This window comes from Nocardia sp. NPDC049190, assembly GCF_040648115.1.
Classification (GTDB): domain Bacteria; phylum Actinomycetota; class Actinomycetes; order Mycobacteriales; family Mycobacteriaceae; genus Nocardia.
The window spans coordinates 1-115343 of the sequence record NZ_JBEZDE010000017.1 but is presented as its reverse complement, the minus strand read 5'-3'; the positions used below and the strand labels follow the sequence as shown (position 1 = coordinate 115343).

The 115343-nt window shown below is 67.1% G+C and carries 102 protein-coding genes, 1 pseudogene and 1 riboswitch (1 of these 104 running past the window's edge); of the genes and pseudogenes, 60 read left to right on the top strand and 43 right to left on the bottom strand.

What is annotated here, in order from left to right; all coding sequences use genetic code 11:
- The 3 genes in view from AB0B25_RS17165 to AB0B25_RS17155 are tightly spaced (at most 52 nt apart) and all read right to left on the bottom strand, a layout consistent with a single transcriptional unit that may run on beyond the window.
- Nucleotides 1-272: the 5' end (the start) of a hypothetical protein gene (locus tag AB0B25_RS17165; protein WP_357179928.1), read on the bottom strand. 841 nt of this gene lie to the left of the window's left edge; only the first 272 of its 1113 coding nucleotides appear in the window; its start codon is at nt 270-272; its stop codon lies off the left edge, out of view.
- 52 nt (nt 273-324) lie between these two features.
- The gene (locus AB0B25_RS17160; RefSeq protein ID WP_357179925.1) at nt 325-2877 is read right to left on the bottom strand and encodes a LuxR C-terminal-related transcriptional regulator; all 2553 of its coding nucleotides are present in this window, start codon (nt 2875-2877) and stop codon (nt 325-327) included.
- Nucleotides 2870-4645 (bottom strand): Hsp70 family protein, encoded by a 1776-nt coding sequence (locus AB0B25_RS17155; protein WP_357179922.1) that lies wholly within the window; start codon nt 4643-4645, stop codon nt 2870-2872. Before AB0B25_RS17155 ends, AB0B25_RS17160 begins: the two co-directional genes overlap by 8 nt.
- Nucleotides 4646-4940: 295 nt before the next feature.
- Here AB0B25_RS17155 and AB0B25_RS17150 point away from each other — a divergent pair, with 295 nt between their 5' ends.
- The 4 genes from AB0B25_RS17150 to AB0B25_RS17135 all read left to right on the top strand — a co-directional run bounded on the left by AB0B25_RS17150 (nt 4941) and on the right by AB0B25_RS17135 (nt 11233).
- The gene (locus tag AB0B25_RS17150) at nt 4941-6788 is read left to right on the top strand and encodes an IniB N-terminal domain-containing protein (protein ID WP_357179919.1); all 1848 of its coding nucleotides are present in this window, start codon (nt 4941-4943) and stop codon (nt 6786-6788) included.
- Between the two features lie 32 nt (nt 6789-6820).
- Complete coding sequence (locus tag AB0B25_RS17145) at nt 6821-8683, top strand: dynamin family protein (RefSeq protein WP_357179916.1); 1863 nt, start codon at nt 6821-6823, stop codon at nt 8681-8683.
- Between the two features lie 50 nt (nt 8684-8733).
- Entirely contained in the window at nt 8734-10239 is a 1506-nt protein-coding gene (locus AB0B25_RS17140) for a dynamin family protein (RefSeq protein WP_357180005.1), read from the top strand.
- A gap of 349 nt (nt 10240-10588) precedes the next feature.
- Nucleotides 10589-11233, top strand: coding sequence for an endonuclease (locus AB0B25_RS17135; RefSeq protein WP_357179913.1), 645 nt, complete (start codon nt 10589-10591; stop codon nt 11231-11233).
- 19 nt (nt 11234-11252) lie between these two features.
- On the opposite strand, the gene AB0B25_RS17130 is transcribed toward AB0B25_RS17135, so the two are convergent.
- On the bottom strand, nt 11253-12416 hold the full coding sequence (locus AB0B25_RS17130; RefSeq protein WP_357179910.1) for a zinc-binding dehydrogenase: 1164 nt from the start codon (nt 12414-12416) through the stop codon (nt 11253-11255).
- A 494-nt stretch (nt 12417-12910) separates the two neighbouring features.
- Between AB0B25_RS17130 and dnaK the strand changes: the two genes are divergently transcribed.
- The 5 genes from dnaK to AB0B25_RS17105 all read left to right on the top strand — a co-directional run bounded on the left by dnaK (nt 12911) and on the right by AB0B25_RS17105 (nt 18704).
- On the top strand, nt 12911-14758 hold the full coding sequence (gene dnaK / locus AB0B25_RS17125; protein ID WP_357179907.1) for a molecular chaperone DnaK: 1848 nt from the start codon (nt 12911-12913) through the stop codon (nt 14756-14758).
- Nucleotides 14755-15408: a nucleotide exchange factor GrpE gene (grpE, locus tag AB0B25_RS17120; RefSeq protein WP_357179904.1), complete on the top strand. Its 654-nt coding sequence runs from the start codon at nt 14755-14757 to the stop codon at nt 15406-15408. Before dnaK ends, grpE begins: the two co-directional genes overlap by 4 nt.
- A 24-nt stretch (nt 15409-15432) precedes the next feature.
- Complete coding sequence (gene dnaJ, locus AB0B25_RS17115) at nt 15433-16593, top strand: molecular chaperone DnaJ (protein WP_357179902.1); 1161 nt, start codon at nt 15433-15435, stop codon at nt 16591-16593.
- The gene (locus AB0B25_RS17110; protein ID WP_357179899.1) at nt 16593-16991 is read left to right on the top strand and encodes a helix-turn-helix transcriptional regulator; all 399 of its coding nucleotides are present in this window, start codon (nt 16593-16595) and stop codon (nt 16989-16991) included. The genes dnaJ and AB0B25_RS17110 overlap by 1 nt, the downstream gene beginning before the upstream one ends.
- A 543-nt stretch (nt 16992-17534) precedes the next feature.
- Nucleotides 17535-18704: an FAD-binding oxidoreductase gene (locus tag AB0B25_RS17105; protein WP_357179896.1), complete on the top strand. Its 1170-nt coding sequence runs from the start codon at nt 17535-17537 to the stop codon at nt 18702-18704.
- A gap of 71 nt (nt 18705-18775) precedes the next feature.
- Here the strand turns inward: AB0B25_RS17105 and AB0B25_RS17100 are convergent, their stop codons facing one another.
- The 4 genes from AB0B25_RS17100 to AB0B25_RS17085 all read right to left on the bottom strand — a co-directional run bounded on the left by AB0B25_RS17100 (nt 18776) and on the right by AB0B25_RS17085 (nt 22851).
- Nucleotides 18776-19540, bottom strand: a complete 765-nt coding sequence (locus tag AB0B25_RS17100; protein WP_357180002.1) for an FAD-binding oxidoreductase — start codon at nt 19538-19540, stop codon at nt 18776-18778.
- Nucleotides 19541-19570: 30 nt separating this feature from the next.
- Nucleotides 19571-20728, bottom strand: coding sequence for an FAD-binding oxidoreductase (locus AB0B25_RS17095; protein ID WP_357179893.1), 1158 nt, complete (start codon nt 20726-20728; stop codon nt 19571-19573).
- Between the two features lie 237 nt (nt 20729-20965).
- A complete protein-coding gene (locus AB0B25_RS17090; protein WP_357179890.1) occupies nt 20966-21850 on the bottom strand; it encodes an LLM class flavin-dependent oxidoreductase in 885 nt (294 codons plus the stop codon).
- Nucleotides 21851-21915: 65 nt separating this feature from the next.
- Nucleotides 21916-22851, bottom strand: a complete 936-nt coding sequence (locus AB0B25_RS17085) for an NADP-dependent oxidoreductase (RefSeq protein ID WP_357179887.1) — start codon at nt 22849-22851, stop codon at nt 21916-21918.
- Nucleotides 22852-23168: 317 nt separating this feature from the next.
- Here AB0B25_RS17085 and clpB point away from each other — a divergent pair, with 317 nt between their 5' ends.
- The gene (clpB, locus tag AB0B25_RS17080; protein WP_357179884.1) at nt 23169-25724 is read left to right on the top strand and encodes an ATP-dependent chaperone ClpB; all 2556 of its coding nucleotides are present in this window, start codon (nt 23169-23171) and stop codon (nt 25722-25724) included.
- A 130-nt stretch (nt 25725-25854) separates the two neighbouring features.
- On the opposite strand, the gene AB0B25_RS17075 is transcribed toward clpB, so the two are convergent.
- Nucleotides 25855-26292, bottom strand: coding sequence for an ankyrin repeat domain-containing protein (locus tag AB0B25_RS17075; protein WP_357179881.1), 438 nt, complete (start codon nt 26290-26292; stop codon nt 25855-25857).
- Nucleotides 26292-26888 carry a GH-E family nuclease gene (locus tag AB0B25_RS17070; protein WP_357179879.1) on the bottom strand — a complete coding sequence of 199 codons (597 nt, stop codon included), beginning with the start codon at nt 26886-26888 and terminating at the stop codon, nt 26292-26294. The genes AB0B25_RS17075 and AB0B25_RS17070 overlap by 1 nt, the downstream gene beginning before the upstream one ends.
- Before the next feature lie 680 nt (nt 26889-27568).
- Between AB0B25_RS17070 and AB0B25_RS17065 the strand changes: the two genes are divergently transcribed.
- From AB0B25_RS17065 to AB0B25_RS17040, 6 genes are all read left to right on the top strand, one after another.
- Nucleotides 27569-28336: a DUF5666 domain-containing protein gene (locus AB0B25_RS17065; RefSeq protein ID WP_357179876.1), complete on the top strand. Its 768-nt coding sequence runs from the start codon at nt 27569-27571 to the stop codon at nt 28334-28336.
- 113 nt (nt 28337-28449) lie between these two features.
- Nucleotides 28450-29544: a hypothetical protein gene (locus AB0B25_RS17060; RefSeq protein WP_357179873.1), complete on the top strand. Its 1095-nt coding sequence runs from the start codon at nt 28450-28452 to the stop codon at nt 29542-29544.
- Nucleotides 29545-29599: 55 nt separating this feature from the next.
- Nucleotides 29600-30415, top strand: a complete 816-nt coding sequence (locus AB0B25_RS17055) for an SDR family oxidoreductase (protein WP_357179872.1) — start codon at nt 29600-29602, stop codon at nt 30413-30415.
- Nucleotides 30412-30963 (top strand): orotate phosphoribosyltransferase, encoded by a 552-nt coding sequence (gene pyrE / locus AB0B25_RS17050; RefSeq protein WP_357179870.1) that lies wholly within the window; start codon nt 30412-30414, stop codon nt 30961-30963. The genes AB0B25_RS17055 and pyrE overlap by 4 nt, the downstream gene beginning before the upstream one ends.
- A gap of 52 nt (nt 30964-31015) precedes the next feature.
- The gene (locus tag AB0B25_RS17045) at nt 31016-32074 is read left to right on the top strand and encodes a beta-ketoacyl-ACP synthase 3 (RefSeq protein ID WP_357179867.1); all 1059 of its coding nucleotides are present in this window, start codon (nt 31016-31018) and stop codon (nt 32072-32074) included.
- A 3-nt stretch (nt 32075-32077) separates the two neighbouring features.
- On the top strand, nt 32078-32797 hold the full coding sequence (locus AB0B25_RS17040) for a lysoplasmalogenase (RefSeq protein WP_357179864.1): 720 nt from the start codon (nt 32078-32080) through the stop codon (nt 32795-32797).
- Here AB0B25_RS17040 and AB0B25_RS17035 read toward each other — a convergent pair.
- Together AB0B25_RS17035 and AB0B25_RS17030 are read right to left on the bottom strand one after the other, a co-directional pair.
- Nucleotides 32781-33227, bottom strand: coding sequence for a DUF3592 domain-containing protein (locus AB0B25_RS17035; protein ID WP_357179862.1), 447 nt, complete (start codon nt 33225-33227; stop codon nt 32781-32783). The genes AB0B25_RS17040 and AB0B25_RS17035 overlap by 17 nt on opposite strands.
- 61 nt (nt 33228-33288) lie before the next feature.
- Nucleotides 33289-33867, bottom strand: a complete 579-nt coding sequence (locus AB0B25_RS17030; RefSeq protein ID WP_357179859.1) for a Uma2 family endonuclease — start codon at nt 33865-33867, stop codon at nt 33289-33291.
- Nucleotides 33868-34064: 197 nt separating this feature from the next.
- Here AB0B25_RS17030 and AB0B25_RS17025 point away from each other — a divergent pair, with 197 nt between their 5' ends.
- Both AB0B25_RS17025 and AB0B25_RS17020 read left to right on the top strand, forming a co-directional pair.
- The gene (locus AB0B25_RS17025; protein WP_357179857.1) at nt 34065-34751 is read left to right on the top strand and encodes a TrmH family RNA methyltransferase; all 687 of its coding nucleotides are present in this window, start codon (nt 34065-34067) and stop codon (nt 34749-34751) included.
- A gap of 275 nt (nt 34752-35026) precedes the next feature.
- A complete protein-coding gene (locus AB0B25_RS17020) occupies nt 35027-36112 on the top strand; it encodes a glycoside hydrolase family 76 protein (RefSeq protein WP_357179999.1) in 1086 nt (361 codons plus the stop codon).
- A gap of 12 nt (nt 36113-36124) precedes the next feature.
- Here AB0B25_RS17020 and AB0B25_RS17015 read toward each other — a convergent pair whose 3' ends face one another.
- Together AB0B25_RS17015 and AB0B25_RS17010 are read right to left on the bottom strand one after the other, a co-directional pair.
- On the bottom strand, nt 36125-36796 hold the full coding sequence (locus tag AB0B25_RS17015; RefSeq protein WP_357179854.1) for a DedA family protein: 672 nt from the start codon (nt 36794-36796) through the stop codon (nt 36125-36127).
- A gap of 34 nt (nt 36797-36830) precedes the next feature.
- Entirely contained in the window at nt 36831-37487 is a 657-nt protein-coding gene (locus AB0B25_RS17010) for a VTT domain-containing protein (RefSeq protein WP_357179997.1), read from the bottom strand.
- Nucleotides 37488-37793: 306 nt separating this feature from the next.
- Between AB0B25_RS17010 and fbaA the strand changes: the two genes are divergently transcribed.
- Both fbaA and AB0B25_RS17000 read left to right on the top strand, forming a co-directional pair.
- Nucleotides 37794-38834 carry a class II fructose-bisphosphate aldolase gene (gene fbaA, locus AB0B25_RS17005; RefSeq protein ID WP_357179994.1) on the top strand — a complete coding sequence of 347 codons (1041 nt, stop codon included), beginning with the start codon at nt 37794-37796 and terminating at the stop codon, nt 38832-38834.
- Between the two features lie 209 nt (nt 38835-39043).
- On the top strand, nt 39044-40522 hold the full coding sequence (locus tag AB0B25_RS17000) for a DUF4185 domain-containing protein (RefSeq protein ID WP_357179852.1): 1479 nt from the start codon (nt 39044-39046) through the stop codon (nt 40520-40522).
- 13 nt (nt 40523-40535) lie between these two features.
- Here AB0B25_RS17000 and AB0B25_RS16995 read toward each other — a convergent pair whose 3' ends face one another.
- Together AB0B25_RS16995 and AB0B25_RS16990 are read right to left on the bottom strand one after the other, a co-directional pair.
- On the bottom strand, nt 40536-41606 hold the full coding sequence (locus AB0B25_RS16995; RefSeq protein WP_357179850.1) for a fused (3R)-hydroxyacyl-ACP dehydratase subunits HadA/HadB: 1071 nt from the start codon (nt 41604-41606) through the stop codon (nt 40536-40538).
- Between the two features lie 99 nt (nt 41607-41705).
- Entirely contained in the window at nt 41706-42689 is a 984-nt protein-coding gene (locus AB0B25_RS16990) for a hypothetical protein (RefSeq protein ID WP_357179991.1), read from the bottom strand.
- A 511-nt stretch (nt 42690-43200) separates the two neighbouring features.
- On the opposite strand from AB0B25_RS16990, the gene AB0B25_RS16985 reads away from it, so the two are divergent.
- From AB0B25_RS16985 to AB0B25_RS16975, 3 genes are read left to right on the top strand one after another with little or no spacing between them, the layout of a single operon-like run.
- Complete coding sequence (locus tag AB0B25_RS16985; protein WP_357179847.1) at nt 43201-44511, top strand: hypothetical protein; 1311 nt, start codon at nt 43201-43203, stop codon at nt 44509-44511.
- Nucleotides 44512-44563: 52 nt separating this feature from the next.
- Complete coding sequence (locus AB0B25_RS16980; protein WP_357069550.1) at nt 44564-45007, top strand: DUF3151 domain-containing protein; 444 nt, start codon at nt 44564-44566, stop codon at nt 45005-45007.
- 12 nt (nt 45008-45019) lie between these two features.
- Nucleotides 45020-46168: an FUSC family protein gene (locus AB0B25_RS16975; RefSeq protein ID WP_357179844.1), complete on the top strand. Its 1149-nt coding sequence runs from the start codon at nt 45020-45022 to the stop codon at nt 46166-46168.
- Between the two features lie 138 nt (nt 46169-46306).
- On the opposite strand, the gene AB0B25_RS16970 is transcribed toward AB0B25_RS16975, so the two are convergent.
- Both AB0B25_RS16970 and AB0B25_RS16965 read right to left on the bottom strand, forming a co-directional pair.
- A complete protein-coding gene (locus AB0B25_RS16970) occupies nt 46307-47089 on the bottom strand; it encodes a site-2 protease family protein (protein ID WP_357179841.1) in 783 nt (260 codons plus the stop codon).
- Entirely contained in the window at nt 47086-47745 is a 660-nt protein-coding gene (locus tag AB0B25_RS16965; RefSeq protein WP_357179839.1) for a hypothetical protein, read from the bottom strand. The genes AB0B25_RS16970 and AB0B25_RS16965 overlap by 4 nt, the downstream gene beginning before the upstream one ends.
- Before the next feature lie 281 nt (nt 47746-48026).
- On the opposite strand from AB0B25_RS16965, the gene AB0B25_RS16960 reads away from it, so the two are divergent.
- Together AB0B25_RS16960 and AB0B25_RS16955 are read left to right on the top strand one after the other, a co-directional pair.
- Complete coding sequence (locus tag AB0B25_RS16960; RefSeq protein ID WP_357179836.1) at nt 48027-49316, top strand: adenylosuccinate synthase; 1290 nt, start codon at nt 48027-48029, stop codon at nt 49314-49316.
- A gap of 113 nt (nt 49317-49429) precedes the next feature.
- Nucleotides 49430-52033, top strand: coding sequence for a LuxR C-terminal-related transcriptional regulator (locus AB0B25_RS16955; protein ID WP_357179833.1), 2604 nt, complete (start codon nt 49430-49432; stop codon nt 52031-52033).
- Between the two features lie 500 nt (nt 52034-52533).
- Here the strand turns inward: AB0B25_RS16955 and AB0B25_RS16950 are convergent, their stop codons facing one another.
- Together AB0B25_RS16950 and AB0B25_RS16945 are read right to left on the bottom strand one after the other, a co-directional pair.
- On the bottom strand, nt 52534-53172 hold the full coding sequence (locus tag AB0B25_RS16950) for an MGMT family protein (protein WP_357179830.1): 639 nt from the start codon (nt 53170-53172) through the stop codon (nt 52534-52536).
- 49 nt (nt 53173-53221) lie between these two features.
- Nucleotides 53222-53638 (bottom strand): hypothetical protein, encoded by a 417-nt coding sequence (locus AB0B25_RS16945; RefSeq protein WP_357179827.1) that lies wholly within the window; start codon nt 53636-53638, stop codon nt 53222-53224.
- Nucleotides 53639-53701: 63 nt separating this feature from the next.
- On the opposite strand from AB0B25_RS16945, the gene AB0B25_RS16940 reads away from it, so the two are divergent.
- The 5 genes from AB0B25_RS16940 to AB0B25_RS16920 all read left to right on the top strand — a co-directional run bounded on the left by AB0B25_RS16940 (nt 53702) and on the right by AB0B25_RS16920 (nt 64253).
- Nucleotides 53702-55204 carry a PLP-dependent aminotransferase family protein gene (locus AB0B25_RS16940; protein WP_357179824.1) on the top strand — a complete coding sequence of 501 codons (1503 nt, stop codon included), beginning with the start codon at nt 53702-53704 and terminating at the stop codon, nt 55202-55204.
- 739 nt (nt 55205-55943) lie between these two features.
- Nucleotides 55944-56363: a YbaB/EbfC family nucleoid-associated protein gene (locus AB0B25_RS16935; RefSeq protein ID WP_357179822.1), complete on the top strand. Its 420-nt coding sequence runs from the start codon at nt 55944-55946 to the stop codon at nt 56361-56363.
- Nucleotides 56364-56461: 98 nt separating this feature from the next.
- The gene (locus AB0B25_RS16930; RefSeq protein WP_357179819.1) at nt 56462-58129 is read left to right on the top strand and encodes a hypothetical protein; all 1668 of its coding nucleotides are present in this window, start codon (nt 56462-56464) and stop codon (nt 58127-58129) included.
- Entirely contained in the window at nt 58126-63708 is a 5583-nt protein-coding gene (locus AB0B25_RS16925) for an MFS transporter (protein ID WP_357179817.1), read from the top strand. The genes AB0B25_RS16930 and AB0B25_RS16925 overlap by 4 nt, the downstream gene beginning before the upstream one ends.
- A 125-nt stretch (nt 63709-63833) precedes the next feature.
- Nucleotides 63834-64253 (top strand): hypothetical protein, encoded by a 420-nt coding sequence (locus AB0B25_RS16920; RefSeq protein WP_357179814.1) that lies wholly within the window; start codon nt 63834-63836, stop codon nt 64251-64253.
- Between the two features lie 21 nt (nt 64254-64274).
- Here AB0B25_RS16920 and AB0B25_RS16915 read toward each other — a convergent pair whose 3' ends face one another.
- A complete protein-coding gene (locus tag AB0B25_RS16915; RefSeq protein ID WP_357179812.1) occupies nt 64275-65372 on the bottom strand; it encodes a CaiB/BaiF CoA-transferase family protein in 1098 nt (365 codons plus the stop codon).
- A 404-nt stretch (nt 65373-65776) separates the two neighbouring features.
- Here AB0B25_RS16915 and AB0B25_RS16910 point away from each other — a divergent pair, with 404 nt between their 5' ends.
- Nucleotides 65777-68128: an arylsulfatase gene (locus tag AB0B25_RS16910; protein WP_357179810.1), complete on the top strand. Its 2352-nt coding sequence runs from the start codon at nt 65777-65779 to the stop codon at nt 68126-68128.
- Between the two features lie 136 nt (nt 68129-68264).
- Here the strand turns inward: AB0B25_RS16910 and AB0B25_RS16905 are convergent, their stop codons facing one another.
- Nucleotides 68265-68648 carry a DoxX family protein gene (locus AB0B25_RS16905; RefSeq protein ID WP_357179807.1) on the bottom strand — a complete coding sequence of 128 codons (384 nt, stop codon included), beginning with the start codon at nt 68646-68648 and terminating at the stop codon, nt 68265-68267.
- 208 nt (nt 68649-68856) lie between these two features.
- Between AB0B25_RS16905 and AB0B25_RS16900 the strand changes: the two genes are divergently transcribed.
- The 3 genes from AB0B25_RS16900 to AB0B25_RS16890 all read left to right on the top strand — a co-directional run bounded on the left by AB0B25_RS16900 (nt 68857) and on the right by AB0B25_RS16890 (nt 70389).
- Nucleotides 68857-69708, top strand: a complete 852-nt coding sequence (locus tag AB0B25_RS16900; protein ID WP_357179804.1) for a methyltransferase domain-containing protein — start codon at nt 68857-68859, stop codon at nt 69706-69708.
- Complete coding sequence (locus tag AB0B25_RS16895; protein WP_357179802.1) at nt 69699-69917, top strand: hypothetical protein; 219 nt, start codon at nt 69699-69701, stop codon at nt 69915-69917. Before AB0B25_RS16900 ends, AB0B25_RS16895 begins: the two co-directional genes overlap by 10 nt.
- A 160-nt stretch (nt 69918-70077) precedes the next feature.
- Nucleotides 70078-70389 carry a hypothetical protein gene (locus tag AB0B25_RS16890; protein WP_357179799.1) on the top strand — a complete coding sequence of 104 codons (312 nt, stop codon included), beginning with the start codon at nt 70078-70080 and terminating at the stop codon, nt 70387-70389.
- 84 nt (nt 70390-70473) lie between these two features.
- Here AB0B25_RS16890 and AB0B25_RS16885 read toward each other — a convergent pair whose 3' ends face one another.
- Together AB0B25_RS16885 and AB0B25_RS16880 are read right to left on the bottom strand one after the other, a co-directional pair.
- On the bottom strand, nt 70474-71274 hold the full coding sequence (locus AB0B25_RS16885) for a hypothetical protein (protein ID WP_357179797.1): 801 nt from the start codon (nt 71272-71274) through the stop codon (nt 70474-70476).
- A gap of 897 nt (nt 71275-72171) precedes the next feature.
- Nucleotides 72172-72578: pseudogene (locus tag AB0B25_RS16880) on the bottom strand (IS1380 family transposase); the annotation flags it as partial.
- 403 nt (nt 72579-72981) lie between these two features.
- On the opposite strand from AB0B25_RS16880, the gene AB0B25_RS16875 reads away from it, so the two are divergent.
- On the top strand, nt 72982-73632 hold the full coding sequence (locus AB0B25_RS16875; protein ID WP_357179794.1) for a TetR/AcrR family transcriptional regulator: 651 nt from the start codon (nt 72982-72984) through the stop codon (nt 73630-73632).
- A 202-nt stretch (nt 73633-73834) separates the two neighbouring features.
- Here AB0B25_RS16875 and AB0B25_RS16870 read toward each other — a convergent pair whose 3' ends face one another.
- Nucleotides 73835-74701 carry a class I SAM-dependent methyltransferase gene (locus AB0B25_RS16870; protein ID WP_357179791.1) on the bottom strand — a complete coding sequence of 289 codons (867 nt, stop codon included), beginning with the start codon at nt 74699-74701 and terminating at the stop codon, nt 73835-73837.
- 156 nt (nt 74702-74857) lie between these two features.
- Nucleotides 74858-75640, bottom strand: coding sequence for an SDR family oxidoreductase (locus AB0B25_RS16865; RefSeq protein ID WP_357179787.1), 783 nt, complete (start codon nt 75638-75640; stop codon nt 74858-74860).
- A 54-nt stretch (nt 75641-75694) separates the two neighbouring features.
- Between AB0B25_RS16865 and AB0B25_RS16860 the strand changes: the two genes are divergently transcribed.
- The 3 genes from AB0B25_RS16860 to AB0B25_RS16850 all read left to right on the top strand — a co-directional run bounded on the left by AB0B25_RS16860 (nt 75695) and on the right by AB0B25_RS16850 (nt 77927).
- Complete coding sequence (locus AB0B25_RS16860; protein WP_357179785.1) at nt 75695-76084, top strand: metalloregulator ArsR/SmtB family transcription factor; 390 nt, start codon at nt 75695-75697, stop codon at nt 76082-76084.
- A gap of 378 nt (nt 76085-76462) precedes the next feature.
- A complete protein-coding gene (locus AB0B25_RS16855) occupies nt 76463-76960 on the top strand; it encodes a DUF456 domain-containing protein (protein ID WP_357179782.1) in 498 nt (165 codons plus the stop codon).
- Between the two features lie 226 nt (nt 76961-77186).
- Complete coding sequence (locus AB0B25_RS16850; RefSeq protein ID WP_357179779.1) at nt 77187-77927, top strand: SDR family oxidoreductase; 741 nt, start codon at nt 77187-77189, stop codon at nt 77925-77927.
- A gap of 39 nt (nt 77928-77966) precedes the next feature.
- On the opposite strand, the gene AB0B25_RS16845 is transcribed toward AB0B25_RS16850, so the two are convergent.
- The 3 genes from AB0B25_RS16845 to AB0B25_RS16835 all read right to left on the bottom strand — a co-directional run bounded on the left by AB0B25_RS16845 (nt 77967) and on the right by AB0B25_RS16835 (nt 81220).
- On the bottom strand, nt 77967-78377 hold the full coding sequence (locus AB0B25_RS16845) for a carboxymuconolactone decarboxylase family protein (protein WP_357179776.1): 411 nt from the start codon (nt 78375-78377) through the stop codon (nt 77967-77969).
- 415 nt (nt 78378-78792) lie between these two features.
- Nucleotides 78793-79668: an amidohydrolase family protein gene (locus AB0B25_RS16840; RefSeq protein ID WP_357179773.1), complete on the bottom strand. Its 876-nt coding sequence runs from the start codon at nt 79666-79668 to the stop codon at nt 78793-78795.
- 88 nt (nt 79669-79756) lie between these two features.
- On the bottom strand, nt 79757-81220 hold the full coding sequence (locus tag AB0B25_RS16835) for an FAD-dependent oxidoreductase (protein WP_357179769.1): 1464 nt from the start codon (nt 81218-81220) through the stop codon (nt 79757-79759).
- A gap of 375 nt (nt 81221-81595) precedes the next feature.
- Between AB0B25_RS16835 and AB0B25_RS16830 the strand changes: the two genes are divergently transcribed.
- The 3 genes from AB0B25_RS16830 (at nt 81596) to AB0B25_RS16820 (ending at nt 83867) form a co-directional block, all read left to right on the top strand.
- The gene (locus AB0B25_RS16830) at nt 81596-82045 is read left to right on the top strand and encodes a hypothetical protein (RefSeq protein WP_357179766.1); all 450 of its coding nucleotides are present in this window, start codon (nt 81596-81598) and stop codon (nt 82043-82045) included.
- A gap of 63 nt (nt 82046-82108) precedes the next feature.
- Nucleotides 82109-82225, top strand: a riboswitch (SAM riboswitch).
- 14 nt (nt 82226-82239) lie between these two features.
- Nucleotides 82240-82656 carry a rhodanese-like domain-containing protein gene (locus AB0B25_RS16825; RefSeq protein ID WP_357179763.1) on the top strand — a complete coding sequence of 139 codons (417 nt, stop codon included), beginning with the start codon at nt 82240-82242 and terminating at the stop codon, nt 82654-82656.
- Nucleotides 82641-83867, top strand: coding sequence for an O-succinylhomoserine sulfhydrylase (locus tag AB0B25_RS16820; protein WP_357179760.1), 1227 nt, complete (start codon nt 82641-82643; stop codon nt 83865-83867). The genes AB0B25_RS16825 and AB0B25_RS16820 overlap by 16 nt, the downstream gene beginning before the upstream one ends.
- Nucleotides 83868-83979: 112 nt before the next feature.
- Here the strand turns inward: AB0B25_RS16820 and AB0B25_RS16815 are convergent, their stop codons facing one another.
- Nucleotides 83980-84432 (bottom strand): RpiB/LacA/LacB family sugar-phosphate isomerase, encoded by a 453-nt coding sequence (locus AB0B25_RS16815; RefSeq protein WP_357179757.1) that lies wholly within the window; start codon nt 84430-84432, stop codon nt 83980-83982.
- Nucleotides 84433-84596: 164 nt separating this feature from the next.
- On the opposite strand from AB0B25_RS16815, the gene AB0B25_RS16810 reads away from it, so the two are divergent.
- A complete protein-coding gene (locus AB0B25_RS16810; RefSeq protein WP_357179754.1) occupies nt 84597-86093 on the top strand; it encodes a M23 family metallopeptidase in 1497 nt (498 codons plus the stop codon).
- Between the two features lie 150 nt (nt 86094-86243).
- Here the strand turns inward: AB0B25_RS16810 and AB0B25_RS16805 are convergent, their stop codons facing one another.
- Nucleotides 86244-87044 (bottom strand): HAD-IIA family hydrolase, encoded by an 801-nt coding sequence (locus tag AB0B25_RS16805; protein WP_357179751.1) that lies wholly within the window; start codon nt 87042-87044, stop codon nt 86244-86246.
- Between the two features lie 225 nt (nt 87045-87269).
- Between AB0B25_RS16805 and fgd the strand changes: the two genes are divergently transcribed.
- Nucleotides 87270-88280, top strand: coding sequence for a glucose-6-phosphate dehydrogenase (coenzyme-F420) (gene fgd, locus AB0B25_RS16800; RefSeq protein WP_357179748.1), 1011 nt, complete (start codon nt 87270-87272; stop codon nt 88278-88280).
- Between the two features lie 72 nt (nt 88281-88352).
- Here fgd and AB0B25_RS16795 read toward each other — a convergent pair whose 3' ends face one another.
- On the bottom strand, nt 88353-88859 hold the full coding sequence (locus tag AB0B25_RS16795; RefSeq protein ID WP_357179745.1) for a nitroreductase/quinone reductase family protein: 507 nt from the start codon (nt 88857-88859) through the stop codon (nt 88353-88355).
- A gap of 116 nt (nt 88860-88975) precedes the next feature.
- Between AB0B25_RS16795 and pta the strand changes: the two genes are divergently transcribed.
- Both pta and AB0B25_RS16785 read left to right on the top strand, forming a co-directional pair.
- Entirely contained in the window at nt 88976-91048 is a 2073-nt protein-coding gene (gene pta, locus AB0B25_RS16790; RefSeq protein ID WP_357179742.1) for a phosphate acetyltransferase, read from the top strand.
- Nucleotides 91049-91155: 107 nt separating this feature from the next.
- Nucleotides 91156-92364: an acetate kinase gene (locus AB0B25_RS16785; protein WP_357179740.1), complete on the top strand. Its 1209-nt coding sequence runs from the start codon at nt 91156-91158 to the stop codon at nt 92362-92364.
- Between the two features lie 28 nt (nt 92365-92392).
- Here the strand turns inward: AB0B25_RS16785 and AB0B25_RS16780 are convergent, their stop codons facing one another.
- From AB0B25_RS16780 to AB0B25_RS16770, 3 genes are read right to left on the bottom strand one after another with little or no spacing between them, the layout of a single operon-like run.
- Nucleotides 92393-94876, bottom strand: a complete 2484-nt coding sequence (locus AB0B25_RS16780; protein WP_357179738.1) for a serine/threonine-protein kinase PknG — start codon at nt 94874-94876, stop codon at nt 92393-92395.
- 6 nt (nt 94877-94882) lie between these two features.
- Nucleotides 94883-95869, bottom strand: a complete 987-nt coding sequence (locus AB0B25_RS16775) for a glutamate ABC transporter substrate-binding protein (protein WP_357179736.1) — start codon at nt 95867-95869, stop codon at nt 94883-94885.
- Complete coding sequence (locus AB0B25_RS16770) at nt 95866-97254, bottom strand: hypothetical protein (RefSeq protein WP_357179733.1); 1389 nt, start codon at nt 97252-97254, stop codon at nt 95866-95868. Before AB0B25_RS16770 ends, AB0B25_RS16775 begins: the two co-directional genes overlap by 4 nt.
- Nucleotides 97255-97438: 184 nt before the next feature.
- On the opposite strand from AB0B25_RS16770, the gene AB0B25_RS16765 reads away from it, so the two are divergent.
- Nucleotides 97439-98140, top strand: coding sequence for an NUDIX hydrolase (locus tag AB0B25_RS16765; protein WP_357179731.1), 702 nt, complete (start codon nt 97439-97441; stop codon nt 98138-98140).
- 14 nt (nt 98141-98154) lie between these two features.
- Here AB0B25_RS16765 and thiE read toward each other — a convergent pair whose 3' ends face one another.
- The gene (gene thiE, locus AB0B25_RS16760) at nt 98155-98853 is read right to left on the bottom strand and encodes a thiamine phosphate synthase (protein ID WP_357179728.1); all 699 of its coding nucleotides are present in this window, start codon (nt 98851-98853) and stop codon (nt 98155-98157) included.
- A 56-nt stretch (nt 98854-98909) separates the two neighbouring features.
- Here thiE and thiO point away from each other — a divergent pair, with 56 nt between their 5' ends.
- The 7 genes from thiO (at nt 98910) to AB0B25_RS16725 (ending at nt 103522) form a co-directional block, all read left to right on the top strand.
- Nucleotides 98910-99983 carry a glycine oxidase ThiO gene (gene thiO, locus AB0B25_RS16755; protein ID WP_357179725.1) on the top strand — a complete coding sequence of 358 codons (1074 nt, stop codon included), beginning with the start codon at nt 98910-98912 and terminating at the stop codon, nt 99981-99983.
- Nucleotides 99980-100198: a sulfur carrier protein ThiS gene (gene thiS, locus AB0B25_RS16750; protein WP_357179722.1), complete on the top strand. Its 219-nt coding sequence runs from the start codon at nt 99980-99982 to the stop codon at nt 100196-100198. Before thiO ends, thiS begins: the two co-directional genes overlap by 4 nt.
- Nucleotides 100191-100961 (top strand): thiazole synthase, encoded by a 771-nt coding sequence (locus AB0B25_RS16745; protein WP_357179720.1) that lies wholly within the window; start codon nt 100191-100193, stop codon nt 100959-100961. Before thiS ends, AB0B25_RS16745 begins: the two co-directional genes overlap by 8 nt.
- 116 nt (nt 100962-101077) lie before the next feature.
- Entirely contained in the window at nt 101078-101530 is a 453-nt protein-coding gene (locus AB0B25_RS16740) for an SRPBCC domain-containing protein (protein WP_357179717.1), read from the top strand.
- Nucleotides 101527-101865: a helix-turn-helix domain-containing protein gene (locus tag AB0B25_RS16735; protein WP_357179714.1), complete on the top strand. Its 339-nt coding sequence runs from the start codon at nt 101527-101529 to the stop codon at nt 101863-101865. The genes AB0B25_RS16740 and AB0B25_RS16735 overlap by 4 nt, the downstream gene beginning before the upstream one ends.
- 75 nt (nt 101866-101940) lie before the next feature.
- Nucleotides 101941-102753: an SDR family oxidoreductase gene (locus tag AB0B25_RS16730; protein ID WP_357179711.1), complete on the top strand. Its 813-nt coding sequence runs from the start codon at nt 101941-101943 to the stop codon at nt 102751-102753.
- A 7-nt stretch (nt 102754-102760) separates the two neighbouring features.
- On the top strand, nt 102761-103522 hold the full coding sequence (locus AB0B25_RS16725) for an isocitrate lyase/phosphoenolpyruvate mutase family protein (RefSeq protein WP_357179708.1): 762 nt from the start codon (nt 102761-102763) through the stop codon (nt 103520-103522).
- A 1918-nt stretch (nt 103523-105440) separates the two neighbouring features.
- On the opposite strand, the gene AB0B25_RS16720 is transcribed toward AB0B25_RS16725, so the two are convergent.
- A complete protein-coding gene (locus AB0B25_RS16720) occupies nt 105441-105686 on the bottom strand; it encodes a Smr/MutS family protein (protein WP_357179705.1) in 246 nt (81 codons plus the stop codon).
- A gap of 417 nt (nt 105687-106103) precedes the next feature.
- Between AB0B25_RS16720 and AB0B25_RS16715 the strand changes: the two genes are divergently transcribed.
- Nucleotides 106104-107183 (top strand): hypothetical protein, encoded by a 1080-nt coding sequence (locus tag AB0B25_RS16715; RefSeq protein ID WP_357179702.1) that lies wholly within the window; start codon nt 106104-106106, stop codon nt 107181-107183.
- Here the strand turns inward: AB0B25_RS16715 and AB0B25_RS16710 are convergent.
- Nucleotides 107180-107656: a DUF6194 family protein gene (locus AB0B25_RS16710; RefSeq protein ID WP_357179699.1), complete on the bottom strand. Its 477-nt coding sequence runs from the start codon at nt 107654-107656 to the stop codon at nt 107180-107182. The two genes, AB0B25_RS16715 and AB0B25_RS16710, sit on opposite strands and share 4 nt — an antisense overlap.
- 63 nt (nt 107657-107719) lie before the next feature.
- Between AB0B25_RS16710 and AB0B25_RS16705 the strand changes: the two genes are divergently transcribed.
- Nucleotides 107720-108439, top strand: coding sequence for a MerR family transcriptional regulator (locus AB0B25_RS16705; RefSeq protein WP_357179696.1), 720 nt, complete (start codon nt 107720-107722; stop codon nt 108437-108439).
- 132 nt (nt 108440-108571) lie between these two features.
- Here the strand turns inward: AB0B25_RS16705 and AB0B25_RS16700 are convergent, their stop codons facing one another.
- The 3 genes from AB0B25_RS16700 to AB0B25_RS16690 are packed head-to-tail and all read right to left on the bottom strand — an operon-like array spanning nt 108572 to nt 109216.
- Nucleotides 108572-108778 carry a hypothetical protein gene (locus tag AB0B25_RS16700; protein WP_357179693.1) on the bottom strand — a complete coding sequence of 69 codons (207 nt, stop codon included), beginning with the start codon at nt 108776-108778 and terminating at the stop codon, nt 108572-108574.
- Nucleotides 108768-108962 carry a hypothetical protein gene (locus AB0B25_RS16695; protein ID WP_357179690.1) on the bottom strand — a complete coding sequence of 65 codons (195 nt, stop codon included), beginning with the start codon at nt 108960-108962 and terminating at the stop codon, nt 108768-108770. Before AB0B25_RS16695 ends, AB0B25_RS16700 begins: the two co-directional genes overlap by 11 nt.
- Nucleotides 108959-109216, bottom strand: a complete 258-nt coding sequence (locus tag AB0B25_RS16690; protein ID WP_357179687.1) for a hypothetical protein — start codon at nt 109214-109216, stop codon at nt 108959-108961. Before AB0B25_RS16690 ends, AB0B25_RS16695 begins: the two co-directional genes overlap by 4 nt.
- A 187-nt stretch (nt 109217-109403) precedes the next feature.
- On the opposite strand from AB0B25_RS16690, the gene AB0B25_RS16685 reads away from it, so the two are divergent.
- From AB0B25_RS16685 to AB0B25_RS16670, 4 genes are all read left to right on the top strand, one after another.
- Nucleotides 109404-110150: a helix-turn-helix transcriptional regulator gene (locus tag AB0B25_RS16685; protein ID WP_357179685.1), complete on the top strand. Its 747-nt coding sequence runs from the start codon at nt 109404-109406 to the stop codon at nt 110148-110150.
- A gap of 128 nt (nt 110151-110278) precedes the next feature.
- A complete protein-coding gene (locus AB0B25_RS16680; RefSeq protein WP_357179683.1) occupies nt 110279-111283 on the top strand; it encodes an ABC transporter ATP-binding protein in 1005 nt (334 codons plus the stop codon).
- The gene (locus AB0B25_RS16675; protein ID WP_357179680.1) at nt 111283-112044 is read left to right on the top strand and encodes an ABC transporter permease; all 762 of its coding nucleotides are present in this window, start codon (nt 111283-111285) and stop codon (nt 112042-112044) included. Before AB0B25_RS16680 ends, AB0B25_RS16675 begins: the two co-directional genes overlap by 1 nt.
- Nucleotides 112045-112566: 522 nt before the next feature.
- Nucleotides 112567-113358: an adenylate/guanylate cyclase domain-containing protein gene (locus tag AB0B25_RS16670; RefSeq protein ID WP_357179988.1), complete on the top strand. Its 792-nt coding sequence runs from the start codon at nt 112567-112569 to the stop codon at nt 113356-113358.
- Here the strand turns inward: AB0B25_RS16670 and AB0B25_RS16665 are convergent.
- The gene (locus AB0B25_RS16665) at nt 113355-113522 is read right to left on the bottom strand and encodes a hypothetical protein (protein ID WP_357179677.1); all 168 of its coding nucleotides are present in this window, start codon (nt 113520-113522) and stop codon (nt 113355-113357) included. The two genes, AB0B25_RS16670 and AB0B25_RS16665, sit on opposite strands and share 4 nt — an antisense overlap.
- A 76-nt stretch (nt 113523-113598) precedes the next feature.
- On the bottom strand, nt 113599-114564 hold the full coding sequence (locus tag AB0B25_RS16660) for a helix-turn-helix domain-containing protein (protein ID WP_357179675.1): 966 nt from the start codon (nt 114562-114564) through the stop codon (nt 113599-113601).
- A gap of 98 nt (nt 114565-114662) precedes the next feature.
- Here AB0B25_RS16660 and AB0B25_RS16655 point away from each other — a divergent pair, with 98 nt between their 5' ends.
- A complete protein-coding gene (locus tag AB0B25_RS16655) occupies nt 114663-115253 on the top strand; it encodes a DJ-1/PfpI family protein (RefSeq protein ID WP_357179672.1) in 591 nt (196 codons plus the stop codon).
- Nucleotides 115254-115343 lie beyond the last annotated feature (90 nt).

Sequence of the window (115343 nt, the reverse complement as noted above, 5' to 3'; positions counted from 1 at the left end):
AGACAGAACAGAGCGGTCGCGACCAGATCCTCGGCGCGATACGCCTCGCCGTCGTCGACCGAGATACCCGCGGGGTCGCCGACGGCGGGGACGAATCCGGTGATCGAGTGCGAGAGCCCCTCGGGTGCGGGGCCGCCGAGTTCGGCGTCACCGTCGTCGGACAGATGCAGAACCGATTCGCGGACGATGTACTGCGGCTCCTCGTCGCCGTCGGTGACGATTGCCGCCGTGCACTCGTCCGCGGCGATATGTAGGCCCACCCCAGTGGCCATCCTCAGTACCTCGCCCTCGCTTCGGCGTTCCCGCTGACGGAACCGCACCTGATCAGACCAGCAGCGAGCCGTGTCCCATGGCGCGGAGCATCGACAATAACTCCGACCGGGATCGAGCACCGATTCGGCGTCGGATGCGGGCGACGTGGTGCTCGACCGTCTTGGCGGAAATGTACAGGCGGGCGCCGATCTCCCGATAAGTGAGTCCGAGCAGCACCAGTTCGGCCACTTCGTGTTCACGATCGCTGAGGATCGCGGCTGTTGCCTGCACAGCGAGCGCCGGGGTGGCGTCCACCCCCGCGCGTGCCGCTACGGGTGTGGGCCTGACCTGCGGTTCTTGCGGACGGGCGTCGGCGCGGACCATGCGTGCCAGTTTGAGCAGTGTGGTCGCGGTCGCCGAGTCGGGAGCGGCGAGCGCGGCCTCACTGGCCAGCCGGGCTCCGTCCCAGATCATGCCGATCTCGGTCAGCGCGGCGACAGCAGCATGGACCGGCGCGGCGTCGACCTGACCGCGCAGCACGAGTACCCAGGTGCGGCCCGCGTCCGCCAATACCGCGGCGTGCCGGTCCCCCGCCTCGGCCGCCGCTTTCAGCACGTGCGCGTGCGGCAGCAACTCGTCGGGTCGCTCCTTGGCGATCGCGGCCTGCACGCCGTACCAGTGCAGGGCGTTGGCCCAGGCCGGTGGCTCGCCCAGGCGACGAAGCAGCGCCGACATGGCGTCCACCAGCGGCATGACGCGGCCCGCGTCGCGCAGCCGAATGCCGGCCAGCCATAGCTCGCCGATCGGCAGCACCGACAGCAAATCGGCTTGCACGTCGTCGAACAGCGGGTACGCCGCCTGCCATGCACGGGTCAGCGCGGTGTGGTCGCCGCTGCGTCGGGCGAGGCCGACCGCGACGCCGTGCGCGAGCAGCCGGTCCCGGATATCGAGTGAGTCGTGGTCCAGTGCGGCCACCGTGGCCGCTGCGGCACGCTCGTCACCGCCGAGCATCGCAGTCCATGCCGACAGCACTTCGAGCTGATGGCAGCGCAGTCCACTGGCGGTGGCCCGGCGCAACGCGTCCGCGGCCCGGCGTGGCTCACCACTGCCGAGCGAAAGCAGCGTGCCGATCGAGGCCGCCGTGCACGGCAGGAAGCGATCGACGCCGGCATCCGCATGCGCTGCCTGGACGAGCGCCGAGACCGCTGGAGCCGTGCTGTTTCGGTGTCCCGAGAGCGAGTCCGCCAGTGCGGTCGCGATCAGTCGGGCATGCGCGTTCGCCTCGGTGGGTGGCCATTGCGCCGCCGAGGTGGACAGTTCCGCGGCGCCGGTCGCATCGCCCGCCAGCGACAACACGGTGGCGCCGACCGCCCAATCCGGGCCGACGCGGTGCGCGCCGAGCCAGGAGTACAGCTGCGCCGCACGGCCGACCAGGCCACGGCGGGTCAGTACCGCCGCGCAGATCCGCACGGCGGTGGCGAGGTCCGCGCCGGTGCTACCCGGACGCGCCAGCATCGGCTCGGCCAGACGCATGGCCGTCTCGCCGTCGCCGGTGCGCGCCGCCGCCTCGGCCCAGCGCAACGCGATCAGATCGGGTTCGGCGCCCGACGACGCCGCGGCGGCGTAGTAGCGGACCGCGTCGCGACCGGCCTTCGCTGCCGCGGCGACGAGGAACTCGGCCAGACGCGGGTCGCGAACGCCGGATTCGGCGAGTTGGAGGGCGGTGTGGTCACGAAGCAGGCCCGCGTCCATCCTGGCGCCGAGCAGTCTGCGCTGGACCGCGACGAACCTGCGGTCGCCGAGCAGCGTGCGCAGTGGGCCGACCGCGGGTTCGAGCAGCAGGTCGGCATCGGTCACCAACGCGCTCGCCCTGGCCCGGTCGATGAGAGCCTGTGCGGTCGGCTGATCGACATCGAGTATCTCGGTGAGCTCGCTGGAATCGAGCCCGGTCCCGGTGGTGGCGACGACGAGGGTCTCGAGCAGGTCGGGTTCGAGATCGTCCAGCAGTGCACGAGCCCACGCGACGACGGCGGTGTCGACGATGCCGATGCCCGCATCCAGCCGAGCCGAGCAGGCGGCCCGCAGCGCCGCGACCACGCCGCCGCGGATACCCGCGGTTTGCCGGTGGATGTGCTGTGCGATCGGGCGCGGCACCATCATGCCGAGTTCCCTGGCGAAAGGCGCCATATCCGCGACGCCGAGCGGACGCAGATCGACCACCCGGCCGCGGCGGGACGCGGTGTCGGCGAGTATCCGCAACCGGGGGTCGTGCGGGCGCGGCTGCATCGCGACGATCACCGTGCGGCGACCGGATTCGATGGTGGCGCAGAGGTATTCGAGGTCGAGACGGCCGAGTGTGTGCGCGTTGTCGATGATCAGGGCCGAGCGTGTGGCGGCGTCGGTCGCCACGCGGGGTGCGGTCGTGTGCTGCGTCTGCGGCGCGTTGTCGTCCTGCAGCGGGATGCCGTTGGCGCGCAGCCGGGAGCGAATCTCCGCGAGCAGGGTGGACTTTCCGGTCTGTGCACGGCCGCGGATGAGGTAGACGACCGGTTGCTGATCAGCGGAGTCCAGCTCCCGAAAGATCTCGCGCGCGCACGGCAGGGTATCGAGGGCGGTTTCAGCCACCGGAGCCTCCGAGAATGGTGCCGGGAAGGTGCAGCACGCTGTCGACCGCGTCGCCGACGCCGTCGAGGGTGTCGTTCAAGACACCGGTGGGCACGCTCGGTGCGGGACGCTGCGGTGGTGGTGTGGGCTGGGGAGTGGGACTCGGCGCGGGAGACGGCGCCGGAGACGGTTGCGGTTGTGGTGGTGGGGCGGGCTGCGACGCAGCGGGTTCCGCGGGCGTGGGCGAGCCGGGGGCCTGCTCACTGTGCACTACGGAGACCGTGGGAGCCTGGGCAGCGGATGAGGGCGCGGTTGTCGGCAGCGCGTCGGCTCTGGGCCGAGTGACGGACGAGGTCGGGTCCGTTGCCGCGATGTCTGCCAGAGACGCCTCACCCGGCCCTGCCGCGGTCGGCGCCGCGATCCCGGAGCTGGACCGCTCGGTCGAGGCGGGATGGTTCGAGCTGGATTGGATACCGGTGCCGACCGCGACCGTGCCGGTGGTCAGCAGACCGATGGCGACCGCGGCACCCGCGATGATGGCGGCACGTCGCTTGCCGGTACGCCAACGGCGACTTGCCAAGCGATCGTGGGGCAAGGAGGGAAGTTTCGGCGCAGCAAGCGCGTAGGGCGGTGGCGACGTCCCGATCGCGGCGGTCGGTGTGGCGAGGGGGACATGGTCGGCGTCGCTGATCCGAAGGTCGGCTGTGCGTAAATCGGTGGCGAGCAACGCGGCGCCCCGCGCGGCAGTGTGCCCCGGCTCGGCCGCCGCCAGTACGGGCAGGCCGAACTCGGCCGAGATCATCTCCGCGACCAGGGGAATCGCGCCACCGCCGCCGGTGAGCAGGACGCGGCTGATGTCGCCGATATCGAGCCCGGCCCGGTGCACCGCTTCGCGGATCGAATCGACCGCGTTCAACAGCGGCCCGCGCAGCAGGTCTTCCAGTTCGTCGCGCACCAGCCGCACGGTGCCTCCGTGCGGATCGGTCGGGTCCAGTCGCACCGGTACGACCGTCGCGGTATTGATCGAAAGGTCTTCTTTGGCCTTTCTGCAGTGTTCGCGCAAAGCCGCTAAGTCGCGCTCCACCGTCGGGTCGAATGGATCGAAATCATTGGCGAGTATCGCGTTTGCCAGGACATAACGCATGGTCAGCAGATCGAATTCTGCTCCAGCGATGTCGGTGGATCGCAACGGCGCACCGAGCAGTCCGGCGTGATCACCGGTGCGTACCACCGAGACGGTCGATCCGGACGCGCCGAGGTCGTAGACCACCACCGCGCCGGCACCGAACGGGCCGTGCGTGCCGTCGAACCAGCGGGCGGCGGCGGTCGGCTCCGGGACCAGCGTCACCTCGCCCAGCCCCGCGTGTTCCAAGGCGGCCCGCTGGATGTCCACGGTGTGGCGCGACCACCACGCGGGATGGCAGGCGACGATGATCGGCGGGACGGATCGTCCGGTGTCCGAGGTGCTCTCGTCGATCAGACATTCGATCGTGGCGGCGACCAAGTCGGCCGCGGAATGCGCCGAACCGTCCTCCGCGAGCATATCCACCGGGTCGCCCACCCTGGCGAGGAAGCCCTCTACCAGCACCTCGCTGGAATGGCGACCGGTGCCGTGGGCGCGCGTCCCGAAGGTGGGCGTCGCGTCGAGGGACAGTCGCAACACGCTCGGGTGCGTGCGCACGGTACCGCCGCCGACGGGATCGGTGCCGTCGTCACTCTCTCCCGCTGCCGCAACGGCGACCGAATTCGATGCCCCTACAGTGATGCCGAGCGCCAGGCGCTGTGTCATTCGAGAACCCCGTTCGAAGAACTGTCTGGTCCGGTGTCGCTGTCGTGTAGTCCGATCGTGCGCAGGGCAGTGTGGTCACGCCGACGCAACCGTTCTGTCGGTTGCTCGCCGACCGCCGTTACGGCGCGGGAAGATTTCGGGCAATTCCCCTAATCGCGCAACTGCCCCTATCGAGTGTCCTAGCCCGGTTCTAGGGGTTTGCCCCGTTCCGGAGTAACACGGCGTGTCTCTAGCGTGAAATTCATTCCAACAGTTGCGGACCATGGCGGTCCGCCGAATCTCAGGAGAGGTTCTCATGACACCCAACGCGATTCTGGAATTCATCCTGGATCTGCTGCGCAGCCCCGAGGCGGTGATCGGTTATTGCGCGAACCCGACCCAGGCACTGGCCGTGGCCGGCCTGACCGCGGTGACCCCTGAGGACATCGCGGCCTTCGCCCCGATGGTCGCAGAGTCGGCGCTGGTCACGGGTGGTTCCCAGCTGCAGGCGATCGTGGCGGCCGGTGCGCAGGCAGGTGCGGGCGCGGCAGTGAGCGCGGCGGGCACGGTGGGCGCGGCCGCCGCAGCGGGCGCCGGACTGGATCTGGGCGCGGATCTCGGGGTGGATGTGGGCGCCGGTCTAGGTGTTGATCTCGGCACTGGTCTGAACACCGCGATCGAGACCGGCCTGCAGGTCGGCGCCGATCTGGGCGCTGGGCTGGCCGGGGGCCTCGACGCCGTGGTGAATGCCGGGGCGGACCTGTCCGCCGCCGTGGGTGGCCTGCTCGGCACAGGCGCCGAGGTGATCACGGGTATCGGCGCGGATGCCGACCTGTCCACGGGTTTGTCGGGCGCGGTGAATCCCGTAACCGGGCTCGGGGCGGGTCTGGCTACCGACATCGACGGCGCGCTCGGCGTCGGTGCGGAGATTGGTGCGGCACTGTCGGCCGGCATCGAGAGTGCGGTGGATACCGCGGCGGAGGTGACCACAGGTCTCGGCGTGAGCCTGCAGGGCGTCGTGGATACCGCAGCGGGTCTGACGGCGGGGTTGAGCGGGGCGGTGGAATCCGCGGTTGGTGTGACCGGTGGTCTCGACGTGTCACCGGGAGGAACCGGGCTCGAAACAGGCCTGCAGACCGGTCTCGGCGTCGTGCTCGATGCCGCCGACCATGCGGTGGCTGGACTGACCAGCGGAATCGACGGTGCAGGATCAGGTTCGGGCGGGTTGACCACCGGGCTCGGTGCCGCTGTTTCCGCCGCGGTCGGTGGGGCGGCAACTGTGGGCGGACAGACGGTGGGCCTGGAGACCGATCTCGCGACCGGTCTCGGCGCGGCCCTCGGCACGGGAGCGGAGCTCGGCGGCGGACTGTCCACCGGCGTGGTCGACATGCTGAGCACCGGAGCGCAGATCGGCACCGGCTTGGAGACCGGACTCGGTGCGGGTGCTGACGTAGGAACAGGCTTGTCCAGCGGACTCGGTGCGGAACTGTCGGCCGGTGTGGACGGTGTGGTGCAGGCCGGGCTCGGCGTCGAGACAGCCGCCGGACTCGGTACCGACCTGTCGGCGGGGTTCGCCGGGGGCGCCCAGGCGGGTGCCGGACTCGGATCCGGTCCGACCACGGGGTTGGATGGCGCGATCGGTGCGGGCACCGATCTCATGACCGGTTTGGCGACGGGCCTGTCATCGACCGTCGAAAATGCTGGCACCGGTGGGGAAACCGGCCTCGGCGCTGCGGGCCAGGGCGGTGCCGGGCTGTCGGGTGGCCTCGAAGGTGCGGCGACACAGCTGGAATCGAGCGTGGACGGCGGTATCAGCGGCGGCGTCGACACCGGTCTGCACGCGCCGACCAGTTCGGCGAATAGCCTGTTCGCCAGCGTCGGCGGTGGACCGAGTCCGATGATCGGCGGCGCGGCGGACCCGGCCGGGGGATTGGGCGGCTCGCCGGGCGACCCCGCCGTCGATACCGGCGCCGGTCTCGGCGGCAGTATCGGATCGACCGCACACACTTGGTCGGCATTGGACGTGTCGAGTGCCTTCGGTTCTGGTCTGGACAGCACCGCGGGTGCGCGGACCGACTCGGGCTTGTTCACCGATACCCACACTGACGCCGATCTGCCCGGGTCGGCAGACGCCGGCCTGACCGGCGACGCGTTCCTGCACTAGACACCGAGCTACGGAGAGAGGTCGACACCGCGATGGGAATGCCCGCGCCGAACGTCATGTCACCGGCGATGCCGCTGCTGTCGGTACTCGGTGAAACCATCGCGGCGGCGCGCGCCGCGGGTCGAAGCGATCTGGTCGGCCGCCTCGAAGTGGCGGCCGATCGGGTCCGCGACCCGCGCAGGCGCATCGTCGTCGCCGGCCGAATCGGCGATGGCAAGAGCTGTTTCGTCAATGCTCTGCTGAACCTCGACATCTGCCCGGTCGGCGACGACGCCACCACGACGATTCCGACGCTGCTCGCACACGGCCCCGAGCCGAGGGCGGAGCTGGTACTCACGGGGCATGGTGACGTCAGCGGCGGGCAAACCAAGGTCTCGGTGCCGATCGGCGAGATCGCCACGATCGACGCGCGGTCTCCGCTCGCGCGCGGACTGCGGGTCGTGCGCCTGGAGGTCCAGGTCCCGAACGCACTGCTGGCGGACGGCATCGTGCTGATCGACACCCCTGGGGTCGGCGGACACGCGAATTCCTATGCCACGAATCTGCTCGGCCTGGTGCCCACGGCCGACGCGGTGCTGGTGCTGTCGGATGCGTCCACCGAAATCACCGAGCCCGAGTTGTCGTTCCTGCGGCAGGTGCGGGAGCTGTGTCCCACGGTCGCGCTACTGCTCACCAAGACCGACCTGTACCCGCACTGGCGCCAGGTGCGCGACGCCGATCGGGCCCATCTCGCACGGGCCGGTCTGGACGTGCCCATGATCGCCGTCTCGTCGGTGCTTCGCACCCATGCGTTGCGGTTGCAGGACCAGCGGCTCGGCATCGAATCGGGTTTCGGCACGCTGTATCAATTCTTGCGTGACCAGGTCGTCGCGCGTGACGAACTAGCCACGCGCGCCGAGGTGGCGCGGGACATCCGGTCCGCGGCAGAACATCTGGCACTGGCACTGGGCAGTGAACTGGTCGCTGTGCGCGACCCGGCGCAGGGGGCCGCGGCCGTTCGCGAGTTGCAGTCCGCGCGTGCGGCGGCCGAGGAACTGCACCGCCGCACCGCGGCATGGCAGCAGACCCTCGCCGATGGCATCACCGACCTGGCCGCAGATGTGGAACACGATCTGCGCACCCGGTTGCGCACCATCGCACGCACCACCGAGGAGTGGATCGCCGAGCACGATCCCGGCAGGCATTGGGACCGGATCGCCGAACACCTCACCGGCGCCATCGACACCGCGCTCGGCGACAATCTGTTGTGGACGCACGCGCGGGCATGTCAGGTCGCCGAGCGGGTCGCGGAGCATTTTTCCGAGGTCGGCGCGGTCGACCTGCCGGATGTGCGGTCCGGATCGCCGGCCGATATCGGCCGCGCCGACTCCGTGACGCTGGCCGACCTGGAACCCGACATCGGATTCGGCAGTAAGCTGCTGGTCGGAATGCGCGGCTCCTATGGCGGTGTGCTCATGGTCGGCCTCGCCAGCACGTTCGCCGGACTCGCGATGCTCAACCCGATCTCGATCGGCGCGGGAGTGCTGGTGGGCAGCAAGGCCTTCCGTGACGACAAGCAGGCCAGGCTGGCCAAGCGTCGCAACGAGGCGAAGGCGGCGGTGCGGAGGTTCGTCGACGATGTGGCGTTTCAGGCGGGCAAGGAGTCGAAGGACCGGTTGCACCGCATCCACCGCGCGCTGCGCGACCACTACGCGGGCGTCGCCGAGCGGAGTCTGCGCTCGATCGACGACTCGCTGCGCGCCGCGCAAGAGGCTGCGACGATGGCCACCAGTCGACGGGCCGAGCGCGCCGCGCTACTCGAACAGCAACTGCGCGTAGTCGCCGAGCTGCGCGGACATGCCGAGGTCAGATCGGCCGCTGTGCCGAACGGACACGCCGATACGGTGGCCCCGTGAAGCGGGACGGTGCGGCGGTGCCGGGAATCGTCGCCGAGGCGCGTCAGCTGGTGGGTGCGGCGCGTGCGGCGCTGGTGAGCGAGGCGCGGCCGCGGGCGCTGTTGGCCGACTGCGCTCGTCGATTGGACCAGCCGCTGCGGGTCGCGTTGGCCGGCTCACTCAAGGCGGGCAAGTCGACTTTGCTGAATTCCCTGGTCGGACAGGACATCGCCCCCACCGACGCGACCGAATGCACCAAGGTTGTCACCTGGTATCGGTACGGGTCGACACCCAGCGTCACCGCGCATGCCGACGACGGCGCCCGGGCGCATGTGGTGGTCCGGCGCGGCGGCGGAACGCACGGGCTGAGTTTCGACCTGGCCCGGCTGAACTGGGACGCGCCCACCCCGCGCGAGGTCGATCACCTGGAGGTCGAGTGGCCCGCGGCGGCGCTCGCGCACACGACGATCATCGATACACCGGGTACGTCGTCGCTGTCGCGCGAGGTGTCGCGGCGCACCGCGCGGCTGTTGACGCCGGCGCACGACGAGCAGCGTCGAGAACACCAGGGAGAAATCGCCATTCCGGGCGCCGATGCCGTCGTGTACCTGCTGCGCCGGCTGGACGATGCGGACGTGCGCTTCTTGGCGCGGATCGGTACGGGAACCGCCGCGGCCCAGGGATCGTCGAATTCGCCGGCGCCGCTCGGTGTCGTCGGCGTGGTGTCGCGGGCCGATGAAATCGGTGCGGGGCGGATCGACGCGCTGCACTCCGCGCGCGATGTCGCGGCACGTTTCGCCGGGGAACTCGAGCGAACCGGGCTGTGCCAAGCCGTGATTCCGGTCGCCGGACTACTCGCGTTCGCCGCCGCCACGCTGCGTCAGCAGGAGTTCGCGGCGTTCGAGGCCCTGGCCGGGATTCCCGTCGATGAGCTGAGCGCGGCGCCGCTATCGGCGGACCGGTTCGCGCGCGCGGACGTCTCGCTTCCGGTGCCGCCGCAACTGCGGGCGCAGTTGTCGGAGCGATTCGGCTTGTTCGGCATTCGGATGGCGGTCACCCTGATCCGGCTCGGCGTGCGCGATTCGGTCGGGCTCGCCGCCGAATTGACCAAGCGCAGCGGTGTCGACGAGCTGCGCTCGGTGCTGGACGTCCAGTTCGGTCAACGCGCCGACCAGCTCAAAGCGCACTCCGCGTTGAGCGCGCTGGCCAGGGTGCTCATCGCCTACCCTGGCACCGAAGCCGACGGTCTGCTACCCCGGGTGCGCACTCTGCTCGCCGACGTCCACGGCTTCGCCGAGCTGCGTCTGCTCGGTCGGTTGCGCACCGACGAATTGGCGCTGCCCGCAGCCGATCTCGGTGAGCTGCACCGTCTCATCGGCGGCGTCGGCATCGCCCCCCACCTGCGCCTCGGCCTCTCTGTCGACGCGACGCCCACGCAACTGCGCGCCCAGGCGGTCGCCGCCGTCCGCACTTGGCGCGCCCGCGCCCGCCATCCCCTCGCCGACCAATTCACCGCCACCGCCTGCCTCACCGCGGCCCGCAGCGCGGAGGGAACGCTGAGCCTGCTGCCCGAGTAGACGAGTGGTTCTGCTCGAACAAGCGACCGCGCCGGCCGACACTGCCGTGAGCCGCAAGCAACGCGGATGATCTGCGCGGCTGATGTTCGCGCGCCGGCATTCATTCCGAGGCTGAATGCCGGTTGCTGGCGCTGGTGCTGGTGGATGGCACAACCTGGGGATTCGTCGACGCGGGCACGCACCCGCCGAGCGGTGTCGACCGAGTCGAGCCGGCCAGGCCGAGATGACCGCGGATCTCGCATCCGCTGATCGGCTGCATCGGCTGCTTCCGACTATAGGAAGCTTGCGCGCCGTTCGTGTATCGCTCGGCTTCCTGGGTACGCGAAAGGTGGACGAGAGGAGGTCACACATGAGTCAGCAGGATGTGGTGCACGCGTTGCTCGACCGTGCGGGCTGGGGATATGCGGAGCAAGCGGGCATCAAGCTCGGTGACAAGCCGGCTCCGCTGTTCCAGCTGCTCATGCTGGCCGAACTGCTGAGCACCCGAATTTCCGCCGATATCGCGGTCGCGGCCGCCCGGGAGCTGGTCGGCAGTGGCTACCGTACGCCGCAGCGCGTCGTCGACGCGGACTGGCAGGAATTGGTGGACGCGCTCGGCAGGGCGCACTATCGCCGCTACGACGAGAGCACCGCGACCCGGCTCGGCGCCAACGCCGCACGGGTAATCGACCGATACCACGGTGATCTGCGCGAACTCGGCGAGGAAGCGGGACACGACGCCAATCGCGCCGCCGACCTGCTGTGCGGGTTCCAGGGCATCGGGCCGACCGGAAGCGATATTTTCCTCCGGGAGGTCCAGGACGTCTGGATCTGGGTTCGGCCGCATTTCGACGAACGCGCCCTTCGCGGCGCCCGCCGGGTTCGGCTGCCGGACGACCCCGACCGGCTGGCCGATCTCGCGCCGCGCAACCACACCGCGGATCTCGCGGCGGCGCTGGTACGGGTGACCCTGGACGAGGAGATCGCTGAGGAAGTGCTCGCCGACGCGCGTTGACGCGCGGCCGAGTGGCATGTCAGACCGGGGTGACGGCGGAACTGCTCGGATCCACCAGGATTTTCGCGTGCCGCTCCGGATTGCCGAGCGCGGCGAACGCGTTGTCCACGCCCGCCAGTCCGACGGTGCCGGTGATCAGCGGGGTCGGATCGATCTTTCCATCGGCGAGCATGTGCAAGGTGTCGCGGAACTCGCCCGGGTCGTAACCGAATACGAATCGCAGTTCGATCTCCTTGTTGATCGCCATTGCGGGCTGGAAGCGATCGGCTTGCATGCACACACCGACCACGACCACGCGCGACAGCGGCGGAGCAGCGGAAATGATCTGCTCGATGATCCCGGGCACACCAACGCATTCGAAGACCACCGCCCCGGCGGGACTCGCGTTCAGTGTGTGCGCCAGCCGGAAGACGTACCACCACGGTAGGTTCGGCACGCGCCGCAGCCGGTTCATGGTGTCGAAACCGAGGTCGAGGATGTCGGTGACCTTGTTGATCCGGCCCGTTCTCGGCGCGGCGGTCCATGGCGCTTCGGTGGCCGGGTCGACCACGACGTCGGCGCCGCACGCGGTCGCGAGTTCCCTTCGCCGCGGGGAGAAGTCGCTGGCCACCACGGAGCGCACGCCCGCGGCCTTCAGCATGCTGATCACCGCGAGACCGATGGGGCCGCAGCCGATGACGAAGGCGGTCTGGCCTTTGCCGACCCGCCCCCTGCGTACGGCGTGCCAGGCTACTGCCATCGGCTCGGTCAGCGCGGCGTGTTCAGCGGACAACCCGTTCGGCACCGGCATGGCCATCGACTCCTGGACCACCACTTCCTCGGCGTACCCGCCGGGCGCCGCGCTCGACAAGCCGACCAGGTGCGGTTGCTTGCCGTGGCGCACGATCGGCAGGGCGACCACCGGGGTGCCCGCCTTCCATCGCTTGCGGCAGTCCGGCCCGTAATCGACTACCGTGCCACTGAATTCATGCCCGAGCACCACGCTCTGCTCCGCCCGCATGAAGTGGTCGTACCCCGTGGCCACGGCCAGTTCCGCCATGTCGTCGGCGTGCGTGCGCGCGTGCAGGTCGGAACCGCAGATACCGCAGCGGACCACGTCGATCAACACCTGACCGGGACCGGGAATCGGCCTCGGTAGTTCGATGACCTCGAATTCCGTGTCGGTGACGACGGTGGCCCGCATCGCGACTCCTCGGCTCGGCGGCGTACGGCGACCGACCTGATGCGGTCACTCTGTCGCAACCCTACTGCTCGGTAGTGGGGACGAGGCCGAAACGCAGGGCGGATGCTCGGGGCCGAAGCCTGGCGTCCATCCCGGGTCTCACCCGCTGGGTGCGGGTGGTCGGTTCCATCCCGACACGGGGTCGGCCGGTGCGACCGAGAACTACCCGGAGCCGTCGGAAATGATTCGTGCCGTCGGAAGTGATTCGTGCCGCCGGGAATGATTCGGGCCGGCCGTCCGTTGAGCTGTTCGACAACATTGAGCGCATTCGACTCAAGTTTCGGTTGACTCCCGCCACCTGGCGGGTGCAAGATTGAGCCGACCACGCTCAGCGTTGCTGGAGCCGTGCTCCGTGAGGTGCTCGAGGCGAGGTCTCACGGCACCCACCCTGTGCCGTAGGGCGGTAGTTCGCCGGCACCGAACACAAACAGGTACGTCAATTAGGAGGAACCACCATGGCTCGTGCGGTCGGAATCGACCTCGGGACCACGAACTCGGTCGTCGCCGTTCTGGAAGGTGGCGAGCCGGTCGTCGTGGCCAACTCGGAAGGATCGCGCACCACCCCGTCGATCGTCGCGTTCGCGAAGAACGGCGAGGTACTGGTCGGCCAGCCGGCCAAGAACCAGGCTGTCACCAACGTCGACCGCACCATCCGCTCGGTCAAGCGCCACATCGGTACCGACTGGACCGTGGAGATCGACAGCAAGAAGTACACGCCGCAGGAGATCAGCGCGCGCACGCTGATGAAGCTGAAGCGCGACGCCGAGTCCTACCTCGGTGAGGAGATCACCGACGCGGTCATCACCGTGCCCGCGTACTTCGAGGACGCCCAGCGTCAGGCCACCAAGGAAGCGGGCCAGATCGCGGGCCTGAACGTGCTGCGCATCGTCAACGAGCCCACGGCCGCCGCGCTCGCGTACGGCCTGGACAAGGGCGACAAGGAGCAGACCATCCTGGTCTTCGACCTCGGTGGCGGCACCTTCGACGTCTCGCTGCTGGAAATCGGCGAGGGCGTCGTCGAGGTCCGCGCCACCTCCGGCGACAACCACCTCGGTGGTGATGACTGGGACGAGCGGGTCGTGCAGTGGCTGGTGGACAAGTTCAAAGGCAGCTCGGGCATCGACCTGACCAAGGACAAGATGGCCATGCAGCGGCTGCGTGAGGCCGCCGAGAAGGCCAAGATCGAGCTGAGCTCCTCGCAGAGCACCTCGATCAACCTGCCCTACATCACAGTCGACGCGGACAAGAACCCGCTGTTCCTCGACGAGCAGCTGACCCGCGCCGAGTTCCAGAAGATCACCTCGGACCTGCTCGATCGCACCCGTGCGCCGTTCCAGTCCGTGATCAAGGACGCGGGCATCAAGGTGTCCGACATCGACCACGTCGTGCTCGTCGGCGGCTCCACCCGGATGCCCGCCGTGTCCGAACTGGTCAAGGAAATGACCGGTGGCAAGGAGCCCAACAAGGGCGTGAACCCGGATGAGGTCGTCGCCGTCGGCGCCGCCTTGCAGGCCGGTGTGCTCAAGGGCGAGGTCAAGGACGTCCTGCTGCTCGATGTGACGCCGCTGTCGCTGGGCATCGAGACCAAGGGCGGCGTGATGACCAAGCTCATCGAGCGCAACACCACCATCCCGACCAAGCGCTCGGAGACCTTCACCACGGCCGACGACAACCAGCCTTCGGTGCAGATCCAGGTGTTCCAGGGCGAGCGCGAGATCGCCTCGCACAACAAGCTGCTCGGCTCCTTCGAGCTGACCGGCATCCCGCCCGCCCCGCGCGGCGTCCCGCAGATCGAGGTCACCTTCGACATCGACGCCAACGGCATCGTGCACGTGACCGCGAAGGACAAGGGCACCGGCAAGGAGAACACGATCAAGATCCAGGACGGCTCCGGCCTGTCCAAGGAGGAGATCGACCGGATGGTGAAGGACGCCGAGGCGCACGCCGCTGAGGACAAGGCCCGCCGCGAGGAGGCCGAGACCCGCAATCAGGCCGAGTCGCTGGTGCACCAGACCGAGAAGTTCATCAAGGACAACGAGGACAAGGTCCCGGCGGAGGTCAAGTCCAAGGTCGAGGCGGCCATCGGCGAGGCGAACGCGGCTCTCGCGGGCACCGATATCGCCGCGGTCAAGGCGGCTGTCGAGAAACTGGCGACCGAGTCCCAGGCGCTCGGCCAGGCGATCTACGAAGCGTCCGCCGCGGATGCCGCGGCCTCGGGCAACGGCGCGGCGGGCGCCGAGTCCGATGACCAGGTCGTGGACGCCGAGGTCGTGGACGAGCCGGTCGACACGGAGAAGAAGTGACACAGGGCAACTCCGAACAGGAGCCGATCACCGTCGTCGACAACCGGAAGATCGACCCGGAAACCGGTGAGATCCGGGAACCGGTCGTGGCCGCGGACACCGCCGCGGCCGGGCCCGGCCCGGATCTGGGTAACGGTGTACAGACCGACACGCTCGCCGACACCATCGGCGGCGAGCTTGCCGAGCGCACCGCCGATCTGCAGCGGCTGACCGCGGAGTACGCCAACTACCGGCGCCGGGTCGAGCGCGACCGCAAGGCCGCCATCGACACCGCCAAGGCGTCTGTGGTCACCGAACTGCTCGGCGTGCTCGACGATCTGGACCGCGCACGGGCGCACGGCGATCTGGAGTCCGGACCGTTGAAGTCGGTGGCCGACAAGCTGGCGACCGCGCTGCAGAAACAGGGCCTCGAGGAATTCGGTTCGGAAGGCGAGCCTTTCGACCCGACCCTGCACGAGGCCGTGCAGCACGAGGGCTCCGGACATGACCCGGTGATCGGCATCGTCATGCGCAAGGGCTATCGGTTCGGCGACCGGGTGCTTCGGCACGCGCTCGTCGGGGTGACCGACGGCGTATCCGATCTGGCGGCGACCCCCGATCAGCCGTCGGAAGAGGCATCGGACATTGATGCCGACACGAGCGATCGATAAGAACGCGAGAGGAGGAGATGCTCGGTGAGCCAACGGGAGTGGATCGAAAAGGACTTCTACAAGGAGCTGGGCGTTTCCTCCAGCGCCTCGCAGGATGAGATCAAGAAGGCGTACCGCAAACTCGCGCGCGACTTGCACCCGGACGCCAATCCCGGCGATACCAAGGCCGAGGAGCGGTTCAAGACCGTCAGCGAGGCGCATGCCGTGCTGTCGGATCCGGGCAAGCGCAAGGAGTACGACGACACCCGCAAACTCTTCGCGGGTGGCGGCGGTTACGGTCGCGGCGGGTTCACTCCCGGCGCGGGCGGCGGCTTCTCGCAGGAGTTCAACCTCGGGGACATCTTCGGCTCCGCGAACGCGGGCGAGGGTGGCCTCGGCGACCTGCTCGGCGGTCTGTTCAACCGGGGTGGCGGGCGGACCGCGAGCCGCCCCCGCCGCGGCGCCGACGTGGAGACCGAGACGACGCTCGGCTTCCGCGAAGCGGCGCAGGGCGTCACGGTTCCGCTGCGGATGACCAGTCCGGCGCCGTGCACCACCTGTCACGGCAGTGGCGCCAAGCCGGGGACCAGTCCGCGAGTCTGCCCCATCTGCAACGGAACCGGCATCGTCAGCCGCAACCAGGGTGCGTTCGGCTTCAGCGAGCCGTGCGACGACTGCCGGGGGACCGGCTCGATCATCGATGATCCCTGCGTCGACTGCCACGGCAGTGGTGTCCAGAACCGCACGCGCACCATCACGGTGCGGATTCCTCCGGGAGTCGGTGACGGGCAACGGATTCGGCTGGCCGGTCAAGGCGAGGCGGGGCTGCGCGGTGCGCCGTCCGGTGATCTGTTCGTCACCGTGCACGTCAGCCAGGACAAGGTGTTCGGCCGCAACGGCGACGACCTGACCCTGGTGCTTCCGGTCAGCTACAGTGAATTGGTACTGGGCACAACGGTGTCCGTACCCACACTGGAGGGGCGAGTCGGGGTGAAGGTTCCTCCGGGCACCGCTGAGGGTCGCATCCTGCGGGTGCGCGGCCGCGGTGTACCCAAGCGGGGCGGCGGCTCTGGTGACCTGCTGGTCACCGTCAAGGTCGCGGTGCCACAGAAGCTGGACGACGATGCCACCGAGGCGCTGAAGCGCTACCAGGAGGCGGAGAAGACCAGCGGGTTCGATCCGCGCGCGGGATGGGCAGGTGCGTGATGTCCACTGATCCGAAGAAGGCGTCCGGCGGGGCGCGCGCCGAGTTCTTCATGATCTCGGTGGCGGCCCAGCTCGCCGGCATGCACGCGCAGACCTTGCGCACGTATGACCGGCTCGGGCTGGTGTCGCCGCAACGCACTTCGGGCGGTGGACGGCGCTACTCGACGCGGGACGTAGAGTTGCTGCGCGAAGTGCAGCGGCTGTCCCAGGACGAGGGTGTCAACCTCGCGGGGATCAAGCGCATCATCGAACTGACCAATCAGGTGGAAGAGTTGAGTCAGCGGGTCGGCGAGCTATCGGCCGAGCTGGAGCGGCTGCGGGCGGGCTACCGGCCCGATCTCTCGCCGCCGCAACGCAGCACCGCATTGGTCGTTTGGAAGCCGCGCAACCGGCGCTGAGAATACCGGTACACCCGTAGGGCCCCCGGCCACGGATCGCGACCCGCGATTCGTGGCCGGGGGCTCGCTGCGTTGGGGGACAACGGTGTTTCAGAAGATAGCCGGTGGTAAACCAGAACATGCTACGCGGAAGCCGTGCCAGTTGCGGTATTTCGATGTCGACTCAACCGATGATTGTGAGCGTCGATCCGACGGCGGCTGTGGTGTCGGCTATCCGATGTGTTCTCCGCTCGACTGTTCGAGTGTTGCTTGAGAATCGCTACAACCGACCGACCGGGACGGAATTTCCTAAGCGGGCCTTGTGAATTGAGCGATGATGCGACCGAGTTTCCAGCGGATATCCCGTCTTCCAGTCGGTTTCTATGGCGTGTCTCGATTCAAATCCTCGTTTCCATGGAATTGCACTCGTGATGTTTACGCGGAAGATTCCGTTGCTGGCAAACCTCGTTTACACTTCTTTGGCATCGGCTGCTGTCGAGTGACCCGCAGCATGCACTCGCCGGCACGGTCTGTGTTCGAATGCGAAATGGGGTTGTGACACACATGGATTCGCGCACCATCGCTTTGATCAGAACGACATTCAAGGCGGTTGCTGCGGAGGAAGGGGGGTCGGAGAAACTGGCAAGATCGTTCTACGCGATCTTGTTCACGGACCACCCTCGAGTCCGCGATTTCTTCCCGGCCGCCATGGACGCCCAGCGAGATCGTCTGGTCAAGGCGTTCTCCTATGTGCTGGACCGGCTGGAGGAGCCCAGCAAGCTGCTCCCTTTCCTTGCCCAATTGGGTAGGGACCATCGCAAATACGGCGTGGAAGCCGAGCACTACCTCGCGGTGGCGACTTCGCTGAAAACCGCGGTGCAGGTATTCGCGGGTACCGAGATGTGGACCGATGAGGTCGATCGGGCCTGGGACGAAGGCTTGAAGGTCATCACCGACACGATGATCGGCGCCGCGGAGAAGGAGACGACGCCGTCGGTCTGGACCGGCACCGTCACCGAGCGTCGCGAGGTGCTGCGTAACCTCACCATCGTCCGGCTGCAACTGGACCAGCCCATGCGGTACGCCGCGGGTCAGTACGTGAGCGTGCAGATTCCGTCGCGGCCACGGATGTGGCGTTATCTCTCGCCCGCCGTGCCCGCGAACACCAACGGCGAGATCGAATTCCACATCCGCGGCGTGCTCGGCGGGTGGGTCAGTTCGGCCATCGTCGGGCAGACCGCCGTCGGCGACCAGTGGTTACTCGGTTCGCCGCTCGGCGGTCTCGGCATCCCGCGCAATGCCAAGCGCAAGATGCTGATGATCGGTTGCGGGACCGGCCTCGCGCCGCTGCGCGCACAACTCATGGCAATGGCGCTGCGGCGGATCAACCCGAAGGTGCATTTGTTTGTGGGTGGTCACCATCCGTGTGACCTGTACGACCTGGAGACGCTGAGCAACCTGGCCGTGGCCAACCGCTGGCTGACCGTCACACCGGTCACCGAACTCGACGAAAACCCATGGTGGCATGGCGAACACGACGAGACCGCGCGGCCATGGCCAGGTCTGGAGCCGCGGGTTACCGGCCAGATCGGCAAAATCGTCTCGAGCTTCGGCGCCTGGGCCGACCGCGATGTGCAGATCGTGGGTGCGCCGTCGATGGTGCAAACCACGAAGTTCCGGTTGATGGCGGCCGGAACCCTCGCCAAAAACATCCGGCACGATCCGTTGTATTGAATCGTGACCGGCGGGCCGCAGACCGCGCTCGATGGTCTCGCGCGGTGTGCGTCAGGTGTGGTGCGGCCGGTTCAGATTCCCTCGAATTGGATTCGCTCCGGCGGGGTGCCTATGTCGACAAGCCGTTCGACGGTCGCGCGTGTCATGGCGGGCGACCCGCAGACCAGCACCTGATGGTTGCGGAACGCGCCGTGCGATCCGAGTACGTCGGCGAGTGTTCCGTAGAGCAAGTCGTCGGGTTGAAAGCCGATGTCTACCCTGGACTGCTCGTACCACTCATCGACCCAACCCGGGTCGCTCGGGCTCTCCACCACGGGAACCACCGTGAGCCAGGGCAATTCGCCGGCCAGCAGGCACAGCATGTCCGCGGCGTACAGGTCGCGTGGTGATCGTCCGCCGATGAACAAGTACGTGGGCGGCGGGTCGGTCTTGCGGGCCAACTCGAGGATCTGCGCGCGCATCGGCGCCAATCCCGTTCCGCCCGCGATCATCACTACCTCGTCGCCCTCCGGATCCACCGTGAACGCGCCGAGTGGAGCGCCGATACGCCACTCGTCGCCGGGCTTGGTGTCGGCCACGATCGTGCCGCTGCACCAGCCGCCCGGCACGGTGCGTACGTGGAATTCCAACTTGCCATCCAACGAAGGCGGCAGTGCCGGTGAGAGCCTGCGCCGCACGCCGGGCTGCTGTGGCACCCGCACCTCGACGGACTGACCCGCGGCGAACGGTACGAACTCGCCGATCAGACGGATCACCGCGAGGTCGTGGCGCAGCCGATGATGACCGACGACGGTCGAGGTCCATTCGGGCGCCTGATACGCACCGTTACCGAGCATGCTCGGATCCCCCACCGGGGCCTCCTTCATTCACACAGGGTCGCAACTGATGATCTGCTCCGGCGTACCGACCGCCATGAGCGCGCGCCGGGTGTCCGCGATCATCCGCGCCGACCCGGCGATCTGGATCTGCCGGTCCGCCCACGCGCCGAAGCTCGCGACCACGGCGCCAAGATTACCGATCAAGCGCCGATGCATGCCGTACGGTGCGTCCTGGGGCGGATGCGGATACCACCAGGGGTTGGTCTTCTGCTCGCACACCGGCACGATGGTGAGCCACGGGTTGCTCTGCGAGAGCTGCCACATGTTCTCGACGTCGTACAGATCGCAGGGGTAGCGACCGCCGATGAAGAAGTGCACGCGAGGGTTGATGCCGCGCTGCCCCATTTCGATCAGCTGGGCCCGCAACGGGGCGATGCCGGTGCCCGCGCCGATCATCAGCACGTCACGGCCGCTGTCCCGGTCGACGTGCAATCCACCGAGCGGGGCAGCGATCCGCCACCGGTCGCCGACCCTGGTCTCCTGGACGATCGCGGGGCTGACCCAGCCGCCGCGGATCTTGCGCACGTGGAACTCGATCTCGCCATACGGGTTGGACGGGATCGCGGGCGAGAAGTACCGCCACATCTTCGGTCGCTGTGGCAGCGTGACCGGCAGATACTGCCCGGCCTGGTAGGGAATCGGCTCGTCGGACTGCAGGCGCACGATGGCCAGGTCCTCCAGTACCCGGCGATGGCCGACCACCGTCGCCATCCAGTACGGCCGGGATTTGTCGGAATTGGCGCCGATCGCCATGGACGCGGAGATCAAAATGGTGATGTCGCGCCAGCCTTCTTCCAGGCCGCGGTGCCAGGCCCCGCCGTTGTACGCGCGGAAAGCGGCGAGTAGCGCACGGCCCGCCATGTCGTAGTGCGTTGCTTCGACGCCGTACTTGCGGTGATCGCGGGCGAGCTGCTCGAGGAACTTCTGGGCCCGGTCCCAGTCCTCCAGATGGTCGAGCACGTATTGGATCGCCGTGGCGATGCGTTTGGGCTGCATTTCCATCGCGGGTGGGAACAACTCCCGCAGCCGCGGATCCTCGGCGAACAGATGACCGTAGAACGCACTGACCAACCGCTCGGGTCCGTTCGGCGACTCGATCACCGAACGGAAATTGGCGCGGACCAGCGCAGCCGAACGCGCATCCACGACGCGGAGCTTCCTTTCCCTCAGTTCTGCCCGGAGACTTTATCCGTTACCGGCGGTCCTCCGCCGACAAGTATCCCCGAAAATCCCGTGGTCGTGTGGGTATGGCAGTAAGACCGGACACACGGTAATCGGTGAGCCAGCGGTGCAGGACGCTGGCCTGTTCTGCACGATGCCGCCGACTTGTCGCCCCCGGACGGGTGCGGCATCGCATGCGGCGGAGTAACTCGGTGCAGCCGATCAGCCCCCGCCGCCCAGGCGGACCGCGGGTACGACCTGCTCGGTATAACGACGGATCTGCTCTACGGGTTCCCCCTCGGTCGGCCAGAAGACGAAGCCGTCGACGCGCTGGTCACGGTGTAGTGCGAGCAGATCCTCGACCCACCGTTCGGGCGGACCCTCCAGGAAGCCATTGTCGGAGCCGTCGGCGGTGATCGTCCCGGACACGTTGTATACCCGACGCACCGTCCGCGGGTCCCGACCTGCCGCCGCGGCGGCATCGTCGATCCGCCTACCGGCCGCGGCAAGATACGCCGGCGGCGCCCATGCGGCCGAAGGGAGCCAGCCGTCGGCGAGACGGCCGGTCAGTTCCAGCATGCGCGGGCCTTTGGCGCCCACCCAGATACCGGGGTTGTGCCGCGGTCGAGGGCCTGGGTGCGCTCCGCCGAGCGCGTAGAACTCGCCCGGAACGCGGACCGATCGTTCGTCGCTCCACAGCGCGCGGATCACCGCGATCGCCTCGGCGAGGGCACGCACCGATTCGCCGCGGGTCCGCCGCGGCCCGCCCATTCCCGCGATCGCATCCCAGAACGCGCCCGCGCCGAGGCCGAGCTGGATCCGACCGTTACTGATGATGTCGAGCGAGGCCACCGCTTTCGCGAGCACCGCGGGATTGCGCAGTGGAAGATTCACGACGTCGGGGAACAGGCTCACCCGTGTGGTCTGGGCCGCGAGGGTGGTGATCAGCGTCCAGGTGTCCAGGAACCGGCGTTGGTAAGGGTGGTCCTGGACGCCGATCAGGTCCAGTCCGGAGGCGTCGGCGTAGGCGGTCAGTTCCACGAGCTGCTGGTAGTTGTCGGCCTCCGGGATCAGAAACAGGCCGAATTCGACTGGCCGGGTGCTCATCACACACCTCCGGGCGTTTGCGCGGGAAGTTGCCGTTCACTTGGCGCCGGGTGGCCCGCAAACTCTCAGATGGTGAGCACGGTCTTGCCGCGGGCGCCGGACGCGCCGATGACCGCGGGCCCCTCCGCGAGCGGGACGGTCGCGTCGATCGGCACCACCAGGTCGCCGTCGGCGACGCGCTGCAGGAGCCGAGCCAATTCCGGCGCGCGGGCCGTGGACTCGAGATTGCCGCCCTTGATGTCCCTGGCACGCAACACGTCCTCGTCGGCGGAGCCGATGGTGGAATACACGGTGCCGCCGCCGCGTACCAGCGCGGTGAGGGTGGTGAGCGCCGTCGGCGGGCTCACCAAATCGAACAGGATATCGATACCGTCGGGATATCGGGCGGCGAGCTGGTCACCGATCGGCCCGGCGGTGTAGTCGACGGTCTCGGCGGCGCCGAGTCGGGTCATCCGGTCGGCGCCGGCGCCGCGCGCGGTCGCGATGACGTGTGCGCCCGCGATATTGGCCAGTTGCACGAGGAATGAGCCGACGCCGCCGGTGGCGCCGACGATCAGTACGGTCTGGCCGGGTCGGATCCCGGTGGCGTCCACGAGGTCCTGCGCGGTGCCGCCGGCGGTCGGTAGCGCCGCTGCCGCGGCGGTCGGCACACCGGCCGGAATCGGTACCAGGGTGGCGTCTTCGGGGACCACCGCATACTCGGCGAAGCTGCCGTGGCCGGCGGGCGGCGTGCGGAACTTGCCGACCACCCGGTCGCCGACCGCGAACCGGTGGACGCCGGAACCGAGCGAGTCGATGGCGCCCGCGCCGTCCACCCCGAGGATCATCGGAAAGTCGTGCGGCAGTGTGTCGTTCAGGAAACCGGTAGCCATCCGTTGGTCGAACGGATTTACTCCGGCGGCCGCGAGCTGCACCCGTACGGTGCCCGGTCCGGGTTCGGGCATCGGCATGTCGGCCACCTCTGGCGTCGCTCCGAACTTCCGTACCACGATCGCGCGCATCTGTTCGCTCCTTGATTCGGGCTGAAGAGGGATGCATCACAACTGACGGGCCGTGGTCATCGTAGGCGTCCGGAGGGCGCCGACGGGGCGATTCATCACATTCCACCGGGTCACGGCGTAGCGTTCGACCTGATCAGGCGGCGTGGAATGGACGCATGACCGGCTCGGCCGAGGGGATCGAACTTGAGCGGAACAGACTCAACCTTTCCAGCGTTGGACGGTAAGAACGGCGCCGGGCAATGTGGCGCGAGGACTTCGGTGGATCGGATCGACCGAACGCGCTCGGTGTCGGGAAACGACTAGTAGGAAGGTGACTCGTGGACTCGTTCAATCCCACCACCAAGACTCAGGCGGCCTTGACCGCCGCCCTGCAGGCAGCTTCCGCCGCGGGCAACCCGGAGATTCGTCCGGCGCACTTGCTGGTGGCATTGCTGGATCAGACCGACGGTATCGCGGCGCCGCTGCTGAAGGCGGTCGGCACGGATCCGGCAACCGTGCGGCGCGAGGCGCAGGACATCGTGGACCGGCTGCCGCGGGCGACCGGCGCCACCACCACCCCGCAGCTCGGCCGCGAGGCCCTTGCCGCGATCACGGCGGCCCAGCGCCTCGCGACCGAGCTGGGTGACGAGTATGTCTCCACCGAGCACGTCATGGTCGGTCTCGCCGAGGGCGACTCGGACATGACAATGCTGCTCACCAAGTACGGCGCCACCGCGGATGCGCTGCGGCAGGCGTTCACCTCGGTCCGCGGCAGTGCCCGGGTGACCAGCCCCGATCCGGAGGGTAGCTACCAGGCGCTGGAGAAGTACTCCACCGACCTCACCGAGGCCGCGCGGTCCGGCAAGCTCGATCCGGTGATCGGCCGGGACACCGAAATCCGTCGTGTGGTGCAGGTGCTGAGCCGTCGCACCAAGAACAACCCGGTGCTGATCGGCGAGCCCGGCGTCGGTAAGACCGCGATCGTCGAGGGCCTTGCCCAGCGCATCGTGGCAGGCGATGTCCCGGAGTCGTTGCGCGGCAAATCCGTTGTCTCGCTCGACCTCGGCGCCATGGTCGCGGGCGCGAAGTATCGCGGTGAATTCGAAGAGCGGCTCAAGGCAGTGCTGGAGGACATCAAGAACAGCGCTGGGCAGATCATCACGTTCATCGATGAGCTGCACACCATCGTCGGCGCGGGCGCCACCGGAGAATCGGCGATGGACGCGGGCAATATGATCAAACCGATGCTGGCCCGCGGTGAGTTGCGCATGGTCGGTGCGACCACGCTGGAGGAGTACCGCAAGCACATCGAGAAGGACGCCGCCCTGGAGCGGCGCTTCCAGCAGGTACTGGTCGGTGAACCGTCGGTGGAGGACACCATCGGCATCCTGCGTGGCATCAAGGAGCGCTACGAGGTGCACCACGGTGTGCGGATCACCGACTCCGCGCTGGTAGCGGCGGCGACCCTGTCGGACCGCTACATCACCGCACGGTTCCTGCCGGACAAGGCGATCGATCTGGTCGACGAATCGGCCTCGCGGCTGCGCATGGAGATCGACTCGCGTCCGGTGGAGATCGATGCGGTCGAGCGCGCGGTGCGCCGCCTGGAGATCGAAGAGGTCGCGCTGGGCAAGGAGACCGACGAGGCGTCCAAACAGCGACTGGTCAAGTTGCGTGCCGAACTCGCCGACGCCCGCGAGAAACTCAACCAACTGACGACCCGCTGGCAGAACGAGAAGAGCGCGATCGACCAAGTCCGTGTGCTCAAAGAGGAACTGGACTCGCTGCGCGGGGCGTCCGAGCGCGCTGAGCGCGATGGCGACCTCGGTAAGGCGGCTGAACTGCGCTACGGTCGGATTCCCGCGCTGGAGAAGCAGCTCGCCGAAGCCGAGAGAACATCGGCGGCAGCGGCTGACGGCGAAGTGATGCTCAAGGAGGAGGTCGGTCCGGACGACATCGCCGAGGTGGTGTCCGCGTGGACCGGCATTCCGGTCGGCAAGATGCTCGAGGGGGAGACGCAGAAACTGCTGCGTATGGAGCAGGAACTCGGCCGACGCGTGGTCGGCCAGTCCGAAGCGGTACAGGCGGTTTCCGACGCGACGCGCCGGGCGCGCGCCGGCGTGGCCGATCCGAACCGGCCGACCGGTTCGTTCATGTTCGTCGGCCCGACCGGCGTCGGCAAGACCGAGTTGGCCAAGGCATTGGCGGACTTCCTGTTCGACGACGAACGCGCCATGGTCCGGATCGACATGAGCGAATACAGCGAGAAGCACGCGGTCGCCCGGTTGGTCGGCGCGCCGCCCGGCTACGTCGGGTACGACCAGGGTGGCCAGCTCACCGAGGCGGTGCGCCGCCGGCCGTACACCGTGGTGCTGTTCGACGAGATCGAGAAGGCGCACCCTGATGTGTTCGACATCCTGTTGCAGGTGCTCGACGAGGGCAGGCTCACCGACGGACAAGGTCGCACGGTGGACTTCCGCAACACCATCCTCATCCTGACCTCCAACCTGGGTGCTGGCGGCGATCGCGAGTTGATCATGAACGCAGTGCGTTCGGCGTTCAAGCCGGAATTTCTCAATCGCCTCGACGACGTGGTCATGTTCCACGCGCTCGACGAGGAGCAGTTGGAGAGCATCGTCGACATTCAACTCGACCAGCTGCAGAAGCGGCTGTCGCAGCGCAGACTGAAGCTGGACGTCAGCGATTCGGCCAGATTCTGGCTGGCCGTACGCGGTTACGATCCCGTCTACGGCGCCCGCCCGCTGCGCAGGCTGATCCAGCAGGCCATCGGCGACACCCTCGCCAAGGAACTGCTCGGCGGCGAAGTCGGCGACGGCGACACGGTGAAGGTGACCGTCAGCCCCGGCGGCGAAGGCCTGATCGTCGGGCGATGAGACTGGCGCAGGTGTGTTCTGCGCCTTCGCCGTTCACCCCCCGGTACGGGTGATCGTTCCGCGGCTGCTGGGCGCGCAGGGCCGCCGTGCTTCGAATAGGTGCTCGAAGCACGGCGGCCGACTGGTCGGATCAGTCTGCGAGATCGGCGAAGGCATCCTTCAGCCACCGCGGACCGTCGACCCGACGGACGTACCTGAGCGGACTGGATCCGTTGGCGGATTTCTTGCGCGGATCCGCGCCCCGCTCGCGAAGCAGCCGGACAGTCTGTTCGCCGGACCACGCGCTGGTGACCGCCGTGAGAAGCGGGGTGCGTCCGGAACTGTCGCGAGCATCGATATCGGCGCCCGCATCCAGGAGCAGGCGAAGCACCTCGGGGTTGTCGTACTGCGCGGCCAGGTGCAAGGGAGTGTGACCGTCGCGGTCGCGATCGCTGGGGTCCTGTCCGCGTCTGAGCAGTTGCGCGACCAGTTCCGGATTTTCGTCAGCCGCGGCGTAGTGCAACGCGATTCGGCCGAACTCGTCGCGGGTCGTGTCCGTCGACCTGCCCGACTTCGCCGACTCGTTCATCAGCTCTCCCGTGCCAGTTCGTGTCGGTGGCTCTGGTTGCCCGGCGCGTCCTCGATACGATAAAACCTGGGTTGGTTCACATGGGCGACAAGTTCGTCCCACGTCCAATCCTTCCCCTCTCTTCCCCGAGTTCGATGAAAGTCACGAATATCCTTCTTGGCGCTCTCGCGTATGCGATGCCATTCGTGACCGGGCATATGGCCGACGTTCGGTCGGCTGTCCACCGGGAACCGCCAGCCTTCCGGATCGAGGAAGTACCAGCCCCGTTCGTCCTGAGGTAGTTGCGTAATCCGTGGGTTGTCATAGCGGCCGCTGACCGGGACCAATACGTTCTCGTCGGTCGCGCTGACGAAGAATTCCCGCCCATCCACTGTGTGCTTGCGCGTCGATTCGCGCACCGCCTGCACAGTCGTTTTCGTCAGTGCCGGCCGTTCGTTGCGCCGCAGGCGCAACTCGGTGTCGCTCAGCCCGCCGTGAAACCATGGATCGTTCTCCAGCAAGGTGGTTATCGAGCCGCGACCTTCCAAAATCGGCGATGCGGCGGCGGCAGGCGCGCGCTCGTTCATGTCGAACCCGATCGGGTCCGCATTGTCCACATCCGCCTGCGGCCACGCTCTTGCCGCCTGACCCGCCCCACCGGCGACGTCGCGAATCGGGTCCTCGACTCCGATTCGAACCGCCTTCCTGCTGCGCTCCACCGTCGTCGCCGCTACCTCTCGGAACATGCGGACCAGGGCGTCGTCCCATATCACCATCTCGGAGGGAAGCGGAAGAGCCGATCGAAATCCTCGTTACCTGGAGCGGCGGCGCAGGCTTTCGATTCATCAGGAGCGCGTGCGAGAGAACTGTCGGCCGGGCGCGGGGAGGCGTGGTCAGCCGGGGCGGAACCGAACCGGTCGGTGCTGGTATCCCGCGGTGGCGTGCCGATCGAGGACAACTGTCTCGCGGCGCCGGGCATGACCGAATTTTACCCGGGCGGGTCTGGTCTGGTCAGGCCCCAATAAGCCGCGGCTACTACGGAATTCGTCGAGTGCCCACGTATTCACGCAGCTCGACCGCATCCCTGCCGCGGCGTCCGCGCGGTACCGCCGAGGCGCTATCCACACGGGAGCAAGGCTTTTCGAAGGGGCCGCCCGCGAGCCTCGGGAACGCCCACCCCCGAGCAGGTGTGGCACGTGCGTCGATCCAGCCGAGGACGCGGTGTCTCGAAGGCATGAGGTTTCCGACACGCCGCGCTGTGGGCCAGGCAAAACGTGCAGAGCCTACCCTGGAGGTCATGACCAACCCGAACGATCCGTGGGGACAGCGGCCGGATGATGCCCCGACCGAGCACCTGGGTCCGCCGGGCGAGTCCGGGTACGGTGACCCGCTGCGTACCACGGCGTACACCGAGCCGTACAGCACCGGCGCGCCTTCGGACTATCCCGCGACGGCGCAGTACGGGACGTGGGCGCCGCCGGGGCCGAACGCCACCCGCGAGATTCCGCCCTACGACGCGCACTGGGCTGGCTACCAGACCGGTTACGGCGACAGCTCGGCGGCGCCGCCCGACGCGGCCGCGCCGTATATCGGCCAACCGCCGCGACCGCCGCGGCGCAACACCGGGCTGTTGATCGCACTCGGCATCGGTGTCGTGCTGTTGATCGGCGCGATCGGCGTGGTGGCCGGTGCGTTGCTCGGCGGCCGTGATTCGTCCCCGACGAACACCGCGGGCGCCTCCTCGGCGCCGACCACGAGCCGGACGGCGCCCGGTGCCCGTACTGGTAAGCCGAGCGTGCCCGGCCTCGGCAATGCCGATGGGCTCGGGGCGACCATGGGGACCATCGCCGCCAACGACGGGGGGACACTGACAGTCAGCGCGATGACCGGCAGCATCATTACCGTGCGCACCGACTCGAACACCACGGTGATCGCGATGTCGGGTGCCAAGGTATCCGATCTGGCCACCGGTGAGATCGTGCTCATCCAGGGCGACAAGGCCGCGGACGGGTCCATTCAGGCGAAGATCATCGTCAGTGTATCGATGCCGGGAGGCGGACGATGAGCGACCCGACGCGTCACGATCAGCTGCTACCGGAGAGCTGCCCCGCCTTCGCTCGGCCCGGCGCGGGGCCAATGACGGACTATGTCCGGCTGCTCCTATTAGGCTAGGCGGCGATGACGGCAATATGGTTCGGGTTGGCGGCGATCGCGCTCGTGGGCGCGATCGTGTTGCTGTATTTCGATCGGATCCAGCGGCAGCGGACCGGTCACGCGCGGCAGGTCTGGGCGAAGTCCCAGAGCTATACCTACGTGTCGGTGGAGCCTGCGCTTCCCGCGACGTGGCGGCGTGGCGCACTGGTCAAACTGGGCTATCTCTCCGCGGTCGACGTGGTCTCCGGCATTCGCAAAGGCGAGAAGTTCGTGCTGTTCGATCTGGAGGACTCCGCGACGCTGGTCGCGGTTCGCCGCCAGATCGGCTCGGACATCGACGTCGATATGCGGCTGAAGACCGCGTCCCCGCCCAAGGATCACGATCTGGAACTGCTCGGCGCCATCGGCGATCGGGTGGTTTTCGCGACCAACCCCGAAATCGCCAGGCACGCGGTCGATCAGCGCATGGTCGCCTTCATCGAGGCACTGCCCGACACCGTGCAGATGCTGTGGAGCGAGGGTAACTGGACGCTGGGCATGCTGTCGGTCGGCACCGCCGCTCGGGACTGGGAGACCGCGATCGATGCGGTGCTTCGGCTGTCCGGCCTGCTGCACGTGCTTCCCCCGGTCAGCGAACCGCGCTTCGACGGTGGCGGGCACGATCCCGGCCGTCCGCGCCCCCGTGGCCGCCAGCATCCCGAAGATCAGGATGGCTTCGAGGACGAGGCGGCGGCCGGTGCTGCCAGGCCGCAGCCCCCACGAGTGCGCAAGGACGAGCACGACGCGCAGTCATCCGCGGAAACCTCCCACGAGAAACGCTTCGAGGAGGAGCGTTCGCCGCTCGCCGCCGCGGATGACTCGGGGTCGGAGCCCACGCGGCGCCCCTCGCTGGCGGTGGTGCCGAATACGCGGGTTCGGGGGCGCGAAGACCGCTGGTCGGCCGAGGAGAATCGGCGCGAGACGGACAACCGCCCGCCGCGGGCGGAGCACGACCATGTGGTGACGGGAGATCGATCGGACGCGAAGCCCGAGTCATCGGGCGCGGACCGCCCAGCCGACCCGCCCGGCGGCCCCTTCCATCCAGGTTTCCGTCCCTATCAGGGCCCCGTACCGAAGTGAGCGGCTGCGCTCAGCCCGTAGCCGCCACCGCACGCCTTCGATCGACCGGGCGGTCATGACCGAGCAGTCGCATCCCCGCCTACCCGGCGCCCTCCGACCGGTCGCCTTGATCACGGGACCCACCTCGGGCATCGGTCGTAGTTACGCGACCAGGCTTGCCTCACTCGGCTACGACTTGGTGCTGGTTGCCAGAGACGAGCCGCGCCTCGCTGCGCTCGCTACCGCGCTGGATCATCGGTTCGGTACGCGCTCGCAGCTGCTCGTCGCGGATCTCGCGCGACAGTCCGATCGTGCGCGAGTCGCGGCCCGACTGGACGACGGTGTGGAATTCCTGGTCAACAATGCGGGATTCGGGCACTCCGGCGAGTTCTGGACGCTGCCGCCGGAACTGTTGCAGGCGCAGCTGGATGTCAACGTCACGTCGGTGATGCAGCTCACCAGAGCCGCGCTGCCACCGATGATCGCCGCGGCTACCGGCAACATCGTCAACGTGAGCAGTGTCGCGGGCCTGATTCCTGGACGGGGCTCGACGTATGCGGCGTCCAAGGCCTACGTCGTATCCTTCACGGAAGGGCTGGCCGGAAGATTGGCCGGTACCGGAGTCAGGGTTCAGGCCCTGTGCCCGGGATTCGTGCACACGGAATTCCATGAGCGGGCCGGTATCGAGATGTCGTCGCTGCCGAAAGCGCTGTGGCTGAGTGCCGACCAGGTGGTCGCCGGCTCGCTGACCGATCTGGAGAAAGGCCGGGTACTGAGCGTGCCCGGTATGCAGTACAAAGCGCTCACCACCGTCGCCGGAATGATCCCGCGGACTCTGGCGGCCCGACTGAATCGCGGCCTGTTCGCCGCACGCGAAAGGACTCGAGAATGACCGATCAGGTGATCACCGACGACCGGGCCAGGTTGGCCGCGCTGGTGCGCGAACTGGCCGTGGTGCACGGCAGGGTCACGCTGTCCTCGGGCAAGGAGGCCGATTACTACGTCGACCTGCGCCGTGCGACCTTGCATCACAGCGCGGCCCCGCTGATCGGCACACTGCTGCGCGAGCTGGTCGCGGACTGGGATTTCGACGCCGTCGGCGGGCTGACCATGGGCGCCGACCCAGTCGCGATGGCCGTGATGCACGCACCCGGTCGCCCGATCGACGCCTTCGTGGTCCGTAAAGCCGCCAAGACGCACGGCATGCAGCGTCAGATCGAGGGCCCGGACGTCGTGGGGAAGCGGGTCCTGGTCGTCGAGGACACCACCACGACCGGAAACTCGCCGCTGACCGCGGTGCGCGCGCTGCGTGCGGCGGGTGCCATCGTGGTCGGCGTCGCCACTGTCGTCGACCGAGAAACCGGCGCGGACCAGGTGATCGCCGCGGAGGGGTTGGAATACCGCTCGATCCTCGGACTCGTGGATCTCGAGCTGGGATAGCCTGGATGCTGGTCTGATTATTCGAGAAGGTGAAGGGTCGTGTGAGTCACCAGTGGTGAGCATTGCAGTCAACACGAGTCGCGAAAATGTTGCGATGCTCGGAATCGGGGCTTACCGGCCCAAGCGCCTCGTCAGCAACGCCGAGGTGTGCGAGGTACTGGACTCCACCGACGAGTGGATTTTCGAGCGCACCGGCGTCCGTAATCGGCGCTGGATCAGCGATGACGAGACGCTGCGTTCCATCGCCGCGGCGGCCGGCGAGCGCGCGATCGTCAACAGCGGCATCGACCGGTCGAAGATCGGCACGTTGATCTTGGCCACGTCGAGCTGGCTCACCCTCACCCCGCACGGTGCGCCGTCGGTCGCCCACGACATCGGTTTGAACGGAATCGCCGCGTTCGACCTGACGTCCGGGTGTGGCGGTTTCGGGTACGGCTTGGGCGTTGCCGCCGACCTGATCCGGGCCGGTTCCGCCGAATACGTGCTGCTCATCGGCGCCGAGACGATGACGGTCGGGTTGGATCCCACCGACCGCGGTACCGCCATGATCTTCGGTGACGGCGCGGGCGCGGTGATCGTCGGGCCGAGCGAGGAGAACGGCATCTCGCCGACGGTGTGGGGCAGCGATGGCGAGAACGCGGCCGCGATCAAGCAGGATATCGACTTCCTCGAGTACATGCACCGGGCGCAATCCATGCAGGGCCTCGACCCGGAGGTCGACCCGGTGGGCCGGATGTCGCTGCGGATGGAAGGCCCGCGCGTGTTCCGCTGGGCCGCGGTCACGCTGCCGAGGGCGCTGTCGACCGCGCTCGAGGTGTCCGGTGTCGCCATAGCGGACATCGAGGTGTTCGTGCCGCATCAGGCCAATGCCCGGATCAACGAGCTGATGAAGAAGAACCTCGGCCTCGCCGACGAGGTCCCGATGGCCAACGACATCGAGAACACCGGCAACACCTCGGCCGCCTCGATTCCGCTCGCGATGGAGGAGATGCTGGTCTCCGGCAGGGCCAAGGGCGGCCAGACCGCGTTGCTGCTCGGTTTCGGTGCGGGTCTGAGCTATGCCGGCCAGGTCGTCACGCTGCCGCCCGCCCCAGCCGAGCCGAGTTTCTAGCCGATGCGCCCGTTGCGAGCCGCATTTCTCGCCGCGGCGGCCGTGACCGTCTACGGCGCCGTCACCGGGCGGGCAAAGGCACAGTGGCTCGCGAAACCGCTGCTGATGCCGCTGCTCGCAGCTGACGTCGCCACCGCGGGCAGCTCGTTGGCGCCTGTTGAGCGCACCGTCTTGATCGGGTCGCTCGGGGCGGCGACAGTGGGGGACATCCTGCTCATCGACCCGGACGACGACCGGCGGCTGATCGCGGGCGCCTCGTCGTTCGCGGTCATGCAAGCCGGCTACTCGACACTGTGGTGGCGGATGGGCGGTCGACCTACCGCCGAGGTCGTGGCGCCGCGTTTGACCGCATGGCTCTGCGCGGCCGGGTTGCTGCGGGCAAAAGCGCCATCGGTGGCCGCGCCGCTCGCGGCGTACGGCGTCACGCTGGGGACCGCCGCTGTGCTGGCCTCGGATCCCACGCTGGCGCCCGCGGCGAGAAACATTGCCGGCGTGAATGTTCCCGGCGCGGATCCACGCAGTCGACTGGGACTCGGTGCGCTGCTGTTCACCGTCTCCGATGGACTCATCGTGCTGCGGCGGTTGTTCGCGCGTGGTCAGCGTGCCCGCCGGGTGACCGAGGGTGCGATCCTGGCGACCTACGCGGCCGCTCAATATCTGCTCGCCGACCCGAAGGCGCATGGGAAGGTGGCCGTTCCGGCCACGGTCACAGCATCAGAATGATGCGATCCCGGTTCGCTGGATCGACGCGGATCGAGATGGTCTCGCCGACCGCGAGCCGGGCGGTATCCGCCGGTGTCACATCGAAAATGACGGTTCCCCGGTAACTTTCGGAACCCGGCACGGTCAACGCCAGATCCAGCTCGGTGAGTTCGCTGTGATGGTCGGTGCGCTGCAACGGATGCACGCCTTCGACGGTCGCCCAGCCTTCCAGGCCATGTCGACACAGTCGCCGGTCCGCCTTCGACGGGCGCCCCGCCAGGATCATCCCGATCCCGATGCACGAACCGAACAGCCCGACCAGCGCGACGACCTGATACGGCGCGGTCCCCGGGGGCGTCCGGTCCACCACCCACCCCAGCCACAACGCGAGCAATACCAGGTACCCGGCCGTTACCCCGAGCACCGTGCGCAATATCCGCGCGTGATCCATACCAGCCTCCACCCCGACTGCCGTACCTCCAGAATAGGCGCGTAGCGGCGGGAAATCGGCGCTAAGGGGCGACACGATTGCTGGTCAATGCGGCGATGTCGATCGTGATCGGGGTCCCGGCGAGATCCAGCGTCGCTCGCTCACTGTGTTCGGCCACCAGTTCGTAATTACCGTCGATCAGGTGGTAGCCGATCAGGCTGGCCGGCTCGTCGAGATCGACCAGCCAGTAGTAGCGGATGCCGGCGTCGGCATACTCGAAGAATTTCGCGACTCGATCGGTGCGCTTGGATCCGACCGAAAGGATTTCGACGGCCAACAGAATATCGACTGCTTTCCAGCGAGCCAGGTTGGCGTCGATACCTGCTGTGGGCACGGCAAGTACGTCGGGAACGCGAATGGTCGGGTACGGCCCCGAGTCGATCACCACTTCGGATTCGGTGAGCACGCCATGACTGAGCGGTAGTTGTGGTTCCAACTGCGCGGCAAGGCGCCAGATCGCGCGCTGATGGTGCGACACCGGCCTCGGTGACACGACAAGAACCCCCTCGACGAGCTCGTAGCTGCGGCTGCTGTCTTCGGGCAGCGCGATCCAGTCCTCCAGGGTCAGCAGATGATCAGGCCATTGCACTTCGACGGTCATCGCTTCCTCCCTCCCCACACGGATACCGCGTGTGGTCAGTCTCGCACAGGTAGCTGACACAACAGCTCGAACTCGGCCCTCGAGTCGCGATGCCCGCCTCCTCGTGGTGATGGCGGTGTTCGAGGGCGGCAGGTCGAGTTCGATGCAGATGTCGCCTCCCGTTCTGGGTGCTGTGGCTCGGAATTAGCATCGTCGACGTGAGTTACCCAGTGCCGGACACGGCGGAACAGGACCTACCCGGGCCGACGGAGTGGGGCGCGCATCCGCATGGCGTCGGACCGTGGGTGGACGAGCACGCCGAGCCGCCGCCGGACGATGCGCGCCTGGACCCTGAGCTGCTGGCCCGCGGCGACCGTCGCAATGTGGTCGATGCGTACCGGTACTGGACCCGCGAGGCGATCGTCGCCGATATCGACCGGCGTCGCCACCCGTTCCACGTCGCGATCGAGAACTTCGGTCACGACGCGAACATCGGCACCGTGGTCCGTACCGCGAATGCCTTCGCCGCCGCGGCCGTACACATCGTGGGTAGGCGCCGGTGGAATCGCCGCGGCGCCATGGTGACCGATCGCTACCAGCACATCGAACACCACGCGGACATCGGAGAACTGCTGGGTTTCGCCGAACGCACCGGTCTGACGGTGGTTGCCGTCGACAATGTGCCCGGCTCGATCCCGCTGGAGACGGCCGCGCTACCGCGTACCTGCCTGCTGCTGTTCGGTCAGGAAGGTCCGGGTGTCACCGAGCACGCCAAAGACGCCGCGACGATGACGGTGTCGATCGCGCAGTTCGGTTCCACCCGCAGTATCAACGCCGGCGTGGCCGCCGGGATCGCGATGCACGCGTGGGTCCGTCAACACGCCGACCTCACGACGGCGTGGTGAGTTCGCAGGTCGGCCCGCGCCGTGAACCGGAGATCTTCCTGCGATGGGCGGCGCCGGAACGATTTCACATCACTTTCGTAACAAATCGGGCGCGTAAATATGTCCGGTCCTGGCACCATTGATCCATGACCTCGCGGAGCGACGATATCGAGGTGGCGCGCGCGCAGCGCGGGGATCGGCCCCCGCCGTCCGCGGCACCGCGTCCGCCGGCCCGTTGTGCACACTCGGGCAGCAACGCCGTCGTGCCGGCGGCGCAGTGGTCCGAACGGGCGGACATGGCCGAATCCGCGATAATTTCGCGCCACCTGCGCCCGCTGTGGGCGCTGCCCGGCTCGGAGTTGGGGGTCGTCGGCTGGCCCGCGACCAAGCGGGAGCGGGTTTTCGGCTCGTGGCACTACTGGTGGCAGGCGCATCTGATCGACTGCGCGACCGACGCGGCCAACCGGATCCCGACTCCGGTGCGCCGCAAGCGGATCGCCGCCCTCGCGCGCTCACATCGCCTCCGCAATATCACCGGCTGGACCAACCGCTACTACGACGACATGGCCTGGCTGGCGATCGCGCTGGAACGCGCCGAGCGCACCCAGGGCACCGATGTGCGCAGCGCGCTGGTCGCGCTGGAGAAGAAGTTGTTCGCGGGCTGGGAGCCACAGACCGGCGGCGGCGTGCCATGGCGCATCGGCTCGGATTATTTCAACGCTCCCGCCAACGGGCCGGTCGGTATCGCCCTGTTACGGCTCGGGCGGATTCAGCGCGCCCAAGAGACGGCCGACTGGCTGGATGAGACGCTGCGCGATCCGGAGACCGGGCTGATCTTCGATGGCATCCACTTACCCTCGGGAGCGATCGAGCGGCCCGTCTTCACCTACTGCCAAGGCGTGGTGCTCGGACTGGAAACCGAGTTGGCGGTGCAAACCGGCGAGTCCAGACACACCGACCGGGTGCGCCGGCTGCTCGCCGCCGTCGAGGAACACATGACCACCGATGGCGTCGTGCACGGTGGCGGCGGTGGCGACGGCGGATTGTTCAACGGCATTCTGGCGCGCTATCTCGCGGTGGTGGCGGTGATGCTGCCCGGCGAGGATCGGCAGCAGGTGGCCGACCGCCGCGCCGCCGCCGCGATCGTCCACGCGTCGGCCACGGCTGCCTGGGCGAACCGGCTGGAGGTCGAGGGCGAGCCCTTGTTCGGGTACGACTGGAGCAAGCCCGCCACACTTCCGGGTGGCAGCGCGGGAGCGGGATCCTTCACCGCTGGTGGTTCGGTGACCTCGTCGCAGGTCCCGGAACGCGATCTCTCCGTGCAGCTGTCGGGTTGGTTGCTGATGGAGGCCGCCTACCTGGTCAGCGCGGCGGGACTCTGACCCCCCCGCCCCTCAGGCCTCGGTATTCAACGCACCGGTCGGTGCGGATTCGAACGCGAATTCCTCTGCGGGCTGGGCCATTTCCTGCCGATAGTGCCGCACGCCCAGCACCGTTCCGACAATCAGGCCCACCACGAGCGTGCCGATGACGATCGGCATCAGCCAGGACACCCGCTCCAGGAAACTGCCCGCGTAGTAGCCGATGAGCAGCAGCACCGGTGCCCAGATGATCGCGCCGATGGTACTGGCCACGGTGAACTTGCGATGGTCCATCCGCGCGGCGCCGGCCACCGATGGACACAGTGTGCGCACCCACGGAATCCACCTCGCGATCAGGACCGCGACGAAACCGTGTCGATGCAACAACTCCGCAACCCGTTGCAGGTTGCGGACGTTGATGTATCTGCCGTTCTTGCGGGCGACCAGATGGTGTCCGGTGCGGTGCCCGATCGCGTATCCGACCTGGTTGCCCGCGACGGCCGCGACCATCGCGCCGACCGACAGCGCCCACACGTGCGCTTCACCGGACGCGTGCGACGCCATCACGATGCCCGCGGTGATCAGCATGGAGTCGCCGGGCAGGAACAGGCCGAGGATCACGGCGCATTCCAAGAAGACGAAGGTCAACACCACTGTCCAGACGAGCGCTGGGCCCGCCGACAGCAGCGGATCGAAACTGCCCACTGCTAGGAGGGGCGACGACGCCGTGGACACCGGCTCAGCGATGGGGGTCGTTCACCGACGCGGTCAGCTGCGGCTCAGCTCTGTCCACGTCGGGTGTGCCACGGTTGAGCAGCTTGCGCGCCACCGCGGTGATGCCGGGCAGGACCGACACGAACACGATGAGCAGGAAAATCCCCTCGATGTTGTCCCGAATGAAGGCGACATTGCCGAGGAAGTAGCCCAGGATCGTGATACCGCCACCCCACAGGACCGCGCCGACGATGTCGAAGGCGACGTATTTGCGGTAGTCCATCTTGGATACTCCGGCCAGCACGGGCATGAAGGTCCGCACGATCGGCACGAACCGGGCCATGATGATCGTCTTCGGGCCGTGCTTCTCGAAGAACTCGTGCGTCTGGGTCACGTAGTGCTTCTTGAAGAAACGGGTGTCCTCCTTGTGGAAGAGCGCGGGCCCGATCGCCCGGCCGATCCAATACGCGCATTGGTCACCGGCGAAGGCGACCAATGCGGTGGCGGGCACGAGCACCCACACCGACACCGGCGGACTCGGCTGCGCCGACAACAGACCGCCGGTGAACAGCAGCGAATCGCCCGGCAGGATCGGGAAAAGCAGACCGGTCTCGATGAAGACGATCACCAGGATCGCCGGGAGCACTGCGTTCTTCAGCCACGTCTCCGTAAGCAGGTGCATCGGATCCAGCAATTCGGTCAGCGCGATATTGCTCGTCACCGATTCCGTCGCTGCCTGCAGAATCACATGGCCTCCTGTCCCGATACGGCTGGTCTGCATCGCTTGCCACCGCGTCGGAAGCTGCCAGCGCAATTACCGGTCTCACAGTACCGGTAATACCTGAGAAACCTCTCGCCGAGCGCAAAACTACCCGCCGGTCGCGGTGCACTCCCGCCCTGCACACCAGGCGCAACACCGCTGCCTTAGGGTGATGGTCGACAAAGTAGGTCTTTGCCGCAATAACACGGCCGCAACAACACGGAGGTCATCACTGTGCCCATCGCGACTCCGGAGGTCTACGCCGAGATGCTCGGTCGGGCCAAAGCCAACTCCTTCGCTTTCCCGGCGATCAACTGCACGTCGTCAGAGACGATCAACGCCGCGATCAAGGGTTTCGCGGATGCGGGCAGTGACGGCATCATCCAGGTCTCCACCGGTGGTGCGGAATTCGCGTCCGGCCAGAATGTGAAGGACATGGTGACCGGTGCGGTCGCACTGGCCGAGTTCGCACACGTCGTCGCCGCGAAGTACGACATCACCATCGCGCTGCACACCGACCACTGCCCGAAGGACAAGCTGGACGGCTTCGTGCGTCCGCTGATCGCCCTGTCCCAGGAGCGGGTCAACGCCGGCCGGAACCCGCTGTTCCAGTCGCACATGTGGGACGGCTCCGCGATTGCGATCGACGAGAACCTGGCGATCGCGCAGGAGCTGCTGAAGGCCGCGCACGCGGCCAACATCATCCTCGAGGTCGAGATCGGCGTCGTCGGTGGTGAAGAGGACGGTGTCGAGGCCGAGATCAACGAAAAGCTCTACACCTCGCCCCACGACTTCGAGAAGACCATCGACGCGCTCGGCGCGGGCGAGAACGGCAAGTACCTGCTCGCCGCCACCTTCGGCAACGTGCACGGGGTGTACAAGCCGGGCAACGTGGTGCTCAAGCCTGAGGTGTTGGCCGAAGGGCAGCGCGTGGCAGCGGCCAAACTGGGCCTCGGCGCCGACGCGCAGCCGTTCGACTTCGTTTTCCACGGTGGCTCCGGCTCGCTGAAGTCCGAGATCGATGACGCTCTGCGGTTCGGGGTGGTGAAGATGAACGTCGACACCGACACCCAGTACGCGTTCACCCGCCCGGTGTCCGGGCATATGTTCACCAACTACGACGGCGTGCTGAAGATCGACGGCGAGGTCGGCAACAAGAAGGCCTACGACCCGCGCAGCTACCTGAAGAAGGCCGAGTCCTCGATGGCGGCGCGGGTGGTCGAGGCGTGCCAGGATCTGAAGTCCGCGGGCCGCTCGATCGGCGCCTGATCCTGCTCGCCCCCTCAGCAGTTCGGCGCGGATAAATCGGGAACGTGCTCGGCCCGTGCGGCTGCCCTCGGCGATGAGTCGGCGGCGGTCGGCGGGCCGAGCCGCGATGAGTGCGTGCCGCATGCCGATGTGCGGCACTCGCACAGGGTAAGGTCGGTCCGCTGGTTCGTGGTTCGTGGCTCCTGACCGACGAATTTCGAGGGGTGCCTGTGGCTGTGCGATGGATGGCCTTGCTCGGCGCGGTGGTAGTCGGCGCAGGGGCGTTGCTGTACGTCGACCGACCGGCCGCCGCGGCGCCGGAGTCGACCGACTCCGGACCCGTCGTTGGCGCATCCGGGACAGGTCCGTGCGCGACCGATCCGCGACCGACGCACGAGGGGCTGGTGCCCAAGACGCTCGAAGTGCCGATTCCGTATCCGGTGATCACCGTGCTTCCACCGCAGGCGCCGGAGCCCGCGCCGACCCGGACGCGGATGGAACTGCCGCCGGACCCGTGCGCCGATCCGTGTCCGGATCTCACCGATCTGCCCGGTACGCCACCCGGTATCGCGGCGCTGCTGGGCATCCCGGAAGTCCTGTTGAATCCCAAGCCTTTCCATTTCGCGATTCCGGGTCCGGGGCCGGATCCCGGGCCGGTTCCGCCGCCTCCCGCGCCGGTAGCGCCGCCGGTCGAGCCTGCGGCGCTCGCGCCCGCGCGCCCCGCGCCGCGCATCTCGCACGCGCACGAAGTGGCCAAGCTGACCGGCGCGAACTCGGTGAACCGCACCGACAAGCGCTGGCAGGTGGACGGCACCGATCTCGGCATCATGTGGGAAAGCGCGCCGGGTGAGATCGCGAGCGCGTTCGGCGACACCGTCGGGCGCGGTTTCCACCCGCCCGGCGGCATGGGGATGGATTGGCGCAGCAACGTGCTGGCCTTCAGCACGGACCGGGACCTGGCCGACGGGATGACCTTCGATCGCATGGTCACCGACGACCGCTGCCATGCCGCCGAAGTGCTCTCCAGCCGCAAGCTCGACAACGTCGAGGTCACCACCATTCCTACCGCCGGCTTCGCACTCGGCGACCGGCAGTACCTGAGCTATATGTCCATTCGGACCTGGAACAGCATTCCCGGCACCTTCTTCACCAACTACGGTGGCATCGCCTACTCCGACGACCACGGCCAGACCTGGACCAAGGACCCGCACGCCCGCTGGGACAACATCTTCGGTCTCGCGAATTTCCAAGTGAGCGCGATGGTTCCGTACGGCGACCACGTGTACATGTTCGGTACGCCCAATACCCGCCTCGGCGCGGTCGGACTGGCCAGGGTGCCCAAGGATCAGCTCCTCAACACCACGGCCTACCAATACTGGCGCGACGGCAGCTGGACCCCGGTCGGCGGCGCCGCCTCGGCTACACCGATTGTGAATGGTCCGGTCGGTGAACTCTCGGTGCGCTACGACGCTGCTCGCGACGTCTGGCAGATGAGCTATTTGGACACGGCCAAGGCCGCCATCGTGGTCCGCGAAGCGAATTCACCCCAGGGAGCGTGGTCGGAGAGCACGCCGACAGTCACCGTGCAGGACTACCCGGAGCTGTACGGCGGATTCATCCATCCGTGGTCGTCGGGCTCGGACTTCTACTTCACCATTTCGACCTGGAGCGATTACAACGTCTACCTGATGCGGTCCAGGCTCGACTGATCCGATTGTCGCGTCAGCTGAACCGGACCTCGGCGAGCGCGCGCCCGAACAGCTTGCGACCTTCGGAGGTCCCGCCGAGCACGATGGTCGCGGTCCGAGTGCTCGGGTCGATCGACCTGATCCGGCCGGTGAAATCCACCGCGCTCGCCGCGTCCGCCGCCACCGGGACAAAGCCGGAGAAACGCACACTGAACTTCCGGATGGCGGTCGGATCGCCCAGCCATGAAGTCAGATACCCGCCGGCCAGACCCATGGTCAACATGCCGTGCGCGACGACGGTCGGCAGCCCTACCACCTGCGCCGCGTGATCGCTGAAGTGGATCGGGTTGGAGTCGCCGGAGACACCGGCGTAGTTGGCCAGGTCACCGCGGGTCAGGCGGAAGGTGTCGCCGGGCAGTTCGTCGCCGACTGTGAGCTGGTCGAAGGCGGGCAGTGTGTGCACCGGCGCACTCGCGCCGACCGTTGGCTCGGTCAGCGGGCTGATACCGAGCGGGATCAGCACGTCGCCGGCAGGCGCATCGGGTTGCGCCGTCTCGGATGCGGTCGGACGCTCCTGCATCATGATGTTTTCCACCACGTCGTTGAGCTTCGCGTCGACCTCGGCGCCGCGTCGCGCGACGATCGTCGTCGATCCGACGATGGTGACCTCGCCGTGCTGGTTGATCAGCGCGAAACGCACCACGATGAAGTCGTTGTCGCCGAACTGACGGATCGATTCGATCAGGATCTCGCTGTCGAGCCGATCGCCGGCGAGAATCGGCCGGTAGGTCTCGAAGACCTGGTCGGTCTGCAGAAACTGGGACAGGTCGTAGTCGATGAGCACCGAATCCAGCAGCGCCCGCGTCCCAGTCATACCGATCACCGATGCGAAGGTCGGCGGCGCGATGATCCCGTCGTAGCCCAGTCCGCGGGCGGCCACCTCCCGCTGATGCGCCCCATGATGGTTCTGTACCGCACGGGCGAACTCCCGAACCTTCTCGCGGCCGACCTCGTAGTGATCGGGTACCCGGAACCGCTGTCCGGCCCGCTGCACCGTCTCTACCGCTTCGACACCCGGCCGCGCCATCGTTTGTTGCCTGCCCATGATCCGGGCCATGCTACTGCCGAACCGGACCGCTGACCAGGTCTATGTGACATGCGCGACCAGGCATCGATGCACGTTTGCTATCGCGTTACGCGGCAGTTACTGCGTGCCGGAGGGCGGATCGCAGACCTTCCATCCGTTGTCGGTGCGCTGCAGGTCGAAGGTGCGTGCGGACCGCTTTGCCGGGTCGGCCTCGGTATACACCGTGGCCTGCGCGATGGCGGTCGCGTCGGTGATGCGGACGGCATCGATGCTGCCGACCACCGGGATATTCTTGCGCTCCACCGATAGCTTGTGCACGCCGGCGAACTGATCGGCGGGGATGCCCTGATAGAAGTCGTGCAGTGGACCGCAGGTGGTCGCGCGCAGACTGGGCAGGTCGCCGGATTTCAGCGCCCGGGTGTAGTCGGTGATCGCGGCACGGACTTGGGCTTCGGGGGAGTTGTCGCCCGAATTCACGACGAGTGCGACCATCACCGCGACCAGCACGAGCACCAACGCACCCGCCGCGCCCGCGGCGATCAGCCACCGTTGCGGCCGCTCGGTCACCGCCGTCGCGCCGCCAAAGGTTCGCTGCGGTGGTGGCGCTATGCGCTGTGGCTGTGCCATCGGCCGAGGCTGGGGTGGACGCGGACCCGCCAGCGACTGCGCGGGCAGAGTTTGCTGGACGTCTGCGGGTGAGGGAGCCGTCGCCACCTGCCGTGGCTTGCCCGGCGGGGGTTGCGGTGCGACATGGGTTTCGTCGCCCGGCCCCGGTGCGGGTTGCGGGGGGGCCGACGGCCCCTGCGGTCCGGGCTGCTTCGGCCCGGAGGCCGGACGCGGTGTGGTCGGCGGTTTGGTGATCGGCGCGGGCCCCCCGGCGGGCGCGACTACCCGATCGGTGCCCGGCTTGCCGCCGCCCTCGGCGGGACGTTGGATCGGCAGGACGACGGTCTTCTCGTCCTCCGGGTTGACCACCGGCATCGCCATGGTCACCGCGTCCGAACCGGGCGGGTTCGAATCATCCTGTGCGGCTGGCGTTTCGGCGCTCGCCCGGCCGGTCTTCTGGCCGGCGGGTTTGTTCGGTGCCTGCGGTCTGCGCATCACCACGGTCGCGGAATCTTCGCCGCCCGACTGTCCCGGGGCGCTCTGTGCGATCGCCGCAGTCTCCGCCTCGGCGGCCGCGGTTCCAGGTCCGCCTGCCGTGGCGCCCGCTGCCGCGCTGCCCGTGACAGCGGGGCTGCTTGCCGACGCCGGACCATCCTTCGGCTGCTTACCGCGTGCTGTCGCGGGATCGCTCGGTGCTGTGGGGCTGTTCTTCGAGGGGGGACCGCTTGGTGCTGCGGGGCTGTTCTTCGCGGTGGGGCGGTCGGCTGACGGGGGTCCGCTCGGCGACACGGTCTTGCTCGCGGGCGCTGGTTTGCCAGCTGGAGTTTCGCTGTCCTGTGCGGAACTCGGGGCGGCCGCGTCCGCAGGAACGGCTGGAACACCCGCTGACTGCTGATCACGTGCTGTTACGGGGTTGCTTGCCGCTTTCGATGCCGGGGTGCCTGTTGCGCCCGTGCCGCTCTTCGCTGTGGCGCGGTCGGCTGAGGACTGCTGATCGCGTGCTGCCTTGGGTCCGCTTGCCGCGTTCGATGCCGGGGTGTTCGGTGCTGCGGGTCCGCTCTTCGACGCGGCCCGGTCGGCCGAAGTGGGCGCACTCGCGGGCGTGGCCGTGCGCTCCGCGGTCGTGTCAGCTGCCGCCGAACTCGCTGCCGCGGTTCCGGCACCCGGCCGGTCGACACCGCCGCTCGCTGTCGCGGTTCGGTTCGGTTGTGCCGCAGCATTTTTCGATGTAGAACCACTCGGTGAGGCCGCGCCGGTCGATGGATCCGGCGCGCTGTCGGCGGCCGCTCGGCCTCGCTTGATCACCTCGGTCGGCGCCGCGCTCGGTGCGGATCCGGCCCGCGAGGCAGCCGCGGCGGATTTGGACGTCTCGCTGTCGCCGGCTCCTGCTGGCTTCGCCGACGTGGCGGGCGTGCGGTCGATCGCCGCTGTTCGCGCTTCCGCACCGTTCCCGGGGGCGCGATCCGCTGGGACGCCAGGCTTCGAATGTGGCTCCGCTGTGCCGGATCTGCGGCGCTCGCCCGAGTCATCTGTCGCCGCGCCGGCCTTACCGGCACTCCCGGAGGCGGCTGTGCCCGTGCGCGCCGAACCAGGGATTGCCGCGTCGGGCCCGTTTGTGGCTTCCTGGGCGCGAGGGGGCGATCCGGGCGCGGCTCGGTTCGCCGCGTCGGCCGGTGTGCGGGTCGAGTTGTCGACCGCACCACCGGGTCTCGCGGCGGCGCTCGGGCTCTTCGGCTTGGGGGCGGCAACGTCCGTGCGGCCCGCGGCGCCGGATGTGGCGGAACTGGTGCGGGCCGCAGCTCCCGACTCGGATGAGTTCGTGGTGGCCGCCGACTTGGGCGCGCCGGCGCCGGGAGCAGGGGCGATCGTGGGATCGGAGGATGGTGCGTTCGTGGTATCCGCGCTGCCGGTCGCCGCGGCGGCGGCTGTCGATGACGCGCTCTTCGGGCCGGCGACCCGACCGGTACCGGTGGCGCCACGCGTCTTGGCCGGGGTGCTGACCTGGGGCACGCCGGATGGTGTGCCGCTTGCGGCCGCGGAAGGTTTCGATCCCGCACCGGACTTGTTCGCCGCACCGCCTGCCGCGGCCGTGCCGGTCGATCCTTGCCGCGCCGCCCCGGCCGCAGCATCCGACCGTTGTCCGGCGGGCGACTGCGAGGTCGCGGCCGGGACGGTCCGATCGTCCTTTCCGGCGACCGGGGCACGTTCGGTGACGGCGTCGGCCCCGGCTGCGTCCGCCGGTCGGGCGCCATCGCGCGCCGGGATCTTCTCGTCGTTCGGGTCGGACACGCACACCCCTCGCTCGCGGAACAGTTGAAGTCGACGGCCAGCCTAACGAGCAAATCGGCCAGCGGTGCACAATGAACCGCATGACCTCGTTCGGTGATCTGCTCGGACCGCAACCGGTACTACTACCCGAAATCTCCGATGCCGAGGATGCGCTCCTCGATAACGCCGATCCCGTGCGGGTCGCGGCGGACCATCCGTCCGCCTCGATCGCCTGGGCCTACCTCGCGGAGGCGGCGCTGACCCGCGGTGAAAGCCAGGACGAGGCGGTCAATCATGACATCGTCGCCGCGTACGCCTTCGCGCGCACCGGCTACCACCGCGGCCTCGACCTACTGCGTCGAAACGGCTGGAAGGGCTTCGGTCCGGTGCCCTGGAGTCATGCGCCCAACCGTGGATTTCTGCGCAGCGTCGGCGCGTTGGCCCGCGCGGCCAAAGCGATCGGCGAGACCGAGGAGTACGCGCGCTGCCTGGATCTGCTCGAAGACTGCGACCCCCGTGCGGCCGCGGAACTCGGCCTCGACTGAATAACCGGATAGTTGATCGACCTGAATACTCGCGTCGGCACGGTCCGGGCGAGCGGCATTGTCCGGCTGCGCTCCTCGTGGGCGCGGCTGCGGAAGTCGGTACTACCGATCATCCAGTGCGCGGTCGGCGCCGCGCTGGCCTGGTTCCTCGCGCATCACGTCATCGGTCACACACTGCCGTTCTTCGCCCCCACGGCGGCGGTGGTGTCGATCGGCATCTCATTCGGCGCCCGGCTGCGACGCTCGGTCGAGCTGGTGGTCGGTGTCGCGGTGGGCATCGGCATCGGTGACCTGTTCGTCTCCCACGCGGGGACCGGCGTGTGGCAGATCGCGCTGGTGGTCGCGGTGGCGATGGCCGCGGCGGTGTTCCTCGACGGCGGTTCGATCATCACGATGCAGGCGGCGGGTTCCGCGGTGCTGGTCGCCACGCTGCTTCCGCCCTCGGCGGGCGGCGGTTTCTCCCGGATGATCGACGCGCTGGTCGGCGGCCTGGTCGGCGTGGTGGTCGTCGCCGCGATCCCACTGCATCCGGTACGGCGCGCCAAAACGCTGGCTGCCGAAATCCTCGGCGTCATGGGCAAGTCGATCACCGAGTGTGCGGACGGACTGCTCGAACAGGACCCGGAGAAGCTGCGCCGCGCGCTCACCGCGGTCCGCGCGACCCAACCGCAGATCGACTCGTTGCGCGCCACACTGGAGGGCGGACGCGAGATCAGCCGGATCTCGCCGCTGTACTGGAACTCCCGCACGCGCCTGGAGCGCATCAGGGCCACCGCGGATCCGCTCGACAATGCCGTCCGCAATACCCGAGTCCTGTTGCGGCGCTCGCTGTCGCTGGTCCTCGACGACGAGATCCTCGACCCCGGATTGATCGACGAGGTGGAGCGGCTCGGTCAAGCTGTCGACGTGGTGCGCCGCATGATGCTGGCCGAACCCGGCGAGCAGCCCGATCGCGCCGAGGCCGCCCGCGTGCTGCGCTCGGTCGCGAAGGCCGCGCGACCGGAATTGTTGGCGGGCGCGGGCCTGTCCGCGCACGTCGTGTTCGCGCAGGTGCGTTCGACGCTCGTCGACCTGATGCAGGTGTGCGGCCTGCAGCGGATCTCCGCGATGGCCCTGCTGCCGCCGACGGTCAAGAACCCGTACGTGCCGCCCGAGTCCTGACCGGAACAACTCCGCGAGATTCGGACAGCACGCCGGGTGCGGGGATCGGCTCGCGGCCGGATGAGTTCGCACGGTGATCTGCGGTCAGCGCGCTATCGGTGTCCCGTCCGCGCACGCGCCGTACCGAGCCGCGTCGGATCAGGTCCAGAAGCGGGTCAGGTAACTGCCGTATCGCGACCAGTTCGCCGGAACGCCGGACAGTTCGAAAAGCGCGTACACCGCGTCGAAGAACACTTGGTTGACGGCAGGCGTGAACAGCAGCGCGAACAGGATCAGCATGCCGAACGGCTTGAACTGGTCGAGCGAGCGTCGGGTCCGGTAGCTCAGCGATGGCTCGAGGATGCCGTAGCCGTCGAGACCGGGCAGCGGGATCAGATTGAGCAGTGCCGCCGTGATCTGAAGGAACGCAAGAAAACTCACGCCGAACCACAACGCCGGATGCGAACTCGCGCTGCCGGCGAACCGGACGACCACCAGCAGCAGCGCCGCGCACAGCGCATTCACGGCGGGCCCGGCGCCGCTGATGATCCGCTGTGTGCGTGGCGCGACGTTGTGGGTGTGCACGTAGACCGCTCCGCCCGGCAGGCCGATTCCGCCGAGCGCGATGAACACCATCGGCAACACGATCGACAGCAGCGGATGGCTGTACTTCAACGGGTTCAGCGTCAGATACCCGCGCAGCTCGACTTCGCGGTCGCCGGCGCGCCATGCCGTGTACGCGTGCGCGAATTCGTGCAGACACAGCGTGACGACCCAGCCGAACACCACGAACACGAACACCCCGACCTTGGCTCTGGTCGAGTCGACCGCGGCGCCCCAGGCCAGCGCTCCGCCGACCGCCGTGAGGATGATCACGAGCAGAAAGACCGGGCTCGGCCGGATCGCGCGCCGCCTGCGGTCGATCGGGAACGGAGAGGTCATCGGACCAACAACCACGACTCGTGGTGCCGGTAGAAGCTCGAGCGGGGCACGGGCCGGTCGGCGCGGACACCGTCTCTGGTCACGATCGCACCGTGAGCGCCGAGCTGGGCGGCCCGCCCGTCGAGCCAGCGACGCTTGCGGATTCCCTTCTGCACGGTCGCCTGTACGCCGGGCAGTTCGAGGCTCGGTGAGACGAGCATGGCCTTCACATTGCCAGAGAACAATTGGGTGTCGTCGACGTAGGCTTCGCCCTCCAGCTTCTCCTCGCCGACACCGGTGATTCGCGCCCGGCCGACGAGCACCTTGCCGGTGTCGTCCCTGATCAGTGGCGTCTCGACGGCGCGGCCCTCGATGGCGCGCTTGGCGGCGGCGTTGCCGGTACCGGTTTGGTAGACGCGAGAGCCGTGGGTCTTGTCGACGGGCACGTAGCCGATCTCCACGTGGAGCCGTTCGGTGCGCATCAGATGGGTGAGGACCGCGGCGAGCGCGGCGTCCGCACCGAGCACGATCAGGCGTGGCCGGCTGTCGGCGGCCAGCACCGGAAGTAGCTCGTCGATTCCGGCGGGGTCGGGGATGGCGGCCGTCTGGGTGGTCGGCAAGGCCGCGAGTGCGATGGGAACGGGTGCGCCGTCGCAGCGGAGAACTCGGGTACTCAAACTGCCGTACACACTCCTCGGTCGAGCCGACATCGTCGGGCCCCTCGCCACTTCGGGGCGAACCCCGCGGTCCGCTCCCGTTTACGCCGCGCCGCCGCTCGGCGTGCCGTGCAACCATAGCCCTGCACGGCTTCGACCACACGGTTGTCGAGCCTACGACGAGATCCGACGCCGCGCCGCTTCGGACGGGTCGGCTAGACTGCCCTTCCGGCCACCGCCTCAATACGGCAGGTAGCTGCAACACGTCCAGTGTTGCCTGTCGAACCGTAGGAGACACGACCATGCCGGCAATCGTCCTCATCGGCGCCCAATGGGGTGACGAGGGTAAGGGCAAAGCGACCGATCTACTCGGCGGCCGGGTGCAGTGGGTGGTCCGCTACCAAGGCGGCAACAACGCGGGACACACCGTGGTCCTGCCCAATGGGGACAATTTCGCCCTGCACCTGATCCCCTCCGGGATCCTCACACCAGGCGTGACAAATGTCATCGGTAACGGCGTCGTCGTCGACCCCGGTGTGCTCCTCGCCGAGCTGGCCGGGCTGGAAGAGCGCGGCGTGGACACTACGGGCCTGCTGCTCTCGGCCGACGCGCACCTGATCATGCCGTACCACGTGGCCATCGATAAGGTCACCGAACGCTTCCTCGGCAACAAGAAGATCGGCACCACCGGTCGCGGTATCGGACCGTGCTACCAGGACAAGGTCGCCCGGGTCGGCGTCCGTATCGCGGACGTGCTCGACGAGAAGATCCTCACCCAGAAGGTCGAAGCCGCGCTGGAGTTCAAGAACCAGGTGCTGGTCAAAATCTACAACCGTCGCGCGCTCGACCCGCAACAGGTGGTCGACGAGGTGCTCGACCAGGCCGACAGGTTCAAACACCGCATCGCCGACACGCGGCTGCGGCTGAACCTGGCACTCGAACGCGGTGAGACCGTGCTTCTGGAGGGTTCGCAGGGCACTTTGCTGGACGTGGACCACGGCACCTACCCGTATGTCACCTCGTCGAATCCGACCTCCGGCGGCGCGGCGGTCGGCGCCGGCATCGGGCCCAACCGGATCAATACGGTGCTCGGCATCCTGAAGTGCTACACGACCAGGGTCGGTTCCGGCCCGTTCCCGACCGAGCTGTTCGACGAGTTCGGCACCTATCTGGCCAAGACCGGCGGTGAGGTCGGGGTCACCACCGGACGGGCGCGGCGCTGCGGCTGGTTCGACGCGGTGATCGCCCGTTACGCCACCCGCGTCAACGGGATCACCGACTACTTCCTCACCAAACTCGATGTGCTGTCCAGTCTCGAGACGGTGCCGATCTGCGTCGCCTACGACGTGGACGGCGAGCGGGTCGAACAGATGCCCACCACCCAGACCGAATTCCATCACGCGAAGCCGATTTTCGAGCAGATGCCCGGCTGGTGGGAAGACATCTCCGGCGCGCGCACGTTCGAGGAACTGCCGGCGAACGCGCAGGCGTACGTGTTGCGGTTGGAGGAGTTGTCCGGCGCCCGGATGTCCTGCATCGGCGTCGGTCCCGGCCGTGACCAGACGATCGTCCGCCACGACGTGCTGGGCTAGAACCTGTTCGAGGTCGGTGTGGTCTGCGGGAATTCGGCGCGATCACGAACAACGCGTCACCGGGCGCGCTTCGTAGGCTTCGATCATGATCGGTGAAGAACTACAGTGAGCGCATGGCTCGGAACTGGCCGATTATCCAGCGCGACAGTGAATTCGAGGCGATCAGTGCGGCGCTGACCGGTTCCGAGCAGGCCGGGGTGGTACTCACCGGCGATGCCGGGGTGGGCAAGACCACACTGGCTCGGCAGGCCACGTCCGCGATCGGCGGCACCATTCGTTGGGTGGCGGGCACCGAGTCGGCACGCGGCATTCCGCTGGGGGTGTTCGCGCATATGGTCGGCGTCTCGACGGCGCACGATCCGGTGACGTTCATGTCCGCCGCGCGCGAGGCGCTGCTCGCCGACGGGCACACCGTCATCGGTGTGGATGATGCCCATCTGCTCGACCAGCTCTCGGCCGCCTTGCTGTTGCAGTTGGCCATCGATAAGGCCGCGCATATCGTGGTCACAGTCCGCAGCGCGGTTCCGGTGCCCGACGCGGTCACCTCGCTGTGGAAAGACGGCCATTTGCTGCGCATCGATCTGCGTCCGTTCACCGAGCGGCAGAGCGTGCAGCTGGTGGAATCGATGGTGGGCGGGCAGTTGGAGGGGTTCACCGCCAATCTGATGTGGGAGTCCTCCGCCGGAAATGCCCTGTTCCTCCGGCATGTGGTGGAGGGAGCGCTGGAGGCGGGCACACTGCGTCAGGTCAACGGAGTGTGGCAGTTGCGCGGCCGGACCGCGGTGACCTCGGAACTGGCCGCGTTGCTGGAGGATCGGGTCGAGCAGCTGCCCGAATCGGTGCTTCGGGTGCTGGAACTGCTGACCTTCTGTGAGCCGATCGATCTCGACGTGCTCGTCGACTTGGCCGGTGAGGACGCCGTGGAAGCGGCGGAATCCCGTGGCGTGATCCGGGTGGTCGAGAATGCGCACCACTTGGTCGTTCGCTACAACCATCCGTTGTTCGGCGAGGTGATCCGGCGCAGGCTCGGTATCGTCTCGGCGCGGCGATTGCGCGGTCGTCTGTATTCCTCGCTCAAACAGCGGCCGATCAACTCCGCCGCCGACCGCATCCGACTGGCCGAACTGGCTTTGGACAGCGACAAATCCGCGGATTCGGCCTTGTTCGAGGCCGCCGCAGCCGACGCGATCGGGCTGGCGAACCTCCCGCTCGGCGAACGTTTCGCGCGGGCCGCGGTGCAGCGCAGCGGCGGCGTCGAGGCCGCCGATCTGCTGGCGCGGGCGCTGCTGTGGCAGGGGCATCGCATCGAGGCCGAGCGCATACTGGCCGGCTTCGACCCCGACCAGCTCGACGAGGTACAGCTCGCGCGTTGGGGCAGCACCAGGGTGGCGAATCTGCTGTGGGCGATGGGCGATGCCGACCGCGCGGACGACGTGCTGACGCTGGTGCGCGGCAAACTGAAGCATCCGAAGATCGGGATGATCTTCGATGGTCTCGCCTCGGCGTCGGCGGTGAACGAGAACCGGATCGAGGACGCGTTCGCCGCGGCGGAAGCGGTCATGACCACCGAGGACGCGCCGCCGTGGGCGGTGTGGTGGGCCGCGTTCGGCGGCGGCCTCGCGCTGGCGTTGATGGGCAAGGGCCAAGCGGCCAGGCGGTACGCCGCGCGCGGTCGCGCAGTGGAAGAGCATATCGACGGGCTGAACCGTTTCATGTCCACGCACGCCGAAGTGCTCGCACTGACGTTCACCGGCGATCTCGATGCCGCGCGTCGTTGTGCCGGAGCGTATTTCGGCTACTCCGCGCCGGGGCAGTATCTGGCGTGGGGCATGTCGAAGATCCTGCAGGGCACCGTCGACGTGGCGCAGGGCCGGTTCCCCGATGGTATCGAGCACCTGGAACAGGCGCTGGCCGCGCTGGCGGCGGAAGGCGCGGCCGCCTGGATGCTCCCGGCAAGGATTCGTCTGGCCGAGGCATACTCGGCGCTCGGCCGTGCCACCGAAGCCGCCGAGTCGATCGCCGAGGCCATCGCGCGCGGCGGCCGGCACTGCGCGGTCTACGAGCCGCAACTCGATCTCGCCCGCGCCTGGCTTGCCGCGGCGGAAGGCGCCGTCACCCTGGCTGTCCGGATCGCGTTGGCCGCCGCCGACGCGGCGGCCGGATCGCAACAACACGCGATCGAAGCGATGGCCCTGCACACCGCGGCCCGGTTCGGCGACCACTCGGTAGCGGGACGGCTGGCCGACCTGGCGGTTCGAGTAGACGGACGGCTGGTGCGGGCACAAGCGAGGCACGCGGTTGCGCTCGCCGCCCACGACGGCCCCGGCCTCGATGCCGCCGCAGCGGAATTCGAGCACATCGGAGCGATGCTGTCGGCGGCCGACGCGGCGGCGCAGGCCGCCTCGGCCTATGAGCGGGCCGGGGACCGGCGCAGACTGCTGGAATGCGCTGCCAGGTCGAACCGCCTCGCCGCCGCGTGCGGCGGAGCGAGCACGCCTGCGCTTCGGCAGGCCGCGCAACCATTGCCCTTGACCGCGCGGGAACGCGAGGTCGCGAATCTCGTCGCGGCCGGGCTGTCCAACCGGCAGATCGCCGACCGCCTCACCGTCTCGGTACGCACGGTGGAGGGGCATCTCTATCGTGCCTGCAGCAAGGTGGACGTCACTGATCGCGACGCGCTCGGCGCTGTGCTGCGCGGTGAATCCAGAGCCTGGTGAGAGTCTGCCGCGGACAACGTCTCCACGCGCGGGCGCGCCTTGTCCTCGGCGCGACGCCCTGGTTGTTAGGCTGACGCGACCAGGGTTTTCTTCGGTGCGTTTGGGGACGGATGGTGCGGATTCTCATCGGCGTTTGTACGGTTGCGGCCGGGATGGCGTTGACGCTCGGCTGCTCCGACGGGCCGCGAGCGCCGATTCCCGGTACACCGTCGGCGATCAGCCCGATATCGGCGACCCCGAGGTCGGAGACCCCACAGGAGCGAAGCTCCCGAATCAGACAGAAGCTGATCGAGCTGGGGTGCACGTCGAACTCCTGCATCCAGACGTACTTCGGCTGTGCGGACGGCTACATCACCGGGGAGGCCTGCACGTTCTACCGGGAGCATCCGATCAACTGAGCTGGGCGGGTTCCGTCCGTGGCTGAGCTTCGGAATCACGAATAGCCCCTGGGTGCGGGCGCGAAGGGACCGAGCGTTCGCCGGAGACGAGCGCGGGCCTGCTCAGAACAGCGTCGGCTCGCCGAACCCTGATGTGCGCTCGATCGCCAGCAACCGCTGTTTGGTGTCGATGCCGCCGGGCGCGGAGAATCCGTGCAACGCATGGTCGGCCGCGAGCACGCGATGACACGGGATGATGAGCGGAATCGGGTTGCGGCCCAGCGCCTGCCCGACGGCCTGGGCTGCGCCCGGCGCGCCGACGCGTTCGGCGACCTGGCCGTAACTGAGGGTGCGGCCGGGATCGATGGCGCGCGTCACATTGTAGACGGCGCGGTGGAACTGCGGTATTCCGCTGGTGTTCACGGGAATCCACCGCAGATCGTCGAGTTCGCCCGCGAGGTGGGCACGGATGCCCGCGATCGCCTCGGCGATCGCGGCCGTGGGCGGCTGTTCTTGGACTTCCTCGTCCTGCTCTCCGGCGCGCGGGCGAGTGATGCGTTCGCGAGTCGCGGCCGGGCTCGCTTCCGGGAGCTGGAACCGGATCACCTCCGGTCCGCTCCACGCGATCGCGCAAGGGCCGATCACCGTGTCGAACAGCGCTGCCGCGAGAGGGCGGTCGGTCGGCGCTGCCGTACGGTCGGGGAGCACCGGCGCGATGGCGGTGCGGTCGACCGCGGGGGCAGAGCGAGTGGAGTCACTCATGAGCCAAGTCTGCACCCGAGGACCGACAGGTTTCAGCTGACCAGGCCAGTTATCCAACACTGGCCTGATTCGCATCGCTGAAGTCGCCGATCGACAGCGGCTCCGCCGCTGGGTCGGCCGGAACGATCACCGGCGAGCGCGTGGTCTTGTGCGTGCTACCGCCGCACTGGACTGATGCTGGTGAGCCGGGTTTCCGGCTCCGTGCGACCGGTCCGGACCCGCTGATCGGTCGCACGGCCTCCTCGGTGTCGGGGAGGCCCCGGTCCGGCACGTCGTTGCGCCCATATATCGCGGCGAGATCGGAGTATCTCCGCTGGTAGTCGTAGTGGGAGAGGGGCCGGTCGGACGCCAGTGCGCGTGGGTGGAAGCGTTCGAGCCGGAAGGCTCGCTCCGCACGTCTCGGTGCGAAGCGATAGATCAGATAGCCGGATGAAGCGGCGACGAGCAGGGCAGCGAGGAAAGTCATGAGGGAGAGCATCCGTCCGACTGGCCTTGTCAATAAATATCCAATTGGTCAATACTGGCCTGTATGGCGACGAGAGTGATCGGTGCGGGCAGTCTGGCTCGCGATCTGGGCAAGTGGCGGAACGACGACGGTGAGAGTGATTCGACCGGGCGGCGGCCCGCGCGCCCGGCGTATCTGGCGCTCGCCGAGGGTATCCGACTGCTGATCCATGACGGCCGCGCGCCGTTGGGCGTCGCGCTGCCCAGTGAGCGTGACTTCGCCGCCACCCTGGGGGTCAGCCGCACCACCATCACCTCCACGTACGCGCTGCTGCGTGACCATGGCTACCTGATCAGCCGTCAGGGTTCGCGCAGCACGGTGGCGCTGCCGCGCGACGTGCAGCACGACGGCATCAAGCCGGCCAGGAGCATCCTCGCGACGATGGGCTCGCCCGAGCTGCCGACCATCGACATGACCTACGCCGCCATGGCTGCTCCGCTGGAGATGCAGGAGGCCTACTCGACTGCGCTGGAAGGGATTCCGGCATATCTCGGGACGCATGGCATGGATCCGGTCGGTGTGCTCGCGTTGCGCGAGGCGATCGCTCGCCGCTACACCGCGCGCGGTCTGCCGACCGATCCCGACCAGATCCTGGTCACACTCGGCGCCCAGCACGGCTTGCGCCTGTTGTTGAACGTACTCACCGCACCCGCCGCCCGGGTGCTCATCGAACACCCGACCTATCCGAACGCCATCGAGGCCATCCGCGATGTCGGTGCCCGCCCGGTGCCGGTGCCGCTGCGCCCGGAAGACCCCGCGGGTGGCTGGGACCTCGACGGAATCCGCAGCGCCGCACGGCAGACCGCGGCGACGCTGGCCTACCTGGTACCCGACTACAACAACCCGACCGGCCTGCTGCTCGGCGCCGATGGCCGCGCCGAGCTGGCCGCCATCGCCAGGGAAACCAGGATGACCATCGTGATCGATGAGTCCATGGCGGATCTCGGGCTCGGCGACGACGTGCCGCCGCCTCCGGTGGCGGCGTTCGCCAAGGGCGCGGAGATCGTCACGATCGGCTCGGCCTCGAAATCGTTCTGGGGCGGTCTGCGCGTCGGTTGGATTCGCACCAATCAGTCGCTGATCACCAAACTGCTCGGCATCCGCTCCACGGTCGATCTCGGCACGCCCGTGATGGACCAGTTGGCCACGGTTCATCTGCTCGAGCACGCGGAGGTCATCCTCGATCGCCGCTGCGACCAACTGCGTTCGCAGCGCGCCGCTCTGCTCGATGCGCTCGCCGAGGAGTTGCCGGACTGGGGGGTGAGCGTCGGTTCCGGCGGCATGTCGGTGTGGGCACAGCTGCCTCGATCGGTGTCGACCGCGTTGGCCGCGACGGCGCCCAACCACGGGGTATTACTCGCCGCGGGACCGAGGTTCGGCGTGCAGGGCGCCTTCGAACGATTCCTGCGACTACCGTTCACCCACCCCGAGCCCGAATTGCGGTTGGCGGTCAAGGCGATTGCCTCCGCCTATGACGCGTTGACACCACGTGCCGCCGATCCGTTGACGCCGCTGACCTGCTATTGATCAGAGCGAACGGTCCAGTTATCCTGCCCCGGGGCTGGGAGGATCCTCGCCGGCGGCACTTCCCCTCCGAGCGCCGCCGGGCACGACCGGCCCGCCACCCCTCGGGGCTGGCCCTCGTCGTGCGCGGGCGGCGTGCACAGGGCTGCACGGCGCCGAGGCCTCCAGCAAGCGAGGCGGTCAAGCAGTGGACCGGACGGGTGTCCGACGAAACCAGCTGCGCGCAGAACCGCCTGCGCGCCGACAGTATGTCAGGAAGACCACCGCACTGTCGAACCGGTTGGTATGTTCCAACTTTGAACTATCGGATTCGATCCTATTGATCTGGGGATAATCTGGGTCGCGCGAACCGCGGCGGCCAGTCCATCTCGAGCGATCCCGGCATCTCCTGTACACAGATTCGACGCGCTCTGAACCGCGTACGGCCCACCCGGCGTCCTGCCATGTTCGCCGCCGTGCCACACGCACCCGACGCGATTCAGCAGACCCGTCTGTCTGCCGGTGGCGCTCGCAACGCGCACCGACACAGGACGCGGTGTACGAGCGTGGTGCACTGATGACGCTTTTCTCTGGGGGTTGTCCAGATCGGATGACCGACTATGTCCTTGATCTACGCGCGGTCGCGGTCGCGCTGTTGTTCTGCTAATGGTGGAGGCGCAGCGCTGGCAGCGCCGTCGGCGCACGGGTGCGCAGGTTCGCCGCGCGACGAGGCATGGCGGTCGGAATCGGGAAAGGTATACCGATGGATCACTGGGAGCGAGAAGAATTGCACTCGGCCACCTTCGGAATGCGCAAGCAGGTCGACCAGATGCTCGATGTACTCGCCGAGCAGCGTGTGCGACTGGGCGAGATCCAGCAGCAGCTGGTTACGGCGCATTACACCGCGTCCTCGTCGGATGGCCTGGTGGAAGTGACCGTCGACTCTGCCGGCGTGCCCACCGAGGTGCGGTTCGCCAGGGGTGCACTGCGCAGCACTGTCGATCAGCTGGGCCGGTCCACCACCGAAGCGGCGCGGGAGGCGGCGCGGCGTGCCCAAGAACAGGTGCGGCAGCTCGTCACCCCCATCGCCGCCGCAGCCGACGTATTGCCGGACTTGCCGGATCTCATGCCTGGCGCACCCAGTCTGCGCGAGTTGCGGGACGGTCAGCGTAACTCTGAATAGTTTGGTTCCCACTCGTGGCGGGTTGGGTCGATGAGAGTGGGGCAGAATAGGGGGCAATCACTGCACTCGGTTCTGTGGGCCGATGAAGGGTTGCCTGAGTGAGTCAGTCGCTGAATATCGACGCGGATCTGGTGCGCGCGTTGATTTCTGAGCTGTCGGCCGCTGCGGGGCAGGCGCAGTTGCATCTGAACGAGCTGAAGGATGCGCTCGCCGGGGAGGGGGAGCCGTGGGGTGATGATGAGCCCGGGCGGAGTATCGGCGAAGCGTATGTGCCGCAGGCGGAGAAGACGCTGGAGGGTTACCAGAATCTGGTCGACAATCTGCGGGACCTGAGCAAGGGCGTCGCCGATGTCGCCGCGGGGTTCGATCAGCGGGATCGGGACAGCGGTGCGATGATCGACCGTCTCGGGCGCGACGGTTTCGGCCCGGATATCGCGTCCCCCTCGTGGTATTCGCCGCAGTCCCTGGATACGCCACCTACCGCTTATTCAAGCGATTTCGCGCCGATCGTCGAGGGCTCCAACGGAGTCCAGCGACCGGCTCCTGATTGGTCGACGCTGTCCGGTGACGACCCGTCGGCAGGCACGGCAGTGCCGAGCGCCGGAGATGGCTCGGTCGGTGATCCCGCGTCGACCGGGCCGCAGCCGGCGAACGCTGAACCGTGTGTGCCGCAGGACAGCCGCGACGCCACCGTTGGCGGTGCGCCGGGGGCTTTGGGCCGACCGGCTCCGCAACCTGCTGCGAGTCCGAGGCTTCGGCCACCGTGGAGCGTACGGCCATCCGGCCCCGGTGTGTCCCCCGCTCGGGCTGCTACCACCGCGGAAGGAAAACAGGCCGGTACACCCTGGTCGCGTGGTGGTCCCGGCGGGCCTACGCCGCCGCCGGGTGCCGCACATTCGCCGTGGTCGCCACCTCGTCCGGGTAGCCGCCCGCCGGGGCGGGTTTTCGGGCCGGAGCAGGCCGGGCCGGGTGCGGCGCCGGCGCAACCCAACCCATCGAAGCGAAACAGTAAGTCCCGCACCAAGAAAGCCGTTACCGTGGAGCAGGACGCGGTTGCTACGCCGACGGACGCCCAGGCGTTGGAAGCGGCGGCAGTCATGGCCGAGCGCCACGGCATTCAGCTCGTCGGGTTCGACACCTCGGGCATCGCAGTGGCGACGGTGGCTGAGATAGCGGCGGCGCTGGATGACATTCTGGGCAAGTATCCGTTTATCGAGGTCGGTGGTATCGAGATCGGCGAACTCGGTGGTGGGCGGATTTCACGGGTCAGGTGGGATCGGGTCGGTGCCGAGCCGGAACAGGATCGCGGCGATCGGCCGTGGCTGTTGCTGGATCGAATACTCGTCGCGAATCCGGCGCGGTTGGGTGTGCACGCGCGTGCGGCCATACGATCCGGCGAGTTGGCACCCGGATCCGCTGAGCGCTTGATGTATTCGGTTGTCGTCGGTGACCTCGGGCGAATCCTGGAGAATATGGCGGGTCCGCACCCGCGCCGGTCGGCGCAGCGGGCACTGATCACCGAGTATCACCGGATCAGCGGTAGCTGGGCCGGCCGCGACACCCTGGCTCGGGTGGTCGCAGGCTACCGGCGCTGGCGAAATCAGTTGGGTGGCGGCAGCATCACCGATGGCCGGTTCCAGCCGCGCGCGGCGTTGGTCGCCGCGTTCACCGAAGTCGAGGTGCGTGGGCCGGTGGCGTGCGGGCCGGCGAAGGTACTGCATCTGTTGGTGGTGGAGGGTGCGCGTGGGCGGTCGGGATCGTTGTGAGTGGCACGGTTTTGCCGGGGGTTCCGGAGGAGATCACCCGGTGGATCATCGGTCACGCCCCGGTCGGCAACCCCGCTGCCATGCGCGGTATCGCGGATGCTCTGGTGCGGTCGGCCGACCAGCTCACCAGCACCTTGCGCCGGCTGGAGGAAACTGTCGAGCGTGATGCGGCCTCGGCGATCGAGGGTGCGACGGGCACGGCGATGCGTGATGCGTTGGGGCAGCGGATCGACCATGGTTATGCCCAGGTCGAGGCGTTGCGGGCATTGGCGAAGCTGATGCACGAGGCCGCGAACGCTATCGAACTCGAGCAGTACACCGTCCGCGCGATCGGTATCGCCCTGTTGCTGACCATCGCCTGCAGTGTCGGCACCCAGACGGTGACCGCCCGCCTCGACGCCGACATCGCTGCCAATCAGGCGCGTCGCCGCACCCTGACCTGGTTGCTGCAACGCGCCACCACATTCCGGGAAGCCTTCCCGATGCTGGCGCCGGCGGTGAGTGGTGTGTTGATGGGCTCGATATCCATGGGTGGTGCGACCGCGGCCGCGCAATACGCCCAAATCCTGCACGGGGACCGAAAACCCGGGCGGGTCACCGAGATGGATTGGGGCAAGGTCTGTGTCGCCGCGGCAGCCGGTGGGGTCGGTGGCGCTACCGGGGGAATACTCGCACCGAAACTGATGCCATGGCTGCACCGCCTCACCACCACCGCCGGTCTGCCGATGCCCACAGCGCTGGCCGTGCTGTCGACCGGAGCCATCAGTGGCGCGGCAGGCGGCCTGACCGGAGGACTGACCGCGCTCACACTCACCGACAGCGACATCAACGGCCGCAACCTCGCCGAAATGGCATTGATGGGCATCGGTGGCGGTGTCGTCGGTGGGCTCGGTGCCGCGGTGCACGCCGCACGCGGTGCGTCGGTGACACATACTCCGACAACCGGTGAGCCGGCACCGCGCCCGTCCGCCGAGGCCGTCGCCCCATTGGGCGGGTCCGGCCACGCGACAGGTGATTCCGGCCGTCCTGGAAGCGCGTCCGCCTCGCCCGGCGATGGTGGGTCCGGCCTCGCGGCAGGTGATTCGGGTCGTTCTCGAAGTGAGTCCGCCCCACCGGGCGAGGCTGGGCCCGCACCCGGTAGTGGTGACGGGCACACACCCAAACCTGAGCTTTCTCCCGAAATGACCCAGCTCGGAAGGGAGATCGCCGGCGAAGTCGCCCGCAATCCACGGCTCGACGACTACGCACCGGACGCACGCGCGGGCGCGCTGCGGTTCGCCGCCGAACACGCCGCCGACGCACCGGCCGGGCTCGGCAGATTCCGAGAGATCAGTCTGTCTCGATGGCAGCAACTCGCCGACGCCGAAGCCCACCAGATGCTCGCCGGACTACACGGCGGCACCAACACCCCACCCGGAACAACCCCACCACCGATCACCCCACCACCCCCAGGCCCAACACCATCGGCACCCGGGCACGGACCCGGCTGGCCCGCCTGGAACAAGGTCTTCGAACAATTCCGCACCGGTGCCCTCGGAACCGACTCACCCGTACCGACCACCGCAACACCAGGACTGGCCGGCACTACTGCCATGCCGCCACCCGCGGCCTCGAGCGGCAACAACGAGCCCGCCGCCGCGCAGATGGCGCTGGCCGGAAACGTCATCCACCTCGGCGCCGTTGCCGGTGTCGAGGCCGGACCCGCGGCAGGACCCGCCCTGCTACCCGGACCCACGATGCACGCCGAGGCCCCACCAGCAGGTACGGGGTCTCCCGAAACGCACGTCGCCGCCGCGCGGGACCTCGGGCGCAGCGGCAGCGGATCCGTCGTCACGGCACACCCGGCCGCCGCACACGGAGACTCGCCTCCACCAGCCGGCCCCGGCCCACGAGGACCTGCCCGAGGCGGCGGGCTGGGTGAACTACCTCCTCACAACGACACCCCGTTTCTCCTCGATCTCGGGTTCTTCGACAATTCCCTGCCGCCAAGCCCCGAAACGCCCGGTGCGCGATCGTCCTTGACATCACCCCGGCGCGATACACCCGCAACACCAGCAGCCACCAACCCGACACCCGCAGCGAACACGACACCACACCTCGCATCAGACACCAAAGGACAACCGGTCCAGGCAGTATCAGCGCCCAACCCACACAGCGCGCCACCAGCCACAACTGCCCAGAAACCGGCAACCGGAGCCGATCTTGCCCGGACCAACGCGCCGCACGGCGACGACGGCGACCACGGCGCCCGGAGAAGTGACAATGGCGCGGCCCGGCGACATGACACCAGCACGCCACGAAACGACAACGCTGCGCCACGAAACCCCCTCGTTACCAACACCTCTCACGACAATGCCAACGCACCACCAGTGCCGTCACCATCGCCGCAATCACATTCCGGTACGGCACCGGCCAACCCGCCTACCTCATCCGCGGGCGACGCCACCCCGATATCGGCTACAGGTGTGTCTGCTGCCGCCGCGGTTCCCGCAGTGGTTGCCATGGCTGCGGCAAACGATCCCGTTCCGCAGGAAGGCGCGCCGGAGACGAGCGACCCGCCAAATGGGGTCGATTTCGCTGCTGGGCACTCGAGCGCGGCAGTCCGCGTACCGCAAACAAGCTCGCCCGGACCGGGTTCTGTCCCGGACGCGCCACATGCGAATACCGAACCGAATAGTCCTGCACCGTCGGAGGATGCGCTCAACGCTTCGATACCTCCGATGTCGGTCACCGGCGCGACCACTCCTGCCGTCCAGGCGACCGCGGCCGACCTGCCTGTCGCCGGCGGATTGTCCGGCGGTGACGACGAACTCCCGAAACGCCCCGACGAGTTCCCTGCTCCGTTGCCTCCCGACGCGTCACCACGTCATTCCGCGGTTTTTCCCGCCATCCCTCCGGGGCCGGATTATCCGGCCAACAACGACCACCCTGCGGAATGGCAGTACCCAAGCGGCAGCGGGTACTACCTGTTTCCCGGCGCACCGAAAATTCAGGAAGGCCCGCCTCCCAACGTCATACCTGTGATCCAACGGCATGAAGATGCTGTGATACCGGCACAGCGCGACGCCAGGCCGGCGACCTACGTCCCGCCGAACCTTGCCGACCCTCTCGCCTCTCGCGACCACGATGACCACGACGAGGAAACCCGGCAGACACCGATACCGGACGTGTCCCCCCTGCCACGCCACGGCGCCGAAACCGGAACCCACCTGCCCGCGATCGACGATCTGCCGGAAGAGGCCCCCGAGCGTCTGCGCTACGCCACCCACCCGGACAGAGAAACCCTTGGGGCACCGGAAAACTCGCCACTGCCGCCCCGGCTCGACCCTGACGACCTTGCCTACATCGTCGAACAGGGCGGCGTTCCCTGGAGCGGCGCGGTGCCCGGCACCCGACTGGCGCCGCAACAACCGCGGACGCCGATAGAGCAGCCACTGCCGATACCGATGATGCAAATGGGGGGCGACGACAAGGATCGCCGCTTCCCACGTCGTCGCGGGAGAAAGTCGTCCGAGTCGGCCACACCGCCTCCGTCGGAATCGCCCTCGTCGGCACCACGGCCGATCGATCCGCCGACGGTGCAACAGAGCAGCCCACCCTCTGCACCACCCATCGGTGAACAGGTCGTGGTGCCGACAGCAGGCGAAGATACCGGCGTGCCGGGTGCGCAGATCCAAGGTCCGTCCGGCAACGAAACCCCCGAAAACCCGGATGAACCCGCAGCACCCGCCACAATCTCCGCCCGAGAGCTGGTCGTCGCCAACCCGACATTTGTGAAATACGTGGCGGGCCAGACCGTCAATTCGGCGGGCTCCGCCGGCGTGGCGGTGGCTCTGCCACTGGTGATGTTCGATATGACGGGGTCACCGCTGGCCGCTGGTCTGTCGACCTCCGCACTGTTCATCCCGAAGCTTTTCGAACTGCCCGCCGGTTACATCGCCGACTTCTTCGATCGGCGTCGAACGATGCTCATCTCGCAAGCGGTCGGTCTGGGTGCCGCGGCTACGGCCACCGGCATGATCCTGTTCGACATGCCGAATCTCGCCCTCGGACTGACTACGGCAACGCTGATCGAAGCCACCGCAGCCACCGTTCATTTGCGCATCTTTCAAACAGCGGTCCGAGATTTCCTCGCCGACGGAGAGAGGGAACGAGGAAACCGATTGGCGAACGTCAGCGGCTCTCTCGGCAATATCAGCGGTCAATTATTCGGTCCCATGCTGCTCGGCGTCGGGAACTCGATGCCATTCGCTGCTAATGCCCTGTCCTACGGGAGTTTTTTCGCGATTCTGCGTAAAATGCGGGATTCCTTTCCGGCACGGGCGCCCAAGGCTCCGGAGAGCTTTCTGCGCGCAATCGGGGAAGGGGCGCGAGCATTGTGGCAGGAAAACTTTCTCCGCGACTATACCGCGATTACCGTAGTCAACAACGCGGCCTGGGCAATCCTTCAAGTCCGCACTGCCTTCGTACTGCACGAGGCCGGATCGCCGGGCTGGGTCATCGGCGCGGTGTCCTCGGCAAGCGGGGTCGGCGCGATATCGAGCCTTTTCCTGCCGGGCTGGATCGATAAGGTCAAGATCGCCGCCTTGTATCCGGCGGTCCTCGCCGGCACAGCCGGCTTCTACACGCTTCAGGCGCTGACCGATAACCCTGCCTTGATCGCATCCGGCGCATTGGGGGGTTCGTTCATAATCCAGACAATGAATAATCGGATCTCCACCTACCAAATGCAAGTCTTTCACGGCGATCTCATGGGGAGAGCGACGAGTGTGAAAAGTCTGTTTCAGGGTCTCGGCCCCGCCGCCGGAGGACTGGTGGGCGGCGCGGTGGTGGGAGCATATGGCGGCGACGCTGCCGCCATGACGGCAGCCACCCTCACCGTAGCCACTGCCACCGGCTACGGCCTTCTCACTGTCGCGAGACGAGGCCGGGGCTTGTTCGGACGTTTGTGGCGCTCGACCGAGGCCGAGCCCGCCCAGTCGATCTCCGCGGAAACGGCAGGTGACGGCGCTACCGCGCACCTGGAGTCGGAAACACCCGCTGCCGAACCCGCCGCAGTCATCGAGAACACCGCGATCCAACTTTCTCGCGTGCTCCGAGTACTCGGTGATGTCAGTTCACCCGAACCCGACTACACCGACCCTCGATGGGATTCCGACAAGAACTGGAAAGCCGTCGAAGCGAGTATCGGAGCCCAACTCCGGCCGATCAAGACCCGCGACGGCATACTCACCTACATCGCTCAGACTGTTCGCGACAAAGATGACGGCGTCGACACCGTCGTCCTCATCGTTGACGACGGTGCCGACGCCTACGGCCATATATTCACCAATGTCAAAGGCGAAGTTCTGGTTTTCGACACCCTCATCGACAACCCCGACAACGACGTCCCCCGCGCACGCAGCTACTACGGCGATGAAAATGGTGCGGATACCTGGCAACCCAACTATGACGATGTCAAGAAGACCTTCGCCGCGTTCTATACATATGACAATGGCACGCTCACCCCATTGCACCAACCACGCGCCAGATATCGGCATATCCGGCACCCGCGCAAGATGCGAGGACACCCCGACTGATCAGGTCCGCCCAGGCAGCCCGGAACCACCGAAGTCGGCCAGCAGCGGCATCCGATGAAGGGGTCATTCGCTTCGGTAGCGCCGCAGAACGAGCAGATCGGGACGACATCACCACCCCGGAAGAGTTGCTCGGGCCAGCCGGCGGGGAGTCGAATCCCACGGAGTACGAGCGGGGCGCTATCGCGACCTCGCAGAACGACATCGACGTCAAGTATGGCGAAGAGGGACGCTACCGCGAACGCGGCAGTCAGAATTTCCTGTACACCGTGGCCGAGCAGCTGTCCATGATGTGGGGTCGGGTGGCCGGGCCAGGCGAACTCCGACTTACCAGCTCCGAACTCGCCGATCGAACAGCTGGACACGCTGATGACGCCCACCCGACCGACACCGACACCGCTGGGCGCGACCCCGGTCAACCCCGATCGGCCCACGCGCCCGACGATGACGCGCCGAACACGGCGACACCATGGAGTGGTCGATCCCACGCCGCGCATCCCGATTCAACCGACATCCCGCCTGACGACGAGTCGCCAGAGCCACAGTAGGCCCTGGTGACGACGCGTCGCTCAGTCGGCCCAGACCGTATCGATGGGGGTGGCCACGGTCGGCGGCGGGGTGGGAATGCCGTTGGGGGTGCGCGAGAACCGCGGTGCCGGGGCGTGCTGGGTGATGCCGTCCAGGGGCAGCAGCGAGCCGCGTGCCGCGATGTGCTCGTTCGCCGTCGCCTCCTCGAAGGTGAGCACGGGTGAGACGCACGCATCGGTGCCGGCGAAGATCGCGGTCCACTCATCCCTTGTCTTGACTCGGAAGCGTTCGGCGAAAAGCTTTTTCAGCGTCTCTTGGCCCGCCGGGTCGAGCTGGAAAGGTAGGCCTTCGGGATCGATGCCGAGTCCGGCCAATAATTGCGCGTAGAACTGTGGCTCGATCGCGCCGACCGCCATGTACTTGCCATCGGCGGTTTCATAGGTGTCGTAGAACGACATTCCGGTGTCGAGCAAGTTCACGCCGCGCTCATCAGACCAGGCGCCGAGCCCGCGCATGCCCCAGATCATCTGTGAAAGGGCAAGGGTGCCATCGACCATGGCCGCGTCGATCACCTGGCCTTTGCCGGAGGTCTGCCGCTCGACCAGCGCGGCGAGAATGCCGAACACCAGGAACATCGAGCCACCGCCGAAGTCGCCGACCATATTCAGCGGCGGCACCGGGCGCTCACCTTTGCGTCCGATCGCGTGCAGCACGCCGGTGAGGGAGATGTAGTTGATGTCGTGCCCGGCGCGGTCGGCCAGTGGGCCGTGCTGACCCCACCCGGTCATCCGGCCGTAGACCAGGCGTGGGTTGCGGGCGAGGGCCTCGTCCGGGCCGAGACCCATCCGCTCGGTGACGCCGGGCCGAAAGCCTTCGATCAGCACGTCCGCCTTCTCGATCAGGGCGAGCACCTTCTCGATATCGGCCGGGTTCTTGAGGTCGGCCTCCACGATGGTCCGTCCGCGCAGCTGTGCCCGGTCGATTCCGCCGGGCAGTTGGCCCGCGCGCTGCACCCGCACCACGTCGGCGCCAAGATCGGCGAGCAGCATCGCGGCGTGCGGGCCAGGGCCGATACCGGCAAGCTCGAGGACTTTGATGCCCGCGAGCGGGCCCTGTGCGGCGGTGGATGGAGTGCTCACGCCTACCTCGGTTCGTCGTTGATCCGGCGCACCGGAACCCGATGCATCCCTTCGGGCCGACCCGGAAGGGTGTATTGACAGTACGACAATAACTCTGTCCGCTCTGCGGGAACGCCGCCGCGCGGTGCGGGATCGCTGCGCCGGAGTCCCAACTATGACGGGCGCAGGCATCGGTTGTTCCTCTGGTGGCCACCTAACTCTTCGTCTAGCATTTTTTGTGCTGTCGTAGTGGCGACTCATGAAGAGACCTCGCCATGGCATTCTGTCGAGCTTTCCGGAATTTCAGCCGCGCGAATGAGTGATCAGTCCGATCGGGTGCGGCTGGCAACAAGGCGATTTTCACCTCGAGAGCCAATGCGCCGACCGTGCGCCGCAGCCGGTCAGCCGAATGGAGGACCGAGCAGATGGCACCGAAGGAATACCGGCCGGGAACTACGTTTCCCGGAATCATCGGGCGCACAACTGATGTGTCGAGTCCGGCTTGGCCGCAGCCGGTGCGTGCCGTGTCGGGGGCGCCGAATGTGCTGTTCATCGTGCTCGACGACACGGGGTTCGGACAATTCGGGTGTTACGGCAGTCCCATGGCCACGCCGAACATCGACGCCCTTGCCGAGGGTGGGCTGTTGTACAACAACATGCACACCACGGCGCTGTGTTCGCCCTCGCGCTCGTGCATCATGACCGGACGTAATCACCATGCCAACGCGATGGCGGGCATCACCGAGATCGCCACGGGATTTCCGGGCTACAACGGCAACATTCCATTCGAGAACGGTTTTCTCTCCGAGATGTTGCTGCAGCATGGATACAACACCTACATGGTCGGTAAGTGGCACCTGGTGCCCTCGGAACAGGAATCGGCCGCGGGCCCCTACGATCGTTGGCCGCTCGGCCGTGGATTCGAGCGGTTCTACGGCTTTCTCGGCGGCGACACCAGCCAGTGGTACCCGGATCTGGTGTACGACAATCACCAGGTCGAACCGCCCGCTTCCCCGGAGGATGGCTACCACCTGACCGCCGACCTGGTCGACAAGGCCATCTCCTTCATCGCCAGCGCCAAGCAAGTCGCTCCGGACAAGCCGTTCTTCCTGAACTTCTGCACCGGGGCGACGCACGCTCCGCACCACGTGCCGAAGGAGTGGGCGGATGTCTACCGGGGCCGGTTCGATGATGGCTGGGACGCCTACCGCGAGTACACCTTCAACCGGCAAAAGCAGCGGGGTGTCGTGCCGCCCGACGCGGAACTGTCCCGCCACGACCCGGATGTGCCGGACTGGGATTCGCTGTCACCGGATGCGCGTCGCCTCGCCGCGCGGATGATGGAGGTTTACGCCGGGTTCGTCTCGCACACCGACTACCACATCGGGCGGTTGCTGGATTTCCTGAAGGATATCGGCGAATTCGACGACACGCTGATCATGGTCGTCTCCGACAACGGCGCCAGCCCTGAGGGCGGAGTCACCGGGACCACGAATGAGTTGCAGTTCTTCAACAACGCCCCGGAACCGATCGAGGACAGCCTCCGCGCGATCGACGAACTCGGCAGCCCGAGTACGTTCAACCACTATCCGTGGGGCTGGACCTGGGCGGGTAACACGCCCTTCCGGCGGTGGAAACGCGAGACCTACCGGGGCGGCGTCAGCGATCCGTTTCTGGTTCACTGGCCGAGCGGCATCGGGGCGCGCGGTGAGGTCCGCACCCAGTACGCACATCTTGTCGACATGGTCCCCACCGTTCTCGATGTGCTCGGAATCGAGCCCATGTCCACCATCAAGGGCGTACCCCAGTCGCCCCTTCACGGCGTCAGCTTCGCTCACACCTTCGACAATCCGGCCGCGCCGACTCTGCATCACACGCAGTATTTCGAGATGCTCGGTCACCGCGCGATCGACCACGACGGGTGGCGGGCCGTGTGTCCCTGGCCGGGTTCCTCCTTCGCCGAAGCGGACAAGCCGTTCGGCACCCCCATCACCGCCGAGGACCTGGGTGAACTCGATGCCCACCACTGGGAGCTCTATCACATCGACGAGGACTTCGCCGAGAACCACGATGTCGCCGCCGAGCACCCGGACAAACTCATCGAGATGATCTCCTTGTGGTATGTGGAGGCCGGCAAGTACAACGTGCTGCCCATCGACAGCAGCACGCTGCAACGGCTGATCGTGGAGCGCCCCCAGATCACACCGGCGCAGACCAGCTACACGCTGCGCGCCGGCACCGAGACGCTGCCGGCGGCTGTCGCACCCCGGGTGCTCAACCGGCCGCACAGCATCACCGCCGACGTGGAGCTCCCGCCGGGCGGCGCCGAGGGGGTCTTGCTCTCCCAGGGCACCAACGCGGGCGGCTGGTCCTTCTATGTCAAGGACGGCCGATTGCACTACGCCCACAACTACGTTCGGCGCGCCCTGTACCGCGTGTCTTGCACGGACACCGTCCCCGAGGGCCGCCATGAGCTGCGCTTCGAATTCGAACCCACCGATATGCCCGACATCGCCCACGGCAAAGGCACACCGGGTCGCGCCCAGCTCTACATCGACCGCCGCCTGGTCGCCCAGAGCGAGATACCGGTCACCACGCCCGTCGCTTTCAATCCCGGCGGCATGACCTGCGGCGCCAACCCGGGCTCCGCGGTGGTGCCCGACTATGCGCCACCGTTCCGGTTCACCGGCACACTGCACTCCGTCACCGTCGATCTCTCCGGGGACCTGATTACCGACGTAGACAGTGAGATCCGCATGCATATGGCGCGACAGTAAGGCATCGACTCGGCGGTCGGCGTCCTGCTGTCCCGTGCGGCTTGGCGGACCCGGCTGGGAGCGGTTGCCTGGTGTGGCAACCGTTTTCGGTGGCGCGGGTGGCTTGGCGTCAGCAGTCGGGCTGCCGGCCACTCCGTCAGCCGAGGAAGGATTCGGGGCCGAATCGACCCCAGGCGACGAACACCGCCAACGTGAGATAGGTCAGATTCAGCGCCACCGTCATGCGTTCGCCTTGGCGGAGGTGGGCGATCATCGCGCCGACCATCAGAACGATCCAGCAGATGGCAGTCACCGGCACGAGTACCGGTGCGATGTCGGTGACGGCGGGCGCAATCAGACCGAATGCGGCCAGGATCTCCAGGACCCCAAGGGTTTTGACGAGACCAACACTGGCGTGCTCGGTCCACGCCCCACCTGGGGCCTGCGCCAGTTTCTCTTTGGGCACAAATGTCTTGGTGATACCACCGATCAGGGCGACGGTGGCCAACAGTGCGGCGCAGACCCACAGGGCGAGGTTCATGACACTTCTCCTTATCAGCGATTCGCACACCAGACGCCGAAACCGCGATCGGTGTGACAGCGCGGGTTTGTGACGCGCGGCATAGCGAAGCGCGACCAGGGTTGCCGTGATCTGCCGTGTTCGGTCCTCGCATTGACCATCGCCGGGCGCGATGCCATTATGATCATGCGTTCATGAACGCATGATCATAATAACCGAGGAGGTTTCGATGGCCGAGATCGTCAATACCGCGCAGGCGGAGGCGTGGAATGGGTACGAAGGTGCGCACTGGGCCGATCACGCCGACCGGTATGACGCGGTGAACGGCGGGTTCAACGAGGTCCTGCTGGCGGCCGCGGGGATCGGCGACGGCGACCGGGTCCTCGATATCGGCTGTGGCAACGGCCAGTTGACCCGGCTTGCCGCCGTGCGGGCCGCTTCCGGGTCGGCGACCGGCGTCGATCTGTCGGGTCCGATGCTCGCCAGCGCGCTCGCCAGCGCGCAGGCCGAGGGCATCGCGAATGTGTCGTTCCAGCAAGGCGACGCACAGGTGTACCCGTTCCTGGCGGGCGAATTCGACGTGGCGATGAGTCGATTCGGGATCATGTTCTTCGCCGACCCGGTCGCGGCCTTCCGTAACGTCGCTCGTGCCCTGCGGCCTGCCGGTCGGCTCGTGTTCGCGGCCATGACCTCAGCGGTCGGAACGGATCTCGGCACCGTATTCGGCGCTCTCGCACCATATCTCCCGTACGCAGGGCCGACGGACGGACATGGTCCTACCTCGTTTTCCGACCCCGATCACGTCCGTTCGGTGCTGTCGGACGCGGGTTTCACCGACATCGCTTATACGAGGATCGAGGCCGACGGAATCTGGGGGCGTGACACCGCAGATGCGGCCGATTTCATTGCGGGTTGGGGGCCGATCCGCCATCAGTTGAGCCAAGTGGATCCAGCGGTCGAGGTCGATATCCGCGGCGCGCTGCTCGACGCACTGCGCCCGTTCCACAGCTCTGGTGGCGTTCGGCTGCGTGGCACCGCCTGGTTGGTCACGGGGAAAACACCGCTACGGGGGTGTCGGTAAGACTGCTGTCACCGAGTACGCGCGATTGCTCTGGCCCAGGTCAGAAGATCACCCTTGCCCCGCCCGAGTGGGCCGGCGGCCTCACCGACGCCGACCGGCGCGGGATCACCCCGATCTTCCACACCACCATGACCCTCTATGGCGAGATCCAGCTGCGAACCGACCGACGCCTGGACCTGGCCGGACTCGCGGCATCCGGCGGGAGCTGAGGGGCTCTGCTGCGCAATTCGCCGCCAGCCTCACAAGGGCCGCCACGATCGAGCGGTTTGGGTACTTCCCCAAGCTGACCGATGTGCCGGAGCCGGTGGTCGCGCATGTGCGCACGGTGCTCGCGATGGCGGAAGCGGTGGCGACCGGTCATGACTCGAAGTGGACGTTGTGGCGGCATCGGAGTTCTCGTGGACCCGGCTGGAAGTGGTGCACGAGACGGTGCAGGCGGTGGCGGAGGCAGTGGTCCGGGCGGAGGTGAACACTGGCTTCTGCGCTGTGTCCGCGTCCATGCACGCGGTGTCCGCCTTGCTTCCGCAAGTCATCTCGAATTCGATCGGAGACGGGTTTCCAAGTGGCGTTCTTCACGGCATAGCGTTTGCCGATGCCGTGCACAACGGTTCTGTTGTCCGAAAGGAGGTCGGTATTATCGCCTTCTTCGACCAGTCTTTCGCTGTCACTCCATCATCGTAGTGCAGGAGGGGCTCGATTTGATGTGCCCCCGTTTCGTCCTCGTTCGGAACATCCCGTTCAACTGTTTTCGTATCTCGGCGTGATCTAGCGTGAATTATTCACGAATGCGATACAAATTACCGAGCTGTCGTGGTCTGGGCTTCCGGCAAAGAGTTTGTCACTGCTACTTTGATAGATGAGCATCGGCCTCTCGGGATCGTGGAGTTCTCGGTGGTTCGCGTGCCACCAGCTTGTGGTATTTTCGTCATATACTGCGTAATCGAAGTTGGTGTATCCCGGTTTTGCTCGATCAACATCTCCCCGCATGTCTACCTGGCCAGTGGTCGGATCTGGTGCAAACAGTGTGGGATCAGGGGTTTCCGCACCATGGCCTGCGCGAATGTTCGCTATGCTCGCAGTGGTAGGCGCGGATTGACCCGACCAGAACTGTTTAGAGAAGATGACCGCTTTCCATTCTGACGGGCTCCCGGGGGGCAGGTACCGATCCACGCCCTGTAGTCGGGCGAGGTCGGGATCCGCTTTCACCTTGTTTATAAATTCGCTGACGTCGGCGGGTTTGGTCGCGAAAATGGCATTGAAATTGTCCGCATAAGTCGAAACCCTGGCGAATGCTCGCCGATTGCCTTCAATTTTCGCCGCCTCCCTGGTTTCTGTCATTTCCCTTTTATATTCTTCGGACAACGTGGACCAGACTTTCTTCGCGTCATCCTGGGCCTTCGCCAGTATTTTTTGATGGCGGTCGATGAGGTCGAGTTGCCGTCTTGATATGTCAGGGTTTTCTTTCCATGCCGTTCCGTAGTTCTTCCGTAGGGAGTTCTCCAGTTTGTCGAGTTTTTCTCGGAAATGTTTTACCTTGGCGTTGGCTATTTCGCCGGGCGCCAGCACTTCCTCCGCCTTCGTGATAGCGTTGTGTGACCGTATGTCACCGAATGCAAGGTTCATCGGTGGTGGTCGATCGAGTCTTCCGAGTCTTAGTGCGATAACTCCGATACACCCGTTGTCGAGGGCGTCCCGTTCCCGAAAAATCATATCTCGCCCTTTTTGCGCTTCCCACATTGCAATGTATTCGGACTTCGTATACGTGCGTCGAGTTCCGTGTATACCGTTCGAGCCGGTCGTGTGTCGTGGATCGAGCGGGGATGACTGTCTCGACGTACCCGACTCGAAATTCGTTCTGTCGAGCTCAGGTTTACTGTGCCGGTCGTTACCGACTGTCCGATCGGGCGTTTCCATGGGAGAGCGTTGCGTCGAGGCAGTGTCGTCGGTCAAGGCATGTTTCAGCCGCCCGACGTTCGACCTGTCGGCATTGGCGTACACCAGACTCGTGTTCCGAAGCCCCCTCGCGCCTATGTCGCCCCGATAGGTGTCAGCGAGAAACCCTACCAATCGATCGGATGCATGCAGGAGGGCTTGCACCAATCCCGTCCCCAGCAACAGCCCTCACGCCTCTGCGGTATGGCAGCGGCGTTGTCTTTGCCACCTCGCGGGAACGGAGAGGAGCACTCGCCGCGAATGTCGCGATACTTCGCCGCCTATGCATGAAGTTGCTCGGTTGCCGAATCGCAGGCCGCACCAGGTACGTGTCCCCGGCAGTTGCGGCATATTTCAGATATTACTGAACCTCACTCCACCGATGTGGTTTCGGGCTGGTTCGCGCGTCAGCGGGCGCGCGGATCAGCGTGTTTCGGGTGTGAGGTAGCCGCTGGTCTGCCCAGCTTTTCCACGGAGTTCTCGGTTCGGGCCGTGTCGGGCCGGTGGGTCAGGCGGTGGCTGGTTGTGGAGTGTGTAGCCGATCGTGGTGTCCCACAACATGCGCCATGCCTGCGGCCAGGGCCAGTGGCTGGGTAAGTGCGGGACGGGCCGGTGTTGAGGCCGGGCCAGGTGGACCGCGACGATGACCAGTTTTGCGGGGCAGAGTGGCGGTGCGGGCCTTGCTGTATGCGTTGCCGGCGAGAATGCCGGTGGGCACGCAGCAGGTTGTGGGCGATCGCGGCGCAGAGCGCCCAGGCGCAGTTCGCGCCGAATTTCCCGGACGGGATGTGAGCCAGCGGCCCGGCGATGAGATCGGCGAACACGGTCTCGATCACCGCGTGGCGGCGGTGGGTGATGTCCCCGTCAGCGGTGGCTTCGGTGGAGTTGCTGAAGAGCTGGTGATACCGCCAGACCGGGAACAATAGAAGAAAGACCGCACCAGTTGGCTCGGCACCCACACGCCGGCACTGTTCCTCAACCGCCATGGCGGCCGGCTCACCGCCCGCGCGATCGACCACCTCCTCGACGAACTCGCACACGAGGCCGACCTGGTGGCGAGGCGGGACGACCGTTCGCCTCCGCACACACCCTGCGGCACACCTTCGGCACCACCTGCTGCGCTCCGGCGTCGACGTCGTCGTGGTCGCCCAGATGATGGGCCACCGCTGCCTGGATACCCACCCGGCTGTTACACCCTGCCCAACCACATCGACCTCCGAGACCGCGGTCGCCAGACTCCCCACGGGCCAGTAAGCACAACCCACCCCTGCTCAGTTCGGCCAACGCGAATCGCGTGTACTCAGTGACAGCAGTCTTGTCGACATCCGTACGGTAGGCCGCATGTCACCGAGAAAGGCAGCAGTCCTGCGCGATCGCGATGATGAACGCGACCTGCGTGGGCATCTGATCGCGACCGCGGAGCAGATGATGGCCGAGCAGGGCTCCACCGGTCTCACCGTCCGCGCGATCGCGCGGACGGCCGGTGTCGCCGACGGGGTGCTCTACAACCACTTCGCCGACAAGGAAGAACTGCTGGCCGCCGCGCTGCGTGCGCATGTCGACCGGGTACAGCGCGAACTCGGCCCGCTTCCGGACGCGGGCGTCGGCGAGATCGAGACAAACCTGCGCAACTACCTCAGCCGAGGTCTCGAGCTGCACCGGGCGATCTTGCCCGTCTTCGCCGGGCTGTTGACACACCCCACGGTGCTGGCCCGATTCGCCGAATCCAATCAGGGAGAACGGGATTGGCGGGATCGACTCGGTAACTACCTGCACGCTGAACGCGACCGGGGTCGTCTCGCGCCGGACGCGCAGGTCGATGCCGCGGTCGCGATGTTGGCCGGCGTTTGCCACGACCATGTTCTGTCGGCGTTGTTGACGGGGCAGCCGGCCGCGACAGCGCCATCGGTCGACTCGGTGGTCGCTGCCGTGCTCGACGGAATCGGCGCTGGCGCGGTCACTGGGTCCGGTCGGAACCCGCCGACGCATTGATGGCCGCGACCGAGAAACCGATTGCCGCTTCGACGGCTACAACTACTCCGGCATCCACCTCGAGGCCCCCGGTGAGTGGTTCGACAAGCACCTGAAATGACTCTGTCAACTGGGTAGGTGCAGGGGCATCCGCGCCGTGATGCGCCGTGTGCACCGCAACAGTTCGGCCGCCCGATCGATCGGGCGGCCGGCTGAGTTCGTGCTACTGGATCCGGGTCGCGCGCAACACGTGCGGGCCGAAAGCGCCATCGGCGAATTCGGGTTCCGGACTGCCCAGATATCCGTCGACCAACGTGCGCGCGGATCGGTCGTCCACTCGATCGAAGCCGATCTCCCGGAGCACCTGCGCGAATTCCGCCGCGGTGAAGAACGACAGCCACGGCTCGCCGATCGAGGCGACGCGGCCGGCCCTGGCCTGCCGCTGTGCCGCTTGCTCGGGTGCTGCGGCGGACTCCGGATAGAGATAGTCGAGGACCAGCTGGACCGGAGTCGCCTGGCCCGCCACGAATCGCAGGGTGTCGAGAATCGTCTCTCGCGTCAGGTACATCACCACCCCGAGCCAGACGAACGTGCAGGGGCGGCCCCGGTCGAATCCGGCTGCCGTCAAACCGCTTGCGAGCGTTTGACTTTCGAAGTCGACCGGTGCGAAGGTCAGGGACGGGGGAATGTCGATGGCAGCGGCGGCGAGCCGCTGCCGCTTCCACGCCTGGGTATTGGGGTGGTCGACCTCGAAGACCCGCAGCTGCGGATGCGGGTTGCGGTAAGCGAAAGTGTCCAGGCCCGCGCCGAGGATGACCACCTGCCTGGTGCCGGCAGCGACGGCGGCCGCGACAGTCTCCTCGGCGAAACGCGCCCGGGCGGCGAGGAACATCCGCCGTCGTCGTTGTAGCGCGAGGTCCGCGGGTTCGCGCAGCACGCCTCTGGCCAGATCGGGCAGCCGATCGGGACTTACGCCCGTGATGCGGATGGCTAGCGGGTCGGTGAAGATCCGCGGCTCGGCGGCGACCTGGTGATAGGCGCGAGCGTAGGCGGTGGCGAGCGCGGTGCGACTGGGCTGACCGAGTTGCATATCGCCGAACCTACCGCCCCGTGGCATGGAGTCGATCCGCGATATCAGGATGTCGCGATCCGGCCACCTACGGGTCGGTGTCTTTCGCGGCGGGCGAAGTCGAGTTCGTGGCGAACACCACCGGGGATTCGCGGTGGCCGGCTGTCAGCGTGTGGCTCAGGTGAGTTCGAGCCCGCCGTCGATGGTGACGACCTGGCCGGTGAGCCAGGTGGTGCCCGGGTCGGCCAGGCGCAGAATCCAGGAGGCGACCTCGTCGGGTTCGCCGCGGCGGCCCAGCGGGATACGACTGCTCTCGTCCTGCTTGATCTGCCGTGCCGTGCTGTCGGCCAGCCCGGCTGCCGACAATGCCTCACTTTCGGTAGGGCCGGGCGCCAGGGCATTGACTCGGATGCCGTCGGAGGCCAGTTCGATGGCCCAGCAGCGGGTGAGATGCTCGAGGGCGGCTTTGGAGGCGGCGTAGTGGCCGGCGCCGGGCAGTGGCCGGTGGCCGTAGGTGCTGGAGATGTTGACGATCGTCCCCCGGGTCTGCCGCAGACGGGACAGGGCGGCATGGGCGACAAGGCTGGGGGCGGTGACATTGAGGTCCCAGAGGGCCGTGATGGACTCGGCGGTGACCTGCTCCAGCGCCATCATCTTGGTGGCCCCGGCATTGTTGACCAGCACGTCTACCCGGCCCCACCGTTCGATGGCCGCGTCGATCAGGGCTTGGGGTGCGCCGGGGGCGCAGATGTCGACGGGGAGCACCGCGATGCTGTCGTACCCGGCGGCAGTGGCCGCCAGGGCCTCCCTGCGCCGCCCAGCGCCCAGTACATGGGCACCGGCGCGCGCGAATGCTCGGGCGGCGGCGCGGCCGATACCCGAGCCTGCGCCGGTCACGATGACGACCTTGCCGGTGAAATCGGCGTCGAGTCGATTGGGCTGGTGGGTGGGTTCGTTCACCACGCTCTCCTTGTTCGATGTTTGTGAAACATCGAACAAGATATCATGGTCGACATGAAGCAGGCGCGCCATCCCCGACCAGGCGAAATGACCCTGATCGAGGTGATGGGGGCGCTCAGCGACCCGATTCGGGTGGGGCTGGTACGGGTGCTGGCGGACGGCCGCGAACGGGGCTGGGGCGAACTGCGGGCACCGGTGGCCAAATCGACGCTCAGTCATCACCTGCGGGTGCTGCGTGATGCGGGCCTCACCACCACCCGGCAGGAGGGAACCCGATGCTTCGTGACGCTGCGGCGCCCTGATCTGGACGGCCGGTTTCCCGGACTGCTGGCGTCGGTGCTGGCCATCGCCGACCGTGACGACGTCGGGGCTCAGGTCGGTGTGGCCGATGACTCGGCCATCCCCACTGGCCGACCCGCGAGGGATCGGGACCGTTCGGCTTAGGAGGCCGCCGCGCGTCATCTCGAATCCATGACAATGGATGTGAAGGTTTCCCGCCGCGCAATGCCCGGTAGGAACCTGCGGCTTCGTGTCCTGTGCGGGAAAGCTGGCAGACGTGGGGATGGCCGAAGTTGCTGGGGGCAACAACATCTGGCTGATCATTCGGTGAAATATCGCTCGGCCGTGTCTTGCCGGGACGCGGTGTGGGTGTAGCCGGCATTTCGACACGCCCACGTTTCGGCCGACCGCATACGAGGGATGTGTTGTGCGGCAGCGTGTCTCGCTTGCGGGTGCGATACCCGACTGCCGCATCCTGTTCGTAGGCTGGCCACCCAACGGATAGGGCTCGCACACGCCGCCCGCTGAAGATAGTCTTCATCAGTGCAAACATCTGCTGGCCAGGGGTGGTACGAACTACTTGTCGGCCTCGTCATCCTGGTCGGCCTGCTCGGGATCATCATCCCCATCCTGCCGGGCGTCATCCTGATCGTCGGGGCTATCGCGGTGTGGGCCTTCCTGACCGGCGGAGTCACCGCATGGACGGTCTTCGCGATCAGCACGGTGTTGCTCGTGATCTCGGGGATCGTCAAATACACCTGGCCGGGGCGGAAGATGAAGGACGCGGGCGTGTCCAACCGCGCGGTCGTCCTCGGCGCGATTCTCGGTATCGTCGGGTTCTTCGTTATTCCGGTGGTCGGGTTGTTCGTCGGTTTTGTTCTCGGCGTGTACCTTTCGGAATTGCAACGTTTGCGTGTCCATCAACAGGCTCGGCAGGCAACGGTTCATGCGTTGAAGGGCGTCGGTCTTTCCATTTTCATCGAACTCTTCGGCGCGTTGCTGGCCACGGGAGTCTGGATCGTCGGCGCCCTTGTGACGTAGCCGCAGACTTCGCGTCCGGATAGCTGGGGTCTGTCTTCGCGACGATTTTGCGCGAGCATCGGACGCGAGTATTAGAGTTGAGGTGCTTCATCGACATGCCTTTGCTTCGCGCCTCCGGTTGGTTCGGATGAATGCCATCCGGCTCCTGCCGACGAAATATCCGAGTCGAGAGTGCGTCTTCGAATAGCCCAGACGTGCCCGATGGCACGTCGTGAAAGGGGAGACCATGAAGCTCGCAGTTATCGGTGGCACTGGAATGATCGGATCGCGGGTGGTCCGGAAACTGACCGAAGCCGGACACGAGGCAGTCCCCGCGGCGCCTTCCACCGGCGTCGACCTGATCACGGGGAAGGGCTTGGACGAAGCGCTGGAGGGCGCCGACGTCGTGATCAACGTGACGAACTCGCCGACCTTCGACGAGGCGTCCCTGGATTTCTTCCGCACCTCCATGAACAACCTGCTGGCCGCGGGGGAGCGCGCTGGTGTCCGCCACCAGGTGATCCTTTCGATCGTCGGCGTGGATCAGGTGCCCCAGCTGGACTATTACCGGGCCAAGACCCTCCAGGAAGACCTGCTTCGGCAGGGGCCGACGCCGTATTCCATCGTGCGCGCTACCCAGTTCTTCGAGTTCGTGGACGCGGTCATGTCCTGGACCGCGGATGACGGCACCGTCCGTCTGCCCGCCACCCGGATACAACCGATCGCCGTCGCGGACATCGTCGACACGATCGTCGAAGTCTCCACCAACCCTCCGCTCAACGGCATCCGGAACATCGCAGGTCCCGACGTCTTTCGTCTCGATGAACTCGGCAAGATCACCCTGGCCGCGCACCATGACGACCGGACCGTCGTCACCGACGACAAGGCGGGCATGTTCAGTGCCGTCACCGGCGACACACTCATCGCGGGACCGGACGCCCACCTGGCGCCAACGCACTACCGGGACTGGATGCGACAGGCGCACTGAACCGGGGCGGCAACCGGTTGAGATCCCCGATTGTGGTCGCTACGTGCTCTCGCCTTCCGCTTTCTCCTCGAAGACCTGCACGGCGATCTGGTAGCCCTCGAAGGCGCGGGCGGCGCCGGCGTACGCCTCGATGTGGATGAATACCTCGACGATCTCCGCCGCGGTGACCCCGTTGTTCAACGCGATGCGCAGCTGTCCGCGCAGCGGTTCGAGTGTGCCCGAGGTCGCCGCGATCGCGACGGACACGAGGGCGCGGGTACGGGTGTCGAGGATGTCGGTTCGCGACCAGGCGTCGCCGAAGGTGTGCACCGTGGCGAGGCGCTTGAAATCCTCCCCGTTCGCGGGCTCACCGATACCGGGCTCGAGGAATTGTTCCAAACGCACGCCGAGCAACTGCTCGGCGGTGTCGAGCGCGGCGGCGTAACTCAGCTCTTCGTTGCTGTTGGCCATAGAGAGATTATCGACCAGCGCGTCGAAGATGGGAGCAGGAATAGCCTGACCACAACCGAATTCGGGATGAAGCAGGTTTGTCGGGGGTAAATGAGGCCGACGGTATTTCTTTCCGCCGTCTGGTATTCGGCGTCAGGTCGGTGAACACTGGGGACAAATGCATCAATGACGTACAGTGTCCATTCAACCGAAGGATGCAAATGTCCTCCAGAACTGTCAAGATCGTTGCAGCGAGCGCCATGACATTGTCTCGTGGTGTCGTTGCCGCTCCCGCAGCTTCGGCCGGCATCATGACATCCGCCCCCGCGTCGAATTCAGCCACTCCGGTCGGTGGATCGGTCGGGTTGTGTTTCGACCTCGGCAGCGCCATCGTCTGCCTGTGAGGCGTTCGACTCAGAGCGTTGCGGCGTGAGCACTACCGTTCGATGGCAGGGAACGGAATCGTGTCTCCCGCTTGGCTTACCGGCAGTTCGTCGCGACGAAGGCGGAGGGTCGGTGGCTCCGGGCGGTAGAGCGGCAGCGTCGGGCTCGGGTCGGTGTGGATGGTGCGTTCACGGACCGGGAGCCGGTAGAACGCTCGGGCGTTGTCCTCGAGTACCGCGTACATGTCGGTGCCCACCACATCGCAGATGAGTTCGACGTCCGAGTCCTGGAACGGTCGGCCCGCGCGGGCGCCGGGGAGATCGGTGCCGAACATCAGCGCCCCGGGGTTCACCGCGTGGATGCGGCGCAGCGTGTCGGCGACGTTCATGCCGAGCCGACCGAAGCCGGTCGCCTTGACCCGTGCCCCGCGATCGACGAGATCGAGCAAGAACGGCAGCCCCTCCTCCGACATACCCAGATGGTCGATCGACAGTGCGGGCAGCTTGGAGATGACCGGTTGCAGCGAGGCGAGCATGGTGCCGTCGATGTAGACCTCGACGTGCCAGCCGACCAATTCATGTGCGCGCAGCGCCTGCAAGGTCATTCCGGTGATGTCCATGGCGGCACGTTTGAGGTTGAACCGCAGTCCGCGCACACCGATGCGGTCCAGCTCGATGATCTCCTCGTCGGTGGCGTCCAGATCGAGGCGAGTGACGCCGACCCAGCCCTCGCCGAGTTCGGAGAGGGCGGCCTTCAGGTAGCTCTGATCGGTGCCCTGGAACGAGCCGCTGACCACGGCGCCGCCGCCGACATCGAAGCGCGCCATGCGCTTCCGATAGTCGGCGATGGTGAACGGGTCGGGCAGGTAGCCCTCGTTCTCGGCCAGCGGGAACCGCGGGTCGAAGATGTGCAGGTGGGCATCGAACACTTGTACAGAATGCCTCAGCGTCGGATTTTCCGCTGCCGCAGCGAGGAGGTCGGCACGGTGGCGGACTGTCGGTCTCGCCGCAGGACGATCACACTTTGTGCGGCTCGCTGGCGCGCAGCATGTCTTCCCGCTCCACGACCTTGACTCGCTCGCGGCCCTCGGGTTCGCCGAGGGCGCGCTCGTGCGCGTCCAGGCGGTACCAGCCCTGCCAGGTGGTGAACGGAATGCCCTTGCTTTCGAGGAATGCGGTGACGGCGTCGAGCTCCGGTTCGGCGGCCGGGGTGAAGTTCGGGCTGTCGTCGAGCAGGCACGCCACGGTCTCGTTGGCGTCGCCCTTGGTGTGGCCGATCAGGCCGACCGGACCGCGCTTGATCCAGCCGGTGACGTACGTGCCGGGCAGGTAGCGTTCGGCGCCGTCGGCGTTCTCGTCGGCGATCACGCGACCCGCCTCGTTCGGGACGGTGCCCGCCTGGTCGTCGAACGGCAGGTTGGTCAGGTTCTGCGACAGGTAACCGACGGCCCGGTAGACCGCTTGGACGTCCCAGTCCTTGAACACGCCGGTGCCCTTGACGTTGCCGGTGCCGTCGAGTTGGGTGCGCTCGGTGCGCAGGCCGACCACTTTGCCGTCCTCGCCCAGCACCTCGCTGGGGGATTCGAAGAAGTGCAGGAACAGCTTGTGCGGGCGTTCGCCCACGTCCCGGATGGCCCACTGCTCCAGGGTGTTGGCGACCATGTCGACCTGCTTGGAGTGCCGGCGCGCGGCTTCGGAGCCTTCGTCGTAGTCGATGTCCTCGGGGTCGACGATGACCTCGATGGTCGGCGAGTGGTCGAGTTCGCGCAGTTCCAGCGGCGTGAACTTGGCCTGTGCGGGTCCACGGCGGCCGAACACGTGCACCTCGACGGCCTTGTTGGCTTTGAGTCCGTTGTAGACGTTCGGCGGGATCTCGGTGGGCAGCAGCTCGTCACCGGTTTTGGCCAGTACGCGCGCCACGTCGAGCGCGACATTGCCGACACCGAGCACCGCGACCTTCTCCGCGTCCAGCGGCCAGGTCCGTGGCACGTCGGGGTGCCCGTCGTACCAGGACACGAAATCCGCGGCGCCGAAGGAGCCGTCCAGGCCGATACCGGGGACGTCCAGCGCGCGGTCGGCGTTCGCCCCGGTGGAGAAGATCACCGCGTCGTAGAACCTGCGCAAGTCGTCGAGGGTGATGTCGGTGCCGTAGTCGATGTTGCCGAGCAGTCGAACCTGCGGCTTGTCGAGAACCTTGTGCAGCGCGGTGATGATGCCCTTGATCCGTGGATGGTCCGGCGCGACGCCGTAGCGGATCAGACCGAATGGCGCGGGCATCCGCTCGAACAAGTCGATGCTCACCTCGGCGTCGGATTTCATCAACGCGTCGGCGGCGTAGATCCCGGCCGGTCCGGCGCCCACGATCGCGATGCGCAGCGGGCGGGTTTCGGCGGTGTGCGCGTCAGGCCCGGCGGAGGCAGCTTGCGTCACCACGGAGGGCCCGCGTAGTCCGCTGGTCGATCCTGCACTCTGTTCGGTCATGTCTTAAGCGCACCCTTATGGTCGAAAAGATGAACGGCGTCGGCCTTAGCTTAGGCTAAGTTGACGCATGGCTTGGTTGCACCGTGGCGGTGCGGCACCGGCGAGGTCGGCTCTGGCTGCACGGTGCCCGGTTCGCTGTGACGAGGAGCTGCCGAATCGCGATGACAGCAGGCCACAGCCCCGCGATTCTATCGGGGTAGCCGAGGGTGTCCCGCGCCGGTGCGCGTACTGGACGACGGCTATCGAACATCACCTCCGCCGGTTACCCGTTCGGCGTGTTCGCTACCCGACCATCCGGTCCGCGTCGAGCCGGCGCCCACGGCGCTGGTCCGGGTCCGACGTTCGATACCCCGTGCGACCAGGGATCATCGAGTCATGACCGAGCAGCCGCCGAGCGTGGGCGACGACGACATCATCCGGGTCGACCAGACCGACAAGCGCTCCGCGGCGCCCTTCATCGCGGCCGCGGTGGTCGCGGTGATCGTGCTGGTGGCGGTCGTGCTCGGCGGGGTCCTGTCGCCTGCTGAGAAAAATGTCACAGATTCCGACCGGATCGTCGCCGCGGTCCGCAACTTCGTCGAGGGCTCCAATGCCACCGTTGCGGTGCCCCCGCCTGGCACCGCGTGCCAGGGCTTCGACGCCGCGCGCTCGCCGCTCGCCGGACAGGCTGGCGCCGGAAAGTCCGTCGAGATCACGAAACTCGACAACCCGATGGTGGACGGCGACAAGGGAAAGGCGACCGTGACCACGAAGGTCGACGGGACATCGACCACGAAGACCTGGAATCTCACTCGATCCGGATCGAAGTGGTTGGTCTGCACCTGAGCGTTCTCGCAGTGTGAACACCCGTTTGACACGGTGACCCGCATCGGTGCAATCTCAGTCGAAGGTCATGAGAACCAGTGTCAAGCCCCGGCATTACTGGTCGGCAACCCTCCTCCGCGGTGGGGTGCTCCGGGTGACGACCTGGCCGTGCCTCGAACCTGGGCAGGGCAAGTGCGGATTCGCAGGAGGTGCACATGAGTTATGCCGGTGATATCACCCCGGAACAGGCTTGGGAACTGTTGCGGGAGGACCCCCGCGCCGTCCTTGTCGACGTGCGCACGGAAGCCGAATGGAAATTCGTCGGCCTCCCCGACACGAGTTCGATCCAACGGCCGACTGTGCTGATCGAATGGGTGGACTCGACCGGTGCGCGCAACGAGGCATTCGTCGAGCAGTTGCAGCAGGCTCTGGCGGATCGTGATCCGCAGACGCCGGTCATTTTCTTGTGTCGCTCCGGCCAGCGTTCGATCGGCGCGGCGATCGCCGCGACCACGGCGGGCTACCGCACCTCGTACAACGTGCTCGAGGGCTTCGAAGGTCCGGTGGACGAATTCGGGCATCGGGGCGGCTCCGGCTGGCGCGCCCACGGACTGCCATGGCGGCAGTCGTGATCACCGGCGGCGCGTTCAACCGGCCGTTGCCCGAGGGCGTCGGCCCGGCGACGCTCAGTGTGCGGGGTGGCGTCCGGCGCTCCGGTTTCGAGGAAACCGCCGAGGCGCTCTACCTGACCTCAGGCTTCGTCTACGAAAGCGCCGAGGCCGCCGAGGCCGCGTTCACCGGCGATGTCGAGCACTTCGTCTATTCCCGGTACGGCAATCCGACAGTCGCCATGTTCGAGGAGCGCATGCGGCTGATCGACGGCGCCGAAGCATGTTTCGCGACGGCGAGCGGAATGGCCGCGGTCTTCACCGCCCTCGGCGCGCTGCTCGGCGCCGGCGATCGACTCGTCGCCGCACGCAGCCTGTTCGGTTCCTGCTTCGTGGTGTGCAACGAGATTTTGCCGCGCTGGGGAGTGGAGACCGTTTTCGTCGACGGCGAAGATCTGGACCAGTGGGAGCAGGCGCTGTCGGTGCCGACGAAGGCGGTGTTCTTCGAGACGCCCGCCAACCCGATGCAGACGCTGGTCGATGTGCGTCGGGTGAGCGAACTGGCTCACGCGGCAGGCGCGAAAGTGGTGCTGGACAACGTCTTCGCCACACCGCTGCTGCAGCGCGGGTTCGAGCTCGACGCCGACGTGGTGGTCTACTCGGGCACCAAGCACATCGATGGACAGGGGCGGGTGCTCGGCGGCGCCATTCTGGGCGCCAAGGACTACATCGACGGCCCGGTGAAAACGCTCATGCGCCACACTGGTCCGGCGCTGAGCCCGTTCAACGCCTGGACGCTGCTCAAAGGGCTGGAGACGATGCCGCTGCGGGTGCGCCACTCGGCGGAATCCGCGCTGCGGATCGCCCGCTTCCTGGAGGGCAACAAGTCGGTCAGCTGGGTGAAATACCCCTTCCTGGAGTCGCATCCGCAGCACGCTCTGGCAACCAGTCAGATGAGCGCGGGCGGCACCGTGGTCACCTTCGAACTGGACGCGCCGGAGCACGAGGCGAAGAAGCGCGCCTTCGAGGTGCTCAACCGGCTGCGCGTCGTCGACATCTCCAACAACCTCGGCGACGCCAAGAGCCTGATCACCCACCCCGCCACCACGACCCACCGCGCGATGGGTCCGGAAGGGCGTGCCGGTATCGGTCTCTCCGACGGCGTGGTCCGGATCTCGGTCGGCCTCGAAGACGTCGAGGACCTCCTCGCCGATCTCGATCACGCATTGAGCTGACGACCCTCGCGCGCCCTGCCTGCTGCTCGAACACGCACCACCCAGCGCGCGGGCCTCGCCGCATGTGCCGAGCGCCCCGGGTGTTTCGGCTGGGCGTCGCGACGACAAGCCGTCAGCGGTGGGAGGTGTGCTCGATTTTGCTGAGGTGGGCGATGTTCGCCTGGTCGGCGGGCGTTGTGCTGGGTTCGGCGCCGAACCAGGCGTCGAGGATCTCCCGGAGTTCGCCGCTCGAGGTCGAGCGCAGGCTCAAAGCGAGGATGTTGGCGTCGTTCCAGGTGCGGGCGCCTGCGGCGGTCGCCGCGTCGGTGCAGAGTGCGGCGCGGACGCCCGCGACCTTGTTGGCCGCGATCGAGGCGCCGGTGCCCGTCCAGCAGCAGACGACGGCTTGATCGGCGCGGCCTGCCGCGACATCGCGGGCGGCCGCTTCGCTCGCCCAGGCCCAGTCGGCGCGTTCGTCGTCGGACAGTGCGCCGTGCCGCACAGTCCAGTGTCCGCGACGAGCCAACTCCTCGACCAGTTCGTCGGCAATGCCTACCCGCTCGTCCGCAGCCACCGAGATGCGCATGGTTTCAGCGTAGTGGCCTGGTCGAACGGTCGGTCCGCGCGGTTCAGTGCGCGATTCCCAGTGATGAGGATCGGATAACTGTCCGAAATGTCACAATCTATGTCGGCAACACGTGCCGGGGCGGGTGGCGTGCCGGACGGATTTCTGGGCATGCGGAGGTGGTCGTGACCAGCGGCGAGTTGGTGCACCCGGTCGTCGACGACGGTGCGGTGCAGGACAGCGTCCCGGCTGATGGCGCGTCCGGGGGGACCGGGCCGTCGACATCGGCAGCGGACCGGAAACAGCCCGACATCGTCGCCCAGGCCGCCGCGGCGGTCGCGAACCTGGTACGGAACGATCCGGGCGGGCCCACCGGTGCATCGGTGTCGGGGGCACGCGCACAAGCTGTTTCAGCGCCCGCCGCGCCCGCGCCGATGCCCAACGGTGTGATTGCTCCCGTACTCAACGGTGTGCAACCGCCCGCACCCGGCGCCGAGGTAGCGCCATCCGACGCAGCCGTGCCGCCGCCGGATGGCGCCGCGCCACCAGGCGGTACGACCACGCCGCCGGACGGCGCGCCCCGTGATGCGGCGTCGGAACCGCCGCCGGGGATCGACCCGGAGATGATCGCAGCGATCGCGCCTAGCGCACTGATGGCCGGATCGATGGCGATGATGGCGCTACCGATGTTGGCGTCGGCGCTGGCCGGTCTCGCGGGCGGCGGATCCAGCGGTGGATCCGGGTCCCCTGCCAGCGCGCCCAGCGGAGCTGGACTGTCCCCGGAAGCTCAACACGCAGTGAACGCCTTGAACAAACTGGCGGACACGTATGGCGAGGACGGCACAGCGTCGGGCACCGGCAGATCGGGATCGACACCCGGCCGGGTCTCGGGCTCGGGTGCCGGAGCCACCGCTATCCGCGCCAAGGCCCTGTACCAGAAGAATGCGGCGAAGGCGTTCAACAACCTGGACAACGATCTCGCGCGATACGTGACGAGTCTGGCCGGAGCCAACAAGGCAGATCGCGCGGCGATCTTGCGGCTGATTCGTGATGTCAACGTCCAACTCGCCGAGCTCGGCCCCAACGCTTACACCAAGAGCGGTCAGCGCAAAGTACACGAAATACTGACCGCCGCATTGCAAAAGGCCCAAGCCATCGTCCATGGCGGGCAGGCGAGAGCGTCGGAAACCGCCGCGGCGGTAAATCGGCTGACCGCCCAGTACCTCAACGGACTTGCTGGAAAGCACACGTCCGGAGCCGGAATGGTCCAGCCGGGTGATGGTCGGCCGCGCTCGCCGCTCGACCCCGGAACGTACCGGATCAGCTCCCACTTCGGCCCCCGGAATGGCAAGCAACATGGCGGCATCGACCTTGCGGCCCCCGCCGGTACTCCCATCTACGCCGTTACCGGTGGCACTGTCATCCGGGCCGGCAATGCGGGCGACGGCTACGGGTATCAGGTGCGGATCCGTTCGGCCGACGGCACCGAGACCATCTACGCCCATCAAACCCCGGGCAGCATCCGTGTGCGGCCCGGTCAGCAGATCCCCGCGGGCACGGTGATCGGCGCCGTCGGCTCCACTGGCAACTCCACCGGCAACCATCTGCACTACGAAGTCCGGCGTAATGGGCGCGCCATCGAACCACGCGCCTATCTGGCGGCGAACGGTGTACATGTCTGATTCGGCTTCGGCAGTCTGCGCGAAGCGCCGCAGCGCATCGGACGTCCTCGTCGACGGCGACCGAGCGCGCTCGACGCGCCGGATGCCTCGCCGTCGGCCTGAACTGTGTACCGCCCGTCGGATCCGTCTCGAAGTGCCGTCGGACCCGGGTCAGGCGGTGAACGGGGACTTGGTTCGGCCGACGAGGTCGGCGACGGAATCCACCACCATGGTCGGCCGGTAGGGGTACGCCTCGAACGACTCGCGGGTGGAAATACCCGAGGTGACCAGGATCGTGCGCATGCCTGCCTCCAAGCCGGAGATGACGTCGGTGTCCATCCGGTCGCCGATCATCACGGTGGACTGCGAGTGGGCCCCGATGCGGCGCAGCGCGGAACGCATCATCAGCGGGTTGGGCTTGCCGACGTAGTACGGCTCGCGACCGGTGGCGCGGGTGATCAGCGCTGCCACCGAACCTGTCGCGGGTAGCGAACCCTCGCGAGACGGGCCGGTGGGGTCCGGGTTGGTCGCGATGAAGCGGGCGCCGCGTTCCACGAGCCGGATCGCCGTGGTGATCGCCTCGAAGGAATAGGTCCGGGTCTCACCGAGCACGACGTAGTCCGGTGCGCTCTCGGTCAGCACGTAGCCGATCTCGTGCAGCGCGGTCGTCAGTCCGGATTCACCCACCACGTAGGCGGTTCCGTTGGGGCGTTGTTCGTTCAGAAAGGTGGCGGTGGCCAACGCGGAGGTCCAGATCGCCTCCTCCGGGATATCCAGCCCGGAGTGGCGCAGTCGTGCCTGCATGTCCCGTGGCGTACGGATCGAATTGTTGGTCAACACCAGGAACGGCGTGTCGTTGGCACGCAGTTCGGCGAGGAATTCGTCGGCGCCGGGGATCAGATGGTCTTCGTGGACCAGTACCCCGTCCATATCGGTCAGGTAGGACAGGATCGGTTCGTCATCCGCGGTCACGCAGCCGATTATCCGTTATCCGCTCGCGACCCGCGCGCAACGGTGCGCATCGGACACCTGCGGGACGGCGAGCTGGGATGACGCGTAGCGGCGAGCATCGCAGGACAGGTACTCGATGCCCGACCATGCGCTGCCTCGCCGGTCGTCCCGACGCTCGACCGCGGCGTTGGCTACTGTCGAGGACGGATCGCGATGGCAGGAAACGAAACGCGAGGAGCGTGGCAGATGAGCGAACTAAAGCTCGGTTACAAGGCATCGGCAGAGCAGTTCGGCCCCCGTGAACTCGTCGAGATCGCGGTGCTGGCCGAAGAACACGGCCTGGACAGCGCCACCGTGAGCGACCATTTCCAACCCTGGCGGCACAAGGGCGGCCACGCGCCGTTCTCGCTGGCCTGGATGGCGGCGGTCGGCGAGCGCACCAAGCGCATCCAACTCGGCACCTCGGTGCTCACCCCGACCTTCCGATACAACCCGTCCGTGATCGCCCAGGCATTCGCCACCATGGGCTGCCTGTATCCGGATCGAGTGATGCTCGGTGTGGGGTCGGGCGAGGCGCTGAACGAGATCGCCACCGGATTCACCGGCGAATGGCCGGAATTCAAGGAGCGCTTCGCTCGCCTGCGCGAGTCGATCGACCTGATGCGCGCCCTGTGGACCGGTGACCGCGTCGACTTCGACGGTCAGTACTACCGCACGGTGGGCGCCTCCATCTACGACGTGCCCAAGGGCGGCATCCCGATCTACGTCGCTGCGGGCGGCCCGCTGGTCGCGCGGTATGCCGGACGCGCGGGGGATGGTTTCATCTGCACCTCGGGCAAGGGTATGGACCTCTACACCGACAAGCTGATGCCCGCGGTAGCCGAGGGCGCGGCGAAAGCGGGCCGCAGCGTCGAGGACATCGACCGGATGATCGAGATCAAGATCTCCTATGACACCGATCCCGAACTGGCTTTGGAGAACACTCGCTTCTGGGCCCCGCTGTCGCTCACCGCGGAGCAGAAGCACAGCATTACCGATCCGATCGAGATGGAAGCCGCCGCCGACGCCCTGCCGATCGAGCAGATCGCCAAGCGCTGGATCGTCGCCAGCGATCCCGACCAGGCCCTCGACCAGATCAAGCCCTATCTCGACGCGGGCCTCAACCATCTGGTATTCCACGCCCCCGGCCACGACCAGCGGCGCTTCCTCGACCTGCTCCAGCGCGACTTGGCCCCTCGCCTGCGCGCTCTCGCCTGACCCTGCCGGCGAGTGGATACCTGGCGAGATCTTCTCGGTCCGTGCCGTCGCCGGGCGCCACTGGCCGGATGGCTAGGCCCGGTGCAGGGCGAAGATCCGGAGGTCGCGGGTGGTGCGGGAGCGGTATGCCGCGTAGGCGCCGGCCAGGTCGACGAATTGGGTGAAAACGGTGTCTTTGTCGGGGCCGGTCACCGGAGTGGCGAGCACGTTGATGCGTTCGCCCGAGATGACAACCGTGGCGATGGGGTTCGCCAGGAGATTAGCGGTCCACGCGGGATGATGGTCCTGCCCGAAATTGCTGCCGATCACGTAGAGCGTGTCGCCGCCGTGCACATACAGCAGCGGATGGGTGCGCGGCTGTCCCGATGTGCGGCCGATCGTGGTGAGCAGGATGACCGGTGCGCCGATCGGGCCGAGCACGGTGTATTTGGCGTCGGTGCGATCCAGGATGGCCCGGTCCAGCGGGCTGATGATGCGGATGAACCGAGAACCCGGCCTCGTCGCCGCGAATCTGTTTGCCGCGCGGGCCAATAGCGTGGTCCGTGAACCCCACTGCCGATCCGGAAACTCCTCAGCCATGTCCGGACTATAACGGGCGGGTCGACGCATCGTGGCGGCTAGCCGAAAGCGCTCGTGACCGGTGATCGCGGTCTCGCGGCCGTTCCGATTGACACCTGTTCACTAAGCTCTGGGATATGGCCGACAACGCTCCCTCCGCGGTGTATATCGCCTCCCCGGAGGGCGACACCGGAAAGTCGACGGTGGCGCTCGGGGTACTGCAGATGCTGTGTGCGACGACTGCGCGGGTCGGGGTGTTCCGGCCGATCGCCCGTTCGACCACCGAGCCCGACTACATCCTGGAGTTGCTGCTCGAGCACAGTACGGCGGACATCGCCTACGCACAGGCCATCGGTACGACCTACGAGCAGGTGCACGCCGACCAGGACGCGGCGATCAGCGAGATCGTGCAGCGCTTCCACGAGGTGGCGAAGGTGTGCGACGCGGTGGTCGTGGTCGGTAGCGACTACACCGACGTGGCCAGTCCCAGCGAGCTGCGTTTCAATGCCAGGGTCGCGGTCAACCTGGGCGCGCCGGTGTTGCTGACGGTGCGTGGCGCGGACCGTACTCCGCACGAGGTGAAACAACTGGCCGAACTGTGTGCCGCCGAGCTGTCCCATGAGCGTGCGCAGCTGGTCGCCATCATCGTCAACCGTTGCGACCCGCAGCAGTTGGACGATGTGCGTTCGGCGCTGTACGGCTTCGGCGTCCCCGCCTGGACCTTGCCCGAGGTCCCGTTGTTGATCGCCCCCACCATGGCCGAGCTGTGCTCGGCGATCGACGGCGAAATGTACAGCGGCGACCCGGAATTGCTGCAGCGGGAGGCGCTGAAGATCATGGTCGGCGGCATGACGGCCGAACACATTCTGGAACGCCTGGTCGAGGGCGTGGTGGTGATCGTGCCGGGCGACCGGTCGGACGTGCTGCTCGGTGTCGTGAACGCGCACGAGGCGGCGGGCTTTCCGTCGCTGTCGGGCATCATCATGAACGGGGGTATGTTGCCACACCCCGCGGTGGCACGGCTGATGGCAGGTCTGCAGCCCAAGCTGCCGATCCTCACCACCGACCTGGGCAGCTACGACGCGGCGGGGGCCGCCTATCGCACCCGCGGCCGCATGTCCGCGGGCAACCCACGCAAGGTGGACACCGCGCTGGCGCTGATGGAGGAACGCGTCGACGCGCCGGAGTTGTTGCGGCGCATCGAGGTTCCGCTCTCGTCGGTGATCACGCCGCAGATGTTCGAATACCAGCTCATCGAACGAGCCAGGGGCGATCGCAAACGCATCGTCCTGCCCGAGGGCGACGACGACCGCATCCTGCGTGCGGCGGGCCGAGTATTGCAGCGCAAGATCGCCGATCTGGTCATCCTCGGCGACGAGTCGGCCGTGCGCGCTCGTGCCGCCGAACTCGGCGTGGACATCTCCGCCGCCCACGTGCTCGACCCGGGCGGCTCCGACCACCTGGACGATTTCGCCGCCGAGTATGCCGAACTGCGCAAACACAAAGGCATGACGTTGGAGCGGGCTCGCGAAACCGTCGCCGACATCTCGTATTTCGGCACCATGATGGTCTACCGGGGGATCGCCGACGGGATGGTTTCCGGCGCCGCGCACACCACCGCGCACACCATCCGGCCATCCTTGGAAATCATCAAGACGGTGCCGGGCGTCGACACCGTCTCCAGCGTGTTTCTCATGTGCCTGGCCGACCGGGTGCTCGCCTACGGCGACTGTGCCGTTGTGCCGGACCCGACGTCGGAGCAGTTGGCCGACATCGCCGTCTCCTCCGCGGCGACGGCCGCCCGCTTCGGCATCGAACCGCGGGTGGCGATGCTGTCCTACTCGACCGGTGACTCGGGCAGCGGCGCGGATGTGGACAAGGTGCGCGTCGCTACCAAGCTGGTGCGTGAGCGGGCGCCGGAACTGCCGGTGGAGGGGCCGATCCAGTACGACGCGGCGATCGAGCCCACTGTCGCCACCACCAAGCTGCCTGGCTCCGAGGTCGCCGGGCGGGCGACGGTGTTCGTGTTCCCCGATCTCAACACCGGCAACAACACCTACAAGGCGGTGCAGCGCAGTGCCGGCGCGATCGCGATCGGTCCGGTGCTGCAGGGCTTGCGCAAACCCGTCAACGATCTGTCCCGCGGTGCGCTGGTGGCCGACATCGTGAACACGGTGGCGATCACCGCCATCCAGGCGCAGCCGAACTGATGTGGGCGGCAGTGTCGGTCCCGGAACAAGCGCGCTGTGACCGCGGTTGCTGAGCACGTGGGGAATACCCGTCGGGTACGGGTTTCGCACGGACAACAGGAGGCGCGATGAGCACAGCTGACGAGGGCCTCGTGCTGGTGATCAATTCCGGCTCGTCATCCATCAAATACCAACTGCTCAACCCGGAGTCGAGCGTGGTGGCCGCATCCGGGATGGTCGAGCGGATCGGCGAGGACGATGGGGGGATCGAGCATCACGCCGACGGTGCGAGCACCGTGCGCCGTGGACCGATCGCCGACCACACCGCCGGACTGCGCTTGATCTTCGATATGTTCTCCTCGACCGGACGTGATCTGCGCCGCGACGGCGTGCACGCGGTCGGGCACCGGGTGGTGCACGGCGGTGAGGTGTTCTACCGGCCGACGCTGATCGACGATGCCGTCGTCCGCGCCATCTCCGAGTTGTCGTCGCTCGCCCCGCTGCACAATCCGGCCAACGTGGCAGGTATCGAAAGCGCGCGTGCGCTGCTGCCCGGGGTGCCACAGGTCGCCGTGTTCGACACCGCGTTCTTCCACGACTTGCCGGCCGCCGCCAGGACCTACGCCATCGACGCCGAAATCGCTGCCGCACACGGTGTACGGAAGTACGGATTTCACGGCACATCGCACGAGTACGTGTCCGGTCAGGCTGCCGTTCTACTCGGACGCCCGCCCGCCGAGCTGAACCAGATCGTCTTCCATCTGGGCAACGGCGCATCGGCTTCCGCGCTTCGCGGCGGCCGCCCGATCGACACCAGCATGGGCCTCACACCGCTGGAAGGGCTGGTGATGGGCACGAGATCCGGCGATCTCGATCCGGGGATCGTGCCGCATCTGGTGCGCACCGCGCACATGGACGTCGACCAGGTCGATGTACTGCTCAACCGGGACTCCGGTCTCAAGGGCTTGTCCGGTGTGAACGATTTCCGCGAGCTGCAACGCCTGATCGACAGCGGAGACCAGGCCGCCCGGCTCGCATACGAGGTGTACATCCACCGGTTGCGGCGGTATCTCGGCGCGTATCTGGTGCAGCTCGGCACGGTCGACGCGATCATCTTCACCGCCGGAGTCGGCGAGAACAGCCCGCGGGTGCGCGCCGACGCCCTTGCCGACCTCTCCCGGTTCGGCATCGAGGTGGACCCGGCGGCCAATGCCGCGAATAGTCGTGTCGCCCGGCGTATTTCCACGCCGGACGCACCGGTCGCGGTGCTGGTGGTGCCGACCAACGAGGAGCTGGCGATCGCCCGCGCCGCACGCCGGGTCGCCGAAACCTGCTGAAGACGCCGTGGGCGGACCGGACGCTTTGCTAGAGCCAGGTTTTCGCGCGGATCGCATTCGCGAGGTCGACCAGCGCGTAGCGGTGATTGCGGCCGGGCGCCGCCCGGGCCAGCGTCCGAAGTCCCGCTTCGATGTGCATCCGGAGTTGTCGTTCGGTAAAAGGCCCGCCGAACAGAGTTGCGTGCGGGCGCTTCGGTGTTCTGCCACTCTGCAGCCAGCCCAGGGCCGCACCGAGGACGAGTAGCCGCATCTGCATCGCCCGACTCTCGCCGGAAGGCAGGCTCAGCACCCGCGCCGCCGCGAGGTGCAGGGTGGACTCGTCGAGCTCGGCCGCGGGCGCGGCGGTGAGTAGGAGCAGCACGGCGGTCATTCGTGCCGTGCTGAAATGCCGTGACGCCGCGGGCACTTCGTCCAGCGCCTGCACGGCCTCGGTCACCCGGTCCGCCGCGGTCAGCTGTCTGGCCAGCCCGAAGGCGGCGCTCACCATCGTGTGATCGGTGTGCCACGCGGTGTCGTAGGCCTTCCGCGCGTAGGCATGCCACTGCTCGGGGTCCGGCGAATCCCAATGCTGCAGAATAAGTTCGGCGGTGGCGGCGAGCGCGAGCTTCGGGGCGATCTCACCGGGCAACACCCGCAGAACCTCGTCGAAGTTCGCGAAAGCTTGTTCGTATTCCTGGTCCAGCAACTCGGCAAGGCCGCGATACCAGCCGACCCGCCAGTCACTGTCGGGCAGGTCCGTGAGCAACCGCAGCGCGGTGGTCGATTCGCGCAGATCGATCCGGATCCGCGCCTCGGTGAGTGCGAGTTCCGAAGCCAGGGTCTCCGGGGCATTGCCGGGATCGGCCTCGGCGTGTTCGCGCGCGTCCCGCACCGCCTCCAGAGCCTGGGCGGGTTCGGGGTGCAGTGTGGCGGTCAGCAGGGGCGCCGACGAATCGGTCGGGTCGAGCAGCGGAATCGGCAACGCCGCCACCACGTCACGGGCGTCGAGTGCGGTGCTGCGGGCATGGCCGTCGGTGTAGGTGTCGGTCTGGCTGATCAATTCCTCGGTACCGAAGCCGGCGCGCGGCGGACTGAAAACTGTCGACAACTGGGGGTGCTCGATACCGGTCTCCGCTGCCAGGATCTCGCGCAGTACACCCGACATCTGGGCCGCCATCGCCCGGGCGGACCGAAAGCGGCGGTTCGGGTCCGGGTCGGTGGCACAGAGCAGGAGGCGATGGAAGTATTCGTAGCGCGCCAGTACCGGCTGGTCGGCTGGATCAGGGATGCCGTCGAGATAGCGTCCGTGCTCCATCGGCATGGTCACGGTGAGTACGGCGAGCGTACGGCCGACGGTGTAGATATCGGAGGCGATGGTCGGCCCGGTTCGCGCGATTTCGGGCGCCTGGAACCCCCTGGTGCCGTAGAGATTTCCGTAGGCATCGAGGGCGGAGACGGCGCCGAGGTCGATCAGTTTCACCTGGTCCTCGGTGACCATGACGTTGTCCGGCTTGAGGTCGTTGTAGGCCAGCCCGGTCGAGTGCAGGTATTCCAGCGCGGGCAGGATTTCCAGGAGGTAGGCGATCGCCTCGGTGACCGGCATGCGTTGCGGGCGCTCGTAGGCGTCGAGGATGTCACGCAGGGACCGGCCGCCCACGTATTCCATGACGATATAGCCGGTCGGCACGCCGTCGGCGCCGGCGTGCTCGACGAAGTTGTAGATCTTGACGATGCTGGGATGCGCTACCTCGGCGAGGAATTGGCGCTCGGCCACCGCCACTGCCTGCGCTTCGCCATCGCCGGTGTGCAGCAGCCCCTTCAGCACCACCCAGCGGTCGCTGACATTGCGGTCGATCGCCAGGTAGATCCAGCCGAGGCCGCCGTGGGCGATACAGCCCTGGATCTCGTACTGCCCCGACACCACCTCCCCCGCATGCAGCGAGGGCCGGAAATCATAGGGCGCGTCGCAGGTCGCGCAGATGCCCGCGGTCGTCGAGGGCCGGATAGCGGTGGCCCGGCCGACCGGATTGCCGCAGCGCCAGCAGAACCGCTTGCCCTCGGACACCACGGGATCGGTGAGCACGGCGTCGCGCGGATCGGCGGGTGTCACCGTCGGAATCGGCACCAACCCGGCGCCGAGTCGACGCACCGCGGGACGGGATCGCGCGGTCCGCACACTGCGTCCGGAGGTGCGCGCAGTCGCCGCCGAGTCCGGTTCCGAATCCGTCCGCCATACACCGACCTTGCCTGCCGCGACCGTACCTGCGGCGACCGTGCCCGCGGCCGCGGTCTGCTGTGTGGCGCCGGGGCGATCGCGCACGATCTCCGTACCCGGTCCATCTGGTCGGTCGGCAGCGGTTGTCGCTGTTGCGGTGCCGGCCGTGTGCGGTGCCACGGCAGGGGGATCGCTGTGCGGTCGTGATCTGAGTTGCGTGACCTGCTGATCGGCGTCCGCGTCGGCCCCCTCGGGCCTACCCTGCTCCCCGGCGGCGGTGTCATCCGCATCGGGGTCGGGGTCGGCCGAGGTGCTCATAGCCCGTCAGTCTTGGTAGGTGGGTGCTGGTGGAGCGGGGACGGGGCCGAGCACGGTGAGATATTGGCGGTAGATCCCGCTCCAGGTCCCGTCGCTGCGGATCCGGTCCAGCGTGCCGTTGACGAAACGGACGAGATCGTCGCTGCCCTTCGGGATCCCGATGCCGTACGGTTCGACGCTGATGCTGTTGCCGACCAATGCGGTGTACGGATCCTGGGCGGCGAGTCCGGCGAGGATGGCGTCGTCGGTGCTCACCGCGTCGACCTGGCGTTGCTGCAGAACGACCAGACAGTCCGCCCAGGTGGGCACGGCAAGGACAGTCGCGGTGGGCTGCTCCCGGCGGATGTGCTCCAGCGAGGTGGTGCCGCGCACGATGCACACTCGTTTGCCTGCCAGATCGGCGAGACTGTTGATTCCGGAGTTCTTCACCGCGAGCACGCGCTGATTGGCCTGAAGATAGACGGTGGAGAAGTCGACCTTCTCGCGCCGCTCACAAGTGATCGTCATGGTCTTGGCGACCAGGTCGACGGTGTGGTTCTGTAGCGCGGTCTCGCGTTCGGCCGAGCCGAGGCTGCGGAATTCGATCAGGTCCGGGCTGCCGAGCAGGTCGCGGGCGACCTCTCTGGCGATATCGGCGTCGAAACCGACGATGGCGCCGGAGACCGGGTCGCGGAAGCTGAACAGATTGCTTCCGGTATCCAGCCCGACCAGCAATCTGCCACGTGCCCGGATCGCGTCGATCACCGGTCCGCGCGCTGCGGGGCCTGCTCCGGTGGGACGCAGACTGGCAGTCGGGTCCCCGCACCGCGGTGTGCTCGGTGGCGGCGGGGCCGGCGAATCCGTCGGGATGGGACGTGCTTGCGCGGGCAGCGGGGGGTCGGTGTACTTGGGCGTCTTGGCCGACTGTGGGGCGGTCGAGTCGCTCGCGCAGCCGCTGACCAGCGCCGTCACGACGAGGAGGAAGACGACCACAAGGCCGCGTGCGGATCTCATCGGTACTCCCGAAGCCGGGGCCATATGCCGAGTCCGACACAGCCTGCCGCCAGAATGCCGAGCACCATCGCGCCGGCGCCGAGGTAGTCGAGCACTCGGGCAGCCTGGGAAATCTTGCCGCGCAGGGTGTCGCGGGTCTTCGCGATACCCTGCTCCAGCGACCGGTCCAGCGCGTCCACCTGCGCCGTGGCCTCCGCGGCGCCGGGGCCGGTCGCCAAGGTGGCGGCGGCATTGAAATCGCCGCGGGCCAGTGCGTCGTTCATGCGCTGGTGTGCGATCCGCCAGCGCTCCAGCGCCGGAACGGCATTGCGCACGTCGTCGGCCGCGGGAGCGGAAGCGGGGTAACCGCCGAGCAGGTCGGCCAAGCGCGCGATGTCGGTGTCGAAGGTGCGGTCGTAGTCGCCGGTCGCGTCCCTGCGCACCAGCTTCAGCGTTTCCGCGGCGCGGGCCTGCTGCGCCAGGATCCGGCTCTCGGTCAGTCGCGAGGAGGGCACCATGCCGTCGTCGCGCGCGTGGATCATCGACGCCGCCGACACCGAACCCGCGATCACCGTCCATGCCAACAGGATCAATATGCCCGCGGAGGCGAAGAGGAGTCCTGGATTGAGCACCCGCCGCCAGCGCCGCGCCAGATCCGTCTGCACCCAGACCAGCACGCCGAGGGTGACGATCAGCAGCAGGATGGCAGACCACGGCGGACGCACATGGTTGCGCTGCGCGTCGGTCACCTCCGCGGAGCGGCGGCTTTGTAGTTCCTCGGCCATCGGTAGCAGTGTGGTCTGCATCTGGTTCGAGGCCTCGCTCAAATACGCGGCCCCGACCGGGTATCCGCTGCGATTGTTCGTCCGTGCGGTCTCCACCAGTCCTGAGTACACCGGCAGGCCGGTGATGATGCCGGTTCGCAGCCGGGCATCCGGGTCGGCCGCCACGTCCGACGAATGTCCCGCGCCGCGGCTGGATTGGGTCACCAGCTCGCTGGACGCTTCGCCGAGGGCCTGGGTGTAGCGGTCGCGCACCGCCTGCGGCTCCAGCCCGCCGGCGATGAAGGCGGTGCTCGCGGCGGCATCGGCGATCGACAACGCGGTATAGAGCCGGTGTGCGGAATGCGCGTTCGGTTCGGTGTCGTAGAGCAGCACATCCAGGCCCCGCTGCCGGTCGCCGACCGTCCCCGCGGTCACGGTGCCCGCGGCCAGGCATAGGCCGATGAGTAGGAGCCCGAGTGCGATCAGCCGTCCCGGTGAGGATTTGGCGAAGGAGCGCATGTTGTCGGGGTCCAAGTGTTCGCGCATGAACGCGACCCGCAGTCCGGCCGGGTTGTCCCGGCCTGCGGACTCCGGGACGGACGACGGCCGGAGTTCGGCTGTCGTCTGCTCGGTGCGAGCCATGTCCACCTCCCCAGTCTGGGCCGCGTTCGCGGTTTTCTCGACGGTCGCCCGGACCATCTGATCGCTCCGCGCGTGTTGGTGCGGAGTTTATTGTGGTCATACGGACGCCGCGGCGTGTGAAATGCCCCCGGTTGGGAGCATAGCGGGGCACAGCACTGTCGCAGCTGAATCAGGATGGTACGAGATGCGTGGTGACGGTGACGGATGGTCGCGCGGTTCGGATGGATTACAGCACTGGGGTCGCTTCGGCGCCGCCGGACTTTTATTGCGCGCCCCGCTGACCGGTGGGGGTTCGGCGGTGCTGTTGCAGCACCGTGCGCCGTGGAGTCATCAGGGCGGCACCTGGGCATTGCCCGGCGGAGCCCGCGACAGCCACGAGACCACCGTGCATGCCGCGGTCCGCGAGGCATGGGAGGAGGCGGGTATCGATCCGGCCGACGTCCGCGTGCGTGGCGAGCGGGTGACCGCATCGGCCCTGAGCGGCTGGACCTACACCACGGTGGTGGCTGATGCCGTGATCACCTTGCCTACCAGCGCCAACCGTGAGAGTGCCGAGTTGGCCTGGGTTCCCGAGAACGATGTGCAGGCGCATGTGCTACACCCCGGATTCGCCGCGTCCTGGCCTTCCTTGCGTGCCGTGCCGGTCCGGGTGTGCCTCGCCGAATCGGCGGACGACGCCGCGGTGGCCGCCGCTCTTCCACGCACGCTCGACCTCGCCGAGCAGGGCTTCTTCTGGCTGCATTCGGATCCGGACGGACCAGGTGACTGCGCGAGAATCATCGACGGCCAAGGGGCGGCCGACCCGCAGCCCGTTGCTCCGACGACGGAGGGGCACACCGTGCTGGGCTCGGTGTTTTCGCTGACGCGCGGGCAACTGCTTTCCTGACGCGCGGTGCCGTACTACGCGTTCAACAGCAGCGCCGCCTTCAGTTCGCGTGCCGCTGCTTCCGGATCGCGCGCTTCGGTGATCGCGCGCACCACGACGACCCGTGTCGCCCCCGCGTCCAGCACCTCGGTCAAGTTCTGCGCGTCGATCCCACCGATCGCGAACCAGGGTCGGGTCGGATGGGCCTCGGCGGTCGAACGCACCAACTCCGGCCCGGCCGCCTGCCTGCCCGGTTTGGTCGGGGTCGCCCACACCGGTCCGGTGCAGAAGTAATCGAGGTTCTCATCGATCGCGGCGAGGCCCGCCTGGGCGCGGTTGTGGGTGGAGCGTCCGATCACCACATCGGGCCCGAGGATTCGGCGCGCGTACCAGGGTGGCAGATCGTCCTGCCCGAGATGCAGCACGTCGGCGTTCGCGGCCAACGCGAGGTCGGCGCGATCGTTGACCGCCACCAGCGCACCGTGTCTGCGTGCGGCCGCTTTCAATTCCGCGAGCGCGCCCAGTTCGGCCCTGGCGTCCAGTGGACCGAATTTCGCCTCGCCGGGCGATCCTTTGTCTCTGAGCTGGATGATGTCGACTCCGCCCGCGAGCGCCGCCTCGGCGAACCTGGCCAGATCGCCCCGTTCCCTGCGGGCGTCGGTGCACAGATACAGTCGCGCGGTAGCCAGGCGCTCCCGAGGGGATTCCGATCGATGGGGGTGGGAGGGTTGCACGCCTTCGACCGTAGCCGCGCTACCGTGGGGATGCGAATAGGAGGCAGGTGGATCGAATGCGGACTCTGGCCGTCGTCGGTGGCGGCGCCATCGGGCTCGCCGTGGCCTGGCGAGCCGCGGAGGCGGGCTGGTCGGTCACCCTGTGGGACCCCGCGGTCGGCACCGGCGCTACCTGGGTTGCGGGGGGAATGCTGGCACCGCTGTCCGAAGGCTGGCCGGGGGAGGACCGGGTGCTCGAATTCGGCGCCGCCTCGCTGGCCCGCTGGCCGGAGTTCGCCGCTCGGCTGCGCGCGGCGACCGGGGTCTCGGTCTTCGTCGCCGACCAGACCATGACCGTCGCGCTGGACGCGGCCGACGCCGCCGACCTACGCACCGTGGCCGACTGGGTCGGCGACCGCGGGCACGAACTGCGGATGCTGGACCGCGCGGGAGTTCGCGAACTGGAACCGAGCTTGGCGCGTACGGTACGGGCCGCGCTGCTCGCCCCCGCCGAACCCGCCGTCGACAATCGCGGCCTGCTGTCCGGATTGCGGCAGGCGGCGGACGCGGCGGGTGTCCGGGTTCGCGCCGAGTCCGTCGACTCGCTGACCGAACTGCCGCACGACCAGGTGGTGCTCGCCGCGGGCGCTGCTTCGGCCGGATTGTGGCCGGAGCTGCCGGTTCGCCCGGTCAAGGGCGAGATTCTGCGCCTGCGCCACAGGCCGGGTGTTGCTCCCGCGCCGCGTCGTGTGATTCGGGCAAGGGTGCACGGCAGGGCTGTGTATCTGGTTCCGCGCGCGGAGGGGATCGTCGTCGGCGCCACCCAGTACGAAGCCGGTTTCGACACCGCCGTGACCGTCGCGGGCGTCCGCGACCTGATCGCCGATGCGGAGGCGATCTTTCCTGGCATCGGCGAATACGAGTTGGCCGAGGCGAGCGCGGGCTCGCGGCCGGGCAGCCCGGACAATCTGCCGCTGATCGGCAGGCTCACCGAACGGATCATCGCGGCCACCGGGCACGGCCGCAACGGCATGCTGACCTTGCCGCTCACCGTGGACGCGGTGGCGAGCCTGCTCGACGGGGCAACGCTGCCCGAAGCGAAAGTTGCCGATCCGCAACGCTTTTCGATGACTGTAGGAGGAATACGATGACGCTGTCATCCGTCCCCATCGGTGTCACGGTGAACGGCGACGACCATGAGTTCGCCGAACCGTTGACCGTACGCGAGCTACTGGCGCGGCTGGACCTGCCGAGCCAGGGCGTCGCGCTCGCGGTGGATGGCGCGGTATTCCCGAAGTCGCGGTGGAACGAACCGGTCGGCCGCGGCTGGCAGATCGAGGTGCTGACGGCGGTCCAGGGTGGCTGAGCACTCTCCAGTGGCCCCGCTGCGGATCGCCGACCGCGAGTTCGGTTCCCGCCTGATCATGGGAACCGGCGGCGCGGAGAATCTGACCGTGCTGGAGGAGGCGCTGATCGCCTCGGGCACCGAGCTGACCACCGTCGCGATGCGGCGGATCGATGCCGCGGGCGGCACCGGCGTCCTCGACCTGTTGAAGCGACTGAACATCGCGCCGTTGCCGAACACGGCCGGCTGTCGCACCGCGGCCGAAGCGGTGCTTACCGCGCAGCTGGCCCGCGAGGCATTGGACACCCCCTGGGTGAAACTCGAGGTGGTGGCCGACGAACGCACGTTGCTGCCCGATCCGATCGAGCTGCTCACCGCCGCCGAACAACTCGTCGACGACGGATTCGTCGTGTTGCCCTACACCACCGACGACCCGATCCTGGCGCGCCGCTTGGCGGATGCGGGTTGTGTGGCGGTGATGCCGCTGGGTTCGCCGATCGGCACCGGTCTCGGTATCAGCAATCCGCACAATATCGAGATGATCGTCGCGGACGCGAAAGTCCCGGTCATCCTGGACGCCGGTATCGGCACCGCGAGCGATGCCGCGTTGGCGATGGAACTCGGCTGCTCGGCCGTATTGTTGGCGACCGCGGTGACCAGGGCGCGGCAGCCGGAATTGATGGCCGCCGCCATGGCGGACGCGGTCCGGGCGGGGTATTCGGCCCGGCATGCCGGGCGTATCCCCAAGCGGTTCTGGGCCCAGGCCTCGTCTCCGGCGCTCTGACGGGCGCTGATCGAAGCTCGCGGTCGCTCGGCAACGCATTTGCGCAACAAGAGGTTGCGGATTGCCGAACCGGACGGCTAGAGTCATGCGCAATCGATGGTTGCGTATTGGAGGTCATGGTGGAGTTCGGAAATTTACAGCGCGAGATACACATCGACGCGGCGCCGGAGGTCGTGTTCGACGTGGTGAGCCGACCCGAGCACATCAAGATGTGGTGGCCGGACGACGCGATATTCGAGCCGGTGCCGGGCGAAGTCGGCGAACTGGTCTGGGGCGACCGCGCTCAGGTTGTCCAGATCAAGGTGGTCGATGTGGACCCGCCCCGCACATTCGCGTTCCGATGGGTCGCTCCTGACGGTCAGCTGCCCGATGTGGACAACTCTCTCCTGGTCACCTTCGAGCTCGAGCCCTCCGGTGACAGCACGATTCTGCGCATGACGGAGAGCGGCTGGCGGGAGAAGGGGTGGGAAGCCGCGGTGCTCGAGGAGGCCTTTCACGATCACGAGCGCGGCTGGGACCTGTTCCTGCCCAGGCTGCGGAACTACGCCCCTGCTGTCGCGCCGCGATGACCGCCACCGTCGACGACACGCTCTGGTCGGCGATCGGCGACCCGATCAGGCGGCGTCTGCTCGACCTGCTGCTCGCGGAGGGATCCGGCACGCCGACCAGCTTGAGCGACAGTCTCCCGATTTCGCGCCAGGCGGTGACCAAACACCTGGGCGTCCTCGACCGCGCCGGTCTTGTGCATGCGACGCCGATGGGCCGCGAGCGACGCTACGAAGTCGACGAGGCGCAGCTCGCCCGCGCGGTCGGGCAACTGAAGGAAGTCGGCGCGACCTGGGATTCGCGCCTGAACCGAATCAAGCGCCTCGCCGAACAGATCCAGCGTCAGTACCACGACTGACCGTTGGGCCGTCCGCTTCCTGCAGCCGCCGGTCATCGCGGACGATTCGGAAAATCAATCACTGGAAGGACACATATGGGTGGCTTGCTGCTCGAGGATAAGAATGCTGTGATCTATGGCGGCGGGGGAGCGATCGGCGGCGCTATCGCACGGGTATTCGCCCGGGAAGGCGCGAGGGTCTTCATCGCCGGGCGGACCCAAGCGAAGCTCGACGCCGTGGCGCGCGATATCGCCGCCACGGGCGCGACGGTCGAGACCGCGCAAGTCGACGTTTTCGATCAACAGGCGGTCGAAAAGCACGCCGACGTGGTCGCGGCAATGGCTGGCAGCATAGACATCGCCCTCAATGCCGTGAGTGTCTTGCACGACCAGGGGACTGTGCTGGCGGACCTCTCGCTGGAGGAGTTCATGCGGCCGATCGACGGTTTTCTGCGATCGCTGTTCATCACAACTAAGGCGGTGGCGCCGCATATGGGTCGAGAGCGTCCCGGCATCATCCTGACTTTGTCCGAGCCGGGTTCCAAACTGGCGGTAGGCGGCATCTTGGGGCACGCCGTGAGCGCGGCCGGCAAGGAGGCGTTCTCGCGGGTGTTGGCCGCGGAGTTGGCGCCCAGCAATATCCAGGTCGTCGGCATCCGTCCACACGCGGTCGTCGACGCGCCGGCCGCGGGTTCCTACACCAAGGACCTCTTCACGCGAACCGCGGCAGCGGCCGGGCAGTCGGTCCAGGAGTTACTCGAAGGCGGGGCGATGGCGCAGGGGACGCTACTGAAGAGGTTGCCTACGCTCGCTGAAGTCGCGGAGCTGGCCGCGTTCCTTGCTTCAGATCGAGCTGGAGCAATGACTGGAACAATCGCCAATCTGTCCGCCGGCGCACTTGTCGACTGAGATGGCGATGTCGGATCAGGCTGGCAAGGCAGAACTGCTTCGGTCACTGCATATCCCAGGCGCTCCGCTGGTGCTGCCGAACGCCTGGGATGTGGGTAGCGCCCGCGCCGTCGTCGCCGCGGGCTTCCCGGTGGTAGCGACCGCGAGCAACGCGATCGCCGCTGCTCTGGGCTACGACGACGGAGAGGGCGCTCCGAGCGAGGAGATGATGTTCGTCGCCCGACGTATCGCTGCCGCTGTCGACGTCCCGGTAACTGTCGACGCCGAGGCCGGCTATGGAATGGGGCCGCGGGAGCTGGTCGAACTGCTCAGCAGTATCGGAGCCGTCGGCTGCAACATCGAGGACAGCGATCACGCCGCTGGCGGCCTGATCGACGTCGATATTCGCGCCACCTACATCGCGCAGATGCGTGCGGCCGCCGACGGTATCGGGGTGCCGCTGGTCATCAACGCCCGGGTGGACTCTTTCTTCCCCACCTCGCCGCTGGCCGAGACTCGAAAGCGTGCTGATGCGATCACCAGGGCTGCGGCGTATTGGTCGGCCGGCGCCGATTGTGTGTTTCTTCCCGGAGCCGGGCCGCAGGACCTCCGCGCTATCGTCGCCGAGGTAGGCGCACCGGTGAACGCTGGTCTTGCGCTGAAAGGCGGGTCGCTCGACGAGCTTCGTGCCATCGGCGTGTCCCGGGTCTCGGTGGGGCCCCAACTCTACCGCAGCGCACTCGACCACCTGCACTCCGATTTCCAGTCTCTGTTCGAGACACGGAAGTGACGGGCCAACTCGACTTCTCCTACAAGCCGACGTTCCACGAACCTCGTCGGCCGCCGGCAGACTCGTTATAGCTCGCACCCTTGCTGTGGTTCGCGGTATTTGCGGGTCGTTGTCCGACACAATGTTTCGGTGAATCGGCGTCAGGAACCTCGCTTGCCGAGCCATGGGCTGTCGCTCGCGCTATCTTCATGCCGGTCGCACCGTGGTGGTCGAACAGGGCACTGGCTTTGTTGCTGCTGAGGCACACCGGCAGCGGGTAGAGCGCGATTCCGCGGAAACCCGACATCTGCTGCGCGTTGCGAAGGATGGGTAACTCCTCCACGTCGTCGACGAATATCGGAAGGGTGTTCGCTCGGACCGCAGTGCGATATGCGCTCACATAGCTGGCCCCGAGAATGTCCCGAATTGTCGATGGGACGTCGTTGTGGTGGCCATTGCGCGACCGTGGGAAGAGGGGTCGCGGCGCTCTCGAAAAGGTCCGTGAATTGCGTGATGATCGAGGTGACTTCGTCGTCGACAAGGTGGTGGTACTGCTGGAGGGCATACCGGGTTATTCGGCCGGCCGCAAACAGGCCGTTCGCATGGAGCTTGTACTCCGGCCCGGGAATATGGATGTACAGGTCTGTGCGTATCCCGTACCGGTCGGCCAATGCAGCAAGTGCGATCATCGTTCTTCCGAGACGGGCGACCACCTCCGGTACATAGATTTGCGTTTCGCCGCGCTCGATCTCCACAATCCGATTTGCCGGCTGCGTGGGCAACATGCAGGGCCGTTCCACGACCGTCGGCTCCCCGCGTCGATCGTAAGCGCGCAATCCCGGGCCCGCCGAACAGGCATACACCGGATACTGCCGTGAGACGGTCGACGTCTTCCACCGCCGATGGTTCGCCGACCTGGCGCACATGCAGGTGGGTGCGGGCGTCCGGGGGGCGAGGAGGGTGCCGCGGACAAAGGACAGCGATCCCAACTCGACCCCGCCGCTGGTCGTGAAGAGGCCGTTCAGATGGCTGTCAAATATGCGAACGATCTTCCGCAGGGGCCTCGATCGTGCTGGTGGCAGCACAGTTTCCGGACCGAAAATCAGATCGCCGCTATGTTTTCCGTAAGGTGGATTCGACGCGCTGTGGTGGCGTTGCGCAGTTCATGACTTCAGCACGGGATCGATACCCGCATATTCGGCGATCACGTATCGGCCGGTGAATCTTTCGACTGCGGTCAAGTCCGTATGTTCCTCTCGTGCAACCGCTCCATGCTTCGCGCGGCATTGTGCGCGGCCACCGGCCCACATCGATGGAATGTGTTTCGTCGCAGCGAACGTCGATCTGCGCGTGCCGAGGTTGTCGACTTGCGCAATCTCCGCTTGCCGCATCCGGGGCACGGGTCGCCCCGTACCCTCCGGTCGGTCGGTTGATTCTGTCGCTGGCGCGCGGGACCGGAGCAGTGGGGAAATCCCTATATTTGCGGCAGATTCGCGGTGACTTCTGGCATCGGGTTCGTTTCGCGGTGAAGCATTGGCGCGGTAACGACCGACAGCGCGGAGAGTGCGGGTGTTGCGCGGCATCGCTGCTCGGCTCGCTCCGGCAGGTATTCCAGATTTCACGGGAGCGATCAACGAACCGTGAACGGATCCTGGTGAGGGTCACGCGTATTCATCGAACGAACTCGCAGCACCTACTGACGAGGCAGATCTCTACATGACGGCGTCAGGCGCGATATCGATATCCACGCGCGCGCAATCGAACTCGAGGCGGATGCTCGACACAGCCCTCGTCGCCGTATCCCGGCAAACCCGTCAGCACCCCAGGCCATGAATCGGTGTATTGCCCAGCAGTAACGGCAGACAGACGGTTGCTCGGATTCGCCGCGCGACTAGATGTGCAGATCCGCTCGGCGACGCGCTCGCGTCGCGGGCGCGGCCTACTGGAAGTACACGAGGACGCGGCCGGAGTTGTTCGGGTCGGGCTCTCGGCGCGCGTACAGCTTCTTGATGTGCTTCTGATCGAGGAAAGACAGGACGCGGCTTTGCAGCTGCCCTGAGCCCTTACCGGGGATGATCTCGGCGACGGGTGCGCCGGACCGGGCGGCCCTGACCAGGAATTGCCGCATGGCCACATCGATATCACGGTTGTTACGGAAGATTGGATGCAGATCCAAACTGAGCACAGGTAGACACCCTTCGACGTTTGTCAAGCGTGAATTCAGCCTAGGTACGGCCTCGGCCGCTGCCAAGGGATCGTCCGTGCCACCAGTGGGAGCACACCGGACAGATCGCCCATCCGGATACGGTGCGCGAATCAGCCGACGGGCGACCCTCGCCGCAGCGGGGGCGGCGGTGGTCGGCCCAGCGACGCGCTGACGCCACAATTCCGGAATGTCATCGATTCAGACATGTGTTCGTTGCTCACGAGGGTCCCTGCCAGTGCTTTCGACGATGCTCGCGACGGCGCACCGGTTCGGATTCGCGGTGCGCGCCAACCCGCCTGCCCACTTCGACAAGTTCCTGATCGAGTGTGCCCTCCATCACCTCCGAGCTCGGCGCAGTCATACAGATGAATTGCAGCACAACGAGTCTGGTGTGCTATGCACCCGCTTGCTGCGTTAAGGTGCAGCGTCTTCGCAGTGGGCACAATCTGCCTCCGACATCCAGAGGAGCTCATGGTCTTCCGCGCTGAGGCGGCACGACTCCGCCGACGTACCGCGCCCCGGCTCGCCGCCGCGCTCGCCGCTGCCACGACTTGGACGGCCGGCGGTGCTGCTTCTGCTCTCGCCGACCCGATCGCGGACGCGATTCCGATCGGGGTGGAGGCGAGTTACATGGTCTTCGATCGCACTACCGGCACTGTGCGCGTGCAATTCGACGAGCACAAGCAATACCGGGCCGCCTCGGTGGTCAAACTGCTGATCGCGCTCGACTACCTGGAATCGCATGATCCACAAGCCCTGTCGCCCGACGCGGTGTCCCGGCTGCAAGCGATGCTGCGCTCCAGCGACGACGACGCCGCCAGCTACCTGTGGGTCGAGAACGGGTGGGACGAGATCGTCGAACGGATGGTCGCGAAGCTCGGCTTGACCGACACCATGCCGCCGGCCGACCGCGGGATGTGGGGCTACACGGCGATCAGCGCCGCCGACGTAGTGACGATCTACCGCTATATCCTCGATTCCGCCGGTCCGGCGGTCCGCGATTTCATCATGGGAAACCTGCACGAATCGACGCGATGCGGCATGGACGGATTCGACCAGTCCTTCGGCCTCGCTCGGGCCCTCGGCAGACCCATCAGCGTCAAACAGGGCTGGTCCGGCTTCGGTGACGCACCCGATCCCGACAACATCTGCGCACCCGAAGACCCGAAACCGCCGATTCCGTCCGAAGCTGTGGACGTCGCCGCCACGAGTCCGATCCTGCGCGGCCGTGACGGCATCGGTACCGACCGGGGCGACCTCGACCCCGCCCCGTCCGGCGCACCCGCGATCGACCTCGGCAAGCGAGCGATGCACACCACCGGCACGGTCGGCGAACACGACGAGAAGATCGTCGTTCTACTGACCCTCGAACCAACCGGAACCCCGTGGGATGTCTCATCCCAGCGCACCACCTTGCTCACCAAGGCCATCGATATCGCGCACTGGAGTGAGATAACCGATCTGGGCTCGCCTTAGCGTCCGCTCGTCGCCCCAGCACGTCGCTCATAGCGTGCGCGAGCGAGGTCATACGCTTTGTGCAGCAGTTCTCGGGTTGTCGTGTCGGTGTGCTCGGCCGGGTTCACTACCGCGAGCCAGCCGGCGGAACCGTAGACGGGGTGTGCGATCACGGTGTCGGTAACGCTGGGGTCGACGTCGTCGGCTGTTTCGCGCGGCGCACGACCGGTCCACTGGATGAACGATTCCTTGCCTGCCGCGACGTTGACCCGGAACGCCGCTGGGCGGTCCAGCCGCGACTTCTCGTCGCCCGGGTAGTTCTTCGTGACGATCGTCGCGAAGGGCTGTGTCGTGGTCGGCGCGACACCGTTCGGTGCGTAGTAGAAGAACGTATCGCCCCAGCTGATCTCGGGTGAGCCGTCGTCGGGTCCCGGCGTGACGGTCAGGACTCCGTCGAGGGCGGCTACGAGGGCGATGATCTCGTCGATGGTCATGTTCTCCAGCGTTTCATTAAGGTGCTTGTGGAGACTTCAGGCCGGATATCGAGGGATGGAAGGGTGTCAACTCTCAACTCTTCGCTACGCACTGTCGATGTCGCGCGCGGCGCCGGATACTCCGTGCAGCAGGTACGCAACCTCGAGCGCGACGGTGTCCTACCGCCGGCGATGCGCACATCCGCGGGCTACCGCCGGTACGGAGAGATCCACCTACGGTCCGCGCTGGCCTATCGAGCGCTGGCCGTCGGCGTCGGTCCGCTCGCGGCCAAGCGGATCGTTCGCGCCGCACATGAGCGCCCGATCGCACAGCTGCTCGCCCTGCTCGATGCGGCACACGCCGGGCTCGACCGCGAGCGTAGGGACCTCGCGCTGGCCAAGCAGGCGGCCGAGGTGATTGCCACCGAGCCGATCGACGACGTACGTCCATCGGACTCGATGGGCGTGTCCGAACTCGCCGCCGCGCTCGGGGTGCGCCCGTCGACGTTGCGGCACTGGAACGCCGAGGGGCTCGTTGTCCCTGATCGGGTCGCCGCGCAAGGAACGCGACGCTACGCGCCCGCCCAGGTTCGGGACGCACGGATAGTCCACCAACTACGCAGCGCCGGATACCGCATCGACACCCTCCGGACCTTGATGCCGAATCTGCCGCGCGGGCGCCGATCCGAAGACATCGACGCCGCGCTGACCGTGCGAGACGCGAGCATCACGGCTCGCTCGCATGCTCTTCTCGACGCCGCCGCCGCGCTCAGCGCCCTGATCGTGCTCGTCGCTGCGCCCTGACCGTACGAATCGGACGCGACACGATCCGGCTCGAGTTCCGGGACAGCCGAATGCATGCCCGTCCCCACGTTCAACTGCCGCGTAGTCAGCGGCTCACCCGTGACGAGGACACTGAGCAACATCATCCGAGAACTACTGAGCGCCATCGGTTTCCTTCGCCGACATGCGCAAAGCGTCGCGTACCCGTTCCAGCAATTCCAGGGAGTTGCCGTTGTCGGCCCTTCGGAACAGCTCGGCGTTTTCCGCTGGGGTGAGCGGCCAGCCGTCAGCGCCGATGATCGACAACTCGCCGTCGATGTGGCTCTGACGAATGCCGATGGGCTCGTTGTCACTCGCCATGGTCGGCCCCGTCCCCTGAACCGGAGATGTAGGCCGATGCCGAGAGGTATTGCAGGCAGTCCGGACCGTGGTCGGCGTGCAGGTCGGCGACGAACTGCGCCTGGTCGAGCGAGCGGAATGTGGGCTCGGTGTAGCACTTGCGGTGGAAGTATCGCCATTGTTCGGTGTCGGCGAGGGTGGTCATCGGATCCTCGCTGGGACAAAGTGTTGGGCTGCGATGAGCACATCCATGGCGGCACGTTTGGCCGCGCAGTTGTCGGCGTCGCAGTTGATGAGGTCCTGCATGACCTCGTGCGCTTGCTGGAGGCTGTAGAGCTTTTCGGGTGCGGCGTGGCAACCGCCGAGGTGGTCTAAGGCGTATGGCAGGCCGACGAAGATCACCCAGTCCAAGAAGAATATCGCTGCGACGGCGATCAAAAGTGTGACGTGTTCGGACATCTCGTAACCCCCTGGCGCTGTGTGGTGTGGTTGGTAGGCACCCGACGCCGGGGAGATCGACGCTCGGCCCGGCATCGGGGCCGTATGAAGAGTCCGCCGACAGAACGTGTCCGCGCGATGACGGAAGCGGCGTCAATCCACCGCTATTCATGGCGACATTTAGGCGTCAAAGAGTTATCGTGGCGGCATGGCATCCGCACCGAACACGGCTCTGCGCGCGGCCAGGAACGCGCGCCTGATGAGCCAGGACGACCTTGCGCGGGCACTCCGGGAAGCGGGATGCGCCAGCGCCACCAAACGCCTTGTGCAGCGCTGGGAATCGGGGCTCACCACCAACCCGCGGCCGATGCACGCGCGAGCACTGGAGAAGGTCATGCGGCTACCGATCGAGTCCCTGGGGTTCGGCGCGGTGATGGCCGGCCGAAGCCTTTCCGGCCGGGAGGACGGAACTGTGGTCGACTCGGCTATCGGCGAAGTCGCGCCAGAGCAGTTCGCCGCCGCGCGGCGTCCGAGGACACCGGGCAACTACTCGGGGATTTGGCTGTCTCGGTATGAGTACTACTCGAGCGGCAGGGACGCCACGTTCACGGCCGTGCATCACGTCGTGGTGTTGCAGCACGACAACCGCCTGACGGTTCGCAGCCTGCCGAACTCGGCGCAGTCGTCCATGGAGATGGACCTGACCGTGGACGGGCACGTCGCCACGGGCACATGGAGCGAGCACACTGCCCAGAACGGCTACTATCGCGGCGCCTATTACCACGGCGCGATTCAACTGTTGATCGAGCTGACCGGCGCTCGTATGGCCGGGAAGTGGGTGGGGTTCGGCAAGAACTTCGAGATCAACTCCGGTCCGTGGGAACTGGTTTTGCAGGACTCCTCGACGTCCAAGGCTGCGATCGAGGCATACGACCGACCGCCCGACGTGGTCTGACCAGCGAAGCGTGCACCTCCCGTACGGGCTTGTACCCATGTGGACCCCACTCCGTCATCCTCGAGGATGACCGAACCCAGCACTTTGTAGGGACGCGCGCGCCGGCGTCGTACGGAATGCTGGACAGCATGATCGAGCTGAAAGGCCTGACCAAGCATTACGGGCAGACCGTCGCGGTCCAGGATTTGAGCTTCACCGTTCGGCCAGGACAGGTGACCGGGTTCCTGGGCCCGAACGGTGCGGGTAAATCGACCACCATGCGGATGATCCTCGGACTGGACAAGCCCACAGCGGGCACCGCCCTGATCGACGGCAAGCCGTATCACAAACTGGACCATCCGCTCCGTGCCGTCGGTGCGCTGCTGGACGCCAAGTGGGTGCATCCGAACCGGTCGGCTCGCGCTCACCTGGAGTGGATGGCCGCCTCCAACGACATCGCCAAGTCCCGGGTGGAGGAGGTGTTGCGGCTGGTCGGCCTCTCCGAGGTGGCCGGCAAGGCCGCGGGCGGATTCTCCCTCGGTATGTCGCAGCGGCTCGGGTTGGCCGGCGCGCTGCTCGGCGACCCGCAGGTGCTGTTGTTCGACGAGCCGGTCAACGGCCTCGATCCGGAAGGCATCCTCTGGATCCGCCGTTTTATGCAGCGACTGGCCACCGAGGGCCGCACGGTGCTGGTCTCCAGCCATTTGCTCTCGGAGATGGCACAGACTGCCGAGCATCTTGTGGTGATCGGCCGCGGCAGGCTCATCTCGGACTCGACCACGCAGGAATTCATCGAGCGGGCTTCGGAGCAGTCGGTGCGGGTGCGCAGCCCGCAGCTCGACCAGCTGCGCAGTCTGCTCACCTCGAATGGGATGACCGTCCGCGAGGACGGCTCGGGCCAGGACGGTCCTGCGCTGGTCGTGGCGGGCGTGCTCAGCGATGCGGTCGGCAAGCTGGCGGGTGCGAACGACATCACGCTTTACGAGCTGGCTCCGCAGCGTGCCTCGCTGGAGGAAGCGTTCATGCGGATGACCGGCGGCGCCGTGCAGTACCACGGTGCGGGCTTCGATCCGACGGGAGCGCCGGACCCGGCGGCGACAGCCGGCGCCACGCAAGGCACTGAGCACTACACAGCGATGGGAGGTGCGCTCTGATGGGCGTGCTGGCTGCGGAACGAATCAAACTCACCTCGACCAGGTCGCCGTGGTGGTGCTCGGCGATCGTCGTCGTCCTCGCACTCGGCATGGCCGCGCTGCTCGCCTCGGTGGCGCGCGCGTCCTATGGCGAGCAGGGCGCGTTCGACCTGACCATCTCGGCTGCCGCGACCGGGGTCAGCGGTTTCGGCGTGATGGTCCTGATGATCATGGCGACACTCACCGTGACCAGCGAATACCGCTTCGGAATCATCCGTACGACCTTCCAGGCCACCCCGCATCGAGGCAAGGTGATCGCGACCAAGGCCGGGCTGGTCGGGGTGTACGGCGCCGTGCTGACGATCGTCCTGGTGCTGCTGGCCTACCTGGTCGCCAAGGCGCTCGGTGGTCCAGCCGCGGGCGCGACCCTGGCCTTGTCGAGTCCGGCCGAGTGGCGTGAGGTCTACGGCACCTCGATCTATGCCTTCCTGTGCATCGTCCTCGCGGTCGGCGTCGGCGTGCTGGTGCGGCAGTCCGCCGCCGCGATCTCGCTGATCGTGCTGTGGCCGCTGCTCATCGAGACCCTGCTCGGGGCGTTCGGCAGCTTCGGTCGCAATGTCACCCCGTTCCTGCCGTTCGCGAACGCGAGCCACTTCTACAGTGCCGCCGAGACCTCGGCCAACTGGAAGTGGGGGCCGTGGGGCAGCTTGCTGTATTTCGCCGTATTTGTCGCGATCGTATTCGGTGTGGCGATTGTCTCGGTGAATCAGCGCGACGCCTAGCGCGCAGCTTCCCGAGTGCCTTCCCTCGCCACTCGGGTTGCGGGGCGCCGACCTTGTCGGGAGGTTCGCGCGTCCCTTCGACCGGCCCGTCACTGCCCGGCGGACGGTGCGGTTATCGGCCCGGTGCGACCTCGTCGCGCCGGGCCGATCATGCTTTCACCGGGACCGCGCTCGTGCACGGTCGTTGTGAACATCGAGGAAACTGTGTATCTCGTCGCTACCACGGTCCGCGCCGGCCCCGTAGCATCGAGGCGGCAACTAGCTCGTTATCCACGCCGGGCCCGGTGATGTGCTCGCTGGAGTGTGCTCCGGAGGTGGCAGATGGCGATGATCGGTAGTCTGCCGACGTCAAGTCGGCTGAGATACGCTCGGGATGTGAGTGAAACACCTTCCGGTGGCGCTGAACCCGGGGTGGGGCCGGAAGGCAATGGTGACGAAGGCAGTGCTGACGTCCCGCCTGAGGTTGTCATTCCGTTGGCGCCGTCCGAAGAGTCCGATTCGCGCAGCCGTTCCTTCGCGGGTGTGCCTCGCGGCCAGCTCGCGGCGTTGCGGAACGCGGCAGGTCAGCGGACGGACCTGGTCGGTGTATTACGCAAGGCCAGAGAACAATTGCCGGGTGACCCGGCTTTCGGTGACCCGTTGTCGGTGTCGGGTCCCGGCGGTGCGCGCGCGGTCGCACGGGCCGCGGACAGACTGGTGGGTGACACGCCGAGCGCGGCTCGCGAAATCGGTTTCGGTGCTCTGCAGGTGTGGCAGGCGATGCTGGAACGGGTCGGCCGCGGAAAAGGTAGCCAAGAGATAACTATTATGTTCACCGACCTCGTGGCCTTCTCCAGTTGGTCGCTGTCGGCGGGGGATGAGGCGACCCTCGAATTGCTGCGGCGGGTAGCCACGGCCATCGAACCGCCGATCGCCGAGCGCGGCGGGCAAGTTGTCAAGCGCATGGGCGACGGTGTGATGGCGGTTTTCCCGTCCGCGGACCGAGCGGTGCGCGCCGCGGTGAGCGCCAAGCACAATTTGGCCGACCTGCAGGTGCGCGGCTATCGGCCGGAAATGCGGATCGGCCTGCACACCGGCTCGCCACGCGAGATCGGCGGTGACTGGCTCGGCGTGGACGTGACGATCGCGGCTCGGGTCATGGAGGCGGGCGGCGACGGCAACACCATGGTGTCCGATGCGACGCTGCGTGCGTTGCGGCCCGAGACGCTGGCGGATCTGGGTTTCGAGGTCAGGCCGTACCGCCGCGGTTTCTTCGCGCCGCCGCTCCAGGGGGTCCCGGCGGACCTGCGCATATTCCGGCTGTCGGCGAGCTAGCCGAGCCACCAGGCGAGGGCGCCACCCGCCGCGAGGACGGCGCAGGCCGCGAGCGCGATGGCGAGGGGTCGGGCGGTCTTCCAGGTGGAGTAGGCGCCGCCGAGGAGGAAGCCGGCCAAGGCGAACAGCACGATCACAGTGACGTCGGTGGGCACCGTGCTCATCTTGCTCCACGTCCGCTCGCTCGCCGTGCCGTGGGTGGTCACCACCAGCGGCGTTCGAGGTACGGGGTTCGGCGGGTCAGTCTCGTTCGCGAGTCTCCTTGTCGTCCGAAGGCATCTCGTGGAAGGTCATCCGATAGGACCTGGGGGTGGTGCCGACGTGCCGGGCGAAGTGGTAGCGCAGGGTCTCGATCGATCCGAAACCTGTTGTGTGGGCGATTCTTTCCACCGGGAGGTCGGTTGTCTCGAGTAGCTCCCTGGCACGTTGTAGGCGTCGGTCGAGCAGCCATCGCGCGGGGGTGGTGCCGGTCTGTGCGCGAAAGCGCCGCGACAGGCTGCGGGTGCTCATGGCCGCGCGGGCGGCGATGTCGGCGATGGTCATCGGTGTATCCAGATTGTCCTGCATCCACTGCAGAGCCGGGCCGAGGTCATCGATGTCGCCGACGGGGTCTCGGTGCTCGATGAACTGTGCTTGACCACCCGCCCGCTGCGGCGGCATCACGATCTTGCGCGCCGTATCCGCCGCCACTGCCGCACCGCGGTCGCGCCGCACCATGTGCAGGCACAGGTCCAAACCCGCCGCGACGCCCGCCGAGGTCAGGATCTGCCCGTCGTCGACGAACAGAACCGAAGGATCCACCTCCACCGCCGGATGGGCCTCGGCCAGTTGACCGGCGAGCAGCCAGTGGGTTGTCGCTCTCCGCCCGTCCAACAGCCCCGCGGCCGCCAGGGCGAACGCTCCGGTGCAGATCGACGCCACTCGCGCACCCCTGGACGCCGCTTCACGCAATAGCCGCATGGTCCGCGGGTGGGGGGCCCGGTCCGGATCGGCGCCCGCAACGATCACCGTGTCGGCATCGCGCGCGTCGTCCAAGCGGTAACGCGAGGTGATACGAAAGACCTCTTGGTCTGCGGCGGTCGCGGTCACGCTGCGCTCGGCGCAGACCCGGACTTCGTAGCCGGGCGCGACCGCGAAGACCTGACACGGAATGGCCAGCTCTAAGCCGACAACGCCATCGGTGGCCAGAACCGCGACGACATGCATGGCCAAATCCTACGTATTAGTGGCGATTGCGCCACTGTTCGGCCACGCCGATGGTCGACATACTCAGTTTGCCCGCAACACTTCTCGGAGGATTCCGCATGACGCTTCGTGTACACACCGTGCTCTACGACGGTGTCGAGGACCAAGACTTCATCGGTCCGGTCGCCGCCTTGAGCATCGCCGAAGACGTACGACAGACCTTCGTCACCGCTGACGGCTCCGGCACTGTGCACACTTCCGCCGGTCTCGAGATCCTGGTGCGCTCCCGATGGGCTCCGCAGTCCGCCGACCTGATCCTGGTGCCCGGCGGCGGTTACGGCGAAGGATCGTCTGTGGACTCTCAGATTCGCCGCGGCGTGCTTCCCCGGGCGCTGGCCGATGCCCAGCGCCCCGGTGTGATCACCGCCGCGGTGTGCACCGGAACCATGCTGCTGTCCGCGGCGGGAATCACCGTCGGACGGCCCTGCACCACGCATCACATCGCCCAGGAAGACCTCCGGGCGCAAGGCGCAACCGTGGTCAAGGGCCGTGTCGTCGACGACGGCGACCTGGTCACCTCCGCGGGCGTCACCTCCGGCATCGACCTCGGCCTGTGGCTCACCGAGCGGCTCTTCGGCGCCGAAGCCGCTCAGGTCGCCGAAGAAGTGCTCGAACACGAACGACGCGGCACCGTCTGGCGGTCCGCCTAGACGAGTGATTCCTAATCGGTTCGGGGCGTGAGGGCTCGAGTTTTGGCATGGCGGAGGGTATCGACGTCGGTTTGTGAAGACAGACCTCGA

Excerpts from the sequence above, each read along its gene's own strand:
- AB0B25_RS17155 (WP_357179922.1), bottom strand. The coding sequence starts at position 4,645 with ATGACACAGCGCCTGGCGCTCGGCATCACTGTAGGGGCATCGAATTCG.
- AB0B25_RS17150 (WP_357179919.1), top strand. The coding sequence starts at position 4,941 with ATGACACCCAACGCGATTCTGGAATTCATCCTGGATCTGCTGCGCAGC.
- AB0B25_RS17145 (WP_357179916.1), top strand. The coding sequence starts at position 6,821 with ATGGGAATGCCCGCGCCGAACGTCATGTCACCGGCGATGCCGCTGCTG.
- AB0B25_RS17135 (WP_357179913.1), top strand. The coding sequence starts at position 10,589 with ATGAGTCAGCAGGATGTGGTGCACGCGTTGCTCGACCGTGCGGGCTGG.
- AB0B25_RS17130 (WP_357179910.1), bottom strand. The coding sequence starts at position 12,416 with ATGCGGGCCACCGTCGTCACCGACACGGAATTCGAGGTCATCGAACTA.
- dnaK (WP_357179907.1), top strand. The coding sequence starts at position 12,911 with ATGGCTCGTGCGGTCGGAATCGACCTCGGGACCACGAACTCGGTCGTC.
- AB0B25_RS17110 (WP_357179899.1), top strand. The coding sequence starts at position 16,593 with ATGTCCACTGATCCGAAGAAGGCGTCCGGCGGGGCGCGCGCCGAGTTC.
- AB0B25_RS17105 (WP_357179896.1), top strand. The coding sequence starts at position 17,535 with ATGGATTCGCGCACCATCGCTTTGATCAGAACGACATTCAAGGCGGTT.
- AB0B25_RS17100 (WP_357180002.1), bottom strand. The coding sequence starts at position 19,540 with ATGCTCGGTAACGGTGCGTATCAGGCGCCCGAATGGACCTCGACCGTC.
- AB0B25_RS17090 (WP_357179890.1), bottom strand. The coding sequence starts at position 21,850 with ATGAGCACCCGGCCAGTCGAATTCGGCCTGTTTCTGATCCCGGAGGCC.
- AB0B25_RS17085 (WP_357179887.1), bottom strand. The coding sequence starts at position 22,851 with ATGCGCGCGATCGTGGTACGGAAGTTCGGAGCGACGCCAGAGGTGGCC.
- AB0B25_RS17075 (WP_357179881.1), bottom strand. The coding sequence starts at position 26,292 with ATGAACGAGTCGGCGAAGTCGGGCAGGTCGACGGACACGACCCGCGAC.
- AB0B25_RS17065 (WP_357179876.1), top strand. The coding sequence starts at position 27,569 with ATGACCAACCCGAACGATCCGTGGGGACAGCGGCCGGATGATGCCCCG.
- AB0B25_RS17060 (WP_357179873.1), top strand. The coding sequence starts at position 28,450 with ATGACGGCAATATGGTTCGGGTTGGCGGCGATCGCGCTCGTGGGCGCG.
- AB0B25_RS17055 (WP_357179872.1), top strand. The coding sequence starts at position 29,600 with ATGACCGAGCAGTCGCATCCCCGCCTACCCGGCGCCCTCCGACCGGTC.
- pyrE (WP_357179870.1), top strand. The coding sequence starts at position 30,412 with ATGACCGATCAGGTGATCACCGACGACCGGGCCAGGTTGGCCGCGCTG.
- AB0B25_RS17040 (WP_357179864.1), top strand. The coding sequence starts at position 32,078 with ATGCGCCCGTTGCGAGCCGCATTTCTCGCCGCGGCGGCCGTGACCGTC.
- AB0B25_RS17035 (WP_357179862.1), bottom strand. The coding sequence starts at position 33,227 with ATGGATCACGCGCGGATATTGCGCACGGTGCTCGGGGTAACGGCCGGG.
- AB0B25_RS17030 (WP_357179859.1), bottom strand. The coding sequence starts at position 33,867 with ATGACCGTCGAAGTGCAATGGCCTGATCATCTGCTGACCCTGGAGGAC.
- AB0B25_RS17020 (WP_357179999.1), top strand. The coding sequence starts at position 35,027 with ATGGCCGAATCCGCGATAATTTCGCGCCACCTGCGCCCGCTGTGGGCG.
- AB0B25_RS17010 (WP_357179997.1), bottom strand. The coding sequence starts at position 37,487 with ATGCACCTGCTTACGGAGACGTGGCTGAAGAACGCAGTGCTCCCGGCG.
- AB0B25_RS16995 (WP_357179850.1), bottom strand. The coding sequence starts at position 41,606 with ATGGGCAGGCAACAAACGATGGCGCGGCCGGGTGTCGAAGCGGTAGAG.
- AB0B25_RS16990 (WP_357179991.1), bottom strand. The coding sequence starts at position 42,689 with ATGCGCAGACCGCAGGCACCGAACAAACCCGCCGGCCAGAAGACCGGC.
- AB0B25_RS16980 (WP_357069550.1), top strand. The coding sequence starts at position 44,564 with ATGACCTCGTTCGGTGATCTGCTCGGACCGCAACCGGTACTACTACCC.
- AB0B25_RS16970 (WP_357179841.1), bottom strand. The coding sequence starts at position 47,089 with ATGACCTCTCCGTTCCCGATCGACCGCAGGCGGCGCGCGATCCGGCCG.
- AB0B25_RS16960 (WP_357179836.1), top strand. The coding sequence starts at position 48,027 with ATGCCGGCAATCGTCCTCATCGGCGCCCAATGGGGTGACGAGGGTAAG.
- AB0B25_RS16955 (WP_357179833.1), top strand. The coding sequence starts at position 49,430 with ATGGCTCGGAACTGGCCGATTATCCAGCGCGACAGTGAATTCGAGGCG.
- AB0B25_RS16950 (WP_357179830.1), bottom strand. The coding sequence starts at position 53,172 with ATGAGTGACTCCACTCGCTCTGCCCCCGCGGTCGACCGCACCGCCATC.
- AB0B25_RS16945 (WP_357179827.1), bottom strand. The coding sequence starts at position 53,638 with ATGACTTTCCTCGCTGCCCTGCTCGTCGCCGCTTCATCCGGCTATCTG.
- AB0B25_RS16940 (WP_357179824.1), top strand. The coding sequence starts at position 53,702 with ATGGCGACGAGAGTGATCGGTGCGGGCAGTCTGGCTCGCGATCTGGGC.
- AB0B25_RS16935 (WP_357179822.1), top strand. The coding sequence starts at position 55,944 with ATGGATCACTGGGAGCGAGAAGAATTGCACTCGGCCACCTTCGGAATG.
- AB0B25_RS16910 (WP_357179810.1), top strand. The coding sequence starts at position 65,777 with ATGGCACCGAAGGAATACCGGCCGGGAACTACGTTTCCCGGAATCATC.
- AB0B25_RS16905 (WP_357179807.1), bottom strand. The coding sequence starts at position 68,648 with ATGAACCTCGCCCTGTGGGTCTGCGCCGCACTGTTGGCCACCGTCGCC.
- AB0B25_RS16900 (WP_357179804.1), top strand. The coding sequence starts at position 68,857 with ATGGCCGAGATCGTCAATACCGCGCAGGCGGAGGCGTGGAATGGGTAC.
- AB0B25_RS16875 (WP_357179794.1), top strand. The coding sequence starts at position 72,982 with ATGTCACCGAGAAAGGCAGCAGTCCTGCGCGATCGCGATGATGAACGC.
- AB0B25_RS16870 (WP_357179791.1), bottom strand. The coding sequence starts at position 74,701 with ATGCAACTCGGTCAGCCCAGTCGCACCGCGCTCGCCACCGCCTACGCT.
- AB0B25_RS16860 (WP_357179785.1), top strand. The coding sequence starts at position 75,695 with ATGAAGCAGGCGCGCCATCCCCGACCAGGCGAAATGACCCTGATCGAG.
- AB0B25_RS16850 (WP_357179779.1), top strand. The coding sequence starts at position 77,187 with ATGAAGCTCGCAGTTATCGGTGGCACTGGAATGATCGGATCGCGGGTG.
- AB0B25_RS16845 (WP_357179776.1), bottom strand. The coding sequence starts at position 78,377 with ATGGCCAACAGCAACGAAGAGCTGAGTTACGCCGCCGCGCTCGACACC.
- AB0B25_RS16835 (WP_357179769.1), bottom strand. The coding sequence starts at position 81,220 with ATGACCGAACAGAGTGCAGGATCGACCAGCGGACTACGCGGGCCCTCC.
- AB0B25_RS16830 (WP_357179766.1), top strand. The coding sequence starts at position 81,596 with ATGACCGAGCAGCCGCCGAGCGTGGGCGACGACGACATCATCCGGGTC.
- AB0B25_RS16825 (WP_357179763.1), top strand. The coding sequence starts at position 82,240 with ATGAGTTATGCCGGTGATATCACCCCGGAACAGGCTTGGGAACTGTTG.
- AB0B25_RS16820 (WP_357179760.1), top strand. The coding sequence starts at position 82,641 with ATGGCGGCAGTCGTGATCACCGGCGGCGCGTTCAACCGGCCGTTGCCC.
- AB0B25_RS16815 (WP_357179757.1), bottom strand. The coding sequence starts at position 84,432 with ATGCGCATCTCGGTGGCTGCGGACGAGCGGGTAGGCATTGCCGACGAA.
- fgd (WP_357179748.1), top strand. The coding sequence starts at position 87,270 with ATGAGCGAACTAAAGCTCGGTTACAAGGCATCGGCAGAGCAGTTCGGC.
- AB0B25_RS16795 (WP_357179745.1), bottom strand. The coding sequence starts at position 88,859 with ATGGCTGAGGAGTTTCCGGATCGGCAGTGGGGTTCACGGACCACGCTA.
- pta (WP_357179742.1), top strand. The coding sequence starts at position 88,976 with ATGGCCGACAACGCTCCCTCCGCGGTGTATATCGCCTCCCCGGAGGGC.
- AB0B25_RS16785 (WP_357179740.1), top strand. The coding sequence starts at position 91,156 with ATGAGCACAGCTGACGAGGGCCTCGTGCTGGTGATCAATTCCGGCTCG.
- AB0B25_RS16780 (WP_357179738.1), bottom strand. The coding sequence starts at position 94,876 with ATGAGCACCTCGGCCGACCCCGACCCCGATGCGGATGACACCGCCGCC.
- AB0B25_RS16775 (WP_357179736.1), bottom strand. The coding sequence starts at position 95,869 with ATGAGATCCGCACGCGGCCTTGTGGTCGTCTTCCTCCTCGTCGTGACG.
- AB0B25_RS16770 (WP_357179733.1), bottom strand. The coding sequence starts at position 97,254 with ATGGCTCGCACCGAGCAGACGACAGCCGAACTCCGGCCGTCGTCCGTC.
- AB0B25_RS16765 (WP_357179731.1), top strand. The coding sequence starts at position 97,439 with ATGCGTGGTGACGGTGACGGATGGTCGCGCGGTTCGGATGGATTACAG.
- thiO (WP_357179725.1), top strand. The coding sequence starts at position 98,910 with ATGCGGACTCTGGCCGTCGTCGGTGGCGGCGCCATCGGGCTCGCCGTG.
- thiS (WP_357179722.1), top strand. The coding sequence starts at position 99,980 with ATGACGCTGTCATCCGTCCCCATCGGTGTCACGGTGAACGGCGACGAC.
- AB0B25_RS16740 (WP_357179717.1), top strand. The coding sequence starts at position 101,078 with ATGGTGGAGTTCGGAAATTTACAGCGCGAGATACACATCGACGCGGCG.
- AB0B25_RS16735 (WP_357179714.1), top strand. The coding sequence starts at position 101,527 with ATGACCGCCACCGTCGACGACACGCTCTGGTCGGCGATCGGCGACCCG.
- AB0B25_RS16730 (WP_357179711.1), top strand. The coding sequence starts at position 101,941 with ATGGGTGGCTTGCTGCTCGAGGATAAGAATGCTGTGATCTATGGCGGC.
- AB0B25_RS16725 (WP_357179708.1), top strand. The coding sequence starts at position 102,761 with ATGTCGGATCAGGCTGGCAAGGCAGAACTGCTTCGGTCACTGCATATC.
- AB0B25_RS16715 (WP_357179702.1), top strand. The coding sequence starts at position 106,104 with ATGCACCCGCTTGCTGCGTTAAGGTGCAGCGTCTTCGCAGTGGGCACA.
- AB0B25_RS16710 (WP_357179699.1), bottom strand. The coding sequence starts at position 107,656 with ATGACCATCGACGAGATCATCGCCCTCGTAGCCGCCCTCGACGGAGTC.
- AB0B25_RS16700 (WP_357179693.1), bottom strand. The coding sequence starts at position 108,778 with ATGGCGAGTGACAACGAGCCCATCGGCATTCGTCAGAGCCACATCGAC.
- AB0B25_RS16695 (WP_357179690.1), bottom strand. The coding sequence starts at position 108,962 with ATGACCACCCTCGCCGACACCGAACAATGGCGATACTTCCACCGCAAG.
- AB0B25_RS16690 (WP_357179687.1), bottom strand. The coding sequence starts at position 109,216 with ATGTCCGAACACGTCACACTTTTGATCGCCGTCGCAGCGATATTCTTC.
- AB0B25_RS16685 (WP_357179685.1), top strand. The coding sequence starts at position 109,404 with ATGGCATCCGCACCGAACACGGCTCTGCGCGCGGCCAGGAACGCGCGC.
- AB0B25_RS16680 (WP_357179683.1), top strand. The coding sequence starts at position 110,279 with ATGATCGAGCTGAAAGGCCTGACCAAGCATTACGGGCAGACCGTCGCG.
- AB0B25_RS16675 (WP_357179680.1), top strand. The coding sequence starts at position 111,283 with ATGGGCGTGCTGGCTGCGGAACGAATCAAACTCACCTCGACCAGGTCG.
- AB0B25_RS16665 (WP_357179677.1), bottom strand. The coding sequence starts at position 113,522 with ATGAGCACGGTGCCCACCGACGTCACTGTGATCGTGCTGTTCGCCTTG.
- AB0B25_RS16660 (WP_357179675.1), bottom strand. The coding sequence starts at position 114,564 with ATGCATGTCGTCGCGGTTCTGGCCACCGATGGCGTTGTCGGCTTAGAG.
- AB0B25_RS16655 (WP_357179672.1), top strand. The coding sequence starts at position 114,663 with ATGACGCTTCGTGTACACACCGTGCTCTACGACGGTGTCGAGGACCAA.